This is a genomic window from Erwinia phyllosphaerae, assembly GCF_019132875.1.
Classification (GTDB): Bacteria; Pseudomonadota; Gammaproteobacteria; order Enterobacterales; family Enterobacteriaceae; genus Erwinia; species Erwinia phyllosphaerae.
The window spans coordinates 1-112,361 of record NZ_JAHSPF010000007.1; the positions used below are offsets into that span (position 1 = coordinate 1).

The following is a 112,361-nucleotide window of genomic DNA, read 5'->3' on the forward strand; positions in this document are numbered from 1 at the left end:
GGTCGTTAGCTCAGTTGGTAGAGCAGTTGACTTTTAATCAATTGGTCGCAGGTTCGAATCCTGCACGACCCACCACTTTAAAAGTGGTAACCGGTGTAAAGCGTGAAGGATTTGAACCTGCAGCAGGTTCGCGTTGAACAAGGTGAAACAACGTTGCACCGCAACGGGCCGAAAGGCCGAGGGACACCGAGTTATCCTGCACGACCCACCATTAATAAAGCAGTAACCAGCAGTAACCGCCAGATGCGGGTCGTTAGCTCAGTTGGTAGAGCAGTTGACTTTTAATCAATTGGTCGCAGGTTCGAATCCTGCACGACCCACCACTTTAAAAGTGGCAATCAGTGTTAAGCGTGAAGGATTTGAACCTGCAGCAGGTTCGGATTGAACAGAGTGAAACAACGTTGCACCGCAACGGGCCGGAAGGCCGAGGGACACCGAGTTATCCTGCACGACCTACCACTTTAAAAGTGGTAAGCGGTGTAAAGCGCAAAGACAGCGTTCTTTCGCTCAGGAAGTACCGAAGTGGGTGATTAGCTCAGTTGGTAGAGCATCTCCTTTACACGGAGGGGGTCGGCGGTTCGAGCCCGTCATCACCCACCACTTCGGGTCGTTAGCTCAGTTGGTAGAGCAGTTGACTTTTAATCAATTGGTCGCAGGTTCGAATCCTGCACGACCCACCAATGTAGAAAGGCGCCCTAAAGGCGCCTTTTTGCTATGCGTCATTCGTCAGGGTTCGAACCTGCAGCAGGTCGAGTCGACCAGAGGGAGACAGCGTTGCTGAAAGCAACGACCCGAAGGGCGAGGCTTTAGCCGAGTCATCCTGCACGACCCACCAGTGTAGAAAGGCGCCCTAAAGGCGCCTTTTTGCTATTCGTTATTCGTCAGGGTTCGCCCCCTCTCTTTCTTTATGCTGCTACAGCACCTTTTCAGTCTCAGTTGCCGCTTGTCATACCATAAGCTTTCTGTGTCGGCTTAGTCTCACCGTAGCACTTGCACGGACTCAATTACTGGTACCGATCTCACTGCTTTTTACCGCAACACAATTGCCTGTCCAGCAGCAGACGCTAATCCGATTAAACCACCGCTTTAACGCTTCGCCAGCTTCACAGGCGTCAGGTTTTGCCAGATATGCATCACCGCGTAGCTTCGCCACGGGCGCCATGCTTCTGCCATCTGCTCCGCTTCCCTGGCCGTCACTCCGCCCAGGTTTTTCCTTATCACAATATCTGCTGCCGGAAACGCATCTGGCCAGCGCAAGGCTCGCAACGCAATATAGTGCGCTGTCCAGTCACCAATCCCGGGCAACGCCGTCAACCGGGCTATCATCTCTTCTGGCTGGGCGGCAGAGCCAACCAGCTCTCCTCGCGTACTGGCATCTGCCAGCGTCAGCAGCGTGCTGGCGCGTGCGCGGACGATGCCCAGACCGGCTATCTCCTCAGGCGTGCTTAGCGCCACCGCAGAAGCTTCTGGTGATAAATGCGTGAGTTCAGGAAAAGGCGTAGCGAAAGCTTCACCAAAAGCGCCAGCAAAACGCCCGCTAAGGGTCGTGGCGGCTTTGACCGTAACCTGCTGCCCTAATACTGCCCGTACCGACATTTCGAAAATGTCGAACGCCCCAGGCACGCGTAATCCTGGATTTTTTTGCAGGCTCGGGCCCAGCAAAGGATGCTGGCCCAGTCGATCGGCAATCGCCGCCGGATGCGCATCAAGATCGAACAGATTTCGTAACCGCCTGATCAAGGCCGACAAAACCGGCGTTAACGAGTGGGTAAACTCAACCTGCAATGAATCTTCTGATTTGGTCACGCGGATCCAGCCTGTGTGCTCGCCAAGACGAACCGTACGCGCATAGCTAACACTGTCCACCGCCTCCACGCCTTTTAACGTTCGCTGGCGTAGAAAATTCAGCAGGGCTTCCCAGTCGAAAGGCGGCCTGTAGTGTAATTGCAGCGTAGAAGTTTCCCGCCTGCCCGAAACAAGGTCCTGCTTGCGCAGGCGGCTGGGCGGCATCCGGTAACGCTTGTTAAACTCGTCGTTAAACCGCCGCAGGCTGTTAAAACCGCTGGCAAGCGCAATGTCGATAACAGATAACGTGGTTTCGGTAAGGAGCTGCTTCGCCAGCAGTAGCCGACGGGTCTGTTTCAGCTCCAGCGGCGAAACGCCAAGCTCTTTATGCACAATACGCCGCAACTGCCGCAGACTAAGAGAAAAGCGAGCAGCAAGCGTTTCCAGACTGGCATTCTCTTCCAGCACCCCATCAGCGATATATTCAAGCAGGCTATCCGCAATACGGCGGCTGCTGTCTACGGGGGCATTTCCCGGTGCCAGCTCGGGGCGACAGCGCAGGCAAGGACGAAAATGCGCTTTTTCAGCAGCGGCGGCGCTGTCAAAAAATAAACAGTTTTTTGCCAGCGGCGCTTTCACCGGGCAAACCGGACGACAGTAAATCCCCGTTGAAATCACGCCTACGTAGAAAACGCCGTCAAAACGACCGTCGCGTGAAGTAAGCGCGCTATACGCAACCTGTGCATCAATCATTATCTCTTCCCGCCAGCTCTCTTTCAGGCAGATTAAGCGGCTTTCCACCCACGTGCCAGCCATTTTCGGACAGGTTACTATTTCACTCCGGTGACCGAAAACGGCTGGCGTGCGCAAAGATATCGCGGATAATAAACGCCTCAATCCACAGGAAAGGGAGCCGAAAGATGAACTATTTTTTTAAACTCATGCCGTCGCCGGTGGGCATATTAAAACTGATCGCCAGCGACAAAGGCCTTGCCGCTATCCTGTGGGAAAACGAGGATCCAAAACGCTATCGGCTTCCGGCCTTGCTGGCAGAAGGCTCACATCCTGTCCTGCTGGAAACCGAACGCCAGCTGACGGAATATTTTGCCGGGCAGCGCAGGCAGTTTACCGTTGCGCTGGATTTTGTGGGCACGGAATTCCAGAAAAAGGTTTGGGCGGCGCTGGTGGCTATTCCTTTTGGCGAAACCCGCAGCTACGGGGAAATTGCTCGCGCCATCGGCAATCCTGCCGCTGTCCGTGCGGTCGGTGCGGCTAACGGCAAAAACCCTATCTCTATTATTGCCCCGTGCCATCGGGTTATTGGCGCTAACGGCAAGCTGACCGGCTTTGCTGGCGGTCTACAGGCCAAAGCTTTTTTATTAAAAATAGAAACGACCGATAACTTTCAGCTAAGTTAATGCAGTAAAAAAGTCAGCGACAGCGGCGAAAGATTCGGCTATCTTGTTTAGCATACAAAACAAACCGGGCGGAATAACGCGAGCAGAACGTTATAACCGCCACTCTGGTTAAGTTGATAAAACGAGAGCCGCGTGATGAGCCTGATGTTCGATCCCGAAACCGCTATCTATCCTTTTCCCCCCAAGCCCGCCCGTCTGACGCCCGATGAAAAGCAGTTTTACCGCGATAAAATCAAACGGCTGCTGAAAGAGCGCGATGCCGTAATGGTGGCGCACTACTATACCGACCCGGAAATCCAGGCGCTGGCGGAAGAAACCGGCGGCTGCGTGGCGGACTCGCTGGAAATGGCGCGTTTCGGCAGTCAGCATCAGGCTTCTACGCTACTGGTCGCCGGCGTTCGTTTTATGGGGGAAACGGCCAAAATCCTTAGCCCTGAAAAAACCATTCTGATGCCGACGCTTCAGGCGGAATGTTCGCTGGATCTGGGCTGTCCGATTGATGAATTTACCCGTTTTTGCGATGCGCATCCTGACCGTACCGTGGTGGTTTACGCTAACACTTCTGCGGCGGTGAAAGCGCGAGCCGACTGGGTTGTTACCTCCAGTATTGCCGTTGAGCTGATTGAACACCTGGATAGCCTGGGCGAAAAAATTATCTGGGCACCTGACAAGCATCTTGGCCGCTATGTTACGCGCCAGACAGGGGCAGATATCCTGTGTTGGCAAGGTGCCTGCATTGTGCATGACGAGTTCAAAACCCAGGCCCTTATGCGGATGAAGGCGCTCTATCCGGACGCCGCGGTTCTGGTTCATCCGGAATCGCCGCAGGCCATTGTCGATCTGGCGGACGCGGTCGGCTCAACCAGCCAGCTGATTAAGGCGGCCAGAACGTTGCCGCAACAGCAGATGATTGTCGCCACCGATCGCGGCATTTTTTATAAAATGCAGCAGGCCTGTCCGGATAAAGAGCTGCTGGAAGCGCCAACGGCGGGCGAGGGGGCAACCTGTCGCACCTGCGCGCACTGTCCGTGGATGGCGATGAATGGCTTACAGGCTATTGCGCAAGGCCTGGAGTATGGCGGCAGCGAACATGAAATTCATGTTGATGCGGCGCTGCGTGAAGCCGCGTTGCTGCCGTTGAATCGTATGCTAACCTTTGCTGCAACGCTATAACCTCTGATTTCAGGAACAAGGTGCCAACATGGATTTTTTCAGCACGCAAAATATTCTGGTTCATATTCCTCTGGGCACGGGCGGCTACGATCTTTCGTGGATAGAAGCGATCGGCACGCTGGCCGGTCTGCTTTGCATCTGGCTCGCCAGCCGGGAAAAAAACATTAACTATGCTTTTGGCCTGATTAACGTCACGCTGTTTGCCGTGATATTTTTTCAGATCCAGCTTTACGCCAGCCTGTTGCTCCAGCTGTTTTTCTTTGCCGCCAATGTTTACGGCTGGTATGCATGGACCCGCCAGACCACGGAGAATCAGCAGGCGCTGCAAATCCGCTGGCTGGGCCTGCGCAAAACGCTGGTCTGGCTGGTAGTAAGCGTTGTGGCGATTGCGCTAATGACGCGCTATATCAACCCGGTATTTGCATGGCTAACGGAGATCGCCGTAAAGCTGATGCAGGGAATGGGACTGGCGGTAACCATGCCGCAGCTACAGCCGGACGCGTTTCCGTTCTGGGATTCATCTATGCTGGTGCTTTCCGTCGTGGCAATGATTCTGATGACGCGTAAATACGTAGAAAACTGGCTGCTGTGGGTGGTGATTGATGTGATTAGCGTAATGATATTTGCCCGCCAGGGCGTCTACGCGATGTCGCTGGAATATGCCATCCTGACGCTGATTGCGCTGAACGGCTCGTGGTTGTGGATAAAAAGCGCCCGTCGGGCGGGCGCCATGGCAAGTTAATGATGATGGTGGGCATGAGCGGGGTCATGTTCATGCCCGCTTTTTCCCCAGGCAAGCTCGCAGTCGCCGTCTTCACAACTCTGATACTCCATCTGCACCGTGGCATGTTCAATCTGGTAATGTTCATGCAGATAGTCATGGATGCGGTGCAGCAGCGCATCGTGATCGTAAGGCGGGATCACCTGGACATGCAGCGTAATAACGGGTTTTTCTCCGACCAGCCATAAATGCACGTGATGCACGTTACGCACCTCGGCAATGCCCTGCGTCAGCTTTCTTTTAAGCTTTTCTACGTCCATTTGCGGCGGCGTACCTTCCAGAAGCTCGTGGAAGCTCTCTTTCATCAATACCCACGCGCTGCGCAGCACTAATACCGCGACCAAAATCGACAGCAGTGGATCGACAGGTGTCCAGCCGGTAAACATAATGATCAGCGCGGCGGCAATCGCGCCGACGGAACCCAGCAAATCACCCATGACGTGCAGCGCAGCGGCGCGCACGTTAATATTTTTTTCTTCACTCCCGTGATGCAGTAGCCAGAACGACAGCAGGTTAGCCAGTAACCCCGCTACGGCGATACCCAGCATATAGCCGCTCGCTACCGGCTCTGGCTGCATAAAGCGGCGTACCGCTTCCCAGACAATCAGCGCCGTAATCACCATCAGAGCCAGCGCGTTGACGAAAGCGGCGAGCGTGGTAAGCCTTAACAAGCCAAAAGAGTGGCGGGCATTAGGTTTGCGGCTGGCAAACTGAACGGCCAATAAGGCCATCAGCAGCGCCGCCGCATCGGTGAGCATGTGGCCAGCATCCGCCAGCAGCGCCAGCGAGCCGGAAACGATGCCGCCAATAACTTCGGCCACCATAAAAACGACGGTTACTAAAAAAGCCGCCAACAGACGGTTGCGGTTTCCGCCGCTATGAGAATGCGAGTGCGCCATAAATATCCATTTTTCTAATAAACCAGCTTAATCATATCAATAAATTATGCGCCCGCGGCTATTCTCCGGCGAGCTTTTTAGTGCAGGCTTTTCTCTTTTTCAGACTGTTTGCCAGCAGGGAAGGCAAACCAATAAAAAAGGAGAGCCGTAGCTCTCCTCAGAATTCAGCGCACTTGCTTACTGCGTAGTGCCGTCAGTTTTGGTGTCTGCGCCTGGGCCAACTTTTTCATTGATATTCGGGCATTTGCCATCTTTACACTGGGTGTTTTTATCGATTTCATTTGCCGTCATTTTTTTCTTGGCGTGATGCTTCGTGGTCTTATGTTTGGTTGGCGTCGTTGCATCACCGGTATTGTTGATCTGGCTGTTATCAACGTGGTTAGGGGCCAGGTTTTGTTTGGCACCACCCGCAACCGCGCCAGCATCGGCGGCCTGGTTTGACGTGCCGTTACCGGCGATAGCCGCAGCGCTACCCAAAGACATTGCTGCTGTCAGGATTACAATTGCAAACTTTTTCATCATCTTACTCCATTAATTTTTGGCATATTGGCGAACCAAACCCTGCTTAAAAAGCGGTTTGCATAAAAAGGGTGGAGAGAAACTCTCCTTTCGCATGGATTGCCATCGTAAAGCGGGCGATCTCTATACGTTTTTTATAAATGTTAAGCATTAAAAGTGTAGTAAAAAGTGTCAAAACAGCAACTCGCGCTGATAATAATTTGCGCAAAGTTGATTTACAGCCTTACCCGCACGCGATAGATTGGTTGCGATGCGCCTGGTGTGCAGTACGGCTTAGTAAATATCTGGAAATATTATGAATTATCAGAACGATGACTTAAGAATTAAAGAAATAAAAGAACTTTTACCGCCTGTTGCGTTACTTGAAAAATTCCCTGCCACGGAAACGGCGGCAAAGACTGTTGCCGTTGCCCGTCAGGCGATCCATAACATCCTGCAAAAAACGGACGATCGCCTGCTGGTGGTGATTGGGCCATGCTCCATTCACGATACCACTGCCGCAACCGACTATGCCGCCCGCCTGCTGAAGCTGCGCGAAGAGCTGAGCGACTCGCTGGAAGTGGTGATGCGCGTTTATTTTGAAAAACCGCGTACCACCGTGGGCTGGAAAGGGCTGATTAACGATCCGCATATGGACAACAGCTATCAGATCAACGATGGTCTGCGTATCGCGCGCAAGCTGCTGCTTGATATTAACGATACTGGCCTGCCGGCGGCGGGTGAGTTTCTGGATATGATTACGCCACAGTATGTGGCCGATCTGATGAGCTGGGGCGCAATCGGCGCACGTACCACGGAATCGCAGGTGCACCGCGAGCTTTCTTCCGGCCTTTCGTGCCCGGTGGGATTCAAAAACGGTACGGACGGCACGATTAAAGTGGCTATCGACGCGATTAACGCGGCCAGCGCGCCACACTGCTTCCTGTCGGTAACCAAGTATGGTCATTCCGCCATCGTAGAAACCAGCGGCAATGGCGACTGCCATATTATTCTGCGCGGCGGCAAAGAGCCTAACTACAGTGCTGAGCACGTTAAAGCGGTGAAAGAGGGCCTGCAGAAAGCAGGGCTGGAGCCGCAAATCATGATCGACTTCAGCCATGCCAACAGCAGCAAGCAGTTTAAAAAGCAGCTAACGGTGGCGGATGACGTGGCGCAGCAGATTGCTGGCGGTGACAAGGCGATTATCGGCGTAATGATTGAAAGCCATCTGGTGGAAGGTAACCAGAGTCTGGAAAGCGGCGAACCGCTGGTTTACGGCAAAAGCGTGACCGACGCCTGTATCGGCTGGGAAGATACGGAAACCGTGCTGCGCCAGCTGGCCGATGCGGTGAAAGCGCGTCGCGGCTAGCACCTGCTTGACCTGAAAAAAATCCGCCTTTCGGCGGATTTTCTTTTCGGGTCAAAAAGCCTGTACGGCCTTTTCACCGGCACAACAGCTTTATTACTTCGCTTTACCCTGGTTTGCCACGGCCGCCGCTTTAGCAGCGATTTCGTCGGCATCACCCAGATAGTAGTGTTTGATTGGCTTGAAGTTTTCGTCAAACTCATACACCAGCGGCACGCCAGTTGGGATGTTCAGCTCAAGAATCTCTTCTTCGCTCATATTATCCAGATATTTCACCAGCGCGCGCAGCGAGTTGCCGTGAGCAGCGATGATCACTTTCTCGCCTTTCTTCATGCGCGGCAGGATGGACTCATTCCAGTATGGCAGCACGCGGTCGATGGTCAGCGCCAGGCTTTCGGTCGTTGGCAGCTGCTCGGCGGTCAGGGAAGCATAACGCGGGTCGTGGCCAGGGAAACGCTCATCGGCGCGATCCAGCTCCGGCGGCGTTACCGCAAAGCCGCGACGCCACTGCTTAACCTGCTCGTCGCCATATTTCTGCGCGGTTTCCGCTTTATCCAGACCCTGCAGCGCGCCGTAGTGACGCTCGTTCAGACGCCAGGATTTTTCAACCGGCAGCCAGACCTGATCCACTTCGTCAAGAATGTTCCACAGCGTGTGGATGGCACGTTTCAGCACGGAGGTATAAGCGAAATCGAAGGTGAAACCCTCTTTTTTCAGCAGCTGACCCGCTGCTTTCGCTTCGGTACGCCCTTTATCGGAAAGATCAACATCGTACCATCCGGTAAAGCGGTTTTCGTTGTTCCACTGGCTTTCGCCGTGACGTACCAGAACCAGCTTAGTTACAGCCATAGCTTAACTCCTTAATAATCTGACGTTTCTAAGATAATGATAAAGCGAAAATTGCCGACGCAATTCTAACTGGCCATTACCATAGCGGAAATCTTCATCGCAGGTAAGCCCGCGGCCTACGCGATGCACGTTTTTCATGCGTTTAATCAAACTGCCGTTAGGCGGTAGCGCGTCACGGACTGATACGATTCACCTGGCTGTAGCCAGCAGTCGGGCTGCGGCCATTCGGCATGATTAGGCGAGTCGGGCAGAAACTCGCTTTCCAGCGCTATACCCTGAAAGGCAGTATAGACGCCCTGTTCCCGAGCCGGTGTGCCTTCCAGATAATTACCTGAATAGAGCTGTAGCGCGGGTGCGGTGGTAAAGACGCTAAGCTTTAACCTGCCGTCGGCCGACCACAGCTCGGCGTTGGGAGCATCCCTGTCGGTGCTGTTCAGCAAGAAGGCGTGATCGTAGCCTTTAACCGCCCGCTGATCGCTATCCAGCAGGAAGTCGCGCGCCACGCTTTTCGCTTCTCTGAAATCGAATCCCGTATCGGTTACGTCGGTAAGCTCGCTGTTGGGGATGCCTTCACTGTCGACCGGCAAATAGTAGTCGGCATGCAAACGCAGTCGATGATGGCGCGCGTCGGCATGCTCCGCATCCAGGTTGAAATAGGCGTGATTGGTCAGGTTGACCGGACAGGCTTTATCCACCGTTGCGTGATAATGAATAGAGAGCGTGTTGTCATCTTCCAGACGGTAGAGCAGCGTCACGGTCAGGTTACCCGGATAGCCCTGGTCGCCATCGGGCGAATGAAGTTGATACTCCACCTCCTGGCAGGCCTGGCGCACGATCTGCCAGCGACGACTGTTAAACCCGTCTGGGCCGCCGTGAAGCTGGTGGCTGCCCTGATTGGCCACCAGCTGCCAGCTTTTGCCCTGGTGACTGATAGTCGCACTGGCGATGCGGTTGGCATAGCGTCCTACCGTCGCGCCAAGGTAAGCGGTCTGATTAAGATAGTCAGAAGGCGTGGCGCAGCCCAGCAGCGCCTCGCGCACGCTGCCATCCTTCATCGGAACGCGAGCGGAAAGCCAGGTTGCGCCCCAGTCCATAAAAGTGACGACCATTCCGCCCGCGTTGCGCAGCGTGGTGATACGCCACGGCTGGCCGTCAGGCGCGTGGGCTTTGTCGGTCAGCATTGGCTTGCACCCTCAGAAGCTTTGCAAACGTAAAAGGTTTCTTTGATGCCGGACTGCGCTTCATACTGCTGTGCAACCGCCGCCTTCACGCTATCGACCAGGTCCAGCGGCATCAGCGCTACCACGCAGCCGCCAAAGCCGCCGCCGGTCATGCGCACGCCGCCGCGCTCGCCAAGGGTGGTTTTCACGATGTCGACCAGGGTGTCGATTGGCTTCACGGTAATTTCGAAGTCGTCGCGCATAGAGGCGTGCGACTCCGCCATCAGCACCGCCATGCGCGCCAGGTCGCCTTTCGCCAGCGCGTCGGCGGCTTCCAGCGTGCGGGCATTTTCCGTCAGGACGTGACGCACGCGTTTGGCTACCAGCGGCTCCAGCTCGTGCTCCATCGCAGCAAACTGCGCCAGCTCAACGTCGCGCAACGAGGTTTTACCAAAGAATTTTGCGCCCGCTTCACACTGCTGACGACGGGTATTGTATTCACTGCCTACCAGGTTACGACGGAAGTTAGAGTTGATAATCACCACGGCGATATCTTCCGGCATCGGCACCGGACGCGTCCCCAGCGTACGGCAGTCAAGCAGCATAGCGTGATCTTTCTCACCCAGCGCTGAAATCAGCTGGTCCATGATGCCGCAGTTACAGCCGACAAACTGGTTTTCCGCTTCCTGGCCGTTAACGGCAATTTGCGCGCCGTCCAGCGGCAGATCGTACAGATGGCGGAACACGGTACCGACCGCCACTTCCAGCGAAGCGGAAGAGCTCAGACCCGCGCCCTGCGGCACGTCGCCTGCAATTACCATATCTACGCCGCCAAAGTCGCCGTTGCGCTTTTGCAGGTGTTTTACCACGCCGCGCACGTAGTTTGACCACATCTGCGTGTCATGCGGAACAATCTCTTCATCCAGCGAGAAAATGTCTTCCTGATTTTCATAATCGGCGGCGATGACGCGCACTTTGCGGTCGTCGCGCTTTGCGCAGGCGATCACGGTCTGATAGTCGATAGCGCAGGGCAGTACAAAGCCATCGTTATAATCGGTATGCTCGCCGATCAGGTTAACGCGGCCCGGGGCCTGAATCATCTGCGGGGCGGCATAGCCAAATTTTTCACTGAAAATCTGTTGGGTCAGGGCTTTTAAAGTCATGGTTATGCTCCGGTCTCGCGGAAATGAATATCGCTAACGGCACGCAGACGCTCGGCAGCCTGCTCCGCTGTTAAATCACGTTGGGTTTCGGCCAGCATTTCGTAACCGACCATAAATTTGCGTACCGTCGCGGAACGCAGCAGTGGCGGATAAAAATGGGCGTGCAGCTGCCAGTGATCGTTGGCATCGTCGTTAAAAGGTGCGCCGTGCCAGCCCATCGAATAGGGGAAAGAGCACTGGAACAGGTTGTCATAGCGGCTGGTTAACTTCTTCAGCGCCACGGCCAGATCGCTGCGCTGCTCGTCCGTTAAGTCCGTCAGGCGTTTAACGTGCGCTTTTGGCAGCAGCAGCGTTTCAAACGGCCAGGCCGCCCACCACGGCACCACGGCCAGCCAGTGTTCGGTCTCAACCACGGTACGGCTACCGTCGTTCAGCTCGCGACGCGTGTAATCCACCAGCATCGGCGACTGGTGTTTTGCAAAATAGGCACGCTGTAAATCGTCCTCGCGCTTAGCTTCGTTAGGCAGAAAACTGTTAGCCCAGACCTGACCATGCGGATGCGGATTAGAGCAGCCCATCGCTGCGCCTTTGTTCTCAAAAACCTGCACCCAGGGATAGTGCTGGCCCAGGTCTGCGGTCTGTTCCTGCCAGGTACGCACAACATCTTCCAGCGCGGTGACGGAAAGCTCCGGCAGCGTTTTGCTGTGGTCCGGCGAGAAGCAGATGACGCGGCTGGTGCCGCGCGCACTTTCACAGCGCATCAACAGATCGTCGCTTTCCGGCGCGTCCGGCGTATCGGTCATCAGCGCGGCGAAGTCGTTGGTAAACACATAGGTGCTGCTGTAGTCCGGATTTTTATCGCCGGTGATGCGTGTATTGCCCGCACACAGGAAACAGTCCGGATCGTGCGCGGGCAGCTTCTCGTGGGAAGGCGTTTCCTGCGCGCCCTGCCATGGGCGTTTGGCGCGATGCGGAGAAACCAGAATCCACTGGTCAGAAAGCGGGTTGTAACGGCGATGAGGGTGATCGACCGGATTGAATTTTTGCATGTTAAGTCCTGATAAAACCGGGTAAGGGCAAGCCTGTAAGAAAAATAGCACAGCGCAGCGCAATAAAGCGTGATCGAGTGTGAATAAATGGAATCGTTTACACAAGATGAAAATTCCTTAAAGTCAGGCTTTATGGCTGGAAAATCCATAGCGGCCCGGCCTTTATCGCCTTCTTGTGGTAGCGGTTACACCTGATATCAGCAGGTTATTTACGCTGTTGAAATATGAAAGGAAAAGGGATTTTCAGAATAATCGGTCTGTGCTGGTAGCGTTTGCCCATTGATGGAGCAAACTTTGTACCAGCAAGCCCTGGCCACCTGCGAGCAAGATTGTGCTCCAAAAGGAGACCGGAACGTATAAGAGGCACGCTGGTGCCTCAATCGGCGAGGTAACGGAATAAAAAATCCCTCCGGTTAAACCTGAGGGATAAAAAAATTAAAACTCGCGCTTCACGATAATATATCCGTTATATCTCACGCCGCACTCGTAATCATTAGCTATAGCGGAAACTAAAAATATGTTTTCCTGACCTGTTTTATTCCGGATCGAAAACTTTATGATTAAATTTTCCGGGTGGCTTTCGCTATAAATATTCATGTAATCTTTAACTGAAAGCCATTTATCCGGATTGGCTCGATATCTTTCCAGCGCATAATGTCTGGCCAGCGCTTCGCTTACGGGTTCATTATATAATAATTCGGTGCGGATTTTTTCTTTATCAATGCTGTTTGGATCTACTCCCATATTGTTGAACATATCATCCATTAGCGCAATACCTGTGCTGGACAGGGGGGATTTACAGTTATTATCCTTAACCTGTTTGGCAGAGCAGTTGATGCTTAATAATATAAAAAAAAAATGACATATTTCATATTACTATTAATTCCTTGTCCAGACTGTTCCATATAAGATTACGAAAATCCCTGTCGAGAATGATACAGCCATTTGAAGCCGTACCGGGATTCTTTCTACTCTCGCCATGAATCAAAAAACCATCCCGGCCACACATGCTATTATCCGGATACGGCTTTAATCTTAGCGTAAATGGCCCTGCTTTTCGATGCGTGAAAGGAACACCAACTATCCTGTATCTCCCTCTGGGCAGCGGGCCTCTGTTTCTCAAACATTCATAATCAGGGTTGTTTTTATAGCCTGGTGCTCCCGCATATCTGGCTTGAAATTTTAATTTGCCGTTAAGATAGAAGTTCTTACTCGTTACGTTATAAGTCCATGCCATAATTTTATATCCTTTTTTAAATACACGCTGTCCTTTGAGCCTGCGCATATAGCATCTAACAGGATCTGTTAAAATTCCAGTGGAGAGCGCCCGGAAATAAATCAAGTATGATCTGCATCAGACAAAAGTTGACTTTATCTATAACTGGCGTACTTTCACTATAGTTTAGGGGGCGTGCGTATATAAATTAATAAATTTTCAGCCTGTTCTTTGACTTTAGGTTCTGAATATAGCCGCGAAAGCTAATATTATTAGACTGGTTATAATGTCGAGGGTCACCCTGATTTTTTTGCTATAAATATCATTTCTTACTTTTGAAAAAGGCAAAAGTGCCGGAAAACCGGCACCTTTTATCGCTGGCGGGCGTGATAAGTTACAGGGCGTCCAGCTGATAGCGATAATTCTCGCCTTCCGGGACGAAGGTCAGGCGATGGGTAATACACTGCGGCGCGTCTTCAGCATGATGCGAAACAAACAGCAGCTGCGTTGCGCCTTCGCCAATCAGCACATCAACAAAGCGGCGCACCAGCTGACGGTTAATGGAATCCAGACCCTGTAAGGGTTCATCCAGAATCAGCAGGGCAGGATGCTTAACCAGCGCGCGGGCAATCAGCACCAGCCGCTGCTGTCCCCAGGAAAGGCTGTGAAAAGGCGCATCCGCTACCGCGCTCATCCCTAATACCTGCAGCCACTGGCGGGCCAGGCTCTGCTGGCGATCGGAAACGGCCTGGTAGATGCCGATAGAATCAAAATAGCCGGAAAGGATGACGTTGCGCACGCTGCTGCTGACGCGGTAATCCAGATGCAGGCTGCTGCTGACGTAGCCAATGTGCTGCTTGATATCCCAGATGGTCTCGCCGCTGCCGCGACGGCGGCCAAACAGCGTTAGATCGTTGCTGTAGCCCTGAGGGTGATCGCCCGTCACCAGGCTAAGCAGCGTTGATTTCCCCGCGCCGTTTGGGCCAACAATTTGCCAGTGCTCGCCAGGATTTACCGTCCAGTCAAGATGGTTAAGAATGGCCCGATCGTTATAGGAGACGACGCCGTCACGCAGTACAATCAGCGGCGCTCCGGCAGGCAGGGTATGCTTTGCCGAAGCGTCGTCCGCTTCCGGCAGCGTCATCCCCTGTAAGTTTTCGCTGTGCGCCAGCTGTGCAACCAGCGCTTCGGCAAGAATCGCTTCCCGAGGCCCAACGTGCGTTAGCTCGCATTCCGCCAGCACGCCAACCTGCTCAACAAAATCGGGAATATCGTCAAAGCGATTCAGCACCAGCACTACTGTGTAGCCCTGCTGGTGCAGCTGCGCCAGCACCTGAGCCAGGTTGGCGCGCGAAGCCACATCCAGCCCGTCAAAAGGCTCGTCAAGCACCAGCAAATCGGGTTCAGCCATCAGTGCCTGGCACAACAGGGCTTTACGCGTCTCACCTGTCGACAGATATTTAAAGCGGCGATCCAGCAAAGCCGTAATGCCGAAAAGCTCGGCCAGACGCTGGCAGCGGGCCGCGTCGTGGATCTCATCCTGAACGATCTCAGCCGTGGTACGTCCCGTATCTTCTTCATCAGGGCTCAGCATATCCGTATTGTTGCGCTGCCATTCTTCCGAGACCAGCTTTTGCAGCTGCTCCAGGGAAAGACGGGCGGGGCGGACGAACTGGTTGACCAGCGTTCCCTTAGCGGCGGTTAGCTCGCCAGCCAGCGCGCGCGCCAGAGAAGATTTGCCGCTGCCGTTTGCGCCAACGAATGCCCAACTGGCGCCTGCCTGGATGGTCAGCTCGTTCAGTAACAGCGTACGGGCCGCGCTAAGATGAAACGTGCCTTGCGAAATTTGCAACGTAGACATTGTTTATTCCATTTTATGCATTGTACCTGTCACTATTAATCGCCAGCGGCGGCCCTGTCAAACATGACTGACGCTTTCAGAGCAGCGTGGCGATAATTACCCGATCGGCATTAAAATGTGCTGTCACGGCGATGCCGGGCTGGAGTTTTTGTTCCTCTGCGCGCTGGTTGGGTAGCGTGGCGCAAAGTACCTCACCGCCGGGCAGAGTAACCAGCGCTTCGCTGTGGGTTTCGCCTTTTACCAGTTCGCTGAGCGTACCGCTGAGCTGGTTATCCGCAGCGGAGGCAGCCTGAGTGACGTCTATCCAGGGAGCTTTGATCAACACCAACACTTCCTTGCCGGTGGTCAGTTCCAGACGGTTAGCGCTCTGTTCCGTTAACGCTGCTTTGATACGCGTTGCGCCATCTGCCAGCAGTACCTCGACGTGCTGCTGCACGGTCTGAGCATCGCGCTGGACAATCGTTCCGAACAGCTGATTACGGGCGCTGGTTTGCAGCGAAAAGCGGGCGATGGCGCCTAATAAACTGCCCAGCGGCACGTCATCCTGCAACACGTCAAACGCCTTTTGCTGAATCTGTTCCATCAGGGCATAAAGCTGGATCAGCCTCTCACCATAGGCGGTTACCTGTGCACCGCCACCGCCTTTGCCGCCCGTTGCGCGCTCTACCAGCGTTCTGTCGGCCAGCTGATTCATTTCGTTAATCGCATCCCAGGCGCTTTTATAGCTGATGCCCGCCATTTTCGCGCCCTGGCTAATCGACCCGGTCAGGCCAATTTGCTTAAGTAGCTCAATACGACGGGGATCGGCAAACAGCCGCTGTTGCAGCTTTAAAATTAAGGAAAGTTCAGCCTGCATAAATGCTCCTGCAAAAAAGGGATAGCCAAATTGTACACGCTTGTGCGCCCGTAACGTAAAAACCGCGAAAACGCACAAAAGGTCAGTGCACTTTTTTGTTCCATGGATACAATAGTTTCTTTTATTCAATAAGGAAGAACGCCATGCTGGAATTACTGATTGGACTTGGGGAAGCAATCCTCATGGTACCCGTGGTGATGGCGATTATCCTTGGGCTGATCTACGGCCTGGGCGAAGTGTTTAACGTCATTTCTACTCTTGGTCACCGCAAAGACCAGCCAGCGAAAGATCGTCGCTAAAACCCCTTCCCGTACGCCCGGTTTTCGCCGGGCGTATTTTTTTGCGAGCCGTCTCAACTTCTGCCTTTTTTTGCCGATAAAGATCATGACACTGCCTGGTAAAACGTTATAGTGACTGCTTTATAACGATACCTCGGGGAAGATTATGTCTGTGAAATTACGCCAGTTATTTATCGGTGCCGTCGTGACGGCCGGCCTTGCAGGCCACGCGGTAGCGGCAGAAAACATCACCGTTTTTGCTGCGGCCAGCCTGACCAATGCGCTACAGGATATCGCCAGCACTTATCAGCAAGGTAAAGAGGTGAAGATCGTCTCTTCATTCGCTTCTTCTTCTACGCTGGCCCGGCAAATTGAGCAGGGCGCGCCTGCCGATCTGTTTATCTCTGCCGATCAGCAGTGGATGGACTACGCCGCCCAGAAAAAAACCATTGATGAAGCCAGCCGCTATACGCTGTTGGGCAACGATCTGGTGCTGATCGCGCCAAAAGAAGCTAAGGCGCAGCAGGTTGATATTTCTAAAACTACCGACTGGAAAAGCCTGCTGAAGGGCCAGCGTCTTTCGGTAGGCGATCCGGACCACGTTCCGGCCGGTATCTATGCCAAAGAGGCGTTGCAGAAGCTGGGTGCCTGGGAGACGGTCGAGCCGGTGCTGGCGCGCGGCAACAGCGTTCGTGCCGCGCTGGCGCTGGTGGAGCGTAACGAAACGCCTTACGGTATCGTTTATGGCTCCGATGCGATGGCCAGCCAGAAAGTAACGAAGGTTGGCGTTTTCCCGGCTGACAGCCACAAACCCGTGGAATATCCGATGGCGATGCTGAAAGGCCATGACTCCGCCAGCGTGACCGCGTTCTACAATTACTTAAAAGGGCCGCAAGCTGCGGCCGTGTTTAAACACTACGGATTTACGCCTCTGTGATATTAAGCGATCCCGAATGGCAGGCGGTTATCCTGAGCCTGAAAGTTTCCAGCGTGGCGGTGCTGTTCAGCCTGCCGTTCGGTATCCTCACGGCCTGGATTCTGGTGCGCTGCCGTTTTCCCGGTAAAACCCTGCTCGATAGCCTGATCCACCTGCCGCTGGTGCTGCCGCCGGTGGTCGTCGGCTACCTGCTGCTGATCGGTTTTGGCCGTCGCGGCTTTATCGGGCAGTATCTGTATGACTGGTTCGGCTTCACCTTTGCCTTTAGCTGGCGCGGTGCGGCGCTGGCCTCGGCGGTCATCGCTTTTCCGCTGATGGTCAGGGCGATTCGCCTTGCGCTGGAAAGCGTCGACAGCAGGCTGGAGCTGGCGGCCCGCACGCTGGGTGCAGGGCGCTGGCGGGTTTTCTTTACCATTACTCTGCCGCTGACGCTGCCCGGCATTATTGCCGGTACGGTGCTGGCCTTTGCCCGCTCGCTGGGCGAATTTGGCGCGACCATCACCTTTGTCTCCAATATCCCTGGTGAAACGCGCACCATTCCTTCCGCCATGTACACGCTGATTGAAACGCCGGGCGCGGAAAACGCGGCGGCCAGACTCTGCCTGATTGCCATAGCGCTGGCGCTTTGTTCGCTATGGCTATCGGAGTGGCTGGCGCGCTGGGGCCGGAAAAGGTTGGGGGGCGCATGCTAGAACTCAATTTCAGCCAGCGTCTGGGCGAGGCGACCTTACAGGTCAACGCGCAGCTGCCCGCAAAAGGGATCACGGCTATCTTTGGCGTTTCCGGGGCTGGAAAAACCTCGCTGATTAACGCTATCGGCGGCCTGACCACGCCGCAGGAAGGTCGCATTCTGCTCAATGACCGTCTGCTGTTTGATGCGGAGTCGGGTCTGAATCTGCCGCCCGAAAAGCGGCGCATCGGCTATGTTTTTCAGGATGCGCGGCTGTTCCCACACTATCGTGTAAAAGGCAATCTTACCTATGGCATGGCGAAAAGCATGCGCTCACAGTTTGACGCTCTGGTCGCGCTTTTAGGCATTGAACAACTGCTGGATCGCTTTCCTTTCTCGCTTTCCGGCGGTGAAAAACAGCGGGTGGCGATTGGTCGCGCCTTGCTTAGCGCGCCGGAAATCTTGCTGATGGACGAGCCGCTGGCCTCGCTGGATCTGCCGCGCAAGCGCGAGCTGCTGCCGTATCTGCAAAAGCTGGCAAAGCAGATTGATATCCCCATCCTGTACGTCAGCCACAGCCTGGAAGAGATTGTCCGGCTGGCCGATAACGTGCTGGTGCTGGATAAGGGTGAAGTGAAAGCGCTGGGCACGCTGGAGAAAGTCTGGGCCAGCAGCACCATGCGTCCGTGGCTACCGCGTGCCGAGCAGAGCAGCGTGCTGCGTGTTCAGATTCTGGAGCAGCATCCGCATTACGCGATGACCGCGCTGTCGCTGGGCGACCAGCATATCTGGGTTGACCGGATTAACGCGCCGCTGAAGACGCCGTTGCGTATTCGCCTTCAGGCAGCCGACGTGTCGCTGGTCCTGCAGCCGCCGCTCAACAGCAGCATTCGCAACGTCATTCCGGCGCAGGTCAGCGAGCTGCTGGATATTGATAACCACGTCGAGGTAAAGCTGCTGGTGGGGCAAAGCGAGCTGTGGGCGCGCATAACGCCCTGGGCCCGCGATGAGCTGATGATTAAACCGGGCATGTGGCTTTATGCCCAGATTAAAAGCGTAGCGATTGCTACTTAGGCCGTGCTGATAGCTTTAAGGCTGACTCTGACCGTGCTGATAGCGGCTAAAGCCGACTACAGAATCTCCCGGTAAATCGTTTCGCTGATGCCGGGTTCAAGATTGGTGCCGATAACACGGTGTGCACGAGCCTTAATCGCGTCGTCGGCATTGCCCATCGCCACGCCCAACCCGACATTTTCCAGCATGCTCAGGTCGTTATAGTTATCGCCAAAAGCCAGCACGTTGCTCATCTGCAAACCTTCAGATGCAACCCATTCCGCCAGCCGTTTGCCTTTGCTGTTGCCCGCTTTGGCGATATCCACCTGATCATGCCATGACCATTCACAGGCCAGGCCCAGCTCTTTTTCGACGCCGTCGGCGAACTGCTGTAAAGCGCGGGTATCGGAATGAGACAGGGCAAACTTCCAGATGGATTGCGCTTCTTGCGCCGCTTTCGCCAGGCTTGGCACTTTAGTAAACACCGGGCGCTGATGTTCCGGCAGTGACAATCCCCAGTTAATAGTGCGGGTGACGTGGCCGGTTTCGGTCTGGTAAAGCATGGCGTTATCGACATACAGCAGGCCGTGGATCGCGGCTTCATCCAGCATCTCAATTACCCGCAGCGCCTGCTCGGGCGGCAGCGGATCGGCTGCCAACACCTTTTTTGCTTGATAATCATACAAATAGGTGCCATTACAGCAGATTGCAGGTGTATCCAGCGCCAGCGCCTGATAAAAAGGATGGATGGCAACGTGATGGCGGCCGGTGACGATAATCACTTTTACGCCAGCCTGTCGGGCTTTTTGCAGCGCTTCCAGCGAGGCGGGAAGAATCGTTTTACGTGGCGTAAGCAGCGTGCCGTCCAGGTCCAAAGCAATAACGCGATAACTCATAAACAGTTCCAACGATAATCAACACGAATTTTCGAGTCTACACCTTGTGACGAGGTTAACAAAATTGCCTGGCAAAAATCCGCCAGCATAGCCGGGAAAAACACGCTACGCTGAAGCAAAACAGATCGCCAGGAAAAAAGGAGCATTCATGAAACAGGTCGTTTACACCGCCAGCCCCGAAAGCGGGCAAATCCACGTCTTTCAGCTCGAGCAACAGGGCGCGCTAACGCTGTTGCAGGTTGTCGATCTGCCAGGTCAGGTTCAGCCGATGGTGGTCAGTCCAGACAAAGCCTTTTTGTATGTCGGCATTCGTCCCGACTTCCGCGTTATCGCTTTCCACATCGACAGCGAAGGCAAGCTGACCAAAGCGGGAGAAGCACCACTGCCTGGCAGCCCGACGCATATTTCCACCGATCGCCAGGGCCGCTTTATTTTCACCGGCTCTTACAACGACGCCTGCGTCAGCGTAACGCCACTTGATGCAGAAGGTCTGCCGGGCGAACCGCTACAGGTGATTAAAGGCCTGGACGGCTGCCATTCCGCCAATATCGATCTGCGTAACGACACGCTGTTTGTTCCGGCGCTGAAGCAGGATCGCATTTGCCTGTTCGATCTGCAGGAGGATGGCCAGCTGACGCCGCACGCGCAGCCGCAGGTTAATACTGTGGAAGGCGCTGGCCCGCGCCATATGGTGTTCCATCCCAATCAGCAATACGCCTACTGCGTTAACGAGCTGGACAGCACCGTAGACGTCTGGCAGCTCAATAACGCCCATGGCGAAGTGGAACGCGTACAGAGCCTGGATATGATGCCAGCAGGCTTCAGCGACACGCGCTGGGCGGCAGACATTCGCTTAACGCCGGATGGCCGTTACCTTTACAGCTGCGATCGTACGGCCAGCGTCCTGACCGTGTTCAGCGTCAGTGAAGACGGTGGTTTGCTGACTGTCGAAGGCCATCAGCCGACGGAAACGCAGCCGCGCGGTTTTAACATTGACGCCAGCGGTCAGTATCTGATTGCGGCAGGACAGAAGTCGCACCATATCGAAGTCTATAAAATTACTGCGGAAAGGGGACTGCTGCAGCCGCTGGCTCGCTATGCGGTTGGGCAAGGCCCGATGTGGGTGACGATAGCGGAAATTTAAACCGAGACAGGCGGCAGAATTGCCGCCTGTTTTAATCAGCTGTAAATAGCGGTGATGGAAGCGCTCGCCAGCTGGTGAAAATGCACGTTAAAGCCCAGCATCGCGCCGCTGGCCTGCTCGTCCACATCCAGTTTCTCTACGTCCAGTGCGTAAACGGTAAAGATATAGCGATGGCTTTCGCCTTTTGGCGGTGCCGCGCCACCATAGCCCGCCTTACCAAAGTCGGTACGGGTTTGCACTGCGCCCGAAGGCAGATCGGCGATGCCGGAACCTGCGCCCTGCGGCAGCACGCGCGTATCGGCGGACAGATTTGCCACGCCCCAGTGCCACCAGCCGGAACCGGTTGGCGCATCGGGATCGAAACAGGTCACCACAAAGCTTTTAGTGCCGGGCGGCACATCATCCCAGGCCAGATGCGGGGACAGATTATCGCCGCTGTAGCCCATACCGTTAAAAACCTGCCGCTCTGGCAGTTTGTCGCCGTCGTGAAAATCCTGGCTAAAGAGTTTCATTTCCCCTCCTGGTTTATTGATGAAGCAGTTTCAGCAGCTCCTCGGCTGCGGCTGCGGAGGATGCGGGATTCTGGCCGGTTACCAGATGACCGTCGGTGATGGCATAGCTGCCCCAGTCATCGGTTTTTTCATACTCCGCGCCCAGCGTTTTCAACGCATCCTCGACCAGGAAAGGTACCACATTCGTCAGGCCAACGGCGTCTTCTTCACTGTTGCTGAAACCGGTAACTCGTTTACCAGCCACCAGCGGCGTACCGTCCGGCTTCTTAGCCTGCTTTAACACGCCCGGCGCGTGGCACACGGCGCCCACCGGCTTACCGTTGGCGTAGAAACTCTCAATCAGTTCGATGCTGTGCTGGTTTTCGGCCAGATCCCATAAAGGGCCGTGTCCGCCAGGATAAAACACCGCATCAAACGTGCTGCTGTCGATATCGGCCAGCTGTTGCGTATTGGCCAGCGCCTGCTGAGCGGCAATATCTTTGCGAAAGCGCTCGGTATCGGCAGTTTGCGCATCGGGCTCGTCGCTGACGGGATCGAGTGGCGGCTGTCCGCCTGCGGGCGAAGCCAGCACGACATTCGCGCCGGCATCGCGGAAAACGTAATAAGGCGCAGCGAACTCTTCCAGCCAGAAGCCGGTTTTTTTACCGGTGTCGCCAAGCTGGTCATGGGAGGTCAGCACCATTAAAATTTTCATCTTACACTCCTGATGGTTTGTCACCGGCTACGCGAATCAGCACCTTGCCGAAGTTTTTGCCTTCCAGCATGCCGATAAAGGTTTCCGGCGCGTTATCCAGGCCGTCTATCACATCTTCGCGGAATACAAAGCGGTCTTCGGCTACCCACTGGCTCATCTGCTGGAAAAACTCTTCGAAGCGGTGGCCGTAGTCCTGAGTAATGATAAAACCTTCGACGCGCAGGCGTTTGCGCAGGATCGCACCCTGGAACTGCGGCAGGCGGTCGGGGCCGCTGGGCGTATCGGTGCTGTTGTAATCGGCGATTAATCCACAGACCGGAATACGTCCCTTAGTGTTCATCAACGGCAGGACGGCCTCAAACACCGGGCCGCCAACGCTTTCAAAATAGACGTCGATACCATCGCGACAGTAGCGCTTCAGTGATTCCGCCAGATCGCCAGAGCGGTGGTCCAGGCAGCGGTCAAAGCCCAGCACCTCTTCGGCATAGCGGCATTTCTCTTCGCCACCGGCGATGCCAACCACGTAGCAGCCTTTCAGCTTAGCGATCTGACCGACCATCGATCCCACCGCGCCGGTAGCCGCCCCGACCACCACGGTTTCGCCAGGCTGAGGATTACCGATATCCAGCAGGCCCATATAGGCAGTAAAGCCGGTCATCCCCAGCATGCCCAGCGCCCATGACGGATGCTTCAGTACCGGGCCGCTGAGTTTAAAGAGGTCTTTTCCGTCGGACAGGGCAAAATCCTGCCAGCCGCTCTGGCTGACTACCCAGTCGCCCGGCTGATAATCTTCATGGTTAGACTTTTCAACAACGGCAACGGTGCCCGCGCCCATCACATCATTCACGGCGACGGGCGGGACATAGGAGGGCGCGTCGCTCATACGACCGCGCATATAGGGGTCCAGCGATAGCCAGACGGTCCGCAGCAAAATTTGGCCTTTCCCTGGCTCGGGTACGTGCTGCGACTCCAGACGGAAGTTAGCTTCGGTTGGCGCACCGTGTGGGCGTGAAGCCAGTACGATACGGCGGTTTGTCTGTTTGTCTTGCGGCATGGTTCTTTCTCCTTAACGAGGTACAACTTGTAAGAAGCGTAGTGCATGCGCGTCTCTCTCGCCTGGTCGACTGTGCCATGCCGCTCAAGGCTCAATCCAGAAAAAGGCCGGGCTGCTGCACCGCTTCGGCTATCGCATCCGTCAGCTTTTTAAGCGCCTGCGGCTGAATAATATAGGGCGGCATCAGATAAATAAGTTTGCCGAAAGGCCGGATCCAGACGCCGCGCTCGACGAAAAAGCGCTGAAGTGCGGCCATATTGACCGGACGACGGGTTTCAATCACGCCAATGGCACCCAGCACGCGGGCATCGGCAACTTCAGGCTGCGCTTTTAGCGGTAACAGCCCGGCGCGCAGCTGTGTTTCAATCGCGCTGACCTGCTGCTGCCACTGATTTTCCTGCAGCATGGCCAGGCTTTCGCTGGCGACGGCGCAGGCCAGCGGATTGCCCATAAACGTTGGGCCATGCATAAAGCAGCCCGCCTCGCCGTTGCTGATGGTGTTGGCCACTTCGCGCGTGGTCAGCGTGGCGGAAAGCGTCATTGTGCCGCCGGTCAGCGCCTTACCAACGCATAAGATATCCGGCGCGATGCCGGCATGGTCGCAGGCGAAAAGCTTGCCGGTGCGGCCAAAACCTGTCGCGATCTCATCCGCGATCAGCAGCACATTGTGACTATCGCACAGCTCTCGCACCGCTTGCAGATAGCGCGGATGGTAAAAACGCATCCCGCCCGCGCCCTGGACAATGGGTTCCAGAATGACCGCCGCCAGCTCATGCGCATGCTGCGTAAGCAACCACGCAAAATCAGCGATATCGTTTTCCTGCCACTCATCGTCAAAACCGCAGGCGGGCGCGGCGGCAAACAGATGATTCGGCAAATAGCCCTGATAAAGCGAATGCATAGAGTTTTGCGGATCGCACACTGACATGGCGGCAAAAGTGTCACCGTGATAACCGTTACGCAGCGTCAGAAAGCGCTGACGCTTTTCGCCGCGCGCCTGCCAGTATTGCAGTGCCATTTTCATCGACACTTCAACGGCCACCGAGCCAGAATCCGCCAGGAAAACGCACTCCAGGCCCTGCGGCGTCATCTCTACCAGACGGCGACAAAGCGCCACGGCCGACGGATGCGTAATGCCGCCAAACATCACGTGCGACATCTGCGCAATCTGCGCGTGCATCGCCTGGTTCAGGCGCGGATGGTTGTAGCCGTGGATCGCCGCCCACCATGATGACATGCCGTCCGTCAGTTCCCGGCCATCATCCAGTTTTAGCGTGGTCTCGAACGCGGCCACCACCGGATAGACCGGCAGCGGTTTGCTCATGGAAGTGTAGGGATGCCAGATATGGTCACGGTCGAAGGCGAGATCGTTGGGCGTCATAAAATACTTGTAAACCAAAATTAAAAAAATTAGTTTACAAGTATAACCGTAAAAAAGGCGGTTGATAAAGCGCCCTCGTTTGTGGCGCTTTACGTTTTTTAGCCGCCTGAGACCTTATTTACCCCCTTTCTGGAGCAAGCAATGGCAAATCGCTGGACAATCGCACAGGCGCAGGCCCTTTTCGACAAGCCTTTTCTGGAGCTGATGTTTGAAGCGCAGCAGATCCACCGTCAACATTTCGATCCGCGTCAGGTGCAGGTCAGCACGCTGCTGTCGATCAAAACCGGCGCCTGTCCGGAGGACTGCAAATATTGTCCGCAGAGCGCGCGTTATAAAACCGGGCTGGAATCCGAGCGCCTGATGGAGGTGGAAGAGGTGCTGGTGTCAGCGCGTAAAGCCAAAGCCGCAGGGTCAGACCGCTTCTGCATGGGCGCGGCGTGGAAAAACCCCCACGAGCGCGATATGCCTTATCTGGAGCAGATGGTCAAAGGCGTGAAGGCGATGGGGCTGGAAACCTGCATGACGCTCGGCACGCTCAGCGACGAGCAGGCGAGCCGCCTGGCGCATGCCGGACTGGATTACTACAACCACAATCTGGACACCTCGCCAGAGTTTTACGGCAGCATCATCACCACGCGCAGCTATCAGGAACGCCTTGATACCCTGGGCAAAGTGCGCGATGCCGGGATCAAAGTTTGCTCCGGCGGTATTGTCGGGCTGGGCGAAACCGTGAACGATCGCGCCGGTCTGCTGGTACAGCTGGCAAACCTGCCGGTGCCGCCGGAAAGCGTACCGATCAACATGCTGGTGAAGGTCAAAGGCACGCCGCTGGCGGACAACGACGATGTCGATCCTTTCGATTTTATCCGCACTATCGCCGTGGCGCGTATCATGATGCCGACCTCGCACGTACGCCTCTCTGCCGGTCGCGAGCAGATGAGCGAGCAAACGCAGGCGATGTGCTTTATGGCTGGCGCGAACTCGATTTTCTACGGCTGCAAGCTGCTGACCACGCCAAACCCGGAAGAGGACAAAGATTTAATCCTGTTCCGCAAGCTGGGCCTGAATCCGGAACATACCACTACCGCAGCCGGTGATAACGAGCAGCAGCAGGCGTTAGCCGGTCAGCTACTGACCGCCGACACCGAGCAGTTCTATAACGCGGCCCTGTAATGAGCTGGCAGCAACGTATCGGCCTGGCGCTCGACGAGCGGCGGGCCAGCCAGCAGTTTCGCCAGCGCCGCGTTCATCAGCAGAATGATGCCCGAACGCTTTGCGTTGATGGTCATCGCTACCTGAATTTCTCCGCCAACGACTATCTGGGGCTGAGTCAGGATCCGGCGATTATCAAAGCCTGGCAGCAGGGCGCTGAACGCTACGGCGTGGGGGCGGGCGGATCGGGCCATGTCACCGGTTACGGCTTGCCTCATCAGGAATTTGAGCAGCAGCTGGCCAGCTGGCTGGGCTATCCGCGCGCGCTGCTGTTTATCTCTGGTTTTGCGGCGAACCAGGCGGTTATCGCGGCGATGATGCAAAAAAATGACCGCATCCTGGCCGATCGGCTGTCGCACGCTTCGCTGCTGGAGGCGGCCTCGCTGAGTCCGGCCACGCTGCGGCGCTTCGCCCACAATCAGCCGCAGGCGCTGGCAAAATTGTTCGAGAGTTCGCCCGAAGGCGAAACGCTGGTCGTTACCGAAGGTGTCTTTAGCATGGACGGCGACAGCGCGCCGCTGGCGGATCTGCATCAGCTGGCCGCTGCGCACCAGAGCTGGCTAATGGTGGATGATGCGCACGGCGTTGGCGTGATCGGCGAACAGGGGCGCGGCAGCTGCTGGCAGCAAAAAGTCCGGCCAGAGCTGCTGGTGGTGACTTTTGGTAAAGCATTTGGGCTAAGCGGCGCGGCGGTACTCTGTAGCGAAGAAACGGCAGATTACTTGTTGCAGTTTGCTCGTCATCTGATTTACAGCACGGCGATGCCACCCGCGCAGGCTTTTGCCCTACAGGCGGCGCTGGAGGCGGTACAACAGGGCGATGAGCTGCGTGAGCAACTGCAACGCAATATCGCGCTGTTCCGTGCTGGCGTTGATAAGTCGCTCACCTTGCTGCCTTCCGCTACCGCCATCCAGCCTTTACTGGTGGGCGAGGAAGCACAGGCGCTGCGGCTGGCGGGCAGGCTGCGTGAGCGAGGCTGCTGGGTGACGGCTATTCGCCCGCCAACCGTGCCGAAAGGCACCGCGCGCCTGCGCATCACGCTAAGCGCGGCGCACGGCGAAGAAGATATTTACCGCTTACTGGAGGCGCTGCATGACGCAAACGGTCAATAAGGCGGCGGTCGCTCAGGCCTTTGGCAAAGCGGCGCAAAGCTACAACCAGCATGCTGAGCTACAGCGGCTGAGCGGGGAGAAGCTCTTCTCGTTTGCCCGCAGACCACAGCACTGCCGGGTGCTTGACGCGGGCTGTGGGCCAGGCTGGTTTAGCCAGCGCTGGCGCAGCGCGGGCCATCATGTGACGGCGCTGGATTTATCGGTGGAGATGCTGGAGCAGGCCAGGCTACACGACACCGCCGATAGCTATCAGCAAGGCGATATCGAAGCGCTGCCCTTTGCCGATGCCGGCTTTGACGTCTGCTGGAGCAACCTTGCCGTCCAGTGGTGCAGCGATTTACGCCTGGCGCTGCACGAAATGCGGCGCGTTACGCGTCCCGGTGGACAGGTACTGTTTTCAACGCTGGCGGCGGGGTCGCTTGGCGAGCTGAATCTGGCCTGGCAAACGCTGGATCTACCCGCGCCCGTCAATCGTTTTTTGAGCGTGGCGGAAACAAGCGCAGCAGCAGCCGAACTCGATCTGCGGCTGGAGCAGCACACGCTGACGCTGGCATTTCCTGACGTGTTGAGCGCCTTGCGATCGCTAAAAGGCATTGGCGCAACGCATTTACACCACGGGCGACGTGGCGGGCTGCTAAGCCGGGGACATTTACATCAGCTGGCGCAGAGCTGGCCGCGCGACGAGCGCGGTTTTCTGCTCAGCTATCATCTGCTGTATGGAGTTATCGATGGTGAGTAGTTGGTTTATTACCGGTACGGATACGGAAGTAGGAAAAACGGTTGCCAGCACCGCGCTGCTACAGGCGGCAAAAGCTGCCGGGCTGCGTAGCGTAGGCTATAAGCCTGTCGCTTCCGGCTGTGAAGTAACGGCGGACGGTATCCGCAACAGTGACGCGCTGGCTTTACAGCAAAACAGCGTGCTGGAACTGCCTTACGAGAGTATCAATCCGCTGGCCTTTCTGGAGCCGACCTCGCCGCATATTGTGAGCGCGGAAGAGGGCAGGCCGATAGAGCTTTCTCGTCTTTCCGCCGGTCTGGCGGCGCTGCAACAGCAGGCCGACTGGGTACTGACGGAAGGCGCGGGCGGCTGGTTTACGCCACTAAGCGAAGAACACACCTTTGCCGACTGGGTAATACAGGAACAGCTGCCGGTGGTGCTGGTGGTTGGCGTCAAGCTGGGCTGCATCAATCACGCCATGCTGACGGCGCAGGCCGTCCAGGCCAGCGGGCTGCGGCTGGCAGGCTGGATAGCTAACGTGGTACAGCCAGCGGGCAAGCGCCACGCCGAATATATGGCGACGCTACGGCAGCGCTTACCTGCGCCGCTGCTGGGTGAAATCCCTTACCTGACGAACAGCGCCGACTTCGACCAGCTGGGCCGCTATGTTCGCCTACCGGAGTAAGTTAACGGCCGTTCAGGCCGTTAGCCAGGTGTTCACCATGCTTTCATCCAGCTGCGCAACTTTGCCATGCGCCACGTTGCGCCCGCGGTGCAGCAGCAGGAAATAGTCGGCCACTTTACGGATAAACGAAATTCGCTGCTCCAGCAGCAGGATAGTCAGCCCGAAATCGTGATTCAGCCGGTGGATCAGATTGCCCATCTCCTCCTCCAGCCAGGGCGACATCCCTTCCGTTGGCTCATCCAGGATCAGCAGCTTCGGCTGCAGCACCAGCGCTCTGGCCAACGCCAGCTGCTGCTGCTGGTCCAGCGCCAGCTCGCCGCTGCGGCGGTGACGCAGCGAATACAACGCCGGAAACAGATCGTAAACCATCGGCGGAATAGCCGGATGGCCCTGCTGCCCCACGCCCGCCAGCAGCGCTATCTGCAAATTCTCCTCAACGCTAAGCTGAGAAAAAAGATGACGGCCCTGCGGCACATAGCCAATGCCCAGCGCGGCGCGTTTTTCGACCGGCTGCGCCAGCAAATTCTGCGGCGGCCTGTTCCCTTCCTGCCAGGTAATGGAGCCGCTATTGATTGGCAGATGGCCCATAATACAGTTCACCAGCGTGGTCTTACCCATGCCTGGCCGACCCAGTACGCCGGTGCAGGTGCCCGGCGGCAGCTCCAGATCGACATCCCACAAAATATGATTCTGTCCATAAAACTGGTTAATCGCATGTAAGCTCAGCATCTGACACTCTCCTTCGGACGGTTTTCGATCGCGCCTCCGTTTGGCAATGGATGGCGAACAGTCACGTTTTGGCAACGTCCGCAGTTTGCGCTTCACACGCTGACGTAGTGAAAGCGTGAGGCGGTCACAGAGTGTTGCAATTAGCAGGCCATAATTTAATAGAATCGGATATTTCGTAGAGAAGCGCAGTTTACCGCCGCAATTGGTCAGAAAAAGTTAACAATTGCCCCGGGGAACAGGTTGCTGCACTTTGTCAGTGCCGGTTGCTTAGCGATAATGGTGCAGACGCCTGTATAAAAGGCAATACCGGGCGCTACAAAGCAAAAAGAAAAAGCGTAAATAAGGCTGGTTTCGTTCAGGAAACTATGCGTGCCAGCCCGGCTAACGGGGGACAATGAATAAAAATAATAAAGAAAAAAATTATTTTGCGTACGCGCGCGCATGAACAGGGAATTTATACACAGCAGACGGGCAGGGCGCTGAATTCACTTATCCACCATTCCTGTGGATAACCATGTGTATGACTGACTGAAAACCTTTGTAAAGCGAGAGCGGACGCGGCCTGGGCTTGAGTTGTTGCTAAACTCAGCGCCATTAACAGCGTAATATTTTTCAATAAGTTAATGAAAATCAAGCGGCAGAAAGGGCCAGGCAGTTTCGCCGTCGTCATTTCAACCGCGCGTATTGACAAATGTTAAACTTTCATCCTGGCTGGGGATAACCTTGCCGCTTTCCTGCCGCTTAAGCATTTGCCGCTGCTCTGCATCCGCAAGATTTTACTTAACGTAGCCAGCATGCAGAATAACTGTGCTTATATCCAGTATTTTTCGCTGGCAAAATCGCCATAGCGGAGTAAAATTACAACCTTGTCCGCGCTTTTCACTACCAGGTAGCCATTCAATGAGCAAAGTTTTTAAACTTAATTCCGCCTTTAAACCTTCCGGCGATCAGCCTGAAGCCATTCGCCGCCTTGAAGAAGGGCTGCAGGATGGACTGGCGCACCAGACGCTGCTCGGCGTAACGGGGTCGGGCAAAACCTTTACCGTGGCGAACGTGATAGCCGATCTGAACCGTCCGACGATGGTGCTGGCACCCAACAAGACCTTAGCAGCGCAACTTTACGGAGAGATGAAGGAATTCTTTCCTGAAAACGCCGTCGAGTACTTCGTCTCCTACTACGACTATTATCAGCCGGAAGCCTACGTGCCCAGCTCGGACACCTTTATCGAGAAGGACGCCTCGGTTAACGAACATATCGAGCAGATGCGTCTTTCCGCGACCAAAGCGCTGCTGGAGCGCCGCGACGTCATCGTGGTGGCGTCGGTGTCGGCCATTTATGGTCTGGGCGATCCCGACTCGTACCTGAAAATGATGCTGCATCTGACGCGCGGTATGGTTATCGACCAGCGCGCCATTCTGCGCCGACTGGCCGAGCTACAGTACAGCCGTAACGATCAGGCGTTTCAGCGCGGCACCTTCCGCGTGCGTGGCGAAGTTATCGATATCTTTCCGGCGGAGTCGGACGACTACGCGCTGCGCGTTGAGCTGTTTGACGAAGAGGTCGAGCGCCTCTCTATTTTCGATCCGCTGACCGGCCAGATTAGCTCGGTCATTCCGCGCTACACCATCTATCCTAAAACGCACTACGTGACGCCGCGTGAGCGCATCCTGCAGGCGATGGAAGATATTAAGGTAGAGCTGGCCGATCGCCGTAAAACGCTGCTGGCCAACAATAAGCTGCTGGAAGAGCAGCGCATCTCCCAGCGCACGCAGTTTGACCTGGAGATGATGAACGAGCTGGGCTACTGCTCGGGCATCGAAAACTATTCACGCTACCTGTCGGGGCGCGGGCCGGGCGAAGCGCCGCCCACGCTGTTCGACTATCTGCCAGCCGACGGCCTGCTGGTGATTGATGAATCCCACGTTACCATCCCGCAGATTGGCGGCATGTATCGCGGCGACCGCGCGCGTAAAGAGACGCTGGTGGAATATGGCTTCCGCCTGCCGTCGGCGCTGGATAACCGTCCGATGAAGTTTGAAGAGTTCGAGGCGCTGGCCCCGCAGACTATCTATGTTTCGGCGACGCCGGGCAACTACGAGCTGGAGAAGTCGGGTGGCGAAGTGGTGGATCAGGTGGTCAGGCCAACCGGGCTGCTGGACCCGCTTATCGAAGTGCGGCCGGTCGCCACGCAGGTAGACGATCTGCTGTCGGAAATTCGCAAGCGGGTGGCGATTGACGAGCGCGTGCTGGTCACGGTACTGACCAAGCGCATGGCCGAAGACTTAACCGAATACCTGACCGAGCACGGCGAGCGGGTACGCTATCTGCACTCGGATATCGACACGGTCGAACGCGTCGAAATCATTCGCGATTTGCGTCTGGGCAAGTTTGACGTGCTGGTCGGCATCAACCTGCTGCGAGAAGGGCTGGATATGCCAGAGGTGTCGCTGGTCGCTATTCTGGATGCCGATAAAGAAGGCTTCCTGCGTTCCGAGCGCTCGCTGATCCAGACCATTGGCCGCGCCGCGCGTAACGTTAACGGCAAGGCGATCCTGTATGGCGATAAGATCACCCCGTCAATGGAAAGGGCGATTGGCGAAACCGAGCGCCGCCGCGAGAAGCAGGAGATCTACAACCAGGAAAAAGGCATTGTGCCACAGGCGCTGAACAAGAAAATCGCCGATATTCTGGAGCTGGGCCAGGGCCTCAGCAAGAACAAAAGCAGAGGGCGCAAGCCAGCCGGTCCGATTGTGGAAGAGGATGCGGCGGTGGTCGACCTGTCGCCAAAAGGCCTGCAAAAACGCATCCGCGAGCTGGAGGCGAAAATGCAGGAGCACGCGCAGAACCTGGAGTTCGAAGAGGCGGCCAACGTGCGCGACCAGCTGCACGAGATACGCGAGCTGTTTATCGCCGCTTCTTAAGAGTGGCTGCTGGCCAGCGGCGCGTTAACCCAGCCGCTGAATGGCGTGCTCCAGCGCGCTGTGCAGCAGCTGGCGGTCGTGGCGATATTTGATATCCACCGCCTCCAGCGGCTCCTGCACAATCAGCCGGTCGCTAACGCCCGACGTATCGACCTGTGGGCCAACCACCACGGCATCAATCACCTTTCGGCCAATATACTTTTCCATGATCGCCAGCTTGTCCGCCAGGGTAAGCTGTGCCGCCGCCGGGCTTAGCTCTTTGCCCAGGTTACCGATAAACACCATCGGTGCCGGCGTGCGGCGCAGCGCCTGCGCCATATCGGGCAGCAGCAGCACCGGCATCAGGCTGGTATAAAAACTGCCGGGCCCGATTAAAATCAGATCGGCTTCGTGAATGGCCTCAATTGCTTCTCTGGTGGCGCTGACCGTGTCGGAAAGCATCAGCTCGCGCGGCGACTGTTGCAGCTTGTCGATGGCCGTTTCGCCGTAGACTTCGTTACCGTCGGCATCCAGCGCCATCAGATCCACCGGCTGCTCGGACATCGGGATCAAAAACGCATCCACCTTGAGCAGATTGCGGATCAGGTTGATCGCTTCGATCGGCCGGACGCTCAGGTGATCCAGCGCCTTTAGCATCAGGTTGCCCAGGTTGTGTCCGGCCAGCTCGCCCTGACCGCCAAAACGGTATTCAAACATGGCCGAAGCGATGCTGGGCTCGGTTATCAGCTGGTTCAGACAGTTGCGCATATCGCCCCAGGCAATGCCGCCTTCCGCACGGCGTATCCGGCCGGTTGAGCCGCCGTTGTCGGTGGTGGTGACAATGCCGGTCAGGCGGGAGCCAAGCGAGGAGAGCGCTGATAAAACGCGGCCCAGTCCGTGACCGCCGCCAAGAGCAACAACGCGATCAAGGTCGGCCAGAGTGCGGTTACGCATAAAATTCCTTCAATATGTAAGCCTGGCGGCAAGGCTGCCCGGCAATTTTGTCTTATTTTACGCCAGCGTAGCGCGTTATGCGGCAAAAAAACGTTATATATCAAAATACATAGCGAAATTCCCTGCTGGCAACCGCGCTTCGTTAGCAGTAGAATTTTACGACCAAGATTTACCATACTGGTAAGTCACACTTAGCCCTGGTGCCTAAGTCTTCGGATACGGTGCCCCGGCCGCAACCTCGAGTTGCCAGGGTGCAGAAAGAAATGCCTGCATCTCCCGAAATCTGGAAAGGTGTTCTGGTGTCACAATTTACTGATAGCTTCGACCGCAGCTTTTATTATCTGCGCCTGTCGATCACCGACGTATGTAATTTCCGCTGTAACTATTGTTTGCCCGACGGCTATCGGCCGCAGGGCGGCAACAACAAAAGCTTCCTGTCGCTGGATGAAATCCGGCGCGTTACCCGTGCCTTTGCGGCGGCGGGAACGGAGAAGGTGCGCCTGACGGGCGGTGAGCCTTCGCTGCGACGCGACTTTACCGACATTATTGCCGCCGTGCGTGAAAACAGCGCGATTCGCCAGCTGGCCATGACCACCAACGGTTATCGTCTGGCGCGTGACGTGGCGCAATGGCGTGCTGCGGGCCTGACGGCGCTGAACGTCAGCATCGACAGCTTGGATGCGCGCCAGTTTCATGCTATCACCGGCCAGGATAAATTCCACCAGGTGATGGCGGGCATCGACGCGGCCTTTGAAGCGGGCTTCAGCAAGGTAAAAGTGAATACCGTGCTGATGCGCGACGTCAACCACCACAGCCTGCAAACTTTCCTCGACTGGATCCGCAATCGGCCAATCCAGCTACGCTTTATTGAGCTGATGGAAACCGGCGACGGCGGTGAGCTGTTCCGCAAGCACCATATCTCCGGCGAGGTTATTCGCGACCAGCTGCTGCAACAGGGCTGGGTGCGTCAGCTACGCGGCCGCAGCGACGGCCCGGCGCAGGTCTTCTGCCATCCGGACTACGCGGGTGAAATCGGCCTGATTATGCCATATGAGAAAAATTTCTGCGCCAGCTGTAATCGCCTGCGCGTGTCGGCCGTCGGCAAACTGCATCTCTGCCTGTTTGGCGATGGCGGCGTGTCGCTGCGCGATCTGCTGCAAAGCGACGACCAGCAGGATGAGCTGCAGGAACGTATTGCCGCCAGCCTGAAAACCAAAAAGCAGACGCATTTTCTGCATCAGGGCAATACCGGCATTACACAGAATCTCTCTTTTATCGGCGGCTAACGCATGGAGTCAACAATGGGAAAATCTACGGCGGAATTTGTGGCGCTGAACGTGGCGGTGCTGACCGTTTCCGACAGCCGGGACGCAGCAGAGGACAGTTCAGGCGACTATCTGCGCGAGGCGCTGAGCGAAGCGGGACATCAGGTGCTGGATCACGCGCTGGTTAAAGATAACCGCTATCGTATTCGCGCTATCGTTTCCAGCTGGATCGCCAGCGCGGACGTGCAGGTTGTTATCGTTAACGGCGGCACCGGTTTTAACAGTAATAACAGCACGCCAGAGGCGCTGCTGCCGCTGTTTGACCGGGAAATCGACGGGTTTGGCGAGCTGTTTCGCATGGTCTCTTACGAGGATATCGGCGGCTCTACTATTCAGTCGCGCGCCGTTGCCGGTATGGCCAACCAGACGGTGATTTTCGCCGTACCCGGCTCAACCCGCGCCTGTGAAAGCGCGTGGGAAAGAATTATCCGTGAACAGCTGGATGCCCGTACCCGTCCCTGTAATTTTGTTTCGCACCTGAAGAAGCCTTAAGCCATGTCGCAACTAACCCATATCAACGCCTCCGGTGAGGCACACATGGTGGACGTTTCCGCCAAAAACGACACCGTACGTGAAGCGCGTGCAGAAGCCTTTGTGGTGATGCATCCCGATACGCTGCAAATGGTCCTCGACGGCAGTCACCATAAAGGCGATGTCTTTGCCACGGCGCGCATCGCCGGTATTCAGGCAGCCAAGCGCACCTGGGAGCTGATCCCGCTTTGTCATCCGCTGCTGTTAAGCAAAGTAGAGGTTACTTTGTCTGCCGATACGGCTAACAGCCGGGTGCGGATTGAATCGCTTTGCCGCCTGACCGGCAAAACCGGCGTCGAAATGGAGGCGCTGACGGCGGCTTCGGTGGCCGCGCTGACCATTTACGATATGTGCAAAGCGGTGCAGAAAGATATCAGCATTGAACAGTGTCGCCTGCTGAGTAAAAGCGGCGGCAAGTCCGGCGATTTCAAGGCGGTCAGCCATGATTAACGTGCTGTTTTTTGCCCAGGTGCGCGAGCTAATCGGTACCGACAGCCTTAGCGTCAACGAAGAGTACGCCACCGTGGAGGCGCTGCGGGCGGCGCTGGCCGGACGTGGCGATCGCTGGTCGCTGGCGCTCTCCTCCGACAAGCTGCTGGCGGCGGTTAACCAGACGCTGGTATCACCGCAGCATCCATTATGTGCCGGTGATGAGGTTGCTTTCTTCCCGCCGGTTACCGGAGGTTAAAATGGCAACGCGGATCAGAGTAGGGCAGGCACCGTTTGATATGGCGGAAGAGTATCGCTGGCTGGCGGCCTGCGATGAGGATGGGGCCGTGGTTACCTTTACCGGCAAGGTGCGTAATCACAATCTGGGTGACAGCGTGGCTGCGCTGACGCTGGAGCATTATCCCGGAATGACCGAAAAGGCGCTGGAGGAGATCGTGGCGGAAGCGCGCACGCGCTGGCCGATGCAGCGCGTCACGGTGATCCACCGTATCGGCGAACTGTTTCCCGGCGATGAAATCGTGCTGGTAGGCGTCAGCGGCGCGCATCGCGGCGCGGCTTTTGCCGCCGCCGAATTTATTATGGATTATCTGAAAACCCGCGCGCCTTTCTGGAAAAGAGAAGCCACGCCGGAAGGCGATCGCTGGGTTGAATCCCGCGACAGTGATAAACAGGCCGCCTCACGCTGGGAGTAGCGTCACGCCGATGCCGCGCATCTGTCAGGCTCTGCGGCGTGCGGTATGCTCATCAAGCCGTTGACAAAATTCCGCAAAACCCAGGCCCTGGCTTAGCGATTTGTGCACAAGCTGCTGCTGGGTTTCAGGGACCAGGCCGTCTACCGGTGGGTCGGTATCCAGATTGGTAGGGAAGGAGTAGCCGCGCGCCGCTACGGCAATCAGCGCGTTGCGTTCCGCCTCTGTCAGGTTGCCGTACTTTATGACCGGATAGATCAGCTTGAGTATCTTCTCATGGTTAACCTCCTCCATCGGCACGCCGAAAGCGGAGGAAATTTGCAGCAGGTTAGCGGTACGCAGCTGGTCGTGAGTGGTGTTGTTGCCTGCGGCATGAAACAGCGCGGGATTGAAAAACAGACCGTCTCCTTTTTGCAGCGGCAGCTGTACAAAGTGCTTATTAAAGTAGTCGACGAACTCCGTGCGGCGGCAGGCGAGATAGCCCAGCTCATACTGGTGCGACCAGGGCAGCAAACGAGTCGGGCCGGACGCCAGCGGCATATCGCTATGCGCCACGGCACCCTGAAGCGTCAGGTACTGCGTTAAAACCTGCACGGGAACGGGAAAGCCGGCGGCAAACTCACTCTGTTGAAAACCAAGATGATAGTCACGATGCGCCCGCTGCGCTTCGCCGCCCGGACGCACCTGGTTAACCTGCGAGACCATACGCCACGCCGGGCCCAGCCACGCCTGACAAATCAGCCCCAGGGTGGGATTGGCATAGTATTCACTGAACGTTTCAGGACTGGCTTCCGCCAGTTTTTGCAGGGCGTTCCAGATGCGGCCATTGTTCCCGGCACGTGAAAAATGGTCGGCCTGGACCTTCGACTTTGCCTCCTCCTGCATTATCGATTCGAATATTTGCGAAGCCCGATCGACCAGCTCGCTCTGGGGATAGAGGCCGCGCACCACCAGCACGCCGGGGCCGTCCGAAAACGCGTTATGCAGCTCGTTTAGCACCGCGCGCTGGTCGGTCATGGCGGCATCGTCCAGCACTTCGCGGTCATAGATCAGCACGTTAGCGTGAATAGCCGTTGCCAGCGGATAAGCCTCTGGCTCGAGCTGCTGCTCGCAGAGCGCGATAAAATCGGTAACGGATGCCTGGTCTTCACTGGCGAAACAAAACTTTGTCATGTTGGCCTCGTTGTCTGGCTGGCGGGGCAGCGTCCTTGCTGCTTACCTGTCCTTAAACTGACAAAAGCTAAGGGGTTACCCAGCTGCGTTCACGCGATGAACGCAGGGCCGCATCCACCAGCTTCTGAATTTCCCAGGCTTCCTGAAAATCAGGCCCTTGCGCTTTGCCTTGCATGATGGACTGAATAAACTCGAGCATTTCAATGGTTTTCAAGTCGTTAAAGCCAATCTGGTGGCCCGGTGCCGGACAGAAAAGTCCGTAAGGCGCATGATCTGGCCCGGCAACGATTGTGGTAAAGCCGTTTCGGCTTTCCGTGTCCGTATTGCGGAAGAACTGCAGTTCGTTAAAGCGTTCCTGATTAAAAATCAGCGCGCCTTTGCTGCCGGTCACTTCGAAGCCCAGCTGCATTTTATGGCCGGATGCCACCCAGTTGGCCTCTATCTGCCCACTACAGCCGCGGGCAAATTTCACCGTCAGGCGGGCGATATCGTCTACCTCAACCGCTTTCATTGTTGCGGAACCGGCTTTTTCGGGCCGCGCTTTGACTACCGTATCAAGGTCGGCAAACATTCCGGAAATCGGCCCCAGCAGAAAGCGCGCCATGCCCAGGATATGGCTGCCCAGATCGGCTACCGCGCCCGCGCCGCCGCTGGGATCGAGTCGCCATGACCAGGGAAGCTCCGGGCTGGCCATAAAGTCTTCCGCGTGAATACCGCGAAAACCGGTAATCTCACCCAGTTCGCCGTTGGCGATCATCTGTTTCGCCAGCTTCAGCAACGGATTTTTAACGTAGTTAAAGCCTACCTGGGTAACGACGCCCGCTTCGGCGGCCGCGCGCGCCATGCGTTCCGCCGTCTCGCTATTCGGTGCGAGCGGTTTTTCGCAGTGCACGTGCTTGCCTGCCGCAATAGCCGCCAGCGATTGCTCGGCGTGAAAGCGGTTAGGGGAGGTAATGGAGATCACGTCGATTTCCGGATCTTCAATTAAATCCTGCCACTGGCTGGTCCAGCGCTGAAAGCCAAACTGCGCCGCTGCGCGTTCCGCCGCCGCGCCGTCGATATCCGCAACGCTGACCAGCACCGGCTGGACGTCGCCGGAAAAGGAGGCCGCTGCCCGCCATGCCATCGCATGCGATTTTCCCATAAAGCCGGTGCCAATTAAGCCAATTCCTATCTTACGCATTGGAGTTCCTCTCACTCTATAGTTACGGCAGCGTGGCTGTCGGCTGAACGCTGTGCGGCATCGGCCAGCTTCAGTGCCTGGCAGCCGTCGTGTACGGTAGTTGGCAGCGGGCTGCCGGTTTTAATGGCGTCGATAAAGGCTTCCATTTCCAGCCGGTAAGCGTCGGCATAGCGCTCCATAAAGAAGTTCAGCAGCGGCCCGCGCGCCTCTGTTTCTTCGCCGCGATAGTGGCGAACGCTGGTTTCGCGCAGGTTGTCATTCAGCAGCATGCCGCCCGAGCCGAATACCTCCATGCGCTGGTCGTAGCCGTAAACGGCCTGGCGGCTACAGTTAATCTGGCACTGCTTACCGGAGGCGGTACGCATCTGCACCATGACGGTATCGTAATCGCCGAGCGCTTCCAGCGCCGGTTCCAGCAGGCGGCTACCGGTAGCAAAAATTTCCACCGGCTCTTCGCCTAACAGCCAGCGCGCCAGATCGAAGTCATGGATGACCATGTCGCGAAAAATTCCGCCCGACGTTTGCAGGTAGCCCATAGGAGCGAAGCCGGGATCGCGGCTGGTGATAATGACCTGGTGAAGGTCGCCAATATCGCCCTGCTGCACGCGTCGGTGAATCTCGCTAAAGCCCGGATCGAAGCGGCGATTGAAGCCCAGCATGACGCGTTTCGCCGCGTCGCCCAGCGCTTTTTCCGCCGCGCGGGCTTTCTCCAGATCCAGATCGACCGGTTTTTCACACAGTACGGCTTTACCCGCTCTTGATGCCGCCAGCATCAAATCGATATGGGTATGCGTTGGCGTGCCAATTACCACCGCATCAATATCCGGGTGGTTAATGGCTTCAAGCGGATCGCTCATGGCGATGCCGCCCCAGCTGGCCGTTAACGCCTGCGCATTGGTAAGGATCGGGTCGGCAACCGCCGCCAGCGTAGCGTCTTTATGTCGCGCAACGTTGAGCGCATGAACCTGGCCGATGCGGCCGGCACCGAGAATGGCTATTTTGATCATCACAATCTCCGCTTAGAGGTAAGTTATTGTTATTGCGTATTAGGGTGTAGGACTCATCAGATCGTTTACCGCCAGCACCTGCTGATTAACCACCAGCCCGGTATCCAGCTGGCCCTGGAAGTAGTTGACGATATTGGTGGCCGCCGAGACCGACATGCGCATGGCGGCTTCCTGGGTCAGGCCGGCGGTATGGGGGCTAAGAATAAGCCGATCGGTCTGCGCCAGCAGGGGTGAATCCGCTCTGGCCGGTTCATCTTTCAGCACGTCCAGGCCAGCGCCAGCCAGATGACCGGACTGCAACGCCTGCGCCAGCGCTTCTTCATCCACGATGCCGCCGCGCGCGGTATTAATCAGAAAAGCACCGGGCTTCATCATGGCCAGCTCATCCTTGCCGATTAACGGTTTTTCACCATTAAAAGGCAGATGCACGGTGACCGCGTCGGCCGCACGCAGGCCATCCTCAATCTCCGCTACGCGCTGCACGTGATGTGTGGAAAACATCTCGTCCGGTAAATAAGGGTCGTAAGCGATGACTTCCATATTGAAGCTTTTTGCCAGCCGCGCGACTTCGCGTCCGATACGGCCAAAGCCGAGAATAAACAGCTTTCTGCCGGCAATTTCCATTGCCGAGAAGCTGTTACGGCGATTCCACTCGCCCTCGCGAATGCTGCGGTCGAAGTAGCAAATGCGTTTCGCCACTGCCAGCAGCAGCGACAGCGTATGCTCGGCTACCGACAGCGAATTGACGTCGCCGACCACGGTCAGCGGAATATTGCGAGAGGTTAAGGTGTCGACATCGACCGAGTCATAGCCCACGCCGTGTCGCGAAACGATCTGCAATTGTTGTGCGGTCGCAATCTCTTTTGCGGTTAACGGCTGGGTACGGATCAGCAGCGCATCGGCCTGCGCCATAAACGGCGCGTAGCTCTCGACGCTGACTTCGTCGACCAGCTGAAGGGTGATGCCCGGCGCGTTTTGCAGTACCGCCAGCCCGGCTTCATGAATTTTTCCGGCAACCAGAACGTGTGGCATCTTAATATCCTCCCGTCTTCGTGGCGGACGCAAAGCTTGTTTCGCTACCCTGAAGCTCGCGGAACTGCTGCACGCTGGCGGCGGCGGCCGAGCGCAAAAGCTGTACGTCGTTCGATACCGTGACCAGATCAAATCCCCACTCTACGGCTTTAGCGGCATAGGCCGCCGTTCCGTTGTGCAGACCCACCTTTTTTCCGGCGCGGTGGGCAACGGTAAGAATGTGTTTGATGGCGTCCACAATTTCCGGCTCTTCGCGATCGAAACCGGTGCGGTATTTGCGGCCTGTCAGGCCCAGGGTTAAATCCGCCGGGCCGATATAAACGCCATCCAGACCCGGCGTGGCGACTATCTCTTCCAGCCGGGCAAACGCCTCGGCCGTTTCGATCATCGCAAAACAGACCACCTGTTCATCCGCGTGCTGGCCATAATCCTGCCCGGCGGAAAAGGTCACGCGCGTTGGGCCAAAGCTGCGGCTGCCGAGCGGGGGATAGCGCACGCAGGAAACCAGCGCCTGCGCCTGTTCTGCATTGTTAACCATCGGGCAGATAATGCCCCAGGCACCGGCATCCAGCGCTTTCATAATGATGCCGGGTTCCAGCCACGGCACGCGAACCATCGGCGCAACGCCGCTGGCGCGCATCGCCTGTAGCATGATTTTCGCCTCATCGTAGCCAACAAAACCGTGCTGCAGATCGATAGTCAGCGAGTCATAGCCCTGCGCCGCCATGATTTCCGCGCTGAAGGAGCTGGCGATGCTCAGCCAGCCGTTCAGCACCGGCTGCTCGTCCTTCCAGCGCTGTTTAATGTTATTAAGTTTCATTCCTGCTCCTTAAAGAACAATTTGCGCCAGTTTGACGTTCATATAGTCGAGGATGCCTTCCGAGCCGCCTTCGCGACCCATTCCGCTGGCTTTGACACCGCCAAACGGGACTTCGGCTGCGGCCAGCGCATAGCTGTTGATACCGACCATGCCGGACTCAAAGCGCGATACCGTTTCCCGAATCAGCGCCGGATCGCGGGTAAAGGCGTAGGCCGACAGCGCGAAATCAGAATTATTCACGCGCTGCCATAAATCTTCATGGTTGCTAAAGGAGGTAATAGCGGCGATAGGGCCAAAGTTCTCTTCGGCCAGCGCCTTCGCGTCATCCGCTACGTCGGCAAGCACGGTCGGCGCATAGAAATAGCCGTTACCGATCGCCAGCCTTTCACCGCCGGTTACCACGCGGGCGCCTTTGTTGCGCGCATCGGCTACGATGGCCTCGATAGCTTCCAGACGGCGAGCGTTAATTAACGGCCCCATGGTGGTGGCTTCGTCCAGACCATAACCGGTTTTAAGCTTGCGGGCGCGGCTGGCAAAGCCTTCAACAAAAGCGCTATACAGGCTTTCATGCACATAAAAGCGATCGCCGGTCACGCAAACCTGGCCGCAGTTCGCAAATTTTGTTGCCACGGAAAGGTCGAGCGCTTTTTCCAGGTCGGCATCCTGATAGACAATGACCGGCGCGTTGCCACCCAGCTCCATACTGAGACGCTTGATGGTATTAGCCGAGTCGCGGATCATCTGCTGGCCCAGCTGGGTTGAACCGGTCAGTGAGATTTTGCGTACAGTGGGCGAAGCCATCAGTGGCTCGTAGGTGGCCGCAGTCGGGCCAACCACCAGGTTTGCCACGCCAGCGGGCAGGCCTGCTTTACGTAAACACTCAAAGACCATCATTGCCGATCCCGGCACTTCGCTGGAGGGACGCAGCACCACGGTGCAGCCTGCTGCCAGCGCGGGAGCCAGCTTGCGCGCCACCAGCACCACAGGGAAGTTCCAGGCGGTGAAGGCCGCCACTACGCCAACAGGCTCGTGAAACACCTCGCAGCGGCCGCCGGGAACGCGGCTCTCAACGATGCGGCCATAGATGCGGCGAGCTTCTTCCGCATACCAGATAAACTGATCGGTAGAGAGTTCCCATTCACGCTTCGCCTGCGCCAGCGGTTTGCCGCTTTCCAGCGAGATAACGCGGGCTGCCTGCTGGGTTGCCGCAACCATTTCACGCGCGACCGCCTGTAAGAAATCCGCGCGCGTCCAGCTCTGCAACGCTTTCCACTGCGTAAACGCCTGTTCGGCGGCTTTCAGCGCATCGTGGGTATCGGATACCGACGCGGCCTGAATTTCTCCCAGGCTATTTCCATTGCCGGGATCGATAACGTTAATACGCTCCTGCCCGCTCCCTTTACACCATTTGCCATTTATAAACTGTCCAAAATCGTCATACATGGTTGTCGCTCCTCCGGCATCGGCTCCGGCTCAATGGGATGCGCGTTACCCCTTCGGGTAGTGCTCTGAACCTCTCTGCCAGAGCGGCGTCAAGAGGCTCTCACGCATCAATTATTGCAATATTAGGATCGAAGCAAAAATAATTGCAATAGCGGGCAGCGTTTGCAGTAAAAATTGCGAAATCAGACATAAAATAAGGAAATACAGGAGGTTATATGCGGTTAATTTTCAGCTTTGTAAATTATTAAGCTATAAAAATGTAAATTCTTCGAGATTAATCACAAATTTTATTCATGGGTTTTCCCAGGCTGCACAAAATAGGTTAGAAATAATTGCATTCAGGGTTTACTTGCAATTTTTATTGCTTTAGCGTGCTGGCTAATCAGGGCACGTCACAGGAAATACCGATGGATAAAGCAAAGAAAACCAAAGCCGCGCCAAAGCCGCTGCCGCACGACAACTACGAACAGGTGGTGAATGAGATCACCCAGCGCTACCCGCAGTTGTCAAACCGCCATCAGCAAACCGCGCGCTATATCACGCAGAACCCGAATATCGTGGCGCTGGAGTCTATTAACGCCGTGGCGGCAAAATGCGGACTGCATCCTTCGGTGCTGGTGCGCTTTGCGCAGGTGTTTGGCTACAGTGGTTTTAAGCAGATGCAGAGCGTGTTTCAGACGCGCCTGGCTACCGCAGCACCGGGCTATAACGAGCGGATTACCGCGCTGGAAAGCGACCTGCGTAAAAACGATGAAAAGGGCAGCTTTGGTTTTCTGCAAAGCCTGGTGATCCGCGATATCGCCACCTTGCAGCAGCTGCTGGATAACGTGAGCGAGCAAAACCTGGATGAAACGGCGCATTTGCTGAAAGAGGCCGAGATCGTTTATATCGCCGGGCAGTTACGGTCTGAACCGGTTGCTTCGTTATTGCGCTATCTGCTGACCATGCTGAACCGTCGCGTCGTGCTGCTTGATGCCGCTGGCGGGCTGGCCCCGCAGATGGCTAATAACATGCGCGAGAACGATGTGCTGATTGCCATCGCTTTCCGCCACTATGCCAAAGAGGTAGTCGCCATCGCCGATGAGGCAGGGGAACGCAACATTCCGGTGGTGGCTATCAGCGACAGCCAGCTATCGCCGCTGGCGAAAAGCGCCAGGGTGCTGTTTACCATTCCTGAAGAGGAATATAGCTTTTCGCGCTCGCTGGCCGCGCCGGTTTGCCTGGCGCAAAGTATTGCTATGGCGCTGGCTGCCGCGTTACAGCCCGACAGGGCGCAGCCGCATATTGAAACGATTACCGAACGCGAAAGCCGGGTGGAAAGCCAGCGCAAACGCAAGCGCGCTTAGCGTACGTTATCAGGGACTCTCGCACTTTTGGCGGGAGTTCTGTCGCCTGAGAATGCAACTAATATTGCTTTTATGAACTTTATGCAATTAACGTTTTTATAAAAACCGCGATGCCGCTTTGGCGCATCTCATCAGAGTGAGTAGAGATATGGCTACGATTCGTTGCACGACAGCTCAGGCGATAGTTCGCTACCTGAGCCATCAGTTTACCGAAGTTGACGGCAAGCGCGTGCCGCTGTTCCCCGGCGTTTACGGGATTTTTGGACACGGTAACGTGACCTGTCTGGGGGAAGCGCTGGAAGCCGTTCAGGATACGTTGCCGACCTGGCGTGGGCAAAATGAACAGTCGATGGGGTTTGCCGCCGTCGGGTTTGCCAAAGCGATGGCGCGGCGGCAAATCATGGTGGTGACCGCCTCGATTGGCCCGGGTACCACCAATCTGCTGACTGCCGCTGGCGTAGCGCACACCAGCCGCTTACCGCTGCTGATGATTTGCGGCGACACCTTTGCGCGTCGCCATCCCGACCCGGTTATGCAGCAGGTTGAACACTTCAGCGACCCGACGCAAACCGTGAACGATGCCTTTAAAGCGGTCAGCCGCTACTGGGATCGCATTACCTGGCCTGAGCAGATCCTCTCTTCGTTACCGCAAGCGGTCGCTACCATGCTCGATCCGGGCGATTGCGGCCCGGCGTTTATCGGCGTTTGTCAGGACGTGCAGGAGATGGCGTATGACTTCCCGGAAGAGTTTTTTGCGCCTCGTCTGCATCTGATGCCGCGTCCGCGCCCGGATCGTCAGCTACTGGCACGTGCGGTTGAATGCCTGAAGCGAGCGAAACGCCCGGTGATTATCTCTGGCGGCGGCGTACGTTACTCCCAGGCGGAAAGTGCGCTGGAAGCCTTTGCGGTAGCGCATGGCATTCCGGTAGTCGAAACCATCGCGGGTAAAGGTGCCTTCACCCATGACCATCCCATGCACATGGGGCCGGTCGGTATCTTAGGTTCAACCTCGGCCAACGAGCTGGCGGCAAAAGCCGACGTCATTCTGGCAGTCGGCACGCGCCTGATGGATTTCGTTACCGGCTCCTGGTCGCTGTTCGATCACAAGGCCCACTTTATTTCGTTGAACGCCGCGCGCTTCGATGCGCATAAGCATCTGTCGCTGCCGCTGGTATGCGATGCGCGTGAAGGGATCGGCGAGCTGGATGTGGCGCTTGGTGGCTGGAAGGCGGACGCGGCCTGGCTGGAAAAAGGTCGCCAGGCTTTTGTCGGCTGGAATACGTTGATTGCTGAAAAACAGGAGCGCGTGGTGAGCGACAGCGAACCGACCTATGCGCAGGTAGTGGGCGTGGTTAACGCGCAGGCCGCAGCCGAAGACTACATCATCAGCGCGGCGGGCGGCTTACCGGGCGAGCTGGTGAAAGGCTGGCGGGTAAAAAATCCCGGCACCTTTGACTGTGAATTTGGTTTTTCCTGTATGGGCTATGAGCTTTCCGCGGGCTGGGGCGCAGCGATGGCCGGTCACGATCGGGATGTGTTTGTGATGATCGGCGACGGTACCTACATGATGATGAACTCCGACATCTACTCCAGCGTGCTTTCCGGCCACAAGTTCATTCTGCTGGTGTGCGATAACGGCGGTTTTGCCGTGATTAACCGGCTACAGAATGCCAAAGGCGGCGCATCCTTTAATAACCTGCTGAAGGACTGCCGGGTGAAAGAGCCTTTCCACGTTGATTTTGTCGCCAATGCGCAATCAATGGGCGCGCTGGCGCGGAAGGTCGAATCGCTGGACGCGCTGGAAGAGGCAATCCAGTGGGCAAAAACCACCGACCGTACCACGGTTATCGTCATCGATACGCATCCCCATAGCTGGACGCCGGGCGATGCGTGGTGGGATGTTGGCGTGCCAGAGGTCAGCGCACGCGAAAGTGTTAACCAGGCGCGTGAAGAGCACGTTGCCGGACGTCAAAAACAGCGGGTTGGATTCTAATCAGGAGGGAAATATGTCACTAAAAGCAAAAATGGGCATCGCGCCTATTGCCTGGTCAAACGACGATTTGCCCCAGCTTGGCGGCGATACGCCGCTGTCGACCTGCCTGTACGAGAGTCATCTGGCGGGTTTCCAGGGCGTAGAAACCGGCGGGAAATTTCCAAAAACCAGCGCAGAGCTGAAGCCGATGCTGCGTGAATTCCAGCTGGATCTGGTTTCCGGCTGGTACTCCGGCACGCTGCTCGACAATAGCGTGGCAGACGAAATCAAAAAAGTAACGCCGCAGCTGCAGCTGTTTCGCGACTGCGGGGCCGCCTGCCTGGTTTACGGTGAAACGGCAGGCACTATCCAGAATCAACAGCATATAGCGCTGGCCAACCGCCGTCGGCTCAGCGATGAGCAGATTAGCGAATACGGCAATAAGCTGTCTGAATTTGCCGCCTTTTGCCGCGAGTTCGGCGTTCCGCTGGCGTTTCATCACCATATGGGAACGGCCATTGAAGACGAGCACGATATCGATCGGCTGATGGCCGCCACGAATGAGGATGTCGGTTTACTGTTTGATGCCGGGCATCTCTTCTTCGCCGGGGTCAATCCGCTCAGCGTGTTGAAAAAACACGGTAAGCGCATTAATCACGTGCACACCAAAGACGTGCGTCCGGACGTGCTTGCCAGCCTCGACTGGCAGAAAGATTCATTTCTTGATGCAGTGCTGAAGGGCATTTACACCGTGCCGGGTGACGGCGGCATCGATTTTGACGCCATTGTTCGCGAGCTGGCGGCCATCGGTTATCAGGGCTGGTTTGTGGTTGAAGCGGAACAAGATCCGGCAAAAGCGCCGCCGCTGCAATATGCGCGTATCGGCTATAACACCCTGCGCAGAGCGCTCAGCGACGCAGGCTACACACTGATTCAAGGGGAATTCTGATGAAGTTAAACGATAAAGTCGCCATCGTCACCGGTGGTACGCAGGGACTGGGTGCCGCCATTGCCCGCCATTTTGTACAGCAGGGTGCCAAAGGCGTGGTGATTTGCGGACGCAATCAGGCCAAGGGTGAAAGCATTGCCAAACAGCTTAATGAGGAAGGCGAAGGGCGCGTGCATTTTGTCAAAGCGGATCTCTCTTCGGTAGAAGATTGCCGTCAGGTGGTTGCGCATACCGACGAGCTGTTCGGCAGGGTTGACGTGCTGGTGAACGCGGGAGCCATGACCGATCGCGGCAGCATCCTGGATACCTCGCCCGAGCTGTTTGACCAGATTTTTGCCACCAACGTGCGCGGCCCGTTCTTTCTGATGCAGGAAGCGCTCAAAGTGATGCGCCGTGAAAACATCGCGGGTAGCGTGGTCAATATTTGCTCGATGTCTGGCCTGGCAGGACAGCCTTTTATTGCCGCGTACTGCGCGTCGAAAGGGGCGTTGGCGACCTTAACGCGCAATGCTGCCTATGCTCTGCTGCGTAACCGCATCCGCGTCAACGCCCTGAATATTGGCTGGATGGCGTCCGAGGGTGAAGATCGCATTATGAAGCAGTATCACGGCGCACAGGATGGCTGGTTGCAAAAGGCGGCGGCCGAGCAGCCGTTTGGCCGACTGATTAACCCGGATGAAGTGGCGCGTGCCGTGGCGTTTTTAGCCAGCGAAGAGTCAGGCTTGATGACCGGCTCGGTGGTGAATTACGATCAGTCCGTCTGGGGGGGTTACGATCAGGCTCCGGCCCCGGCATCACCGCTTTAACATTTTGCTATACGGCTGGCGCGCGCTGGCCGTATACGCCATTTTACGAACCTGCTGCGTATGATGGAGCAATCATGGATTTACAGCGCTTAACGGCTATACACACTTTCTATAGCCAGTTTCTTATGACAATTTATAACGTTTCTTCGCAAGAAACCGAACGTGACGAAGCGGCGATTAAAAGTGACATAAAAAAATGGCTGGTAAAACACAAGCGAAATAAAACTTTTGGTGTCGCATGCCGCCACGAAATTATTTTTTTCGAAAAAGAAACCGATAAAAACAGTATTAGCGACCTACGCTTTAAGATCTCTAATCTGGAGAAAAACTGTAGCTTAATCAGGATGGAGCTGGAGTCGTTAACGCCTGAGCTAAGCAATAAGAAAAGATAACTTTGCGCCGTAGTTTTTTAATTATTATAAGGATATGCCGTTATTGATTCTTTCACGGGTATTTGCCTGTTGCCCGGTATAAACCGCTGTTGGCTATAGTCCCCAACCCTACAGGAAATGATGATGAATATTCGAAATCTGCTGCTGCTTGCGTGCTCGCTTTTACTTAGCCTGAGCGTAAGTGCTAAAACGTTTACCGTCGGCGTAGCGCTGGCTAATTTTGATTTAAACTTTATCTCTATTTTGCGAACCCAAATGCAAACGGAGCTGAAAAATAACGATCTCACCGGCCAGTTTGTCGATGCCAAAGGCGACGTGGCGCTTCAGGTGCAACAGGTTGATGACTTTATCAATCAGGGCGTCGACGCCATTATCCTCAATCCGGTTGATACGCAGGGCGTATTGCCCATGATTGCCGCCGCCAAAAAAGCGGGAATTCCGCTGGTTTTTGTCAACCGTAAGCCAGAGACAAAGCTGCCTGTCGGCATGGCGTATGTCGGTTCTGACTCGGCGCTTGGCGGCCAGATGCAGATGGAGGCGCTGGCGAAACGCATGAACTACCGCGGTAACGTCGCCGTCATTATGGGCGCGCTATCAACGGAAGAAGCGCGTGAACGTACCCGCGCGGTTGAAGCCGTTATCGCCAAATACAAAGATATGAAGGTAATTGAGAAGCAGACGGCTAAATGGCAGCGCAACGAAGCCGTGGACGTGGTTTCCAGCTGGCTGCTGAACCAGCGTCCCATTGACGCTATTGCGGCCAACAACGATGAGATGGCTATCGGCGCGATCATGGCGCTAAGTCAGGCGAAAAAAGAGAAGATCCTGGTGGCGGGCATCGACGGTACGCCCGACGGGCTGCAATTTATTAAAAACGGCAAGATGGCGCTAACTATTTTCCAGGATGCCAGAGCTCAGGCGACTGGCGCAGTGCAGGTTACTAAAGCGCTGCTGGACAAAAAACAGGTTAAAGAACTTAATTGGGTACCTTATCAGGTGATTACGCAGGATAACTATGCGCAGTTTGCTGCCAAAAACTGATCCCGTATCCACGCGTTAGCGGCACCGGGCCAGACGATAACAAGCTGGCCCGGTGCCGTCTGTATCAGGCCTGTTCAGTGGTTAAACCATGCGCGCTGCGTCACAAAAAGTTTCCTCTGCACCCTTTTTAACCAAAGGGTGACGATATAATCGTTTGAATTTAATAGATATTAATAATTATATACCGATTTCTTTTAAAATTTCTGCACCTGGGTGCAGAAAACGTTTGCAAAGCGCGTATCGAATTAACATAATCTCAACAATGAGTTAAAAAAAACTCTCAAAAGTTATCATGCGTTTAAAAAGCGTTTACCTGGCGGCACCTTTGCACTTTGAGCGTTTCTTTTTACAGCCGTTTGGCGTCCAATAGGGGCATTAACGTCCATTGCCCTTAAGTGACCGTATGACAGACGCGAAGAAACCTCAAAAACAGCCCAAAGCAAACGCTACCGCCGTCGCAAAGTTGGCGGGCGTATCGAAATGGACGGTATCACGCGCCTTTACGCCGGGAGCCTATGTTGCTCCGGATACCAAAGAAAGAATCATGGCCGTAGCCGCCGAACTGGGCTATCGCCCCAATTTGCTGGCCCGTAGTTTGACGAAAAGAAATACACATATCATCGCCATCGCGATGGATGAATTTAAAAACACGCATGCCATGAGAATTCTGGATGCCGCTACAAAGCAGCTGCAGGCCAGAGGATATCTGGCGCTGGTGCTGAATATCACTGCCGGTGATGACTATCAGTCAGTGATAGAGATGGCGGACCAGCTGCAGGTTGACGGCATTCTGTTTTTCGCCAACACGCTCAGTAACGAACTGTTTGAAATTGCGCACAGCCTGCACTCGGTGCCGCTGATTCAGATCTGCCGCAACAGTGAAGAACACCGCAACATCGAGAACATCAATATTGATGGCTTCCAGGCGGGGCGCGAAATTGGCCAGCTGCTGATAGCGCAGGGCTATCACCGTTTTGGCTACATGAAAGGGCCAGATACCGACTCCGGTCACCTGCTGCGTATGGACGGTTATCAGCACGAGCTTTCGTTAGCTAACCTGAACGTCGACCTGATGCTGCTGGCGGGCAAATATGAGCGTAAAGCCGGCTATTCCATCATGAAGGACTATCTGCTGAACACGCCAGCAGAACAGCGGATTGACGCCATTTTCTGCGAAAATGATATCCTGGCGATTGGCGTGCTGGAAGCGCTTTACGAAGCGGGCGATATCAACAGCATAGCCGTGGTGGGATTTGACGGCATAGATGAAGCGGATTCTCCGGTCTGGAACCTGACGACTTACGATCAGCAGACTGAAAAACAGATTAGCGAAGCGGTGAATCGCCTGACGGGCGAAAATAGCGATGAGCAGGCGGCCTGGCGGACAGGTAAATTAATTTTACGCAAGAGCCATATAAAACGTTAATTCAATTCAGCCCGTGCCGGTGGTGCGGGCTGAATAATAAACTGGTTACCCTGCAAAAATAGTTAACCTTATTGAACAATATAACTAATAAAAAATTTCACGTTTACTTTTAATCAAAACATCAGGAATTGCTATGCCAGATACCATGTCCAACACCCCTTAATTTTTATCGTTAAGTGACAGTCCATTTCATAACTTTTGTCTCCTCAAGAGTCGAATTAACTCGTCGCTAAAAAAATAATGCCTCTTTAAGGCAGCTTTTTTACTTTGTTTTAAACAGGGTAGGGTTTTTATTGCCTTTTTTCTTCACGGATAAAAGCAATAACAATCATGCTATTAAAGGAAAGAGATATGAACAGAAGAGAAGCGATCTTTTCTATTAGTTCACTGGTAGCTTCGTTAACGGTGGCAACTAAGCTCAACGCGAAAGAGTTGCATAACGTTCCGCTTGATACCCGGCTTACCCCCGACGCGCTGCCCGTTCCGGCAATGCAGGGCGGATACCGTATCCTGACTAATGAAACCGATCGCAAAAATCTGGCGGCGATTTTCGACCGCCTTATTCCTGCCGACGATCACGGCCCTTCAGCAACGGAAGAGGGCGCGATTGAGTTTCTCGATGACCAGCTGGCGGGCGACTACGGCTCCGGCGCGGCACTCTATCTGGAAGGGCCACTCCATCCTGAAAATGAAGAAAAATTGATGGGTAGCCCACAATTTCTGGCTTCGCCGCGCGAGCGCTACATCACCGGCCTGAAAGCGCTGGAAGCCTGGGCTCAGCAGAACCACCACGCCTCTTTTTATACCCTTAACGCGGCGGACATTGACGCTTTCCTGACCAACATGGAAGCCGGAAAAATCAATCTCGGCGCAGACGTAAACAGCCAGGCCTTCTTTGAGCTGATGCTGCAAAACGTTCGTGAAAGCTATCTTGCCGACCCACTGTATGGCGGCAACAAAACGATGGCCGGCTGGAAAATGATCGGTTTTCCTGGCGCGCGTTATGACTACCGGCAGTACGTTGATCGTCGCGGTGAAAATTTACAATTAATTCCTGTCAGTTTGATCCCTAAAGACTGATTTCTGGAGCTGAGTCAATGTCACAAATTAGAAATAAAACCGATGTCGTGATCGTCGGATTAGGCTGGGCCGGATCGGTCATGGCAGAAGAATTAACGCGCGCTGGCCTTAACGTGGTGGCCATCGAGCGTGGCGCCTGGCGCGATACCTCTACCGATTTCCCGGTTGCCGTCGATCCGGATGAACTGCGCTGGCACACCCGTCGTCAGCTATTGCAGCCGATGAGCGTTGAAACCACCACTTTCCGTAACAACACCAGTCAGGATGCCGCGCCGGTTCGTAACTGGTCTGCCTATCAGTTTGGCTGGAACGTCGGCGGAGCGGGTACGCACTGGGCGGGCATGTCATGGCGTTTTTCCCCGTGGGATTTTGAAGTCGCTACCCAGACTCGCGAACGCTACGGCGCGGCGAAAATGAAAGACCTGCAGCTGCAGGACTGGGGCGTTACCTATGCCGAAATGGAGCCTTTTTACGACCGCTTCGAACGCATCGCCGGAACATCAGGCATCGCGGGCAATCTGCAGGGTAAAACGCAGCCTGACGGCAACCCGTTTGAAGGGCCGCGCAGCCGCGATTATCCAACGCCGCCGCTGAAAGATACCCACTGGCTACGCAAGTACCGCACGACCACGCAAGGCATGGGCTACCACCCGTTTACCATTCCTGCGGGCAACCTGTCCCAGTCCTACGTCAACCCGCTGGGCGTGACGATGGGGCCGTGCACCTACTGCGGTTTTTGCGACTTCCACGGCTGCGGCAACTTCAGTAAATCTTCGCCTCAGGCCTGTATTCTGCCTGCGCTGATGCGCCGTCCGAACTTTACCGTACTGACCGAAACAGAAGTGCTGCAGGTTATCAAGCATGAAGACGGCAAGACGGCCAAGGGCGTGCGCTTTATCACCAAAGAAGGCGTAGAGGGCTTCCAGCCGGCGGACGTGGTCTGCATCACCGCTTACCAGATGGATAACGTGCGCATGATGCTGCTGTCCAAAATCGGTGAGCCTTACAATCCGGAAACCGGTCGCGGCACCATTGGCCGTAACTACAACTATCAGAGCTGCTCCTCGGTCACGGGCTTCTTTGACGGCGAGTTTATGAATCCGTTTATCGGCGGCGGCGCGCTGGCGGTACAGATTGATGACTTTAACGGCGACAACTTCGATCACAGCAAGCTCGACTTTATCGGCGGTGCCGGGATCATGGCGTACAACACCGATGGCCGTCCGATTCAGCATATGGACAGCCTGCGTACCGGCACCAAACGCTGGGGCAGCGAATGGAAGGCAGGCTACGCGCGCGATTATCAAACCGCCGCCACGATTTTCTGCCAGGGCACCTCAATGCCGGTACGCGGCGCTTACCTCGACCTCGATCCCGTCTATAAAGATCGCCACGGCCAGCCGCTGCTGCGCGTGACCTTCGACTGGAACCAGAACGACGTCAGGATGGTGAACTACGTGACGGATAAAGCCAAAGCCATCATGAAGGAAGCCGGGCCAACCGCTACCATTTTTGAACGCCAGACCGACAGCAGCTGGAACCCTTATCTGCAGGAAAGCTCGCATACTATCGGCGGTGCCGTGATGGGCGCTAATCCACATACGTCGGCGGTGAATACTTATCTGCAAAGCTGGGATGTGCATAACGTCTTTGTGGTGGGCGCGTCAGCGTTCCCAAATAACGGCGGCTATAACCCAACGATCACCGTTGGCGCACTGGCTGTACGAGCCGCGCAGGCAATCCATCAGACCTATATCAAAAACCCTGCTCCGCTGGTAAAGGCCTAACGTGATGAAGAAAAAGACAATTAGCTATAGCCTGGCGGCGCTGGCCGTCTTAGCGGGCATTGGTGTTTTTGGCAGACTCTGGGTGGTGATGGACAGCTCACGCTCAAGCGTTGCCGATGATAAGGTCCAGCTCGCGGATTTCCACAGCACCGATGCAGCGGCGATCAAGCGCGGTGAATACGTTATGCGCCTGAGCGATTGCGCAGCGTGTCACGAGCAGAACTTTGCCGGGGGTTACAAAATCTCTACGCCGTTTGGCGAACTGCAAACGTCCAATATTACGCCAGACCGGGAAACCGGTATCGGTAAAATGACGGAGCATGACTTCTTTAACGCGATCCGTCTGGGACGCGGTGAGAAGGGCTTCCTTTATCCGGCGATGCCGTATACCGCCTATGCCAAACTCAGCGATCGGGATATGCACGATCTCTGGGCCTATGTTTCAACGATGAAGCCGGTAAAAAACAACATCGATGAAAACGGCGGCATGAATTTCCCGTACAACATTCGCCTGGCGATGGCGGGCTGGAACCTGCTGTTTTTTGATAACAGCCCGTTCAAACCGGAAAGCCTGAAAACGGCCAGCGCCAGCGGCGAAGAGCTTGACCAGATCAACCGGGGTAAATATCTGGTTGATGGGCCGGCACACTGTAGCGTTTGCCATACGGCCCGCAACGCGCTGGGCGGCGAAATCGGCAGTAAATATCTTCAGGGCGGTCAGCTGGGTGCCTGGTATGCGCCAGATATCACACCAAACCCGCATACGGGTATTGGTGACTGGAGTAACGAGCAGCTCATGCAGTATCTGAAAACCGGCTCGGATGGCCAGAGCGTCGCGGCTGGTCCAATGTCGGAAGCGGTAGAGCACTCGCTGCAATACTTCAACGACAAAGATCTGCACGCCGTTGCCGCTTACCTTAAACACCTGCCTGCGTCCAGTACGCCAGCGCAAGCGGCGTTTACCATGGATGAAACCAGCCGGAAAAAAGCCGCGCTGAGTTTTGAAGTGAACTGTAGCGCCTGCCACGGCGGCAAGGGAGAAGGCATCAGCGGCATGGTGCCGGCCTTTGCCGGTAACCGCTCAATGCTGAACGATCCGACCAATATGATTTCAGCCATGCTGAACGGAACGCGAGCGGCAAATACCGCCGATCGTCAGACCGCTGCCGGCATGCCTGCTTTCGACTGGAAAATGAACGATCGGCAGATGGCGGACATCCTGACCTACGTTCGCAACTCCTGGGGCAATCAGGCTTCGGCCGTGACGCCTGAGCAGGTTGCGGCAATGCGCAGTAAAACCAACGCAAGACAGCAGGTGACGGCGGATACCGGGAAATAATCCGGGTTTGTAGCAGGCTTTACGGCCTGCTCTGACTGCAACTAAACCTGCATCACGGCCCGCGGCACAGACGGCGCGGGCTTTTAACCTCTCTGCATACGCCTTTTACAGCGCACGCTGCCAACACTTCCTCTAAGCCCTTCAGCTCAACGCAACACAGAGTGACTAAGCTGAAAAAGCGCCGGTATCGCTAAATGGCGATTGCGAAAATCCTTTTCATGCGCTATTCCGTACGTTCCGGGCCTGTTTTCAACCGCGCCATTCTTATCTGCCATTTATTTTCACAGGGAAAGTTATGTCTTGTTATCAACGCCTGCTGCTGCTGACCGTGCTGGTACTGGCTGGCTGTAGTAATCAACCAGAAAAAAAACTGCCCGAGCGGCGTCCGGCTGAGGTTAAAGCGCAAATCAGAACGCTGCTGCCGGCCAAAGTCAGCGACCGTCAGGGCTGGACGGACGATATCTTTGTCGCCTTCAGCAGCCAGAAACTCGATCCTTCAGTCAGTAACGTTTGTGCCGTGATTGCCGTAGCCGATCAGGAATCTTCGTTTAATGCCGATGCCAGCGTGCCGGGCCTGCCGAAAATCGCCTGGGGCGAAATTGATCGCCGGGCGGGCAAGCTGCACATTCCTTCTTTTGTCGTGCGCACCGCGCTGATGATTAAGTCGCCAAACGGTAAAAGCTATACCGAGCGGCTGGATAAGGTGCGCAGCGAAAAAGAGCTGAGTGATATCTTTGACGACTTCATCAATATGGTGCCGATGGGCCAGACGCTGTTTGGCAAACTAAACCCTATTCATACCGGCGGCCCGATGCAGGTCAGCATCGAATTTGCAAAGGCGCATGCCGAGGGCTATCCCTGGTCGGTTGCCGGTACCCTTCGTCAGGAAGTGTTCAGCCGTCGCGGCGGCGTCTGGTTCGGCACGCGTCATCTGCTCGGCTACCCGGCCAGTTACAGCCAGCCGCTCTATCGCTTTGCGGATTTTAACGCGGGCTGGTATGCCAGCCGCAACGCGGCGTTTCAGGCGGCCGTTGCCCGGCTGAGCGGCATTAAGCTGGCGCTGGACGGCGATTTAATTCAGTACGGTTCCGAGGCGGCCGGCTCAACGGAGCTGGCCGTGCGCTCGCTGCATTTGGGGATGAGCGACGGCGCGATTCGTAGCGCGCTGGATAAAGGCGAAACGCTGGCCTTTGAAAAAACCGATCTCTGGCAGGAAGTCTTTGCGCGAGCAGATAAAAACGCCGGAAAACGGCTACCGCGCGAGATGCTGCCCGGCATTAAGCTGGAAAGCCCCAAGATTACCCGTAACCTGACCACCGCCTGGTTTGCCCAGCGCGTGGATAGCCGTTATCAGAGCTGTCTGGCTCGTGGACGCTAGTTAATTTCAATGCTTTTTAATTCGTCGATCAGCCAGCGCAGCGCGGGCTGATGATCGAAAAGCGCGTGCGTTAACAGCACCAGCTCAAAAGCGGGCGTTCCTTCCGGCAGCTGTAGCATGCGCAGCGGTAGCATCTTAACCAGCTCCTGAGCAATGCGCCGTGGAACGCACATCAGATAGCCCGAGGCGGCAGCCACTCTGCCGCCAACGGCATAGCTTTGTACCACCGTAGTGAGCGGACGATAGTGATGACGCTCGGCCAGCCAGCGATCGATATGATCGGCACCGGAGCTGATCGCAGGCAGATGGATCTGCGGCTCAGTGATCAGATGTTCGATCGCCAGCCGATCGGGCAGATCCTGACGCTCATTAACAGCAATAGCGACATACTCATCGGTTAACAGCCGATGCTGCGTAAAATAGTGCGGAATATGCTGCAGGTTATCCACGCCGATAAAGGCGTCCAGCTGGCCCATTTCCACCCGCTCCAGCTTTATCCTTTCTGACAAAATATCGACCGATAAGCGTACGTTTGGCGCCGTGGTTTTAAAACGCGCGGTCAACGGCGGCATAAACAGAAACTCAAAATAGTCCACTGCGCCAATATAAAAGGTATGCGCATCCTTAAGCGGATCGAAGGGATGCGCGCCGCGCGTCGCCACATCCAGCTTATGCAGGGCATTTTCAATAATGGGAATGATCGACAACGCGTAGGGCGTCGGTTCCATTCCCTGTCGCGTACGAACAAACATCTCATCGTTCAGCTGTTCACGAATGCGACCCAGAGCATGGCTAAACGCGGACTGGGTAATATTGGCCACGCGCGCGGCGCGGGTCACGTTTTTTTCTCTGGCGAGAATGGGCAGCAGCCGCAGCAGGTTAAGGTCGAGCATGACTATGCATCCTGTTCATTATTCCATGCAGATAATACATTTTATTCATATCTATGGGCATTGCTATAGTCGCTTAAGGAAAACTAATGAAATAACGAAAGGTGCGGATAATCAAAAGATTGGAGCCGGAAACCTGACCATCTTTGCGCTGCGCCGTCATGCAGGCTAATGCTGTTGTTCAATAAGGGGAGTCGTGAATGAGAAAAGTAACGCTGGCCGCCACGCAAATGGCCTGTAGCTGGGATCTGGATAAAAATATCGCCAGCGCGGAACGTTTGGTTCGTCAGGCGCATCGGCAGGGCGCGCAAATCATCTTAATCCAGGAACTTTTCGCCACGCCCTATTTTTGTATCGATCAAAGCCCGCAGCATTATGCGCTGGCGCAGGAGATTGAAGGCAGCCCGCTGGTTGCGCATTTTGCCGCGCTGGCCCGCGAGCTGGAGGTCGTGCTGCCGTTAAGCCTGTTTGAGAAGAGCAACAACGCTTATTACAACTCGCTGGTAATGATTGACGCCGACGGCACGCAGCTGGGGACCTATCGCAAAACCCATATTCCCAACGGGCCAGCCTACCAGGAAAAGCAGTTCTTTGTGCCTGGCGACAGCGGCTTTAAGGTTTGGGCAACCCGCTATGGCAAAGTCGGCGTGGGGATCTGCTGGGATCAGTGGTTTCCGGAAACGGCCCGCGCGCTTGCGTTGCAGGGCGCGGAGCTGATTTTCTTTCCTACGGCTATTGGCTCGGAACCGGCTTATCCGGATATCGACAGCCAGCCTCACTGGACGCGCGTGCAGCAAGGGCATGCGGCCGCCAACCTTATCCCGGTTATCGCTTCTAACCGTATCGGCACCGAGCAAAGCCAGAGCGTTGCCGGATTAGAAATGACCTTTTACGGCTCGTCTTTTATTGCCGATCAGACCGGCGAGCTGGTCAGGCTGGCCGGAAAAACGGAGGAGGAAGTGCTGACCTACACCTTCGATCTGGATGCCATCGCCAGCCAGCGCGCCGCCTGGGGACTTTTCCGCGACAGACGCCCGGAAATGTACGCCATGCTGGCAACCTCTGATGGCAAAGCCGGGAGCTGAATATGTCATTGCTTACGACACCGCAGGCCGATGGCTTTGCCATGCCCGCTGAATGGTCACCGCAGCAGGCTGTCTGGATAATCTGGCCGTACAGAAAGGATAACTGGCGAGCGGATGCACGCCCGGCGCAGCAGGCGTTTGCCGCCGTTGCCACAGCCATTCTGCAAACCACCGCCGTCTTTACCGCCGTGCCGGAGCAAGATATGGCCGAGGCGCGGGCAATAATGCCCGCAAGGGCAACGCTGGTGGCGATAGAGAGCGATGATGCCTGGATACGCGACAGCGGGCCAACGATAGTGGTCAACGGCGCGGGAGAGCGTCGCGCGATTAGCTGGACATTTAACGCGTGGGGCGGTCTGGCTGGTGGGCTTTATGCGCCATGGGATCGCGATGAGGCTATCGCCAGCCAGGTTGCCAGCCACCACGGCTTGCCCTGTTATCAAACCGGGCTGGTGCTGGAGGGCGGCTCAATACATGTCGATGGGGAAGGAACGCTGCTGACCACGGCCGAATGCCTGCTTAATCCTAACCGTAATCCGCAGCTGGATAAAAACGCGATTGAGCAGCAGCTGCGCGACTATCTGGGCGTCAGCAAAATTATCTGGCTGCCTTACGGCGTGTTTAATGATGAAACGGATGGGCACGTCGACAACCTGTGCTGTTTTGTTCGGCCGGGCGAGGTGGCTTTACACTGGACCGACGATCGGCAAGATCCGCAGTATGCCCGTTCGCTGGCGGCGCTGGAAATATTGCAAAACGCCACGGACGCGCGGGGAAGGGCGTTGAAAATCTGGAAAATCCCGGCACCCGGGCCGTTTTATAGCAGCGAAGAAGAGAGCAGCCAGATCCAGCAGGGTACGGCTATCGACAGACCGGCAGGCAACAGGCTGGCCGCTTCCTACGTTAATTTTCTGCTGACCAACCGGCAGATTGTCTACCCGCTGTTTGCGACGGAAACGGATAGCCTGGCGGCAAGCGTCCTGGGCGAAATGTTTCCCGGCTATCTCCTTACCGGCGTACCGGCGCGGGAAATCTTACTGGGTGGCGGTAATATCCACTGTATTACGCAGCAGATCCCGCTGTAGCAGAAAGAGAGGTAGCACCAGTCGGCATCGTATGTAGCGCGGCCCGTGCAGGCCGTCGCTAACTTGTCGGAAAGCATGGCCCGTGCAGGCCGTCGCTAACTTGTCGGGGAGCGTAGCCCGTGCAGGCCATCGCTATCTTGTCGGGGAGCGTGGCCCATACAGACCTCGCTCTCTTATTAATCCCCGGCTGACGGCATTTTCATGCCGTCAGCCGAGACCTTATGCCGATTCCAGCCGGAACCGTTGTACCGTCTGCGCCAGCTGCTGCGCCTGATCTTCCAGCGAGGCGGCAGCGGCGGACATCTGCTGTACCAGCGCCGAGTTTTGCTGCGTTGCGCCATCCATCTGGTTGACGGCCACCGTTACCTGGCCAATCCCCTGAGACTGCTCGTCCGAGGCATGCACGATTTCGCCGATAATGGTTTTCACCGAGTTGACGGCGGTGGTCATCTCCTGCATGGTTCTGCCCGCATCCTGCACCAGTGAAACGCCCGTCGTGACGCGCTGCGTCGATTCGCCAATCAGCGCGGAGATATCTTTTACCGCGTTGGCGCTGCGCTGCGCCAGGCTACGGACTTCTGCGGCGACCACCGCAAAGCCGCGACCCTGTTCACCAGCGCGGGCGGCTTCAACCGCCGCGTTCAGCGCCAGAATATTGGTCTGGAAAGCGATGCCGTTAATGATGCTGGTAATGGCGCCGATCTTCTGCGAGCTTTCGTCGATCTGCTGCATAATTTCTACTACCTGATGCACCAGCTGCTCGCCTCGTTTGGCAATAGTCGTGGCGTTATCGGTCAGTTCGGTGGCGCTATGGGCGTTATCCGCATTGTGCTTCACGGTAGCCGTAAGCTGTTCCATACTGGCGGCGGTTTCCTCCAGCGCGGCGGCCTGCTGTTCGGTACGCGAAGCAAGATCCAGGTTGCCGGAAGCTATCTCTTCCGCACCCTGGCGAACGGAGTCGCTGGCGGAAATAATTTCGCTAACCATAGTGCGCAGCTGTTTTTGCATGGTTTGCATGGCAAAGAAAATACTTTCCCGATCCTGTGCGCCAACCGGGATATCCGCCGTCAGGTTGCCTTCCGCTACGCCAAGCGCGATTTCAGCCGCCTGGACAGGCTCGCCGCCGACCGGCCTGGAGATTTTACGACTGAACAGCACGCCCAGCACGGTGCAGACAATCACAATACTCAGCAGCATCATGATCAACGCATGCATCAGCTGGCGGTTAGCCTCGGCCATTACCGCGCTGACCGGCGCAACCACGCCCAGATACCACGGCAGCGGGCTGTTGCCGATGTTAACCGGACGCCAGGTTTCCAGCACGTCTTCACCCAACACGCTGTCAAAATGCTGGACGACGTTTTGCGTAAAGCCGCTGGTTTCGCCCTTGTAGCCTTTGCCCGCCTCGGCTTTATCCGGGCTGGAGACCACCAGGCCCTTATGAGAAAGCAGCAGCGCGTAGCCGGTACCGTTATAAGGTTTAATCGCGCCCACGCTTTTTTGCAGCGCCGCGAGCGAAATATCTGACGTGGCGACGCCTTTTAGCTCGCCGTTATTCATTATCACCGCCGCCACCGAGGTGAGTAGCGTCGGCACGCCGTTATAGGCGTAGCTGTAAGGTTCGGTCAGCACATCTTTTTGCAGCTTCTGCGGGATCAGATAGTAGTCGCCCTGGCCTGGCGTAAAAATCGACTCCAGATTGTGCATGGCAAAGTTGCCCGCGCTGTCGCGATCGACAAAGTAGGCGAAACGGCCAGCGGGCGGCGTGCCGGGCTGGGCGGCGAATTCGGCGTCTTTGCCGTCGAATGCGTTGGCTTCAAAGATGAGCGAGAGCGACAGATAATCCGGGTTCTCCTTCATGGCGTATTTCATCAGCTGCTGGCCCGCTTTACGGTCGGTAATACCGGCCGCTGGCAAAGCAAGAACGCTTTGGCCCATGTCTCTGGCAACCGTCCGCGCATAGTCCAGCTGTTGCTGCACGCTAAGCGCGTTGCTTTCGGCTATTTCGCCCAGATACTGCTCGGCGATTTTGTGCTGCTGCTGGCTGGACTGCCAGCTAAGCAGGCCAATAGTGATGGTAAAACCGAGCGTGATCGTCAGCGCACCCGTCAGGAGCATCACGGTGCGGGTGCTCATTTTTCGTTTTTGGTATGTCGTCATCAGAAATTCCTGGCGTTGGTTAAAAGTATTCTGACTTCCCGGTAAGCTTTCTCCCTGTGTTCAGACTATCGGCAAAATTTGTGCAATCTTTACGCAACATAAAAAACCATTCCCACGCGGCAGGGCAGAGAAAGTTTTTTGTCACGAAAAAGCCTCTGCTGCGGCTGGCCCAACCTGCCCGGACTGTGCCAGACTTAGCAGTAAATTCACTAAGGAGAGCATCATGGAGAGATATCCTCGTTCCAATGGTTCCATTGTTTCAAATGCCACTACGGGCCTGCAGGCCTACATGGCGCAGGTATATGGCTGGATGACGTGCGGACTGCTGCTGACCGCCTTTGTTTCCTGGTACGCGGCGAGAACGCCAGCCGTCATGGAGCTGGTTTTCTCCAGCCGTATGACCTTTTTTGGCCTGATTATCGTGCAGCTTGGCCTGGTGTTCGTGCTGTCCGGCATGGTGCATAAGCTGAGCGGTGCGGTAGCAACCGGCCTGTTTATGCTCTATTCGGCGCTGACCGGCCTGACGATGGCGAGTATTTTCCTGGTTTACACCTATTCCTCTATCGCCAGCACCTTTGTGGTAACGGGCGGCATGTTCGGCGTAATGAGCTTTTGGGGTTACACCACTAAACGCGATCTGAGCCGCATGGGCAGCATGCTGTTTATGGCGCTGATTGGCATTGTGCTGGCGTCGGTAGTCAACTACTGGCTGAAAAGCACCGCGCTAATGTGGGCGGTTACCTATATCGGCGTGCTGGTGTTTGTCGGTCTGACCGCGTATGACACGCAGAAGCTGAAAAATATCGGTGAGAGTATCGATACGCGGGATAAAGAGAATCTGCGCCGCTACTCTATTATGGGTGCGCTGACGCTTTATCTGGACTTTATCAACCTGTTCCTGATGCTGCTGCGCATCTTTGGCAACCGCCGCTAGGAAAATTAAAAAGGGCGAATTCGCCCTTTTTTTACGCCTGTTTCTGCATCTGCTGCTGGTTTTTACGCCGCAAGCTTTTGGCCCGACTTTCCAGCCACAGGTAAAGCACCAGCGCCAGCAGCAGCGGTGCAATAAAGTAGATTACCCGGTAAGCCAGCAGCGCGGCGATAATCGTGCCGTGCGACAGATGTTCGCCGCTCAACAGCGCCAGGAAGACCGCCTCCAGCACGCCAATCCCCGCCGGAATATGAATAATCACGCCTGCGATACTGCTGATTAACAGCACGCCTAACACCTGCGGGAAATCTACCTTGTGCGCGAAAAGCAGCCAGATAATCGCACCCATTACCAGCCAGTTAGCGCTGGAAACGGCAAACTGCAACAGCGCCATCCGCAAAGAGGGCAGCGCCAGCTTGTGGCCTTTGATCGTCCAGCGGCGACGCTTTGAAAACGCGCACAGCGCCAGATAGACCACCACAAAAGCCAGCAGGCCCGCACCGATGGTGCGCAGCGTGCCTTCGCCAATAAACCAGCCTTTGGGAATGGGTACCCAGCCGCTGCTGAAGACGACTCCGGCCACCAGCACGTAGCCCAGCCAGTTGGTAGCAATGCTCAGGGAAAAGATACGGGTAATGGTGCTGCCGCTTAAGCCAAGCCTTGAATAGAGCCGGTAACGCATTGCCACGCCGCCGACCCAGGTGCTGAGGGTCAGATTGAAGGCGTAGCAGATAAAAGAAACCAGCATCACCTGGCGCTTTTCCAGCTTGTGGCCGCAGTAGGCCTGGCCAATCAGATCGTAAACGCCATAGGTCAGATAGCTGACCACCACCAGCGCCACGGAACCTAAAATAGCGGCGCGGTTATAGTGGGTAATTACGTTCAGTACGTCATGCCAGTTAACTTTGCGGGCGTAGATCACCAGCAGTACGATCACCGCGATAAAAAACAGGCCGGTTAGCCCCTTTTTTACCCATTTCCAGCGAGAATGTGAGTGAGACATCAGGGTTTAGCCCTCTCTTTTTCGCTATCGGACTCGACGCGATCCTGGGTTTCCATCTCCGGCTGTACCGGTGGCGCAATCTGCGCCAGCTTCGGCGTGTGTGCCGGTAGCCAGCCTGCAATCGCCGGGAAATGGCGCAGAAAGTGAAACACCACCACGCCTTTTGCCAGCTGCCACCAATTCTGTTTGGGGAGCTTACTTTCATCCACGCGCTCGCAGTCCTGCGTCAGCAGCCGAGACAGCTCGGCACGCATTATCTGGTTAAACGAGCGGTCGTGAATGATCAGGTTGGCTTCCAGATTCAGCGACAGGCTTAGCGGGTCAAGATTGCTGGAGCCGACGGTCGACCAGAAGTTATCCTGCACCGCGATTTTTGCGTGCAGCGGACGACGAATATATTCATAAACCTCTACGCCACCGCCGACCAGATAATTATAGAGCAGCTCTGCGCCGACCTTGACGATAGGCATATCGGGCTTACCCTGCACGATCAGCTTAACCGAAACGCCTCGCTGTGCCGCCGAACGCATTTCGCGCAGCAGCCGATAGCCGGGGAAAAAGTAGGCGTTGGCGATAATCACTTCCTCTTTCGCCTCACGCAGCATATTAATATAGTGCTGCTCGATATCGTCGCTGTGCTCATCGTTATCGCGCCAGACAAACAGCACCTGCGCATCGCCCGGTGTTTCATTGCGGGTGAAGCGATGGCCACGCTGTCCCCACCAGCGTTTCGGCGTGTCTTTACTGTTAATCGCCTCTTTTACAAAACGCGTAATATCTTCCACCACCGGGCCTTTGACCTCGACGGTATAATCCTGCTTTGCTTCCGGGCCGTAGCTGGAATTGTGCTCGGCGGAATAGTTAATGCCGCCAACAAAGGCTATCTCGCCGTCGCAAACCACGGTTTTTCGGTGCATGCGGCGGAAAACATTTGTCCGCATGCCGAACACCAGCGGGCGCGGATCGTAAAAAATAAAGCGCACGCCGGCCGCCGTCAGGCTACGAATAAACTCCGGCGACAAATCGTTAGATCCATAGCCGTCCAGCAGCATCTCTACTTTAACGCCGCGGGCGGCGGCATCCAGAATAACCTGCTGTAATGCACGGCCAACCTCATCTTCGAACAGGATAAATGTTTCCAGCAAGACGCTCTGGCGCGCCCGCCGAATGGCTTCAAAAACGCGGGGAAAATATTGTTCGCCATTTGCCAACAGGCGCAGGCGGTTACCGTCACGCCATTCCGTTTTCATAAATGTATCTCCACAGCCAGCGGCGCGTGATCGGATAAGTGCGACCAGGGTCTCAGCGGTATTTTGTGCGGGCTGCTGATGCCGACGTTACGAACGTAAATTCGATCCAGCCTCAGGAGTGGAAAGCGGGCAGGGAAGGTACGCGCCGGGCGACCGGTTTTCCGGCTGAAGACTTCTTCCATAGCCGCTCCTCGTTGTAATATTTTATTGGCTTTCAGCTGCCAGTCGTTGAAATCCCCTGCGACCACCACGGGCGCATCCGACGGCAATGTATTCAGCAGGTCGCACAGCATTTTCAGCTGGGCGGCACGATGGTCGTTCCGCAGACCTAAATGCACACAGACCGTGTGCAGAACCTTATCGCTGCCCGGCACCGCTATCTGGCTATATAAAAGGCCGCGTTTTTCCGTACCCTCTACCGATATATCCCGGTTTTCATGCGATAAAATAGGGAAACGTGACAGCAGCGCATTGCCATGATGGCCTTCCGGGTAAACGGCGTTGCGGCCATAGGCGAAATCGTTCCACATCATCTCGGCTAAAAACTCGTAATGCGGGGTCTCTGGCCACGCCGGCACCTTTAAGGAGTGTAGGTCATGAGAGCCCATCACCTCCTGTAAAAAGACGATATCGGCGGCAGTGGCCCTGACCGCATCGCGTAATTCCGGCAAAATAAAACGCTTGTTTGAAGCGCTGAAACCCATGTGTGTGTTGATCGTCAGGACTTTTAATGAAAATCCTTGCGGTTTTTGTGACATACTGTGCGCGCTCTCCTCTTCGGATCAGGAAGAGTAAAGTGTAGTCCTTGTCACAAAAGCGTGCTGCTAAGTGTAGAAATTTACGGCATTAATTAAGAACTACGGTAGTCTGATAAAATGCGTTGCCACTTACTGTGGTAACCAGACTTGGGCAGATCTTTGTGGGGTCTGCCAGGAGATAAAAACATGAAATGGTCCAATCGCGTTCAGATTGTCACCGGACAAACCTACGTCCACATCACGCTGCACCTGCTGCTGATTGCCGCCCTGATCACGGGCTGGAAACATCATGCGCTGTTTCAGGTCAGCACCGTTTTAGTCACGCTGTATGCCTGCGTCTTTATCGCCATGCTGCCGGCCCAGCGCCTGGCGCGTTTGCGCCGCCTGGGCGATTTTCTGGAAGACGTGACCACCACCTACTATTTTGGCGCAGCAATGCTGGTGCTTTATTTGCTGTCGCGCGTGGTGCATAACAATCTGCTGTTAGGCTGTGTTGGCGTTGTTATGCTGACCGGTCCTGCCGTGGTTTCGCTGCTGGCCAAAGAGCCGGTTCGCGCCCGACGTTAAAGCAGAGCGGGCCACTCTGGCCCGCTTATTACCCTCTTTTCTTTCCTTCGCTGTTACCATGCCCGGCTGTTTTATCCGCTACCCGTTCGATTGCTGACGCGCAAAACAGCGCCAGCGTGCCGTCTTTTTACCGGTTAAAGATATTTCGCTGCATAAGCGCAACATCTGTTATAATCCGGCGCTTACGCACCGTGGTTTGTGCCCCCTTTCAAGCGTCAGGCTAAGCCTGGCGTCACAGTATCCCCCTGGAAACTACACCGCTTGCTGCGGTCAGGGCGGAACCGGAGTCAGTCAACTTTATGTCTTTTGATTCTCTCGGCCTTAACGCCGATATTTTGCGTGCAGTAACCGAACAGGGCTATAACGAGCCAACCCCTATTCAGCGCCAGGCTATTCCTGTCGTACTAAGCGGTCGCGATCTGATGGCCAGCGCCCAGACCGGCACCGGCAAAACCGCCGGTTTTACGCTGCCTCTGTTGCAGCTGCTGAGCAGCCACAACCCGCATCCAAAAGGACGCCGTCCCGTCCGCGCCCTGATTTTAACCCCGACCCGCGAGCTGGCCGCGCAGGTTGGCGAAAACGTGCACGACTACAGCAAATACCTGGACCTGCGTTCGCTGGTGGTGTTTGGCGGCGTCAGCATTAATCCGCAGATGATGAAGCTGCGCGGCGGCGTTGACGTGCTGGTGGCAACGCCGGGCCGTCTGCTGGATCTGGAACATCAGAACGCGCTGGATCTTTCTAAAGTAGAGATTCTGGTGCTGGACGAAGCCGACCGCATGCTGGATATGGGCTTTATTCACGATATCCGCCGCGTGCTGGCCAAGCTGCCGGCGAAGCGTCAGAACCTGCTGTTCTCCGCGACTTTCTCTGACGAGATTAAAACGCTGGCGGAAAAACTGCTGCATAACCCGGAAGAAGTGGAAGTGGCTCGCCGCAATACCGCTTCTGAACAGATTACCCAGCACGTGCACTTTGTAGACAAAAAGCGCAAGCGGGAACTGCTTTCTTTCCTGATTGGCCGCGACAACTGGCAGCAGGTGCTGGTCTTTACCCGTACCAAGCATGGTGCCAACCATCTGGCTGAGCAGCTGAACAAAGATGGCATCACCGCTGCGGCGATCCACGGTAACAAGAGCCAGGGCGCACGTACTCGCGCGCTGAGCGACTTTAAAGACGGCAACATTCGCGTGCTGGTGGCGACCGATATCGCCGCGCGCGGCATCGATATTTCCGAACTGCCGCACGTGGTTAACTATGAGCTGCCAAACGTGCCGGAAGATTACGTGCACCGTATTGGCCGTACCGGCCGCGCGGCCGCGACGGGCGAAGCCCTGTCGCTGGTTTGCGTAGATGAACACAAGCTGCTGCGCGATATTGAGCGCGTGCTGAAGCGTGAGATCCCGCGTATCGCCATCGAAGGCTATGAGCCGGATCCGAGCATCAAAGCGGAGCCGATTCAAAACGGTCGTCAGCAGCGTGGTGGCGGCGGCGGCGGTGCGGGACGCGGTGGACGCGGCGCGCCAGCGGGTAACCGTGGCGGCGAACGTGGCCAGGGCGCGGGACGCAGCAGCAGCGGCGAACGCAGCCAGAGCGCGCGTACCGGCAACGGCGGCGGGCGTAGCCAGGCTGCCAGCGGCGAGCGCACAGCGTCAGAGCGTCAGGGCAACGGTCCACGCCGTCAGGGCGAAGGCGCGGCGGGTGCGCCTCGCAACAAAACTCGCCAGCGTCGTTCTAATCCGGCATAACAAAGATGCAGGGAACCTGGTTCCCTGATTTTACTGTCGGCACGTTTTGAGTTAGCCAACACGCCAGGCGGATCTCTCCCCCTGCAATCCCAGGCTGCTCTACAGCGCGGAGCGCAATGCGTTCCGCGCTGGCATTTTGTCGATATCTTATCTCTCTAACCAGCAACGGTTTGTGACATGCGCGTTTTACTTGCCCCGATGGAGGGCGTGCTTGATTCACTGGTGCGCGAACTGCTCACCGACGTCAACGATTACGATCTCTGCATCACCGAATTTTTGCGGGTGGTCGATCAGCTTTTGCCTGCCAAATCTTTTTATCGCCTTTGTCCTGAACTGCATCATGCCAGCCGTACGCCATCCGGCACGCTCGTGCGCGTTCAGCTGCTGGGCCAGCATCCGCAGTGGCTGGCGGAAAACGCGGCTCGCGCGGTGGAACTGGGGTCCTGGGGCGTTGACCTTAACTGCGGCTGTCCTTCAAAGCTGGTTAACGGCAGCGGCGGCGGCGCTACGCTGCTAAAAGATCCCGATCTGATTTACCGTGGCGCGAAAGCCATGCGTGAAGCCGTACCCGCACATCTACCCGTCACCGTTAAAATCCGGCTTGGCTGGGACAGTGATTCCCGGCAGTTTGAAATTGCCGATGCCGTGCAGCAGGCGGGTGCCAGCGAGCTGGTCGTGCACGGTCGGACAAAAGAGGATGGTTACAAAGCAGAAAAAATTAACTGGCAGGCTATTGGCGAGATCCGCCAGCGTTTGCGCATTCCTGTCATTGCCAATGGTGAAATTTGGGACTGGCAGAGCGCGCAGGATTGTTTGCGGATTACCGGTTGTGATGCAGTAATGATTGGGCGCGGCGCGCTTAACGTGCCAAACCTGAGCCGGGTCATCAAATATAACGAACCTCGTCTGCCGTGGCCGCAGGTGGTCACGCTGCTGCAACGTTATGTGCAGCTGGAAAAGCAGGGCGATACCGGTCTTTATCACGTTGCCAGGATCAAACAGTGGCTGGGCTATTTACGTAAAGAGTATCTGGAAGCGAGCGAGCTGTTCAGCCAGATCCGGGCGCTAAAAACCTCTGGCGACATCGCTGGCGCTATCGATCGCTACGCGCGTATCGTAGCGGCAAACGGTGCCTGAAAATTACAACTTTGTAACAAATGGCCTGATTCTTTCCGCGATCTCTTAGCCCGCTAAGGTTATGATGTGAGCTTCATCACACTCATTTTCGGCTCTGACATGTCTGCAACTCCGGCCCTATCCAGCGCACAGCTTAACAAACGCATCATTTCGGTAGTGATCTTCACCTTCTTTTGCTATCTCTCCATCGGCCTGCCGCTGGCAGTGTTGCCGGGCTACGTGCATAACCAGCTTGGCTACAGCTCGTTTATCGCCGGGCTGATTATCAGCCTGCAATACTTCGCTACTCTCGTCAGCCGCCCACAGGCAGGGCGCTATGCCGATCTGCTGGGACCAAAAAAGGTCGTGCTGCTGGGGCTGGTGCTGTGTGGCGCCAGCGGTTTGTTCAGCGTGCTGGCGGTCGTTTTTAATGCAGCTCCCTTAACCAGCCTGATTTTGCTGGCTAGCGGACGCGTGGTGTTGGGATTTGGCGAAAGCCTGACGTCAACAGGAGCAATGTTGTGGGGAATCAACATTGTTGGCACCACGCAGAGCGCACGCGTTATCTCCTGGAATGGCGTGGCGACCTATCTGGCAATGGCGATGGGTGCGCCGCTGGGCGTGATGCTGAATTCTGCTTTTGGCCTCTCCGGTTTTGCCGTACTGATTATGCTGATGGCGTTTTTTGGCGTCTGGCTGGCCATTCGACGCCCGGCAGTGGTGGTCACCATAGGCCAGCGTATCCCGTTTAACCAGGTGTTTTCACGCATCTGGCCCTTTGGGCTTTGCCTGGGGCTGGGCACGATTGGTTTTGGTACGATCGCTACCTTTATTACGCTCTATTTCGCCAGCCACGGCTGGAGCGGCGCGGCGTTCTCCCTGACGTTGTTCAGCCTGGGCTTTGTGATGATGCGGCTCATCTTTAGCAGCTTTATCGGCCGGTTTGGCGGTCTTCGCGTCTCCGGATTTTCTTTTGCCATTGAGTGTGTCGGCCTGCTGATTATCTGGCAGGCGCACTCATCGCTGATGGTGGATATCGGCGCATTCCTGACCGGCTCCGGCTTTTCACTGATTTTTCCCGCGCTGGGCGTGGAGGCAATCAAGCAGGTTGCACCGCAAAATCAGGGTTCGGCGCTGGGTCTCTATTCCGCCTTTCTGGATTTTGGCCTGGGTGTCACCGGACCGGTAGCCGGGTTGCTGATCGGCCAGTGGGGTATTGATTCCATCTATTTAGTGGCCGCCGTGGTGGTATTGTTTGCGCTGGCCGTTATCGTTCGGCTCCCGGCACGCGCTGCGGTGAAAGCGGGCTAGAGAAGCGCTAAGTTATCTTCAGATGGCACAGCGGAGAGGCTATCCGGCAAAATCATCCTGCCGGATAGGGTTTTGTCTGGCGGCCTGGCGTTTCGTGGGTTTCTATCAATGTTTTAACGGCATCAATAATGCCGGGCCGTAATTTATGGAAATCATCAATATATTTCCATACGTCTTTCTCTGACATATCACCATTATGACTCGATCCGAAATCCAGCATTAAAATAATTCGTTTATTGTGCACGGTAAAGTCGGCATAAACGATACATGCATTTGACGTAGCATGGTGTTGATGCTTGTTGAAGATATAGCTGACAGGAAGGATGTGAATATGAAAAATGGGTTCAAAAAGAGCGGCTTTGGGACGCCTGAAGGGACCGAGCTTGCCGAAGCCGGATTCATTATCAGCGAGCTTAAATGCGGCGTGCTGCATCCAGAGATGGGGTTCCGTCAGATAACCGCTTAGCGCCGCGCTTTTTAAATCTGCACAGGCTTTATCAATAATATTATCTAAAGCACGCTTGTTTTTAAGCGTTATGGTCTGATAAACCCTGAAAGCAGGAGAGTAAAGCTTATCAGGCTTCTTCAAACCTCGGATCTCCATCCTTGCCACAGCTGGTGCTGTACTCTTCTGAGATCCTTACTGCTCTTTGCAACGCTTGAGCTGATGCATTGACGTAAATAACCTGAGGGTTAAGGCCAACACGAACCATTTTACGTCCGACAGGTTTTTTACCTGAAAGCATAACAAGGGATGCAGCCACGGCATTACCTTTAGCCGGGTCAGGAATTTTTTTTGGGGTTGAGTGAAGATTAAGCTTCATTTTTTCATCCTGATTCACGTCAACATTCGTTATCAACAATATTGCTATAGCCGTATTCTGTTTTATCAATAGCCTGGTTATTGTACGCCCGGCAGGCTACAGGTAGCAACTTGCATTTATTTTATACGGCCTGCTTTTACCAGTGCAGCCGGGCCGTATTTGTGGTCAAAACCGCGTAAACAGCCAGTAAAGCGTGGCGGAGAGCAGAATCGACACGGGCAGCGTCAGGATCCACGCCATTGCCAGGTTGCGCAGCGTGGCCATCTGCAGGCCAGAGCGGTTGGCTGCCATCGTGCCCGCCACGCCGGAGGAAAGAACGTGCGTGGTCGAAACCGGTAAACCAAAGCCGTCCGCTGCACCAATTGTCGCCATCGCCACCAGTTCAGCGCTGGCACCCTGAGCATAGTTCAGATGCGCCTTACCGATCTTTTCCCCGACGGTGACCACAATCCTGCGCCAGCCGACCATGGTGCCCAGCCCCAGGGCAATAGCAACGGTCACCTTAACCCACCAGGGAATAAAGCGCGTGGCGTTATCCAGTTCAGCTTTTAGCGCATCCAGATCTCGCTGGGTTTGCGCGGGCAGTTTGAACTGCGGATCGCTTTTCAGATGCTTAATGGTTTCAGAAGCCAGATACATATCATTACGGGTATTAGAAACCGCCCGCGCCGGGATTTTATCAACCGTGCCGTATTGACGGATCTGATTGCCAATCGCGCCGGTCAGCTCGGCCAGTGCGGGCAGCACCTGAGGATTAAGCTTGTCGGTACGAACGTAGTCCGTCAGCACGTGGTAAGAAGAAGCAGGTGCTGGCGCATTGTTTGACTGGCGCATCAGCTCCTGTTGCGTCACGGTAGCCAGCGCCGCAACGCGTGGGCTTTGCTCGGCAGGAATCGAGCGGTTCAACGCGTAGGCCATCGGCATGGTCCCGACCAGAATCAGCATAATCAATCCCATACCTTTCTGCCCATCGTTAGAGCCGTGCGCAAAAGAGACGCCGGTGCAGGTCAGGATCAGCAGCCCACGGATCCAGGTCGGCGGCTTTTTATTTCCCTGCGGCGCGCTGTAAAGTCGGCGATTCCTGACGACTCGCTTCATTAACAGCATCAGCAATCCCGCGCAGACAAAGCCGACGATCGGCGACAGTAATAAGGCATAGCCCACTTTTAACGCCTGATCCCAGTCCACGCCGCTGGTGCCGGTACGGCCATGAATCAGCGCGTTTGCCACGCCCACGCCAATAATGGAGCCGATTAACGTGTGCGAGGAGGAGGCGGGCAGCCCAAACCACCAGGTGCCAAGGTTCCAGATAATGGCCGAAAAGAGCAGGGCATAAACCATTGCGAAACCGCCGCCGCTGCTGGCCTGTAAAATCAGCTCGACCGGCAATAAAGAGATAATGCCAAAAGCGACCACGCCGCTGGAGAGCAGTACGCCAAGAAAGTTAAAAAAGCCAGACCAGATTACCGCCACGGTTGGCGTGAGTGAATGGGTATAAATCACCGTGGCCACGGCATTTGCCGTATCGTGAAACCCGTTAACGAACTCAAAGCCCAGCGCGATAAGCAGCGCCAGACCCAACAGCAAATAAGGCACATAGCTGGTGCTTTCGCTGCCTGCATCGGTAACGTCATGAAAAAGGTTAACGCCGGCAAAGGCGATGCCTATAAGCATCAGCAGAATAAACAGCAGTACCGATAATCGGCTGTTTTTACGGTAAACGGGACGACTACCGGCCATCTGATACCGATCGATTGCGCTGTTCTGGCTCATAAGTCCTCTTTGCTGTGGGCGGAAAGAGATAGCTGTCTTAAGCAGATGTACGCAGGATTAATGACAGTAAGATGACGAAGCCCGTCGCGATTTATCTTAAAAACAGGCGGTCAACGTGCCAAATCGGACCCTGCTTGCTCTGTTTATCAGACATATTCCCCTGCTTAGCGAAACGGTTATCGTTTAAGGTATAGGAAACATTCGCTCATCCTGCGCTCAAAGGTAGTACCTGTCTATATGCATCTTCTTTTATGCCGTTTGCGGCTTTCCGGTCTGCTTGTCCTGTTTTTTCTTACTCCCTGTGTTCATGCCGATACGGTCTGGATGAAAAACGGCGATCGCCTGAGCGGCACGGTGCGCTCGCTTAGCGGCGGCAAGCTGGTGATGGATACCAGCTACGGCGGCACGCTTTCGCTTAACTGGAGCTCGGTCAGTACGCTTTCCAGTGAAAAAGCGATCGATGTACGCAATGGCCAACAGGTTTTCAAAGCACAGCTTGAAGCGGCCGATCCGGGCTATATCGTGGTGCGGCGCGGCGCGGATGAACAGCGGGTGCAGATAACCAGATTTGAAGAGTTTATGAAGCCCAAACCTAAAACCGATGCGCTGACCTGGACCGGTAATATTGATATGGGGATCAGCCTGAAAAAAGCGTCTACCCGCACGCAGGATTCCCACTTCGCCTATAACAACAAGGTCAATATCGGCAAATGGCGTAACGACTTTGGCGGCACCTATACGCGCGAAAAAGAAGATGACACCATGAACACCGAAAACTATAGCCTGCGCTACGCGCTGGACTATCAGTTTCGCGATCGGCTTTTCTGGCAGGGCAGGGCCAGCTACAAGCGTGACTGGGTCGAGGATTTATCACAACAGGCGCTGCTTGGCACCGGCCCCGGCTACCAGTTCTGGGACGATGAGCTGGGCTCGTTTTCGCTGGCGTTACTGGGCGGCGCGTTTACCTATGGCTATAGCGACGGCAGTTCAGACAGCCACCTTGGCGCTTCGCTGCGCTGGGACTATCAGCGTTTTCTACAGGGCAGAAAGATCGCGCTGTTCAGCCACGGCGACGTAGGGCATTCGCTGGGCGATAACATCTTCACTATGGATGCCGAGGTCGGCCTGCGTTATCAGCTTACCAGCTGGTCGTCGTTAAATATTACCTATGGACATAACCTGGTTAGCGGCACGCGCGATACGTTAAATGAACGTGACTTCACCACCGGGCTGGGGCTGAAGTGGTAAGGAGGGCGCCTGGGCAATGTAAAACATCTCAAAAAGGCATAAAAAAACGGGCCGTTTGGCCCGTTTTTGCTGGTCAGCGAGACGCCACTATCAGGACTGCGTAGCCGCGTTAGCTTTCGCTGCCGATTTGCTGTCCTGGTAGATTGGGCCAGGCTGCGTGGGCACAACAAAGTTGCTACTGCTAGAGGCAGGGGCCTGGGTTGCCGCCGCGCCGCCGCCAGAGGTCTGACCGTTTGCATTTGTTGCAGGCTGGCCGTCTACGGTTGGCGTATCGGCAGCCGGGGCCGCGCCACCGTTAGCGCCCTGCGGCGTTACCGGCGTGGCTGGCTCTTCTTTAGGCTGCGCGCCTTCGTTTTCCTGTACCGGAATCGGAGCGGCATAGCCATTACCGGCCGCGCCGTTCACTTTAGTTGGCATACCGGTACGCGCTTTCAGCGCTTCTTCCAGCGTCGTGCTGTCTACGCTGCTGTCCGCCACAATCTTGTTCACGGCCGCGGTTAACGTCAGTGGAACCGGCTCGCGTGAATTAAACTGCTCTTCGGTCTGCGACAGAGGATTGTGCACCTCGATATAGCGTGAACCGTCTGGCTCTACGCTGGCCTTAACCGGCTGATCGATAAACTGTACGCGCGTGCCGACCGGCACGTTGTCGAACAGCCATTTGATATCGTCAGCGCGCAGGCGCACGCAGCCGTGGCTGACGCGCAGGCCGATGCCGAAGTTGGCATTGGTGCCGTGAATAGCATAAAGACGGCCAATATAGAGCGCGTACAGGCCCATCGGGTTATCAGGGCCGGCCGGGAAAATTGGCGGCAGCGGTGAGCCCGCGGCAGCAGCATCTTCATGCATTTTTTTGGTTGGCGTCCAGGTCGGGCCATCTTTTTTGCTTTGTACCGTGGTGGTCCAGTTCATCGGCGTATCTTTACCCAGTTCGCCTACGCCAACCGGTAATACCACCACCGTTTTGCCGCCTTTTGGATAGTAATAAAGGCGCATTTCGGCGCTGTTGACCACGATACCTTCGCGCGGCGCGTCGGGCAGGATCAGCTGCTGAGGAATAATTAATTTGCTACCGGCTTTGGGCAGATAAACATCCACGCCCGGATTCGCTTCCAGCATGTTGCTCAGCCCCATCTGATACTGAGCGGCAAAAGCCTCCAGCGGCAGCTTGCTGTCGGCAGGCACGGTAATTTCAATATTGTCGCCAAGCAGACGGCTGTTAGCGGCGGGCAGGTTATAAACCACGGCAAAAGCAGACTGGCTATAAGCGGTAACGGCCAGCAGTAAAGTGGCTAACGCGCGGATGCTCTTTTTCATATTCTTCAAGGTATAGCGCCATGTAAACTGTGGATAAAGAAGCCTGTGCCGGTCAAAGGTGACCGGCTGCACATTATATGGTCATAAGCGTCCGGAATAAACCTGCATTTGCGCCTGGCGTGCCAGCTTTACGCAGATTTATCTGGAAATAACGCGTAAAAAATGGCTTTGCGTTACGGCTGCCATAGCGGGTCGTCGCCGTTCAGCTTGCGGTTAAGGAAAAATGCCGCGCTAATCAGGGCCAGATGGCTGAGCGCCTGCGGCGTATTGCCCAGCGCATAGCCTTGATGATCAAACTCTTCCGCGTAAAGCCCCAGCGGATTGGCATAGCTTAGCAGCTTTTCAAACTCGAAATGGGCTTCATAAACTCTGCCAGCGCGCGCCAGACATTCGACATACCAGAACGAGCAGGCGGTAAAAGATCCTTCCGTGCCTTCCAGCGCATCAGCCGGTGTTTCGGCGCGGTTATAGCGTTTTACCAGGCCATCGTTAACCAGCTGTTCTTTAATCGTGTCCAGCGTCTTCAGCCAGTCGGGATCGGTTGCGCCCACGAATCTGACCAGCGGCATCAGCAGCATAGAGGCATCAACAAAATCACCGTGTCGCGTGGCAACAAAATGGCCTTTTTCTTCGTTCCAGAAGTTGCTCCAGATATCTTCACGGATCTCATCACGGACGCGCAGCCAGCGTTCGTAAGGAAACGAGAGCGATCGTTTCTGGCCCAGCCTGATTGCACGATCTAACGCGACCCAACACATCAGGCGGGAGTGCAGGAAATGTTGCGGTTCACCGCGCATCTCCCAGATACCGGCATCGGGCTGATTCCAGTTTGCCCCCACGTAGTCAATCATTTTGCTAACGTGCGCCCAGCCACGATGGGAAATCGCTTCGCCATATTTGTTGGCAAGATAAATCGCGTCCATCAGCTCGCCATAAATATCCAGCTGTTTCTGATTCCAGGCGTCGTTGCCAATACGCACCGGCGTGGAATTAGCATAGCCAGAGAGATTGAGCAGCTCGCTTTCGTGTAGCTCGGTGCCGCTGTCAAGACGGTACATCACCTGGAGCTTTTCCACGTCGTGATGGCTGTTTTCCACGCAGTGACCAACCCAGTGGGTAAAGTGCCTGGCTTCTTCCACATAGCCGAGCCGCATCAGCGCATACATGCTAAACGAGGCGTCACGCAGCCAGGAGGCGCGATAGTCCCAGTTGCGCTCGCCGCCCAGCTCTTCCGGCAGGCCAAAGGTAGCGGCGGCGGCGATGGAGCCGTGTTTCCACGAGGTCAGCAGCTTTAGGGTCAGCGCGGAACGCGTCACCATCTCCTGCCAGCGTCCGCGATAGCTGCTCTTGGCGCTCCAGTCACGCCAGAAATGCAGCGTTTCCTGGAAACAGACGGCGGTTTTTTCCTCATCGACTTTTTCGTCGTCCGCGCAGCCGAGGACAAACTCGCGGTGCTCACCGGCTTTTAAGGTGAAGGTTGCCGTTGCGGCATTTTCTGACGTGGCAAAATCGGCTTTTCCGCTCAGGCGCAGCGTCGGCTGGCTGTCCGCGCTAAACAGCACGCCGCCTTCATGCAGGCTCGCTATAGTTTCCGCTCTGGCATAATCGTGAACTGGCGCGCAGCGTAGCGTAAAGGTTGCTTCGCCATGAACCACTTTTACCCGGCGGATCAGGCGCGGCCGGGTGTCTTCCCGATTGCAAAGCGGCATATAGTCGGTGATTTCCGCCACGCCGTTATGATCGAGCCAGCGAGTCTGCAAAATATTGGTGTCAGGCAAATAGAGCTGTAGCCGTCGCGCTTGCGGCCAGTCTGGCTCGATACTGAACAGGCCCGCCTCATCGCCATCCAGCAGCGCGGTAAAGACAGAGGGACTGTCAAGATTCGGCCAGCAGAAGTAGTCGATTGCCCCGTCGTTTGCCACCAGCGCGCAGGTGCGCAGGTCTCCGATAACGCCATGATCCTCAATCTTTCTTTTTATTTTGCTCATTCCTTCCTCTGGCTAATTGTGCAGGCTGTTTTTTAACTATAGACAGTGCCCGCCAGCGGCGGCGTCAGGAAGCGCAAGCAAGTGTAAACGCCGCTGAAATTCCCTCGCCTATACTTAATTTTTTATCGTGACCGAGGAGCCATCCATGAGTAAAGCAGAGCAGAAAGTTGCCGTTGTCACCGCCTCCGATTCCGGGATAGGCAAGGCCAGCGCGATTATGCTGGCGGAACAGGGATACGATATCGGCATAACCTGGCGTTCGGACGAAAAGGGCGCGCAGGACACGGCCAGCAAGGTGCGTGCGCTGGGTCGGAAAGCAGAAGTTCACCAGCTGGATCTCGCCGACCCGCAAGAAGGCGGCAAGGCGCTGGAGGCGCTGATTGGCAAGCTTGGCCGTATTGACGCGTTGGTTAACAACGCGGGCACCAATGATAAAGCGGCGTTTCTGGAGACTTCTTTTGACTCGTGGCGCAAGGTGTTCAGCGTAGACGTGGACGGCGCGTTTATCTGCGGTCAGATCGCCGCGCGGCACATGGTGGAGCAGGGCGACGGCGGACGTATCGTTAATATCACCTCCGTGCATGAGCATACGCCGCTGCCGGATTCGGTTGCCTATACGGCCGCGAAGCATGCACTGGGTGGATTGACTAAAGCGATGGCGCTAAGCCTGATGCCGCACAATATTCTGGTAAACTCGGTCGCGCCCGGTGCTATCGCCACGCCGATGAATGCGATGAGCGACGACGATGCCCATAAGGTTTCCATTCCGGAAATCCCGGCAGGCAGGCCAGGCGACCCGCGCGAAATTGCCAGCATGGTCGCCTGGCTCTGTTCCCAGTGGGCAAGCTACACCACCGGCCAGTCCTTTATTATCGATGGTGGCTTTACCCTGGCGAACCCGCAGTTTTATATCGGCAAATAAGGTTATAGAGCCATTGCCCGGCCCGCTTATTTGTCCCGTTCGGCTGGCGAAGCTACCAGCCGTCGTCTTCTCGCCTGCTGGCAGGATCACCAGCCTTCATCTTCCTGTCTGCTGGCAGGATTACCAGCCTTCATCTTCTTGCCTGCTGGCAGATTCATCAGCCTTTATCTTCCTGTCTGCTGGCAGGATTACCAGCCTTCATCTTCTTGCCTGCTGGCAGACTCATCAGCCTTCGTCTTCCTGCCTGCTGGTAGGATCACCAGCCTTTATCTTTATGCCTGCTGGCAGGATCACCAGCCGTGATTTTTTCCAGCCGGTAAAACCCTGCCTTTATTTATCCGGCAGCTACAATCACTCATCTTCATCCGGCTGGCGAGCAGCACGGCGCTTAAACCAGATCCTGATGCCCCAGACCAGCGCGACGATCAGCACCACCCAGAAAACCTGTTTCAGATGATGATCCAGCTTGTGCAGCCAGGGTGCGATAACCTGGCCGCCCACGTAGCCCAGCGAGACGAAAATCACTGCCCACAGCACCGCGCCAATTACGTTCAGCAGAAGAAATTTTTGCGGTTTTAAACCGCTGGAACCGATGATAATCGGACCGATAATGCGCAGGCCGTACATAAACCGCACGCCGATAACAAATAACACGGGCCGTTTGCGGATCAGGTTATTAGCTTTTTTTATCTGTTTCTGATGTTTCTTAAAACGCTGCAGAATGGCGGTGCCATAGTGGCGGCCGATAAAAAACAGCGCGGTGTCGCCCAGGATGCCGCCCGCCATTGCCACCAGCACCACCAGGCCATAGTGCAACAGCCCTTCATGTGCCGCTACGCCGCCCAGCAGCGTAAAGGTTTCCCCTTCGGCAATACACCCCAAAAATAGCGCCAGATAACCGTACTGCGTGATCAAATGATTGATATCCATTTACTGTTGCTCCTGCGGTCAGTGCGCTAAAAGCTTTTAGTCTAAACGCTGTCGGCTAAAGCGGGAAAAAAGTTGCCCAAAAGCGCGATTTTTTTCGTAATAAACAGAAGCGGTTAGCATAAAAAAACGACGGTGAAAAAATAAACAGTTGAGGATGGCTTATAATTCAGTCTGACCCGCCAGTTCGCAACCGACCTGTAATAAGGAGTGAAGATATGAACCATGTCTGGGGACTTCTTGCGCATCCTGACCGTGAAATGCGCGATATCCGGCAAGAAAACGAATCCGTTTCGCATCACTATACGCACCATGTTTTGCTGATGGCGCTGATTCCGGTTATTTGCGCCTTTATTGGAACGACGCAGCTCGGCTGGGATTTTGGCGCGCGCAGCACCATTCAGCTTACGCTGGTAAACGCTTTTGCTCTCGCCGTGCTGTTTTATGCGCTGATTTTGGGCGGCGTAGCGGTAATGGGCCGCGTGATTTACTGGATGGCGCGTGACTATCCACAGCGTCCCAGCCTGCAACGTTGTACCGTATTTGCGGGCTATGTTGCCACCCCGCTGTTTGTCAGCGGCCTGGTAGCGCTTTATCCGCTGGTCTGGCTGTGCGTGTTTGTCGGCGCGCTGGCGCTGGTTTACACCGGTTATCTACTTTATATCGGCATCCCTATGTTTCTGAATATCGACCGGGAAGAGAGCCTGCGCTTTTCCGGTTCCACGCTGGCCATCGGCGTGCTGGTGTTCGAAGTATTGATGGCGCTGACCGTTATCCTGTGGGGTTACGGCTACCGTCTGTTCTGAACCCTGCGCCGTCGGGCCCCCGGCGGCGCTGTTGTTAACGCCCGGAAACGAATATCTCTTAGGAAAAAGATTAGCCTCCAGCGTATGATGCGCTTGCCAGCCCCCGCGTGGCGTGCTTTGTGCGGCGGCGGCGTATGGCTGTGCCATACCTGAATCACTATCGATTAAGTTTCCAACGATGCCTGCAAAAATTCGCTTGTCTCTTCTGACTTTAGCTTTGCTTTTTTCCGGACAGGTTCTTCCGGCCGTGGCCAGCCCGCATCCCGCTGAGGTCGCTTCGCTTTCGCAGCCGCAAATTGCCTCAGGCAGCGCGATGATTGTCGATCTGAATAGCAATAAGATCCTCTACGCCAGCCATCCCGATCTGGTGCGGCCAATGGCCTCAATCACCAAGCTGATGACGGTGATGGTCACGCTGGATGCGCATCTGCCCATGGACGAAATTCTGAAGGTAGATATCAGCCACACGCCAGAAATGCGCGGCGTTTTCTCCCGCGTGCGTCTGAACAGCGAAATCAGCCGCAGGAATATGATGTTGCTGGCGCTGATGTCCTCGGAAAACCGGGCCGCCGCCAGCCTGGCGCATCACTATCCCGGCGGTTATGACGCTTTTATTCGCGCTATGAACGCTAAAGCGCGCGAGCTGGGCATGACCCATACGCGTTACGTCGAACCAACCGGCCTGTCGATTCAAAACGTCTCGACCGCCCGCGATCTGACAAAGCTACTGATCGCTACCAAACGCTATCCGCTGATTGGGCAACTGAGTACCACGCATGAAGATATGGCTACCTTCACTAACCCGAACTACACGCTGCCGTTTCGCAACACCAATCACCTGGTTTACCGTCCCGACTGGAATATTCAGCTGACCAAAACCGGGTTTACTGATGAGGCCGGGCATTGTCTGGTAATGCGTACCGTGATTAAGCAACGTCCGGTTGCGCTGGTGGTGCTGGATGCTTTTGGTAAGTACACGCATTTTGCCGACGCTAACCGCCTGCGCAGCTGGCTTGAAACAGGAAAAGTGTCGCCGGTTCCCGCCGCCGCGCTGAGCTATAAAAAGCAAAAAGCGGCGGAAATGGTTAGCAATACGGGTAATGGCGAAGTTACCGAATAGTTAAGCATCCGCTGGTTTTCGGGCAGGCAAACGCCTAAAATAGCGCGCGCTTGCCTGTCCGAGCGTCTGATATCTGGAACTCTTCATGTCGACAATAATGACTTTTTTTCGCCTTTGCCTGTTTACGTTAATCGCTTTTTCACCCGCGCTGGTGTACGCCGCTGACGATGACGCCAGCCAGCAGCAGGCTGCCGGAACGCCAGCCAAACTCAACGCGGCGGTTGAACTGCCTAAAATGCAGAAGGTGCTGGATAAGATTAAACAGCAGGTTTCTGGCGAAACCAACGACAGCAAGCTGAACGCGCTGAACGATATGGCGCTGGAACTTTCCAGCGATGCCGACACGCTGATGCAGTCCATTACGCCGCAGCGCACGCAGCTGCAGGCGCAGCTTGATGTGCTTGGTCCGGCGCCAAAACCGGAAAGCGGCGTTAAAGAGACGTCAGAAGTCACCAGCAAGCGTAAAAATCTGCAAAACCAGAAAAGCAAAATCGACGATCAGCTTAGCCAGGCGGAAGCGGTTAAAACGGGCGCGACCAATCTTTCCGCGCAGATCGTTAACCTGCGTCGCGATGCGTTAAAAACGCAGCTGGCGCTGAACGCAGGCAGTATTTTTGGGCCGCGCTTCTGGTCGCCGCTGTTTAACGGTCAGAGCGATGACAACGAGAAGGTTAAAGATTTCCTTACCGAGCTGGCGGATACCGCCGTGCTGGCATGGCAGCCGGGCTGGCGCATCGGCACGGCTTTCTGGATTGTGCTGGCCGGACTGGTCGCGACCTTTGGCCGTCGCTATATGGAAGAATTTCTGGCGTGGGTAGGAATTAACCGGCTGCCGGAAGGGCGCTTGCGCCGCAGTTTCCTGGCGGCCGCTATTGCGATGACCACGCTTGCCGCTATCGTGCTGGCCTTTAATTTTCTTGACCTGGCCTTTACCCGTCAGCCTGACGTAACGGATGACGTACGCGACTTTGCCGACAAACTGGTAGGCCTGAGTATTTTCTGCGGTTTGATCGCGGGCCTTGGCCGCGCGTTTCTTTCTACTCGCCGTCCTTCCTGGCGCTTGCCGACCATTTCCAACGAAGTGGCGCTGGCGCTGAAACCTTTTCCGCCGCTGATGGCGGGCCTGGTGTTTGTTTTCCAGGCGCTGGAAAATCTCAACAGCAGCGCTAACACCAGCGTTGCGACGACGGTACTGGCTAACGGTATTACCGCGCTGCTGATTGGCGCAACGGCGCTCTCCATCAGTTTCCGCACCAATCGCGTGCGCCGCAAGCTGGTACTGGAAGGCGGACAGCCAGAAGCCAAATCCACGCTGGTTGGCCTGATTCAAATGGCCATTACCCTGATTGGCGTGGCAATTATGGTGACGCTGGTTATTGGCTATGTGACGCTGGCACGCTTTTTAAGCTATGAACTGATCTGGGCGGGCATCGTTTTCGGTTCGTTTTATATTCTCAGCCATCTGATTTCGGACGCCTGTGAATCGCTATTTTCCACCAGCAATCCTACCGGTAAAGGCATTCAGCGCTCGCTGAACATTGATGAACGTCACCTTTCTCAGGTCGCTACGCTGTTGGGCGCACTGGGTAAGACGGTCCTGGTGCTGATTGCCGCGATGGCCATGCTAAACGGCACCTTCAGCAGCGCCGCGCCAATCGAGCTGGTGCAGAAAGCCATTGAGTTCTGGGGCGGAAAGGGCCTGGAGTCGCTGAATATTGTTCCGGCGCACGTACTGAATGCGCTGCTGTGCCTGGTTGTCGGCATTTACGTGCTGCGTTCGGCCAGGCGCTGGCTGGATCAGGATTTTCTGCCGAAGACCACCATGGACACCGGCATGCGCGTTTCGCTGATTACGCTGTTCAGCAACGTGGGCTACGTGCTGGTTATCCTGCTGGCGCTGTCGATAATGGGATTACAGTGGAACAAGCTGGCGTGGATTGTCAGCGCGCTATCGGTTGGTATCGGTTTTGGCCTGCAGGAAATAGTTAAAAACTTTATCTCTGGTCTGATTTTGCTGACCGAACGGCCGGTTAAGGTTGGCGATCTGGTCAGCATCAGCGGAATTGAAGGGGATATTCGCCGTATTAACGTGCGCGCTACCGAGATCCAGCTGGGCGACAAATCTACCGTTATCGTGCCTAACTCGCAGTTCATCTCGCAAAACGTGCGTAACGCCACGATGGGCAATGCCCAGGGCGTAGCGACCATTACCCTGACTTTCCCGCTGGATATCGATCCGGTAAAAGTGCGCCAGCTCCTGCTGGACGTTTATATCGATAACGAGCGTATTCTGGAGACGCCGGAACCGTCGGTTTCATTTAAAGATCTGACGCCAGCCGGCATTGTGCTGGCCGTTACCGGCAACGTCGCCAGTCCGCGCCAGGTTTCCGGCGCCAAGAGCGATTTGCTGTTTGATATTCTGACCCGTTTGCGCAAAGAGGGCATCGTGCTTTCCACGCCGCAGACAATGATTGTCGAACAACGTAACGGTCAAAAAGTGGTGGTGCAGGAAGGGGACGCCTAGGCACCTTTTCGCTGCAGAAGCACTTTGGGAAGGCGGCTCTGGGGGATAACAGCAATAACCAGAACGCCGCCTTTTATTGCTGTATAATAAATCATGTGGCTGGCGCAGGGAAAACTAAACACCTCCGGCCATAAATTTTCCTGTTCGTCATGGCCTATGCCAGGATTTTCCGCCAGAAGCTTTAATGCAACCTGGAGGCTGAGTAAATAATTCTTAGCGATAGCTTTGCCCCATGTTCTGATTGAATAGTCCTTTATCTCGCGTAAATCCTCACGCGCGTCATCCGTAAACACTATGCGGGCCATTATAAATCCTTCATTAATCCATCAAATACCGTCTCTATATCGTGAATCTGGCCTGCTTTAGCCTGCGCAAGTGAATGCGCCAGCTTGCTGCGCAGAGTTTGTAGCTTCAGTTGTTCTATTTCTGCATAGTCGTCGGCAGAAATGACCACTACGGAAGGCTTACCATTCTTTGTGATGCTCACTGGTTCACGCTGTGCTTTGTTAATCACCTCGCCAAACTGGATTTTGGCTTCGCTGGCAGTAAAACTAACCATGGTGGCTTCCTTATGGGTTAAATCGGTACGAAAAGTACAATTCATACCGATTTTAACGCCGCTCTTACTCCTGCGCTAGTCTGTTTAATAAGCAGGATTGCCAGCTTAACGCTTCAGCTTTTGACCGCAATCGCATGCCGCCCAGTTTTTTGCTTTGGTGGTTTTACCAATGCCGGGGTTAAAGCTATTGGTCGGATCGAGCTGCTGATAAAAGGCTTTCAGCTGCGGTTTTGCATGGTAAAGATGGCCGACATTGTGCTCGGCCGGATATTCTGCACCGCGTTCGCTAAGGATTTGCAGCATTTTCTCTTTAAGTGCATGCACATCCACACCTTTTTTCACAATGTAATCCTGATGAAAGACGTGGCAAAAGAAGTGGCCGTAGTAGAGCCGATGTACCAGCGCGTCGTCGAATTCGGGCGGCAGTTTCTCAAACCAGTCGCGATCGTTGCGGCGTAACGCGATATCCAGCGCCAGAATATCTTCCACTTGCTGATGATGTACCGCGTGATAGCGCACGGCGGCACCTGCTGCGGCAAAACGATGTAAAAAGGCTTTGCTGCCTTCTTCAGGCGTACACTCAAAGAACTCACCCTCGGCCTGCTGGAAGTACGTGCGCAGATACTGACGCGCCTCTTCCACACCCGGCCCGGCCATTTTCAACATCAGATGATGCTCAAAACGCTGGCGATAAGCCTTTAGTCTGGCAGGAAGATGCGCAGGCAAAAGCCCGCTGATTTTTTGCAGCACGCGATCGGTAAAGTTGGGCTTAATAAAAGAGACCCGTCTTAACCAGGCGTCGACGCGGCCTTTCAGGGAGAAAAACAGCGGCATTTTGTCAGTGCCGAGTTTGTCGATGATCACAAAAGTATCTTTGCCGTAGGTTTCGGCAATATCAAAAATATCGCGATGCAGATATTCGCCCGCTACCGGTAGTTCGCTGAATTCGCTCAGAATATGGCGGCGTAGCTCGTCTAAAACCGCCGGCTGGTTAGTGCCAATATAAAACACCTGCTGCGCGCTTTCACTGGCAAAGGTATCCAGACGTACGGCAAACACGGCTAGCTTGCCCGCGCAGCCGGAAGCCTCAAATAATCGCCGCGCATCCGCGTTAAAGCGGGATGGCGTATCGGCTTCGACTTCACGCACGCGTTCCGCGTAGTCATGGTCTGAGGCGTGGCGCTGATCGTAGCGCACATCCTCGGGCCGCCAGGTTTCATCATCAAGACGGCTGAGGATCTGTTCCGGCGTGCTGCCCAGCTCAATGCCAAGATGGTTAACCAGCGTCAGCTTGCCGCTGGCGTCCTTTTGCGCATAAAGCGCCATTTCGCTGTATGCCGGGCCGCGTTTAATCAGCGAACCACCGGAGTTATTGCAGATGCCGCCCAATACCGACGCGCCAATGCAGGAAGAGCCAATCACCGAATGCGGCTCCCGGCCCAGGGGCTTAAGGATTTTTTCCAGCTGGTAGAGCGTGCTGCCGGGCAGGGCCAGCACCTGTTTACCTTCATCCAGCAGCTGGATTTTATCCATCCGGCGGGTACTGATAATCACGATATCGCGATCGTAGTGGTTGCCGTCCGGCGTCGAGCCTTCGGTCAGGCCGGTGTTCGCCGCCTGCATCAACACAATCACGTCTGCCGCCACGCAGGCCTGTAAAATACGCCACTGCTCCAGCAAGGTGCCGGGAAACACCACGGCCAGCGCGTCGCCTTCGCCGGAGCGAAAACCTTTGCGGTAGCGTTCAGTTTTTTCAGGATCGGTAAGCAGATGGGCGCGCCCGACAATGCGGGCCAGTTCAGTAACCAGCTTGCGGCCGGTCGGTGAGGGTTTATTCATGTCCTTGTGTCCTTGTTAGTCGCACGTCATAACTTTAGCACCGCTGATTTATTACGGCTCTCACCAGCTTGAAAACTACCTGCTATCCTCAACTTATGGCACACTCGCCACTTCTGTCGTCACGTTCTGCCGCCGTCTATATAAAGAGAAACCAACCTGATGAAATGGATTTATTCTGTTAGCTTTGCCGCCGCGCTGGCGATGCAGCCAGCCTTTGCTGACGGTAATCACGTGCAGCACCCGTTAACGCCCGAGGCGCGTGACGCCTTTGTGACTAACCTCTTAAAAAAAATGACGCTGGATGAAAAAATCGGCCAGCTCAGGCTGATCAGCGTCGGCCCGGATAACCCGAAAGAAGCTATCCGCGAGATGATCAAGCGTGAGCAGGTTGGCGCGATTTTTAACACCGTGACCCGCCAGGATATCCGCGCGATGCAGGATCAGGTGATGCAGCTCAGCCGCCTGAAGATCCCTCTGTTTTTTGCCTATGACGTCGTGCATGGCCAGCGTACCGTTTTCCCGATTCCTTTAGCGCTGGCGGCCAGCTGGGATCTGGATGCCGTGGCGGAAGTCGGGCGAATTTCAGCTTATGAAGCGGCGGACGACGGCTTGAATATGACCTGGGCACCGATGGTTGACGTCACGCGCGAGCCGCGCTGGGGGCGGGTATCGGAAGGCTTCGGTGAAGATACCTATCTCACCTCGGAAATGGGTCGCACCATGGTTGAATCGATGCAGGGAAAAAGCCCGGCGGATCGCTATTCGGTGATGACCAGCGTGAAGCACTTTGCCGCCTATGGCGCGGTGGAAGGCGGACGCGATTACAACACGGTGGATATGAGCCCTCAGCGGCTGGCCCAGGACTACCTGCCGCCGTACAAAGCAGCGCTGGACGCGGGCAGCGGCGGCGTGATGGTGGCGCTCAACTCGATTAACGGCGTGCCGGCCACGTCGGATAGCTGGCTGCTGAAAGATTTATTGCGCGACGACTGGAAGTTTAAAGGCATTACCATCAGCGATCACGGCGCGATCAAAGAGCTGATGAAGCACGGCGTTGCCAGCGATCCGCAGGATGCCGTACGGCTGGCGATCAAGTCAGGCGTTAACATGAGCATGAGCGACGAGTACTACAGCAAATATTTGCCGGACCTGGTGAAAAGCGGCGCAGTCAGCATGGCGGAAATCGACGATGCCACGCGCCACGTGCTGAACGTGAAATATGATATGGGGCTGTTTAACGATCCTTACAGCCATCTTGGCCCGGCAGAAAGCGACCCTAAAGATACCAATGCCGAAAGCCGTCTGCATCGGCCAGAAGCGCGCGACGTAGCGCGGAAAAGTATCGTGCTGTTAAAAAACCGCCTTGAGACGCTGCCGCTGAAAAAATCGGGCACCATCGCCCTGATTGGCCCGCTGGCCGACAGCAAGCGCGACATTATGGGGAGCTGGTCGGCGGCTGGCGTCGCAGCGCAGTCCGTTACCGTAATGGAAGGGCTGAAAAATGCCACGGCGGGTAAAGCAACCATTCTGTATGCCAAAGGTGCCAACGTCAGCGACAATAAAGGCATTCAGGACTTCCTGAACCTGTATGAAAACGCGGTGACGGTGGATGCACGCACGCCGCAGCAAATGCTGGATGAGGCCGTTGCCACCGCGAAAAAAGCGGATGTCGTGGTCGCCGTCGTCGGTGAAGCGCAGGGTATGGCGCACGAAGCCTCCAGCCGTAGCGACCTTACTATTCCACCTTCGCAGCAGGCGTTAGTCAGCGCGCTGAAGGCTACCGGTAAACCGCTGGTGCTGGTGCTGATGAACGGCCGTCCGCTGACCATCGTTAAAGAGAGCCGCGAGGCGGATGCGCTGTTAGATACCTGGTTTAGCGGCACCGAAGGCGGCAACGCTATCGCCGACGTCCTGTTTGGCGATTACAACCCGTCCGGCAAGCTGCCGATGTCGTTCCCGCGCTCCGTGGGTCAGATTCCGATTTATTACAACCACCTGAACACGGGCCGCCCTTACAACTTTGCGCACCCTAACAAATACACCTCGCACTATTACGATGCGGAAAACGGCCCGCTCTATCCGTTTGGTTACGGCCTGAGCTACACCAGCTTTAATGTGTCGCCGGTAACGCTTTCGGCAAAAACGATGCCGCGCAACGGCAAAGTGAATGCTTCCGTCACGGTAACCAATACCGGCAAGCTGGATGGCGCGACGGTGGTGCAAATGTATCTGCGCGACCAGGTTGCCAGCATCAGCCGTCCGGTAGAAGAGCTAAAGGGCTTTAAGCGCATTATGCTGAAAGCGGGCGAATCGCAGACGGTCACTTTTCCGATTGATGTCGATGCGCTGCGCTTCTGGAATGCCAGAATGCAGCACGTGGCCGAGCCGGGCAAGTTCAGCGTGATGATCGGGCTGGATTCGGTACGGACCAACGAAGCGGAGTTTGATTATTTATAATCAGGCCGTGAAAAAGGAGAGAGGCGATTAATCGCCTCTTTTTTTATTTTGCGTCTTCAGCAAAGTTCAGCAGCGCGTCACCGTCCAGGCGGTAGCGCACCCATTCGCTTTGCGGCAGCGCGCCGATGCTTTTATAAAAGTCGATAGCGGGCTGATTCCAGTCCAGCACGCTCCACTCCAGGCGACCGCAGTTGCGCTGTACCGCCAGCCGGGCGATATGCTTGATCAGCGCTTTGCCAGCACCAAAGCCGCGTGCCTCAGGTGAAATATAGAGATCTTCCAGGTAGATACCGTTGCGTCCAAGCCAGGTCGAATAGCTGGTGAAGAACACCGCATAGCCGACGATCGCGTCATCCGCTTCGCAGATTAGCGCTTCCGTTTTGCTGTCGGCGGCAAACAGCGTGGTGCGGATTTCCTCCGCTGTGGTCACCACTTCTTCCGGCGCTTTTTCATAAACGGCCAGCTCATAAATCATATCGAAGATAGCCTGTGCGTCGGCCGGACTGGCCTGGCGGATGGTGATACTCATGACTTTTTCCTTCACCTGCGAATTAATCGGCTAAGCATAAAGGTTATTGACCGCAGAATTAAGCGCTATCCACTTTCGCCACCCCGGAGAATCAACGCTTCCTCACTGTAGCTAATCGGCTTAACCCATTCTATGATACGGCCTTTTCGCACTGCCGCGAGAAAGTGCCATTCAATCAGGAAACGCGTGCGCATGACTCCTTTACAAGATCTGGATTTAAAACAGCTGGAAGCGTTTGCTGCGGTGATTGCCTCTGGCAGCGTGACGGCCGCCGCCAGAACGTTAAACCGTTCTCAGCCCGTCGTGTCGCGCCTGATCCAGGAACTGGAGCAGTCGCTGGGCTATCCGCTGTTTCTCCGCAACGGGCCGCGCATCCACCCCACGGAAGAAGCGCTTCAGCTTCATCAGTATGTGCAAAAAGCGTTGCTTTCATTGCAGCAAATTCGCCTGCGCGCGCAGGAGATAGGGCAGCAGCAGCATCGGCCCCTCAGCATTGCGGCCACTCCGGCGCTGGCGGCTGGCCTGCTGCCGCTGGCGCTTTCTCTGCTGGGTTTGCAGAATAAAGTGCAAATTATTAGCGAATCTGCCGAGCAGACCGCGCATGCGGTGATCACCGCAGAAGCAGAAGTCGGCCTGTGCAGTCTGCCGCTGGAGCACCATGCGGTACAGCTGCACTGGATTGGCCAGTCACGTTGCGTAGTCGCTCTGCCGCAAGACGACCCGCTGGCCGCAGAACAGCACGTCACGCTCGCCAGCCTGGCCGGACGACGTCTTATTGCGCCGTGGAATCCGCAGCGGCTGCGCGGGCGCTTTGCAAAAGCGTTGAAAAAGCTAAAAACCCCGCCGCATGAAACCATCGAAACCAACTCTTCCGCCAATATTCTCGCCTGCGTTCGCGCCGGGCTGGGCGTGGCCATTCTGGAGCCGGTTACCGCCTGGGGCATGCCGCTGGAAGGCGTAGCTATTCGCGCGCTGGATGAAGATATCCCCTACTTTTTTGGCGTCATTACGCCGCAGGGTCGCCAGCTTTCAACCGCGGCACAGGCGCTGATTAACGCGCTGGAAACGGCCGCTACCGATTTGCTTCCCGCTTTCCAGCGTCTTGCGGCAAGCGAGCATCCACGCATCATGCGCTTGATCAATCAGGATTAATCCGTCCGTCACCGCTCTTATACCTTTTTGTGCATAAGTTATAAGAAATCCATAGGTCATTTTCCCGGCGTTTTGCTTGACGCTCTCCTCCCTGCACAGGATGATGCCACTCCTGAATTATTACTATGCGTATATCTGATAATGAATGCGCAATTATGTGATAAATGAATCATTAAGACGGGCCAGTGCGCCTTATCGCATTCGGCCTGCTCTGACGTTCCCGGCTCGGGAACAGACTAAGGAACGAGGTTTTTGTGACGCTCAGGCCTGAGGAATACCACTATGGCGCATGCTAATTCACCGGCGGGGCTGGCCGCTCTGGAAGCCCGGCTGCAGCAGGATCTTGAGTTCCTTGAGCTGCCTGCGAAATCCTGGGTACCGGAACGGACTTATCAGAACGAGAAAGTGCGTGATGTCGTGGTGCTTGGCGCAGGGATGTGCGGGCTGGCGGCAACGGCGAAACTGGTGCTGAGCGGGATTGATAACGTCCTTGCGCTGGACGCGGCTCCGGCCGGACGGGAAGGGCCGTGGGTTACTTTTGCGCGGATGGAAACGTTACGTTCGCCGAAAACGCTACAGGGTCCGGCGCTTGGCCTGCCGCAGCTCACTTTTCGCGCCTGGTATACCGCGCAGTGGGGCGATGAAGCCTGGCAGGTGCTGAATAAAATCCCTAAAGACCAGTGGATGGATTATCTGGTCTGGTATCGCCATGTGCTAAACCTGCCGGTACAAAACGGGGTACGGATGACGGGGATTAGCCAGGCAGGCGATCTGATCGCGCTGGAGGTCGAAGGCTTTACCAGCCGCAGAATTTTTACCCGTCGGCTGGTGCTGGCGACCGGACGCTCGGGGCTGGGTGGCTTTGCCGTGCCTGATTTCCTGCAGGGCATCGATCGCGCTTACTGGGCACACTCCGCTGACGATATCGACTTTAATGCGCTGAAGGGCAAACGCGTGGCGGTCATCGGCGCGGGGGCTTCTTCGATGGACAACGCCGCGACGGCGCTGGAAGCGGGCGCGGGCGCGGTGGATATGCTGATTCGGCGTAAAGCCATGCCGCGCATCAACAAGATGACCGGCATCGGCAGCCAGGGCGTGGTTCACGGAATGCATCAGTTGCCGGACGCGTGGAAATGGAAATTTGTTGATTACACCGCCTCGACGCAGACGCCGCCGCCGCGCTCTTCCACGCTGCGCGTTTCCCGTCACGCCAATGCGCGGTTTTTTCTGGACTGCGGCATTAAGGCGGTAAAACAGGAAGCCAGCGGGCTACTGATTGAAACCACGCAGGGCGAGAGGCGTTATGACTTTTTGATTGCCGCCACCGGGTTTGCCAACACCTTTAATGGACGACCAGAGTTTGCTGCTATCGCACCTTATATTCGCAGCTGGGCAGATGGTCGCTATCAGCCGGAAATGGGCGCGCCGCGTAGCGGCATGACGGATGCGCCGGATCTGGGGCCAGCGTTTGAATTTCGCGAGCGAACGGCGGGCAGCTGTCCGATGCTGGCGCATATTCACTGCTTCAACGACGCCGCAATGCTGACGCACGGTAAGGTGTCCGGTGATATTCCGGCCGTTAGCGCCGGAGCCGATCGTCTGGTGCGCGGCATTGCGGCTTCGCTGTTTGCCGAAGATGTTGACAGCCACTTTGCCAGCCTGGTCGCCTACGACAAGCCCGAACTGCTGGGCGATGAATGGACGGATTCCACCCCTTTGTTAAAACAGGAGAACGCGTGAACGACGCTATCGATAAGGCTGTCGGCCTGTCGCCGGAGGAGGCGCTTTACGCTACCCGCCGTTTTCGGCCCGAATTTGTACAGGGGGCAGAACAGTGCCGCCTTTCCGTACTGCAACCCGCTAACGAGCAGGGGCTGAGCGCTGAGTTACGACTTGCGCTGGCCTGTCGTATGGCGACGTTAAACAAGGATGCGGTACTAACGGCAGACTACGATGCACAGCTGGCTGCCGTGAAACCGGCTCCGGACTTGCTGGCGCTGGCTGCGGGCGAAACGGCCCTGGCGGAGCCGCTGGCGACTATTGCTCGTCACGTCGATCTGGTCACGCTTACGCCGGCCACAGCGCAGGCGGAAGATATCAGAAAGCTGGAGCAGGCCGGACTGAACAATCCGCAAATTGTCGCGCTTTCCGAGCTGATTGCTTTTGTTAATTTCCAGACGCGCGTGGCCATCGGCCTGCGCCTGATGAGGTCAGTATGATCCCCGTGGTTCGCCTGAAGCCACTTAGCTGGCATCCGTATATTACGCCGCTGGCGCTGGCGGACGCCACGCCGGAGCAGCTTGCGGCAATGGAAGTGACGCCGTCCGGCAAGAAGATTTCTGAATACGTCCGCACGCTGGCGCACGATCCAGAAAGCTATACGGCGCGCACCGTGCTGTTTAACGCCATCATGTATGTCGAAGGCGGCCTGAACCGCGCCGATCGGGAACTGGGCGCGCTGGGCGCTTCGCTGGTCAACGGCTGCAAATATTGCGCGGTGGTGCATGCTCGCCGTCACGCCCAGCTAACCCAGAGCGAGCAGGTCGTCAGCGCGCTTTACTTCAGCAAGCCGGAAGAGCTTGGCCCGCGCGATGCCGCCATTTATCGCTTCGCCTGCCGCCTGTCCGTAACGCCTTCGCAGGCAACGGCGGAAGATATTGCCGCGCTGCGTGAAAACGGCATGGATGAGAATGAGATCGTCGATCTGATTCACGCTATCTCGATCTTTGGCTGGGCAAACCGTTTGATGCACGTGCTTGGCCACGCTACTTACGCAAAAGGGTCTACAAATGCTTGAACTTAATGATATTAAGCTCTCATACGGCAACACGCCGATCCTGAAAGGCGTCAATCTTTCGGTGAAGCGCGGCGACGTCGTGTCCATCATCGGCCCCAGCGGCACCGGCAAGACCACGCTGCTGAGATGTATTAACTATCTGGCTAAGCCCACTTCCGGCACCATCGTGCTTGATGATATCCGGATGGATTACCAGGCCGTCAATAAGGCGGCGGTGCAGGCGATTCGCCTTAAAACCGCAATGGTTTTCCAGCAGTTCAACGTTTTTCGCAATATGACGGTGCTGGAAAACGTAATGGATCCGCTGATGGTTGTGCAGCGTAAGTCGAAAGAAGAGGCGCGCGCTATTGCCGGGCAGGAGCTGGAGCGCGTCGGGCTGGGCGCGAAGCTGGATCGCTATCCGTCGCAGCTTTCCGGTGGGCAGCTACAGCGTACGGGGATCGCCCGCGCGCTGGCCGTGAAGCCGGACGTTATTCTGTTTGATGAGCCGACCTCCTCGCTCGACCCTGAACTGGTGGGCGAAGTATTAAAAGTGATCAAAGAGGTCACTTCCTCAGGTATTACCTCACTGCTGGTTACCCATGAAATGCAGTTCGCCAGAAGCATTTCCAGCCGCATCGTCTTTATGGACCAGGGCGTGGTTGCCGCAGAAGGTACGCCGGAAGCGATTTTCGACAACCCTTCGCAGCCGCGCCTTGCCCGCTTCCTGAACGCTGAACACGTCTGATAATAAAAGGAAATACTATGCCTGCAATCACTACTCTGCGTCGTCTGGTCGTTACTGGCGGCGTTGCCATCGCGCTTATGGCTTCTGGCGCTAACGCCGCCGACAGCGTTCGTACCATCAAAGTTGCGACCTCGGCCGAATCAAAACCGCTCTCCTGGGGCGCTATCGGTGTTGAGCCGCAGGGCTACGAGCCGGACGTGCTGCGAGCGGTTAACACTAAGCTGCCGCAGTATAAGTTTGTGCTGGAAGGCGCGGCGGATATTGCTCAGGAAACCGGCCTGGTCACGGGTAAATATGACATGGCGACCGGCGGTTACTACAAAGCGCCCGCGCGCAGCAAACAGTTCCTGATCCCGGACAGTCCGATTGGCGCCAGCCTGATGAAGATCTACAGCCGTAAAGACAGCAACATCAACGGGATGAAAGATCTGGTTGGCAAAAACATCGTGCCCGTGACGGCAGGCGGCGGCGTTTATAAATTTGTTACCCAGTGGCAGCAGGAGCACCCTGGCGACAAAATTGATATCAAAGCCTCCAGCGCCGGTATCCCTTATCCGGATCGCCTGAAAGAAGTACAGAGCGGCAAATATGACGCGCTGATCCTGCCGTCAAACCTGGGCGAGCAGACGGTTATCGATAACCAGAAGCTGAATATCCAGGCGAGCGAACCTGTGGTGACCAACAACACCTACGTGCTTATTCATAAATCTGACCAAAACAAAGCGCTGAACGATGACGTGAATAACGCCCTGAAAGCGCTGAAGGATGACGGCACGCTGGACAAGCTGGCGCAGAAATGGTTTGGCGAACCCGTCGTAAAATATATGAAGTAATTCTTCGCGGCGACCGCCAGAAAAGCGGCCGCTGCGAAAACAGGAGCGTTGCATGAATCTGTCTTCCATGATCCCCGAGCTGCTTTCGGCACTGCCGCTGACGCTCGCGATTATGTTTGTCGCCCTTATCGCCGGGTTTTTTCTGGCGCTGATAGCCACCACGCTGCGAGTGCGCAGGATTGCGGGACTGAGCCTGCTGGCCGATCTGTACGTTTCCTACGCGCGCAGCGTGCCCGTGGTGCTGCAACTGTTTGTCGCCTTTTACGGCTTGCCGCCGATTGCGGCCCTGTTCGGCGTGGATGATTTTCTTTCGGCGACCACGGCTTCCATGGTTGGCCTGAGCCTTTATCACGGTGGCTATCTCTCGGAGGTGATGCGGCCCGCCTTTCTGGCGGTTGAACGCGGTCAGCACGACGCCGCCGACAGCTTTGGCTACAGCTTCCGGCAGAAAATCAGCCGTATCGTTGGGCCGCAGGCGCTGCATATCGCGCTGCCTGGCTACGGAAACGCGGTGATTTACCTGATCCACAACGTGGCGCTGGTGATGTATATCGGCGCGGCCGACGTAATGGCGACGGCGCATTTGATCATGGAACGCGACTATAACCAGTACCAGTTTGGCACTTACCTGGTGCTGGCGGTGCTCTATTCGCTGCTGTGCCTGATTGTCTGGCTAATCGTGCGCTTTTTCGAACGTCGCTACAGCTGGCATGCGGACAAGGCCACGGCGAAGATTAAATTGACGGCAAGCGTCTAAAGAGGGGCGATCATGTTTGAAATGGACCTGCTGCTGCCGGATTTCTGGAGCATTCTGGATGCGGTGCCCGTTACGCTGGCGATGGCGCTGACCATCTTTATTTTCTCGACGCTGCTTGGCGGCCTGTTTGCGCTGGTCGAGCATAAAAAGATCCCGCTGCTGCGCCAGCTGGTGGTCACCTATAAAATTGCTTTTAAGGGTGTACCAATGGTGGTGGTCATTTTTCTGGCCTACTACGGTTTACCGCCAGCGCTGCACTTTGTGGCCTCGCTGTTTGGCCTTCCTTTTAACGCCCATTCGCTGCCTAACTGGGTCATTATTATCGTGGCGCTGACGGCCTGCGTGGCGGCGTTCCAGGCGGAAGTGGTCAAGGGCGCGCTGAACGCCTTTGATGCGGGTCAGGCAGAGGCGGCATACTCGCTGGGCTACAGTCACGCTCAGCTGTTCCGCCGCGTACTGTTTCCGCAGATTATCGTGTCGGCTATTCCAGACCTCGCGAACTCGTTTATGGTGATCATGAAAGCGCTGTCGCTGGCCTTTGCTATTGAAGTCGTCGATATTTTTGCCCAGGCTCAGCTTACCGCCGCGCTGAACTTCTATTACCTCGAAGCTTTCGCCGTGGCGGTGGTGTTCTATATGGTTATCGCCTGGGCGGTGACCAAGCTTGCCGATAAGATCGAGGCGGCGCTGCGCGTGCGTACCTAAAGCTGTTAAGCTGGCTCTGGAGCAGTGAAATACAGGTCGGAAGCCGATGTTACGCTTCCGGCCTTTTTTATTAGCGGAGAAATATGCTTTCAGTCAGAGACAGAATTCAGCAGCAGGTTTTTCGCCTTAACGGTCTGGCGATGAACGATTTTGACCTCAGCCAGCCGCCGGGCGATCCGGGACTTTATGGGCCGGACAGCGCCATCTGGCAGGTACACGGCGACTTCTCTTCAATGCTGTGCGGCGGTATCTCGGCGCTGCTGATGCAAATGCTGCATCCTCAGGCGCTGGCGGGCGTCTGGGATCACTCCACCTTTCGCGACGATATGCTGGGCAGGCTGCGGCGCACCAGCCAGTTTATCGCCGTTACCACCTTCGGCAATACGGCGGACGCGCATACGCTGATTGAGCGCGTAAAACGCATTCACCTGCGGGTTTCCGGCGTTGACGGGCAGGGCAACGCCTATGCCGCCAGCGATCCGGCTTTGTTAACCTGGGTTCACGTGGCGGAAACCAGCCGTTTTCTGGCCGCCCATCTGCGCTATAAAAATCCGCATCTGAGCCTGCAGGACAGAGACCGTTACTATGCTGAAGCGGCCGTGGTAGCCGAAGCGCTGGGCGCAGCTCAGGTGCCAAAAACGGTGCAGGAGGTGGAAGCTTACCTGACAGCGATGCGGCCGCAGCTGCGCTGTGATCAACGAACGAAAGAAGTGCTCGCGATTTTGCTGAATACGCCTGCGCCCAGCTGGCAGGCGCGACCGGCTATGCACACGATGATGATGGCGGGTATTGAGCTGCTGCCGGAGTGGGCGCAGCAGCAGTTTGGCTTTCGCTTTTCCGGCTGGCGGCAAAGGGTGATCCGGCGGCGCATGAAATGGCTCGCGGCGGGGCTGCGCTGGTGCGTACGGCGCGGTGGCTATTATCGGGCGATGAAGCGCATGGGGCGCGAAATTTGAGATTATTACCCTTGCCGTAACATGGCGCGCGCGGGCATCCTGCTCTATTCTCCGGGTGAGGATGACCCAGAACTCTTGTCGAGGCGCTATGACACAAACATACCGGCTGGCTGAAGTCTTTAATCAGCAACAAACGCTTATTGCCACGGTTGAGCAGGATGAGCGCACCGCCTATTTCTATCTCCGTCCCACCGAGCCTTTTCGCGGCAAGTTTGCCGTACGCGGCTGCTGGCTGAGAAATCTGCTGCCCGCGCCTGCGCAGGAAGACCTGGATGCCATGGCGCAAGGCGTGCCGCCGCTGCTTAGCGCGGAATATTGCCGTACGCTGGAAGCAGAACCCATACTGCAACCCGCAGGTTTGCAGGTTGTCTGGACGCCCGGCGACGACGGTGCCGCGCTCTGGTATCAGGGGCAGCTGCTGGCGGTGATCCCAGGCTGGAGCCTTTATCAGGACAAGCAGGTCAGCTTTTCGGCTGGCTGTATTAAAGAAAATCGACTGACCGCGCCGCTCGGCTCCGCTTCTACCAATGCTTACTATGAACAGGCGGTAAAAGATCGGCACTTCTGGCGTGACTGGCACGACGGCCACCTGTGGGAACCCGTTCAGCGCGACATGCTGCGCTGTTATGAAGCGCAGTATGGCGACTCGCTGAAGTACTACTCCATCGATCAGGGCAACTGGCCGCCGATGGCGATTTCCCAGCATTACCATCAGGGAAGCTGGTATTTCCTGACGCTGGGCATGTGCATTCGCCCTATGCCGTGGGTAGATTTTCTCTATGAGGACGCCACGCATCATCGCCGTACCGAGCTGGCGATGGCAATTGATGCCGAAGTGATGAGTGAAGAGAACGCGGTGCAGATGGCCAGCGCGCTGGCGAACTTTGCCCATTTCCCGTGGGCGCGCCTGAGCTGGCTTGGCGAAGGGCATACGCTTTCTTCCGCCGTGGCACCGGTTGGCTTTGAAGGCTTTTTGCTTTCTGCCGAATTAGGCGAGCGCTTTACGCTACCGCAGCGGGAAGGGGAAAAAGTCAGCCTGCTGTGGGCAACGCCGGTCACGGCTGCCGAACAGGAGTTTGCCGAGAAAGAAGCGCGCGGCGGTTTTGAACTGGTTGAGCGCCTGACCGAATCCGGCCACGATCACATCTTCCGACCAAGGCCGCAGCTGGTGGAGCCGGTTAAGTAATCATACTTTCGCACGATTTTACCCAGCCGCCAGGGCCGCAGATGTGCCACAATTATCTGAGGGAATTCTGAAGAGGTAGGCATGTCTGCAATTGAAGTTATCCTGGTCGATAGCCAGGACCGCGCCGTCGGCACCATGGAAAAGCTGGAAGTCCATCAAAAAGGATTACTTCACCGCGCGGTCACCGTCTACGTATTTAACTCCCGCCATCAGCTGCTGTTGCAGCAGCGCGCCAGCGATAAATATCACTGTGGCGGGCTGTGGAGTAATACCACCTGCGGCCATCCTTATCCGCAGGAGTCTACGCGCCACGCTGCCGAACGACGTCTGCACGAAGAGATGGGGCTAAAGCTGAGTCTCGAACCTGTGTTTGAACTGAGCTACCGTTTACCGCTGTCGAACGGGCTGATTGAGCATGAGTATGGCCATGTCTGGTTCGCCTTAAGCGACGAGCTGCCGCAGCCCAATCCGCAGGAAGCAGAAAGCTGGCGCTACGCTTCGCTGGCGGAGATCCGGCAGGAGATGACGGCGCATCCCGAGCGCTTTACGCCATGGTTTCTGCATACGTTCGCGCGTATTCCCACAGAGCTGGCTCGCTTTACCACCGCCACGCTGGCGGGCTAGCCCTTCAGCCGGCTAACTGACCGATTACGGCAAGGCGTTACAGGCGGCCTGTTTTAGCGAGGGCGCACGGTAAAATCTTCGGCATCCACATCGTAACCCGACGGCTCCCAGCGCACGAGCAGCAGCGCCAGTAACCCGGCCAGCGGCGCAAGACCGATAACCCAGAAGACGTTGGTGCCCAGCGCCGCCGACAGCAGGGGAAACAGAAACAGCGACAGCGTAGAACTACCGCGCATCAGCGTCTGGTTCATCCCTACGCCCACACCGCGCAGCGAAGTTGGATAGCTCAGCGAAGCAAAGGTCATGGTATGCGAGCCGGGGCCGAAGCCCTGACCCAGCAGAAACAGCGCCAGCATGGCAATGGCAACTGCCGCCTGCGCGCCGTCGTCCGGCCTGCCAACCAGCGCCAGGCCGAGCAGCGCCGCAAACTGACAGCTATAGCCCGCCACCGTCATTTTCCACGCGCCGAAACGCGGCACCAGGCGCACCGCCAGTAGCCCGCCGACAAAGGCAAACAGCAAATTCAAAGCCAGCGACACCAGAATGGTGGTCAGCATTGACTGCGCCAGAAAGCTGGAAATAATCACCGGCAGCCCGAAGGCGACGGCGTTATAGGCAAAGGCGGAAGCAACAGCGGTCACGGCGGCAAGCAAAGTACGGCGCAGATAGACGCCTTTAAACAGCTCGCCGTAGTTGCGCCAGCCGGCCCGGCGAACCGGCGTCGCGGGAGCCAGTTCAGCCTCTTTGGCGACCACGGCATTGATGCCATAGGAGTGACGCAGGATAGCGGCGGCGCTTTTTAAATCGCCCTGGTTAGCGGCCCAGACCGGCGACTCGCTCATATAGCGGCTGCGAATGGCAATAATCAACAGCGCGGGGACGGCACCAAAGCCAAGAATGATCCGCCACAGCCAGCCCGCGTGCGCTTCCGGCAGCACGGAATAGAAAAACAGCACCAGTAAGTAAGAGATGGAGATGGCGGCATACCAGGTCGGACACCACATGGCGATGCTGGCGGCCTTGTTGCCTCGTCCTTTAAGCTTTGAAAATTCGGCCAGGAAGGCCATCGCCACGGGGAGGTCGATGCCGACGCCCAGCCCCATCACAAAGCGCGCCCCGGCTAAGACATATTCGTTTGGGGCAAAAGCGCAGGCCAGCGCGGCGACCACAAAGAAAAACATATCGGCCATAAAAACGCGGTAGCGGCCAATTTTATCGGTGAGGTAGCCACCAGTCAGCGCGCCGACGATAGCGCCGAAAGCGATAGCCGAAGCGACCATGCCCGCGCCCGCAGGCGTCAGCGAAAATTCCCGCGTAACATCTTTCATGCCGAAGGCCAGCGCGCCAAGGTCGTAGGCGTCCAGAAAAACGCCGCCCAGCGCAATCGCAATCACGATATGGGCATTGCTCCGCGCCTGCGTGCTGTTATTCACCAGCCGTGAGACATCTGCCGCGTGACGGATAGTCAAAACCTCACCGCCCGGTTCATTCCCTGCCGTGGCGACATGCGCCGAAGAAGCTAAGTCAGTCATGATGTTATGTTCTTTTTATAGCAATAATACGTGAGCATACTCCGCGAGCTGGCGAAGTTAAATTCCGGCTGGTTATAAGTTAAAACTAAAAGAATCACTGTTAACAATGGGTTTTAAGTGGTTAATTAATGGGCTACTCTTGAAGCTGACCTGCTAATAAGGAACAAAAAATGGCAAAGGGTATGGGGTTGGGCAGCGCGCTGGCGCTGGTAGTTTTGCTGGGGCTGGGCAGCAGCGCGCAGGCGGCCGAGCCGGTAAAGGTCGGCTCAAAAATTGATACGGAAGGGTCGTTGCTGGGCAATATCATTTTGCAGGTGCTGGATAAGCACGGCGTGAAAACCATTAACAAAATCCAGCTGGGCAACACCCAGGTTGTCAGAGGCGCGATTACGGCGGGCGAACTGGATATTTATCCGGAATATACCGGCAACGGCGCCTTCTTTTTTCACGATGAGAAAAACCCGGCCTGGAAAAACGCGCAGGCTGGCTATCAGCGGGTGAAAAAGCTGGATGCGGAAAAGAATCATCTGATCTGGCTGACGCCTTCGCCCGCCAACAATACCTGGACTATTGCGGTACGCGGCGATCTGGCGCAGAAAAACCAGCTGGCGACGCTGGCTGACCTTAGCGCCTATCTGAAAAAGGGCGGCACATTTAAGCTGGCCGCGTCGGCAGAGTTTATCGAGCGTCCGGACGCGCTGCCCGCTTTCGAGCGCGCCTATGACTTTAAGCTTAACCAGGAGCAGCTGCTGTCGCTGGCCGGAGGCGATACGGCGGTCACGCTGAAAGCCGCTGCGCAGCAAACCTCCGGCGTTAACGCCGCTATGGCCTACGGCACGGATGGCCCGGTTGCAGCGCTGGGGCTGCAAACGCTGGGCGATCCCAAAGGTGTGCAGCCTGTTTATGCACCGGTGCCTGTGATCCGCGAGGCCGTGCTGAAAGCTTATCCGCAGATCGGCGACTGGCTACAGCCGGTTTTTGCCTCGCTGAGCGAACAAACCTTGCAGCAGCTGAATGCCAAAATCGCGGTGGAAGGGATGGATGCGAAACAGGTAGCTGCCGATTATCTGCAGCAGAAAAAATTCTAGCCGTGCAGCGTTAACCATGGCTATGGGTATTCACAATCGCGTGACGCTGCTGTTGGCTTTGCTGCTAACGGCGGCGCTGTTGCTGCTGCCTTTTCTTAACTGGGCACCTAATCGGCTGGTTTCCGGCCAGCCGCTCGCCTTGCCGCAGATAGCAAAAGGTACGTGGCTGCTGCTTCCCGCACTGCTGCTGCTGGCGTTAGCTTTTGTCCCGCAAAAGCGCCTCACTTTGACACTTACCTTGCTCTGTAGCGAGGCTTTGCTGGTGGCGCTGGTCGCCGCTGGCGGCATGGCGGCGGCCGCGCTGGCGCAGCACGGTAGTCCGCTGGCCAGGACCTCTTACGGCAGCGGTTTCTGGCTGGCCGCCGCGCTCGCCTTACTGATTGCGGCCGATACCGTCAGTCGCCTGACGCCTGGTCTGCTGTGGCGGCTACTGCTGAACGGGCAGATTTGGTTGCCGGTCATCGTTTTATTAGCGAGCGGTCAACTGGACGCGCTGTCGCTGCTGAAAGAGTACGCTAACCGCCGCGACGTCTTCGATCAGGCGCTATCACGGCATTTACTGATCCTGAGCGGCACGCTGGTTCCGGCCCTGCTGGTGGGTATTCCCCTTGGCTGGTATTGCTATCGCCGTCCCGCTTTACAGCCCGCGGTTTTTTCTACGCTGAATATTATTCAAACCGTCCCGTCGGTAGCGCTGTTTGGTTTGCTGATGGCACCGCTCAGCGGTCTGGCGCGTGCCTTTCCCGCGTTATCCTCAATAGGCATTAGCGGTATCGGCATCGCGCCCGCTCTGATTGCGCTGGTGCTGTATGCGCTTCTGCCGCTGGTGCGCAGTATTGTCGCCGGGCTACAAAACGTGCCGGAAGCGGTGACGGAAACGGCGCGAGGAATGGGGATGAAGAGTGGACAAATTTTCTGGCAGGTGGAGGTGCCGCTGGCTTTGCCGGTGCTGCTGGCCGGACTGCGCGTTACCACTATCCAGACCATTGGCATGACGGTGATTGCCGCGCTGATTGGCGCAGGCGGCTTTGGCGCGATTATTTTTCAGGGGCTGCTTAGCAGCGCGCTGGATCTGGTGATACTGGGCGTTATCCCGGTCATTGCGCTGGCGGTCATCGCCGATACCTTATTTAAGCTTCTGATCTCCATAACCGAGGCCAAACGTCAGTGATCGATTTTAACGCGGTAAGCAAGCAGTTTGCAGGCAAAGCGGCGGTCAGCAACCTGACGCTGAACATCGCCAAAGGCCAATTCACGGTGCTGATTGGCACCTCTGGCTGCGGCAAATCTACCACCCTGAAAATGATTAACCGGCTTGTTGAGCACGATGCTGGCACTATTCAATTTGCTGGCGAAGAGATCCGCCGCTTTAACCCGCAGGCGCTGCGCCGCCGTATGGGCTATGCCATCCAGTCGACCGGCCTGTTTCCGCACTGGACGGTAGAAAAAAATATTGCCACGGTGCCGACGCTGCTCGGCTGGTCAAAACCGCAAATTGCGCAGCGGGTGAGTGAACTGCTGGCCTTGCTGAACATGGATGAAAGCTTTCGCCAGCGTTATCCGCACCAGCTTTCCGGCGGTCAGCAGCAGCGCGTCGGCGTAGCGCGCGCGCTGGCTGCCGATCCGGAGGTGCTGCTGATGGATGAACCCTTCGGCGCGCTCGATCCTGTGACGCGCGCCACGCTGCAGCAGGAGATTGCCCGCATTCATCAGCTTTCCGGCAAAACTATTGTGCTGGTGACGCATGATATTGATGAAGCGCTGGCCCTGGCTGACAGGCTGGTGTTAATGGATAAAGGCGAGGTTGTTCAGCAAGGTACGCCAGTCGAACTGTTAACAAAACCCGCCAGCGAGTTTGTCCGGCAGTTTTTCGGGCAGAGCGAGTGGGGGATTCGGCTACTGTCGCAGGCTTCTGCCGGCCAGGCGGCCAGGCGCGGGGAGTGGCTGGAAGAAGATGCCATTGTAGAAAGCATGACGCTTCGGGAGGCGCTATCGGTGTTTATCGCGCGCGGCACCGACAAGTTACCCGTACGCGATGGACAGCTGCGGCCGCTTGGCGTGCTGCACTTTGCCGATCTGCTGCAGCAAAAAAGGAGCTGAGATGCGCTGGCTACGCGACCCGCTTATCTGGCTGATTTTGCTGTTTATCGCGCTGCTGCTGTTAATGCCCTACAGCGGTACGCTTTTTGCCAGCTGGTTTCCCGATCTGGCGCGGCCGCTTTATCAGCAGGAGAGCTTTATCCGTCTGACGGTGGCACACGCCGAGCTGGTGCTGATTTCCAGCCTTATTGCCGTTGTTATCGGCACGGGGGCGGGGATTGCAGTGACGCGCCCGGCGGGAAGAGAGTTTCGTTCGGTAGTGGAAACGCTGGTGGCGGCGGGGCAGACTTTTCCGCCCGTTGCGGTGCTGGCGCTGGCCGTGCCGGTTATCGGTTTTGGCGAGCAGCCTGCGCTGGTGGCGCTGGTTTTGTATGGTTTATTGCCTGTTCTGCAAGGAACGCTGGCGGGTATTGATGCCGTACCGCAAAGCCTGCGCGAGGTCGCTCAGGGCGTAGGCATGACGCCACGCCAGATCCTGTACAAAGTAGAGCTGCCGCTGGCCGCGCCCGTTATTTTAGCTGGCGTTCGTACATCGGTGATTATTAATATCGGCACCGCCACCATTGCCTCAACGGTGGGCGCTAATACGCTGGGTTCGCCGGTTATTATCGGGCTAAGCGGTTTCAATACGGCTTATATCATTCAGGGCGCAAGCCTGGTGGCGCTGCTGGCCATCGTAACGGATCGGCTTTTTGAGCGCCTGCTGCGGCTGTTTAAGAACGGATAAGAATGGTATAGCCGGTAAGCATCACGCCGCCGATTCCGCCTAACGCCATCATCAGAAAGATACAAATTACGCCAATTTTCTGCCAGTTCATGCCGTTGTCCGCCTGCCGTAAAAAAGAGAGCAAAGTATATCGCTTTTGTTCGGCGGACGTTAAGTTTTTGTGGGTTTTAATCGCGCAGGAAGCAGCGACCGGCGCTGCACGGCAATAAAATTAGCTGACCAGATGGGTAATTGCGTAACCCTGTTCCTGCCAGTGGGTCATCTGTTCCTGTTGGCGGCGAGTCAGCGGTTTTCCGGTAAAAATAAACAGCTGCTGGCCCGGAAACAGCTCCGGCCTTGGCAGCTCCAGCGGTTCTGCCAGCACGTCCATGCGCCAGCCTTGCTGACTGAGACGCCAGGCTTCCAGCCAGATGCGGGTGCGGTCTTCCGTGCCCCAGCCGACAATCAGCGCTTCTTTACCGGCTTTTTTGCGGCAGCTGGCCAGACAGAAGGTCACATAATCAATCAGGATACCGTCAAGCAGGCTGCACATTGTGCGCGCGGTGTTTTGATCCAGATTCAGACGCTGCCGAATAGGCAGGAAGACGTGGTCAATCAGCGCTGCTGCAGGATGTTCGCGTCCTACCGTAGCGACTATTGCGCGCAGCTTAGCCGGTCTGACGTGGCGTAATACCGCCATCATCTCTTCCTGCAGGCCGGTCCAGCCATCATGCACGTTCAGGCTTTCGCCTTCCAGCAGCGCCTTAACTTTTCCGACCGGTACGCCGCTCTCTATCCAGCGCTTAATCTCTTCGATGCGCTGAATATCTTCATCGTCAAACTGACGATGACCGCCTTCGGTACGCTGCGGTTTCAGTAAACCATAGCGGCGTTGCCAGGCGCGAAGCGTGACCGGGTTAATGCGGCAGCGTTCGGCGACATCACCAATACTGTATAAAGCCATGCCTTTCCTCAAACCTTGTTTGACTTCCCTGAGCCTAACTAACTCTCCATTGTTGTACAACTATTATTTGTTTGTACAACTTGGCGCTGCGCCAGTACTGTTGTATATCTTACTGAATCATGCCCGAAAAACCGATTGCGGCAGGCTTTGTTAGCCCTGGACAACCTTTTTATTTTACCCGTTACTTACTGGCTGGAAAAGGCCGTTTTACAGGATAATCGCTTCCCTATGACCACTATTGCCTACCAAACGCTGAGTGCCGAAGCGGCGAACCAGCTTAGCGATGAGTTATACGAGGTTTTGAGCGCCTGCGTGCGTGATGGCGCCAGCGTCGGTTTTATCAATAACGATCCTGAACCTATGGCCAACTTCTGGCAAAGCGCGATTGCGGATCTTGCCAGCGGAGAGAAACAGCTGCTGGTAGCCCGGCAGCAGCAGAGAATTGTGGGCACCGTCATCGTTGAGTTCTGCCGTAAGCCTAACGGCAACCACCGCGCGGAAATTGCCAAACTGCTGGTTCATCCTGTCGCCCGGCGTCAGGGCATCGCACGGGAACTGCTGGCACGTGCAGAGCAGCTGGCGCAGCAGGAAGGCAAAACGCTGCTGGTGCTGGATACGCGCACCGGCGATGTGGCAGAGCAGCTTTATCTGGCGCAAAACTGGCAGGTTAGCGGTCAAATTCCGGCGTTCGCGCGCTCGACGGAAAACCAGCTGGATGCGACAACGGTAATGTATAAGCTGTTGTAAACGGATAGCTGAAGCGCACTATTTCAGGCTGATAGCCGAAGCGTACTCTGCCAGGCGGATAGCTAAAGCGCACTATTTCAGGCTTATAGCTGGAGCGTACTCCGCCAGGTCAATAGCTAAAGCGCACTGGTTCATACGGATAGCTAAAGAGTACTCCGCCAGGTCAATAGCTGAAGCGTACTATTTCAGGCTGATAGCCGAAGCGTACTCTGCCAGGCTAATAGCTGAAGCGCACACCCTGCGTATCATGGCATTCAGTGGATAAAGATTGAATGCCGCCGCGATTTTCCGTAATGTGATTTTGCTCACATCTTAAGCGCCCGCTCGCTGACCCGTTATCAACCCTTATCAGACCCGCGACGGCGGGTAGCCGAAGGTATTATGTTTCTGCTGAAAGTTATCACGCTCAGTTTTCTTTGTATGCTGCTGCTCTCTTTTGCGCAAAGCTACGTTAAGGCCACCCACAGTGGCGTAGCAATTACGGGGAAGGACTGGGCCACGGCACGTCGCGACTCGGCCGGGATGGCACCCGATGCGCAAAAATTTGTCGATACCGCCATTGTACAGGTTTACGTTGCGCCCACTTTTGGCTGGCGTGGGCTTTTTGCCGTCCATCCGTGGATTATTTATAAAAGGGCGGGCGAGGACCATTTCAATCGATATGAAGTGGTGAGCTGGGGCAGCCGTAACGTGATTCGCCATAATTACGCGCTGCCCGACGGCTACTGGTTTGGCGCGAAGCCCAGGCTGCTGCTTGACCATCGTGGCGCGGCGGCAGCGGCGATGATCCCCCGTATTGAAGCGGCAATTAAAAGCTATCCGTGGCCGCATAGCTACCGCGTCTGGCCTGGCCCAAACAGCAACACGTTTTTAGCGCACATCGGCAGGGAAGTGCCGGAGCTGAAGCTGGATCTGCCCGCTAACGCCATTGGCAAAGATTTCCGGCCGCTGAGCAATCCTGTAGGTTTGCCTGCATCCGGCAAGGGGGTGCAGATTTCACTGCTGGGCGTGCTGGGGCTGACGCTGGGCGCGGAAGAAGGGCTGGAATTTAACGTGCTGGCTTTTAACTTTGGTATTGATTTCAGGCATCCGGCGTTGCGTCTCCCCTTTACCGGCAGGCTTGGGATGAGTAAAACCGCAACGGATAACAATGGCTGATAGCCTCTCTCTATCGGGCCGGTCAGCTGAGCGATGACGATGGTGACGGGCCGAGGCTTTCTGGCCGCTGCAAAGCGATAAATTGCGAGCCGGGCTGAAGGATTGCGGCAAAAGGCTGACGCCGACGAAATACTGTGTAAAAATACAGGCCGTTTTGGTGAAAAGTGGTTGTTATGGCGCTAAATGCTGCGTTAAAAGCGCAAATTGCCGGCTGGTATAAAGCTCTCCAGCAGCAGATCCCCGATTTTATTTCCCGCGCGCCGCAGCGGCAGATGATTGCCGAAGTGGCGAAAACGCTGGCGGGCGACGATGGCCGTCATCTGGCGATCGAAGCGCCAACCGGCGTGGGGAAAACCCTTTCTTATCTGATTCCGGGTATCGCCGTCAGCCGTGCCGAAGAGAAGCCGCTGGTGATCAGTACCGCTAACGTGGCGCTGCAGGATCAGATTTACAGTAAAGATCTGCCGCTGCTGCAAAAGATCATTCCCGATCTGCGTTTTACTGCTGCTTTTGGTCGCGGTCGCTACGTTTGCCCGCGCAACCTTTCGGCGCTGGGCGGTGACGAAGAGAAGCAGGGCGATCTGCTGCTGTTTCTGGATGATGAGATGACCGCCAGCAAGGATGAGCGCGCGTTGTGCAGCACGCTGCAAAAAAATCTCGATCGGCACCAGTGGGATGGCCTGCGCGATCACTGTGAAGACACCATTGAAGATTCGCTCTGGCAGCGCATCAGCACGGATAAAACCAACTGCCTGGGCAGCAACTGCCACTGGTTTCGCGAGTGTCCGTTCTACCTGGCCCGCCGCGAAATCGAAAATGCCGACGTGGTGGTTGCCAACCACGCGTTGGTGATGGCCGCGCTGGAGACGGAATCGGTGCTGCCGCCGCCGAAAAACCTGCTGCTGGTGTTGGATGAAGGCCATCACCTGCCGGAGGTAGCGCGGGACGCACTGGAGATGAGCGGCGATATCACCCCGGCCTGGAGCACGCTTCAGCTCGATCTGTTCTGCCGCCTGGTGGAGCAGTGCATGGCGCAGTTCCGGCCTAAAAAACCGCCGCACCTTAGTAACCCGGAGCGCCTTAAGGCCCACTGTGAAGAGATGCACGAGCAGCTACAGCAGCTGTCGCATATCCTGATACAGCTGTTGCCAGGCCAGCAGGAAAGCGAATACCGTTTTGAAATGGGGCTGCTGCCGGAAGAGGTGATGACGCTTTGCGCCAGGCTGTTTAAGCTCAGCGACGGGCTGCGCGGGCTGGCAGAAGCGCTGCTGAACGACCTGGCGGAAAAAACCGGCCAGTTTGACGTGGCGCGTCTGCATCGTACCCTGCTGCAAATGAACCGGGCGCTCAGCTGGTTTGAAGCCAGCAGCAAGCTCTGGCGCCTGGCCTCAATGGAGCAGGCTTCGGGCGCGCCGGTTTCCAAATGGGTTACTCGTGAACTGCGCGAAGGCAATCCGCACCTGCTGTTCCACTGTGCCGGTATCCGCGTCAGCGACCAGCTGGAAAAGCTGCTGTGGCGCAAAATCCCGCATGTGGTGCTGACCTCCGCCACGCTGCGCTCGCTGAACAGCTTTCAGCGCCTGCAGGAAATGGCCGGATTAAGCGAAAAAGTGGGCGACCGTTTCGTTGCGCTTGATTCGCCGTTTAACCACGTCGAGCAGGGCAAGTTAATCATCCCGCAGATGCGCTATGAGCCGATGCTGGCGAACGAGGTTGAACACCTGGCAGAAATGGCGCACTTTTTCCGTCAGCAGATCAAAGAAGGCAAGCACAAAGGCCTGCTGGTATTGTTTGCCAGCGGCCGCGCGATGCAGCAGTTTATTTCCTACCTGCCTGAGTTACGGCTGATGCTGCTGGTACAGGGGGATAAACCCCGTCCGGCGCTGGTGGCGCTGCACCGCAAAAAAGTTCAGCAGGGCGAAACCAGCGTGCTGGTTGGCCTGCAGTCTTTTGCCGAAGGGCTGGATTTAAAAGGTGAACTGCTGTCGCAGGTGCATATTCATAAAATTGCTTTCCCACCGGTAGACAGTCCGGTTATTTTGACCGAGGGTGAATGGCTGAAAAGCCTCAGACGCTATCCGTTTGAGGTTCAGAGCCTGCCGAGCGCCTCGTTTAACCTGATTCAGCAGGTGGGCAGGTTAATCCGCAGCCATCACTGTTTTGGCGAAATCGTTATTTACGATCGCCGCTTATTGAGCAAGAGCTATGGCGCACGCCTGCTGGGCGCTTTGCCGGTTTTTCCTATTGAGCAACCGCCAATGCCGGAAGGTGAGCTGCCAAAAGCCGTTCCCACAGCGGTGGTTAAGAAGAAAGTACGTCGTCGTCGCTAACTATCGAACAGGGCAGAAGCATGGGTTATCAGCAAATTATTAAAGAGGTTGGACGCGGAAAAAATCACGCGCGCGATATCGATTTCGATAGCGCCCGTGATTTTTATCGCCAGGTGCTGGCAGGCGACGTACCGGAGCTTGAGCTGGGCGCGATTATTATTGCGCTACGCATCAAAGGGGAAGGCGAGCAGGAGATGCTGGGCTTTTATCAGGCGATGCAGGAGTCGGTGCTCAGCCTGCAGCCGCCAGCCAGCCTGCCCATGCCGATAGTGATCCCCAGCTACAACGGCGCGCGCAAGCAGGCTAACCTGACGCCGCTGCTGGCTTTGCTGCTCTCCGCTTTGGGTTTTCCGGTGCTGGTGCATGGCGTTAGTGACGATCCGACACGCGTAACCAGCGAGGCTATTTTTACCGCGCTGGGCATCGAACCAGCCGACAGCGCAGAACAGGCGCAGGCACAGCTGGAAGAAGGAAAAGCGGTGTTTGTATCGGTTGAAACGCTTTGTGCGCCGCTGGCGCGTCAGCTTTCGCTGCGCTGGCGTATGGGCGTACGCAACAGCGCCCATACGCTGGCAAAGCTGCTGACGCCCTTTGGCGAGGACGCTGCGCTACGGCTTTCCAGCGTTTCCCACCCGGAATATATTGCGCGCGTGGGCCAGTTTTTCCACGCGGTGGGTGGACGAGCGCTGCTGATGAACGGCACGGAAGGCGAAGTCTACGCCAGTCCGCAACGCTGCCCGGCCATTAATCTGATTGCCGGTAGCGAACCCGAAGTGCTGGTAACGCGGCAGGAAGAGAGCGGCATCGGTCGTGATGAGCTTCCTGCGGGTAAAGACGCAGAGATAACGGCTGAGTGGATCAAACGCTGCCTGAACCGGGAGGTCGCGGTGCCGCAATCGCTGCGCCTGCAGCTGGCCTGCTGTTTTGTGGCTACAGGCCGGGCGGCCGATGTGGAAAGCGGGCTGGAGCAGGTGGCGAAGGCGGGCTATTGATGCTTGCAGGCCGCAGATAGCATAGCGGGTTTTCATGCGGCGAGAACCGGCATGGAAGCCGTTTTGTGTACATTCGTTAACGGTTTTCTGGCACCGCAAAATTTTTTTTGAGCCCGCGCTCAGCTTTCACTCTTTTTACAGGTGGATCTAAAAAAGAGCGCGGGCGTGGCCGAAGAAACTATCTGGTTGGCATAAGCTTTTCCGCCAGCGCGGCCCAGAAAGCGATACCTTCGCTAATCAGTTCATCGTTAAAATCGTAACGCGCATTATGCAGCGGTGCGGAAGGCGAAGCGCCGTCTGCGCCGAGCCAGAAATAGGCACCGGGGCAAACCTCCAGCATGCAGGCAAAATCTTCCGAGGCCATAGAAGGATTGATTTCCCAGTGCACCTGTTCCGCAGGCAACAGCGACAGCGCGCAATCGCGAACCTGCTGCGCCGCCACGGCGTGATTACAGGTAACTGGATAATCCGTCAGATAATCAATGCTGCCGTCAATTCCCAACGGCGCGGTGAAGGTGGTGACAAAATCGTTAATCATGCTGCGCACCCTGGCGCGCACATCGCTTTGCAAGCAGCGCAGCGTACCGCGCAGGGTGACGCTTTCCGGGATGACATTAATAGCTTCACCGCCGTTAATCTGGGTAATGCTGACCACCGCCGAAGAGAGCGGGGACAAACGCCGCGCGGGAATGGTTTGCAGCGCCAGGATCAGCTGCGCCGCCGCTACCACAGGATCGGCCCCGTTTTCCGGCATAGCTGCATGGCAGCTTTTGCCGCGCAGCGTAATTTCAAAGGCGTCCAGCGAAGCCATCATCGGCCCGCTGTTTACCGCCAGATGGCCGACGGGCAGGCCGGGCCAGTTATGCATCCCATAAATAGCCTCCATCGGAAACAGCGTAAACAGGCCGTCGGCCACCATTTTGCGTGCGCCGCCAAGGTTTTCTTCCGCGGGCTGAAAAACGAAATGCAGCGTGCCGCTAAAACGGCGCGTAACGCTGAGATGTTTTGCGGCGGCCAGCAGGATAGCGGTGTGGCCGTCATGGCCGCAGGCGTGCATGATGCCCGGTTGCGTCGAGCGCCAGGCTCTCTCACCCAGTTCGGTAATCGGCAGCGCATCCATATCGGCCCGAAAACCGATTGCAGGGCCGGGGCCGTTTTCCAGCGTGCCGACCACGCCAGTGCCTGCCAGACCGGTATGCACCTGTAAACCAAAAGAGCGCAGAAGTTCTGCAACCCGTCGTGAAGTATGATGTTCCTGATAGCCCAGCTCCGGCTGCGCGTGAAACTGCCTGCGCCACTCGGTGGCTTCCTGAATCAGCGGGACGGGGATCATGTCTTCTCCTTTGCGGGCGTTGCGTCTGCCGTCGCGCCAGGCTGTCAGGCCGGGCGCAGACAGAACATTTACATCAGCAAATTTTCAATTTCTTGCCAGTTTTTTACCCGCCGATAGCCGGTAACCTGAAGATTATGGGGGGCGGAATACAGGATGCCTTCGCCGCAAAAACCGCTAAAATTTTCAGCGTTGTCATCAATCATATAGTCTGCATTGATAATGCTTTTGTTGCCGCAGAACACAATATTGCTGGGTTTAATCGACGGGAAGTGGGTGTTGAGCCAGCGGAATTTGGCGTTAAACGAGGTCGGCACCTGCATAGCCGCAGTAGTAATAAAAATTTCATACCGCTTGCCCAGTTCGGCAATGACGCGCTGGCTACCCTCAATCACTTCAAGATCGCCAAAAAAATCGCTGTCTTCGCTGACCAGCGTGAAAATTTCCCGCAGCATTTCCGGTTTTTCGGCGGCAAGACTGAACAGATTCAGTTCGCTATGCGTTAGCTTCAGGGAAAAATGATGATTAAAAGTGGCGACCATTTTAGGATGAAAATCGGCGATAACCTCATCCATATCAATAGCAATTCTCTTCATTATCGCTCCATACCTGCGATCGGGATTGCGGACATCATAACAAAAAACCGCCAGCCGGATTGTCGGCATTGCCTTAAAAGCGAGGCGCTGCGTCGGCGCTTCGCTTGTTATATCCTGCTATGACCTGCGCGCGTCCGGTCGGGTTAAATCAAAGCGCTGCTCGTCGCTGAT

108 protein-coding genes, 3 tRNA genes, 3 other RNA genes and 1 riboswitch (1 of these 115 running past the window's edge) are annotated in these 112,361 nt (G+C 56.0%); of the genes, 69 read left to right on the forward strand and 45 right to left on the reverse strand.

Features of this window, described 5'->3' with window-relative positions; genetic code table 11:
* Positions 1-88 precede the first annotated feature (88 nt).
* The 6 genes from KUE00_RS13215 to KUE00_RS13240 all read left to right on the forward strand — a co-directional run bounded on the left by KUE00_RS13215 (position 89) and on the right by KUE00_RS13240 (position 835).
* A non-coding RNA gene (locus tag KUE00_RS13215) (RtT sRNA) lies at positions 89-211 on the forward strand.
* Between the two features lie 36 nt (positions 212-247).
* Positions 248-323 (forward strand) — tRNA-Lys (locus KUE00_RS13220).
* Positions 324-336: 13 nt separating this feature from the next.
* Positions 337-459: non-coding RNA, RtT sRNA (locus KUE00_RS13225), on the forward strand.
* Positions 460-524: 65 nt separating this feature from the next.
* A tRNA-Val gene (locus KUE00_RS13230) sits at positions 525-600 on the forward strand.
* A gap of 4 nt (positions 601-604) precedes the next feature.
* A tRNA-Lys gene (locus KUE00_RS13235) sits at positions 605-680 on the forward strand.
* Between the two features lie 31 nt (positions 681-711).
* Positions 712-835: non-coding RNA, RtT sRNA (locus tag KUE00_RS13240), on the forward strand.
* A gap of 251 nt (positions 836-1,086) precedes the next feature.
* On the opposite strand, the gene KUE00_RS13245 is transcribed toward KUE00_RS13240, so the two are convergent.
* Complete coding sequence (locus KUE00_RS13245) at positions 1,087-2,538, reverse strand: AlkA N-terminal domain-containing protein (RefSeq protein ID WP_246760591.1); 1,452 nt, start codon at positions 2,536-2,538, stop codon at positions 1,087-1,089.
* Between the two features lie 167 nt (positions 2,539-2,705).
* Here KUE00_RS13245 and KUE00_RS13250 point away from each other — a divergent pair, with 167 nt between their 5' ends.
* The 3 genes from KUE00_RS13250 to pnuC all read left to right on the forward strand — a co-directional run bounded on the left by KUE00_RS13250 (position 2,706) and on the right by pnuC (position 5,118).
* Complete coding sequence (locus tag KUE00_RS13250; RefSeq protein WP_246760366.1) at positions 2,706-3,203, forward strand: methylated-DNA--[protein]-cysteine S-methyltransferase; 498 nt, start codon at positions 2,706-2,708, stop codon at positions 3,201-3,203.
* Positions 3,204-3,335: 132 nt separating this feature from the next.
* The gene (nadA, locus tag KUE00_RS13255; RefSeq protein ID WP_246760367.1) at positions 3,336-4,376 is read left to right on the forward strand and encodes a quinolinate synthase NadA; all 1,041 of its coding nucleotides are present in this window, start codon (positions 3,336-3,338) and stop codon (positions 4,374-4,376) included.
* 28 nt (positions 4,377-4,404) lie between these two features.
* Entirely contained in the window at positions 4,405-5,118 is a 714-nt protein-coding gene (gene pnuC, locus KUE00_RS13260) for a nicotinamide riboside transporter PnuC (RefSeq protein ID WP_246760368.1), read from the forward strand.
* Here the strand turns inward: pnuC and zitB are convergent.
* Together zitB and KUE00_RS13270 are read right to left on the reverse strand one after the other, a co-directional pair.
* The gene (gene zitB / locus KUE00_RS13265) at positions 5,115-6,056 is read right to left on the reverse strand and encodes a CDF family zinc transporter ZitB (protein WP_246760369.1); all 942 of its coding nucleotides are present in this window, start codon (positions 6,054-6,056) and stop codon (positions 5,115-5,117) included. The two genes, pnuC and zitB, sit on opposite strands and share 4 nt — an antisense overlap.
* A gap of 177 nt (positions 6,057-6,233) precedes the next feature.
* Positions 6,234-6,578 (reverse strand): YbgS-like family protein, encoded by a 345-nt coding sequence (locus tag KUE00_RS13270; RefSeq protein WP_246760370.1) that lies wholly within the window; start codon positions 6,576-6,578, stop codon positions 6,234-6,236.
* A gap of 292 nt (positions 6,579-6,870) precedes the next feature.
* Between KUE00_RS13270 and aroG the strand changes: the two genes are divergently transcribed.
* A complete protein-coding gene (gene aroG, locus KUE00_RS13275; protein ID WP_246760371.1) occupies positions 6,871-7,923 on the forward strand; it encodes a 3-deoxy-7-phosphoheptulonate synthase AroG in 1,053 nt (350 codons plus the stop codon).
* 93 nt (positions 7,924-8,016) lie between these two features.
* Here the strand turns inward: aroG and gpmA are convergent, their stop codons facing one another.
* The 8 genes from gpmA to modE all read right to left on the reverse strand — a co-directional run bounded on the left by gpmA (position 8,017) and on the right by modE (position 16,074).
* Positions 8,017-8,769: a 2,3-diphosphoglycerate-dependent phosphoglycerate mutase gene (gpmA, locus tag KUE00_RS13280; RefSeq protein ID WP_246760372.1), complete on the reverse strand. Its 753-nt coding sequence runs from the start codon at positions 8,767-8,769 to the stop codon at positions 8,017-8,019.
* Positions 8,770-8,915: 146 nt separating this feature from the next.
* Positions 8,916-9,950, reverse strand: coding sequence for a galactose-1-epimerase (gene galM, locus KUE00_RS13285; protein ID WP_246760373.1), 1,035 nt, complete (start codon positions 9,948-9,950; stop codon positions 8,916-8,918).
* Positions 9,944-11,092: a galactokinase gene (gene galK, locus KUE00_RS13290; protein WP_246760374.1), complete on the reverse strand. Its 1,149-nt coding sequence runs from the start codon at positions 11,090-11,092 to the stop codon at positions 9,944-9,946. The genes galM and galK overlap by 7 nt, the downstream gene beginning before the upstream one ends.
* A 2-nt stretch (positions 11,093-11,094) precedes the next feature.
* Positions 11,095-12,141, reverse strand: a complete 1,047-nt coding sequence (gene galT / locus KUE00_RS13295; RefSeq protein WP_246760375.1) for a galactose-1-phosphate uridylyltransferase — start codon at positions 12,139-12,141, stop codon at positions 11,095-11,097.
* A 435-nt stretch (positions 12,142-12,576) separates the two neighbouring features.
* A complete protein-coding gene (locus KUE00_RS13300) occupies positions 12,577-12,906 on the reverse strand; it encodes a hypothetical protein (RefSeq protein WP_246760376.1) in 330 nt (109 codons plus the stop codon).
* Between the two features lie 103 nt (positions 12,907-13,009).
* The gene (locus KUE00_RS13305) at positions 13,010-13,426 is read right to left on the reverse strand and encodes a tlde1 domain-containing protein (RefSeq protein ID WP_343215886.1); all 417 of its coding nucleotides are present in this window, start codon (positions 13,424-13,426) and stop codon (positions 13,010-13,012) included.
* 325 nt (positions 13,427-13,751) lie between these two features.
* Positions 13,752-15,218 (reverse strand): molybdate ABC transporter ATP-binding protein ModF, encoded by a 1,467-nt coding sequence (gene modF / locus KUE00_RS13310; RefSeq protein ID WP_246760378.1) that lies wholly within the window; start codon positions 15,216-15,218, stop codon positions 13,752-13,754.
* 76 nt (positions 15,219-15,294) lie between these two features.
* The gene (gene modE, locus KUE00_RS13315; protein ID WP_246760379.1) at positions 15,295-16,074 is read right to left on the reverse strand and encodes a molybdenum-dependent transcriptional regulator; all 780 of its coding nucleotides are present in this window, start codon (positions 16,072-16,074) and stop codon (positions 15,295-15,297) included.
* A gap of 143 nt (positions 16,075-16,217) precedes the next feature.
* Here modE and KUE00_RS13320 point away from each other — a divergent pair, with 143 nt between their 5' ends.
* From KUE00_RS13320 to modC, 4 genes are all read left to right on the forward strand, one after another.
* Positions 16,218-16,373, forward strand: coding sequence for an AcrZ family multidrug efflux pump-associated protein (locus KUE00_RS13320; protein ID WP_246760380.1), 156 nt, complete (start codon positions 16,218-16,220; stop codon positions 16,371-16,373).
* Between the two features lie 145 nt (positions 16,374-16,518).
* Complete coding sequence (gene modA, locus KUE00_RS13325; protein ID WP_246760381.1) at positions 16,519-17,289, forward strand: molybdate ABC transporter substrate-binding protein; 771 nt, start codon at positions 16,519-16,521, stop codon at positions 17,287-17,289.
* Positions 17,286-17,981 carry a molybdate ABC transporter permease subunit gene (gene modB, locus KUE00_RS13330; RefSeq protein ID WP_246760382.1) on the forward strand — a complete coding sequence of 232 codons (696 nt, stop codon included), beginning with the start codon at positions 17,286-17,288 and terminating at the stop codon, positions 17,979-17,981. Before modA ends, modB begins: the two co-directional genes overlap by 4 nt.
* Positions 17,975-19,033, forward strand: a complete 1,059-nt coding sequence (gene modC, locus KUE00_RS13335) for a molybdenum ABC transporter ATP-binding protein ModC (protein ID WP_246760592.1) — start codon at positions 17,975-17,977, stop codon at positions 19,031-19,033. Before modB ends, modC begins: the two co-directional genes overlap by 7 nt.
* A 56-nt stretch (positions 19,034-19,089) precedes the next feature.
* Here the strand turns inward: modC and KUE00_RS13340 are convergent, their stop codons facing one another.
* Positions 19,090-19,908 (reverse strand): pyridoxal phosphatase, encoded by an 819-nt coding sequence (locus KUE00_RS13340; RefSeq protein WP_246760383.1) that lies wholly within the window; start codon positions 19,906-19,908, stop codon positions 19,090-19,092.
* Positions 19,909-20,056: 148 nt separating this feature from the next.
* Here KUE00_RS13340 and pgl point away from each other — a divergent pair, with 148 nt between their 5' ends.
* Positions 20,057-21,052 carry a 6-phosphogluconolactonase gene (gene pgl, locus KUE00_RS13345; protein ID WP_246760384.1) on the forward strand — a complete coding sequence of 332 codons (996 nt, stop codon included), beginning with the start codon at positions 20,057-20,059 and terminating at the stop codon, positions 21,050-21,052.
* A 35-nt stretch (positions 21,053-21,087) separates the two neighbouring features.
* On the opposite strand, the gene KUE00_RS13350 is transcribed toward pgl, so the two are convergent.
* The 4 genes from KUE00_RS13350 to bioA all read right to left on the reverse strand — a co-directional run bounded on the left by KUE00_RS13350 (position 21,088) and on the right by bioA (position 24,693).
* Positions 21,088-21,564 (reverse strand): kinase inhibitor, encoded by a 477-nt coding sequence (locus KUE00_RS13350; protein ID WP_246760385.1) that lies wholly within the window; start codon positions 21,562-21,564, stop codon positions 21,088-21,090.
* Positions 21,565-21,577: 13 nt separating this feature from the next.
* Entirely contained in the window at positions 21,578-22,258 is a 681-nt protein-coding gene (locus tag KUE00_RS13355; protein ID WP_246760386.1) for a type 1 glutamine amidotransferase domain-containing protein, read from the reverse strand.
* 1 nt (position 22,259) lies between these two features.
* Positions 22,260-23,312, reverse strand: a complete 1,053-nt coding sequence (locus KUE00_RS13360; protein ID WP_246760387.1) for an NADP-dependent oxidoreductase — start codon at positions 23,310-23,312, stop codon at positions 22,260-22,262.
* Positions 23,313-23,403: 91 nt separating this feature from the next.
* Positions 23,404-24,693 carry an adenosylmethionine--8-amino-7-oxononanoate transaminase gene (gene bioA / locus KUE00_RS13365; protein ID WP_246760388.1) on the reverse strand — a complete coding sequence of 430 codons (1,290 nt, stop codon included), beginning with the start codon at positions 24,691-24,693 and terminating at the stop codon, positions 23,404-23,406.
* Positions 24,694-24,834: 141 nt separating this feature from the next.
* On the opposite strand from bioA, the gene bioB reads away from it, so the two are divergent.
* The 4 genes from bioB to bioD are packed head-to-tail and all read left to right on the forward strand — an operon-like array spanning position 24,835 to position 28,420.
* Entirely contained in the window at positions 24,835-25,866 is a 1,032-nt protein-coding gene (gene bioB / locus KUE00_RS13370) for a biotin synthase BioB (protein WP_246760389.1), read from the forward strand.
* Positions 25,866-27,017, forward strand: a complete 1,152-nt coding sequence (gene bioF / locus KUE00_RS13375; protein ID WP_246760390.1) for an 8-amino-7-oxononanoate synthase — start codon at positions 25,866-25,868, stop codon at positions 27,015-27,017. Before bioB ends, bioF begins: the two co-directional genes overlap by 1 nt.
* The gene (gene bioC, locus KUE00_RS13380; protein WP_246760391.1) at positions 26,998-27,756 is read left to right on the forward strand and encodes a malonyl-ACP O-methyltransferase BioC; all 759 of its coding nucleotides are present in this window, start codon (positions 26,998-27,000) and stop codon (positions 27,754-27,756) included. The genes bioF and bioC overlap by 20 nt, the downstream gene beginning before the upstream one ends.
* Positions 27,746-28,420 (forward strand): dethiobiotin synthase, encoded by a 675-nt coding sequence (gene bioD / locus KUE00_RS13385; RefSeq protein ID WP_246760392.1) that lies wholly within the window; start codon positions 27,746-27,748, stop codon positions 28,418-28,420. Before bioC ends, bioD begins: the two co-directional genes overlap by 11 nt.
* 12 nt (positions 28,421-28,432) lie before the next feature.
* On the opposite strand, the gene KUE00_RS13390 is transcribed toward bioD, so the two are convergent.
* Positions 28,433-29,149 carry an ABC transporter ATP-binding protein gene (locus KUE00_RS13390; RefSeq protein WP_246760393.1) on the reverse strand — a complete coding sequence of 239 codons (717 nt, stop codon included), beginning with the start codon at positions 29,147-29,149 and terminating at the stop codon, positions 28,433-28,435.
* Between the two features lie 900 nt (positions 29,150-30,049).
* On the opposite strand from KUE00_RS13390, the gene uvrB reads away from it, so the two are divergent.
* On the forward strand, positions 30,050-32,071 hold the full coding sequence (uvrB, locus tag KUE00_RS13395; protein WP_246760394.1) for an excinuclease ABC subunit UvrB: 2,022 nt from the start codon (positions 30,050-30,052) through the stop codon (positions 32,069-32,071).
* A gap of 24 nt (positions 32,072-32,095) precedes the next feature.
* Here the strand turns inward: uvrB and KUE00_RS13400 are convergent, their stop codons facing one another.
* Positions 32,096-33,004 (reverse strand): gluconeogenesis factor YvcK family protein, encoded by a 909-nt coding sequence (locus KUE00_RS13400; protein ID WP_246760395.1) that lies wholly within the window; start codon positions 33,002-33,004, stop codon positions 32,096-32,098.
* A 176-nt stretch (positions 33,005-33,180) separates the two neighbouring features.
* A riboswitch (molybdenum cofactor riboswitch) is annotated at positions 33,181-33,314 on the forward strand.
* Here KUE00_RS13400 and moaA point away from each other — a divergent pair.
* From moaA to moaE, 5 genes are all read left to right on the forward strand, one after another.
* Positions 33,301-34,290, forward strand: a complete 990-nt coding sequence (gene moaA, locus KUE00_RS13405) for a GTP 3',8-cyclase MoaA (RefSeq protein WP_246760593.1) — start codon at positions 33,301-33,303, stop codon at positions 34,288-34,290. It overlaps the preceding riboswitch by 14 nt.
* A 15-nt stretch (positions 34,291-34,305) precedes the next feature.
* Positions 34,306-34,821, forward strand: coding sequence for a molybdenum cofactor biosynthesis protein B (moaB, locus tag KUE00_RS13410; RefSeq protein ID WP_246760396.1), 516 nt, complete (start codon positions 34,306-34,308; stop codon positions 34,819-34,821).
* Between the two features lie 3 nt (positions 34,822-34,824).
* Positions 34,825-35,310, forward strand: a complete 486-nt coding sequence (gene moaC / locus KUE00_RS13415) for a cyclic pyranopterin monophosphate synthase MoaC (protein WP_246760397.1) — start codon at positions 34,825-34,827, stop codon at positions 35,308-35,310.
* Entirely contained in the window at positions 35,303-35,548 is a 246-nt protein-coding gene (gene moaD, locus KUE00_RS13420) for a molybdopterin synthase sulfur carrier subunit (RefSeq protein WP_246760398.1), read from the forward strand. The genes moaC and moaD overlap by 8 nt, the downstream gene beginning before the upstream one ends.
* Before the next feature lies 1 nt (position 35,549).
* The gene (gene moaE, locus KUE00_RS13425) at positions 35,550-36,002 is read left to right on the forward strand and encodes a molybdopterin synthase catalytic subunit MoaE (RefSeq protein ID WP_246760399.1); all 453 of its coding nucleotides are present in this window, start codon (positions 35,550-35,552) and stop codon (positions 36,000-36,002) included.
* 24 nt (positions 36,003-36,026) lie between these two features.
* Here moaE and KUE00_RS13430 read toward each other — a convergent pair whose 3' ends face one another.
* From KUE00_RS13430 to KUE00_RS13455, 6 genes are all read right to left on the reverse strand, one after another.
* A complete protein-coding gene (locus tag KUE00_RS13430; protein WP_246760400.1) occupies positions 36,027-37,172 on the reverse strand; it encodes a phytanoyl-CoA dioxygenase family protein in 1,146 nt (381 codons plus the stop codon).
* A 67-nt stretch (positions 37,173-37,239) separates the two neighbouring features.
* On the reverse strand, positions 37,240-38,355 hold the full coding sequence (locus KUE00_RS13435) for a Gfo/Idh/MocA family protein (protein ID WP_246760401.1): 1,116 nt from the start codon (positions 38,353-38,355) through the stop codon (positions 37,240-37,242).
* 11 nt (positions 38,356-38,366) lie between these two features.
* Entirely contained in the window at positions 38,367-39,362 is a 996-nt protein-coding gene (gene iolG, locus KUE00_RS13440; RefSeq protein ID WP_246760402.1) for an inositol 2-dehydrogenase, read from the reverse strand.
* A gap of 39 nt (positions 39,363-39,401) precedes the next feature.
* The gene (locus KUE00_RS13445) at positions 39,402-40,394 is read right to left on the reverse strand and encodes a hydroxyacid dehydrogenase (protein ID WP_246760403.1); all 993 of its coding nucleotides are present in this window, start codon (positions 40,392-40,394) and stop codon (positions 39,402-39,404) included.
* Position 40,395: 1 nt separating this feature from the next.
* Positions 40,396-41,214 carry an HpcH/HpaI aldolase family protein gene (locus tag KUE00_RS13450; protein WP_246760404.1) on the reverse strand — a complete coding sequence of 273 codons (819 nt, stop codon included), beginning with the start codon at positions 41,212-41,214 and terminating at the stop codon, positions 40,396-40,398.
* A gap of 9 nt (positions 41,215-41,223) precedes the next feature.
* Positions 41,224-42,657: an NAD-dependent succinate-semialdehyde dehydrogenase gene (locus KUE00_RS13455; protein ID WP_246760405.1), complete on the reverse strand. Its 1,434-nt coding sequence runs from the start codon at positions 42,655-42,657 to the stop codon at positions 41,224-41,226.
* A 407-nt stretch (positions 42,658-43,064) separates the two neighbouring features.
* Here KUE00_RS13455 and KUE00_RS13460 point away from each other — a divergent pair, with 407 nt between their 5' ends.
* From KUE00_RS13460 to KUE00_RS13510, 11 genes are all read left to right on the forward strand, one after another.
* Positions 43,065-44,003 (forward strand): MurR/RpiR family transcriptional regulator, encoded by a 939-nt coding sequence (locus KUE00_RS13460; RefSeq protein ID WP_246760406.1) that lies wholly within the window; start codon positions 43,065-43,067, stop codon positions 44,001-44,003.
* Between the two features lie 148 nt (positions 44,004-44,151).
* Positions 44,152-45,996 carry a 3D-(3,5/4)-trihydroxycyclohexane-1,2-dione acylhydrolase (decyclizing) gene (gene iolD, locus KUE00_RS13465; RefSeq protein WP_246760407.1) on the forward strand — a complete coding sequence of 615 codons (1,845 nt, stop codon included), beginning with the start codon at positions 44,152-44,154 and terminating at the stop codon, positions 45,994-45,996.
* A gap of 13 nt (positions 45,997-46,009) precedes the next feature.
* The gene (gene iolE, locus KUE00_RS13470; RefSeq protein WP_246760408.1) at positions 46,010-46,924 is read left to right on the forward strand and encodes a myo-inosose-2 dehydratase; all 915 of its coding nucleotides are present in this window, start codon (positions 46,010-46,012) and stop codon (positions 46,922-46,924) included.
* Positions 46,924-47,730 carry an SDR family oxidoreductase gene (locus tag KUE00_RS13475; protein ID WP_246760409.1) on the forward strand — a complete coding sequence of 269 codons (807 nt, stop codon included), beginning with the start codon at positions 46,924-46,926 and terminating at the stop codon, positions 47,728-47,730. Before iolE ends, KUE00_RS13475 begins: the two co-directional genes overlap by 1 nt.
* A 74-nt stretch (positions 47,731-47,804) precedes the next feature.
* On the forward strand, positions 47,805-48,122 hold the full coding sequence (locus tag KUE00_RS13480; protein WP_246760410.1) for a hypothetical protein: 318 nt from the start codon (positions 47,805-47,807) through the stop codon (positions 48,120-48,122).
* 123 nt (positions 48,123-48,245) lie between these two features.
* The gene (locus KUE00_RS13485) at positions 48,246-49,163 is read left to right on the forward strand and encodes a substrate-binding domain-containing protein (protein WP_246760411.1); all 918 of its coding nucleotides are present in this window, start codon (positions 48,246-48,248) and stop codon (positions 49,161-49,163) included.
* A 403-nt stretch (positions 49,164-49,566) separates the two neighbouring features.
* Positions 49,567-50,589, forward strand: a complete 1,023-nt coding sequence (locus tag KUE00_RS13490; protein ID WP_246760412.1) for a LacI family DNA-binding transcriptional regulator — start codon at positions 49,567-49,569, stop codon at positions 50,587-50,589.
* A gap of 351 nt (positions 50,590-50,940) precedes the next feature.
* Entirely contained in the window at positions 50,941-51,669 is a 729-nt protein-coding gene (locus tag KUE00_RS13495; RefSeq protein WP_246760413.1) for a gluconate 2-dehydrogenase subunit 3 family protein, read from the forward strand.
* A gap of 17 nt (positions 51,670-51,686) precedes the next feature.
* Positions 51,687-53,456, forward strand: coding sequence for a GMC family oxidoreductase (locus KUE00_RS13500; protein ID WP_246760414.1), 1,770 nt, complete (start codon positions 51,687-51,689; stop codon positions 53,454-53,456).
* A 1-nt stretch (position 53,457) separates the two neighbouring features.
* Positions 53,458-54,795 (forward strand): c-type cytochrome, encoded by a 1,338-nt coding sequence (locus KUE00_RS13505; protein ID WP_246760415.1) that lies wholly within the window; start codon positions 53,458-53,460, stop codon positions 54,793-54,795.
* 295 nt (positions 54,796-55,090) lie between these two features.
* Positions 55,091-56,173: a DUF1615 domain-containing protein gene (locus tag KUE00_RS13510; RefSeq protein WP_246760416.1), complete on the forward strand. Its 1,083-nt coding sequence runs from the start codon at positions 55,091-55,093 to the stop codon at positions 56,171-56,173.
* Here the strand turns inward: KUE00_RS13510 and KUE00_RS13515 are convergent.
* Positions 56,170-57,066: a LysR family transcriptional regulator gene (locus KUE00_RS13515; RefSeq protein ID WP_246760417.1), complete on the reverse strand. Its 897-nt coding sequence runs from the start codon at positions 57,064-57,066 to the stop codon at positions 56,170-56,172. The two genes, KUE00_RS13510 and KUE00_RS13515, sit on opposite strands and share 4 nt — an antisense overlap.
* A gap of 197 nt (positions 57,067-57,263) precedes the next feature.
* On the opposite strand from KUE00_RS13515, the gene aguB reads away from it, so the two are divergent.
* Together aguB and aguA are read left to right on the forward strand one after the other, a co-directional pair.
* A complete protein-coding gene (aguB, locus tag KUE00_RS13520) occupies positions 57,264-58,148 on the forward strand; it encodes an N-carbamoylputrescine amidase (protein WP_246760418.1) in 885 nt (294 codons plus the stop codon).
* 2 nt (positions 58,149-58,150) lie between these two features.
* Positions 58,151-59,233: an agmatine deiminase gene (gene aguA / locus KUE00_RS13525; RefSeq protein WP_246760419.1), complete on the forward strand. Its 1,083-nt coding sequence runs from the start codon at positions 58,151-58,153 to the stop codon at positions 59,231-59,233.
* 219 nt (positions 59,234-59,452) lie between these two features.
* Here aguA and KUE00_RS13530 read toward each other — a convergent pair whose 3' ends face one another.
* Positions 59,453-61,393 (reverse strand): methyl-accepting chemotaxis protein, encoded by a 1,941-nt coding sequence (locus KUE00_RS13530; RefSeq protein ID WP_246760420.1) that lies wholly within the window; start codon positions 61,391-61,393, stop codon positions 59,453-59,455.
* Between the two features lie 223 nt (positions 61,394-61,616).
* Between KUE00_RS13530 and KUE00_RS13535 the strand changes: the two genes are divergently transcribed.
* A complete protein-coding gene (locus tag KUE00_RS13535; protein WP_246760421.1) occupies positions 61,617-62,327 on the forward strand; it encodes a Bax inhibitor-1/YccA family protein in 711 nt (236 codons plus the stop codon).
* A 31-nt stretch (positions 62,328-62,358) separates the two neighbouring features.
* Here the strand turns inward: KUE00_RS13535 and KUE00_RS13540 are convergent, their stop codons facing one another.
* The 3 genes from KUE00_RS13540 to KUE00_RS13550 are packed head-to-tail and all read right to left on the reverse strand — an operon-like array spanning position 62,359 to position 65,335.
* Positions 62,359-63,327: a lysylphosphatidylglycerol synthase domain-containing protein gene (locus KUE00_RS13540; RefSeq protein ID WP_246760422.1), complete on the reverse strand. Its 969-nt coding sequence runs from the start codon at positions 63,325-63,327 to the stop codon at positions 62,359-62,361.
* A complete protein-coding gene (gene clsB / locus KUE00_RS13545) occupies positions 63,327-64,577 on the reverse strand; it encodes a cardiolipin synthase ClsB (protein WP_246760423.1) in 1,251 nt (416 codons plus the stop codon). The genes KUE00_RS13540 and clsB overlap by 1 nt, the downstream gene beginning before the upstream one ends.
* A complete protein-coding gene (locus KUE00_RS13550) occupies positions 64,574-65,335 on the reverse strand; it encodes an endonuclease/exonuclease/phosphatase family protein (protein ID WP_246760424.1) in 762 nt (253 codons plus the stop codon). The genes clsB and KUE00_RS13550 overlap by 4 nt, the downstream gene beginning before the upstream one ends.
* A gap of 186 nt (positions 65,336-65,521) precedes the next feature.
* On the opposite strand from KUE00_RS13550, the gene KUE00_RS13555 reads away from it, so the two are divergent.
* From KUE00_RS13555 to KUE00_RS13570, 5 genes are all read left to right on the forward strand, one after another.
* Positions 65,522-65,902 carry a YbhQ family protein gene (locus KUE00_RS13555; RefSeq protein WP_246760425.1) on the forward strand — a complete coding sequence of 127 codons (381 nt, stop codon included), beginning with the start codon at positions 65,522-65,524 and terminating at the stop codon, positions 65,900-65,902.
* Between the two features lie 299 nt (positions 65,903-66,201).
* The gene (rhlE, locus tag KUE00_RS13560; protein ID WP_246760426.1) at positions 66,202-67,650 is read left to right on the forward strand and encodes an ATP-dependent RNA helicase RhlE; all 1,449 of its coding nucleotides are present in this window, start codon (positions 66,202-66,204) and stop codon (positions 67,648-67,650) included.
* Positions 67,651-67,827: 177 nt separating this feature from the next.
* Entirely contained in the window at positions 67,828-68,787 is a 960-nt protein-coding gene (gene dusC / locus KUE00_RS13565) for a tRNA dihydrouridine(16) synthase DusC (RefSeq protein WP_246760427.1), read from the forward strand.
* Positions 68,780-68,836, forward strand: a complete 57-nt coding sequence (locus tag KUE00_RS21965; protein ID WP_425523585.1) for a hypothetical protein — start codon at positions 68,780-68,782, stop codon at positions 68,834-68,836. Before dusC ends, KUE00_RS21965 begins: the two co-directional genes overlap by 8 nt.
* A gap of 50 nt (positions 68,837-68,886) precedes the next feature.
* Entirely contained in the window at positions 68,887-70,077 is a 1,191-nt protein-coding gene (locus tag KUE00_RS13570) for an MFS transporter (protein WP_246760428.1), read from the forward strand.
* A 52-nt stretch (positions 70,078-70,129) separates the two neighbouring features.
* Here the strand turns inward: KUE00_RS13570 and KUE00_RS13575 are convergent, their stop codons facing one another.
* The 3 genes from KUE00_RS13575 to KUE00_RS13585 all read right to left on the reverse strand — a co-directional run bounded on the left by KUE00_RS13575 (position 70,130) and on the right by KUE00_RS13585 (position 72,674).
* A complete protein-coding gene (locus KUE00_RS13575; RefSeq protein WP_246760429.1) occupies positions 70,130-70,666 on the reverse strand; it encodes a type II toxin-antitoxin system YafO family toxin in 537 nt (178 codons plus the stop codon).
* Positions 70,653-70,901, reverse strand: coding sequence for a hypothetical protein (locus KUE00_RS13580; protein ID WP_246760430.1), 249 nt, complete (start codon positions 70,899-70,901; stop codon positions 70,653-70,655). The genes KUE00_RS13575 and KUE00_RS13580 overlap by 14 nt, the downstream gene beginning before the upstream one ends.
* Before the next feature lie 165 nt (positions 70,902-71,066).
* Positions 71,067-72,674, reverse strand: coding sequence for an inorganic phosphate transporter (locus tag KUE00_RS13585; protein WP_246760431.1), 1,608 nt, complete (start codon positions 72,672-72,674; stop codon positions 71,067-71,069).
* 237 nt (positions 72,675-72,911) lie between these two features.
* Here KUE00_RS13585 and KUE00_RS13590 point away from each other — a divergent pair, with 237 nt between their 5' ends.
* Positions 72,912-73,922: a DUF481 domain-containing protein gene (locus tag KUE00_RS13590; protein ID WP_246760432.1), complete on the forward strand. Its 1,011-nt coding sequence runs from the start codon at positions 72,912-72,914 to the stop codon at positions 73,920-73,922.
* Positions 73,923-74,012: 90 nt separating this feature from the next.
* Here the strand turns inward: KUE00_RS13590 and KUE00_RS13595 are convergent, their stop codons facing one another.
* Positions 74,013-75,239 carry a L,D-transpeptidase family protein gene (locus tag KUE00_RS13595; RefSeq protein WP_246760433.1) on the reverse strand — a complete coding sequence of 409 codons (1,227 nt, stop codon included), beginning with the start codon at positions 75,237-75,239 and terminating at the stop codon, positions 74,013-74,015.
* Positions 75,240-75,412: 173 nt separating this feature from the next.
* Positions 75,413-77,227, reverse strand: a complete 1,815-nt coding sequence (locus KUE00_RS13600) for a glycoside hydrolase family 15 protein (RefSeq protein WP_246760434.1) — start codon at positions 77,225-77,227, stop codon at positions 75,413-75,415.
* Between the two features lie 145 nt (positions 77,228-77,372).
* Between KUE00_RS13600 and KUE00_RS13605 the strand changes: the two genes are divergently transcribed.
* Positions 77,373-78,149: an SDR family oxidoreductase gene (locus tag KUE00_RS13605; protein WP_246760435.1), complete on the forward strand. Its 777-nt coding sequence runs from the start codon at positions 77,373-77,375 to the stop codon at positions 78,147-78,149.
* Positions 78,150-78,500: 351 nt separating this feature from the next.
* On the opposite strand, the gene KUE00_RS13610 is transcribed toward KUE00_RS13605, so the two are convergent.
* Positions 78,501-79,079, reverse strand: a complete 579-nt coding sequence (locus tag KUE00_RS13610) for a DedA family protein (protein WP_246760436.1) — start codon at positions 79,077-79,079, stop codon at positions 78,501-78,503.
* A gap of 215 nt (positions 79,080-79,294) precedes the next feature.
* Between KUE00_RS13610 and KUE00_RS13615 the strand changes: the two genes are divergently transcribed.
* The 3 genes from KUE00_RS13615 (at position 79,295) to KUE00_RS13625 (ending at position 83,526) form a co-directional block, all read left to right on the forward strand.
* Entirely contained in the window at positions 79,295-79,882 is a 588-nt protein-coding gene (locus KUE00_RS13615) for a Yip1 family protein (RefSeq protein WP_246760437.1), read from the forward strand.
* Between the two features lie 178 nt (positions 79,883-80,060).
* Positions 80,061-81,002: a D-alanyl-D-alanine endopeptidase gene (pbpG, locus tag KUE00_RS13620; protein WP_246760438.1), complete on the forward strand. Its 942-nt coding sequence runs from the start codon at positions 80,061-80,063 to the stop codon at positions 81,000-81,002.
* 85 nt (positions 81,003-81,087) lie between these two features.
* Entirely contained in the window at positions 81,088-83,526 is a 2,439-nt protein-coding gene (locus KUE00_RS13625; RefSeq protein WP_246760439.1) for a DUF3772 domain-containing protein, read from the forward strand.
* On the opposite strand, the gene KUE00_RS13630 is transcribed toward KUE00_RS13625, so the two are convergent.
* The 3 genes from KUE00_RS13630 to dld all read right to left on the reverse strand — a co-directional run bounded on the left by KUE00_RS13630 (position 83,523) and on the right by dld (position 85,924).
* Positions 83,523-83,831 (reverse strand): type II toxin-antitoxin system RelE/ParE family toxin, encoded by a 309-nt coding sequence (locus tag KUE00_RS13630; RefSeq protein WP_246760440.1) that lies wholly within the window; start codon positions 83,829-83,831, stop codon positions 83,523-83,525. The two genes, KUE00_RS13625 and KUE00_RS13630, sit on opposite strands and share 4 nt — an antisense overlap.
* Positions 83,831-84,085, reverse strand: coding sequence for a type II toxin-antitoxin system Phd/YefM family antitoxin (locus tag KUE00_RS13635; protein ID WP_246760441.1), 255 nt, complete (start codon positions 84,083-84,085; stop codon positions 83,831-83,833). The genes KUE00_RS13630 and KUE00_RS13635 overlap by 1 nt, the downstream gene beginning before the upstream one ends.
* A 105-nt stretch (positions 84,086-84,190) precedes the next feature.
* A complete protein-coding gene (dld, locus tag KUE00_RS13640; RefSeq protein ID WP_246760442.1) occupies positions 84,191-85,924 on the reverse strand; it encodes a D-lactate dehydrogenase in 1,734 nt (577 codons plus the stop codon).
* A 159-nt stretch (positions 85,925-86,083) separates the two neighbouring features.
* Here dld and bglX point away from each other — a divergent pair, with 159 nt between their 5' ends.
* Complete coding sequence (bglX, locus tag KUE00_RS13645; RefSeq protein ID WP_246760443.1) at positions 86,084-88,381, forward strand: beta-glucosidase BglX; 2,298 nt, start codon at positions 86,084-86,086, stop codon at positions 88,379-88,381.
* A gap of 43 nt (positions 88,382-88,424) precedes the next feature.
* Here bglX and KUE00_RS13650 read toward each other — a convergent pair whose 3' ends face one another.
* A complete protein-coding gene (locus KUE00_RS13650; protein WP_246760444.1) occupies positions 88,425-88,910 on the reverse strand; it encodes a GNAT family N-acetyltransferase in 486 nt (161 codons plus the stop codon).
* Positions 88,911-89,102: 192 nt separating this feature from the next.
* Here KUE00_RS13650 and KUE00_RS13655 point away from each other — a divergent pair, with 192 nt between their 5' ends.
* The 11 genes from KUE00_RS13655 (at position 89,103) to idi (ending at position 98,647) form a co-directional block, all read left to right on the forward strand.
* Positions 89,103-90,062 carry a LysR family transcriptional regulator gene (locus KUE00_RS13655; protein WP_246760445.1) on the forward strand — a complete coding sequence of 320 codons (960 nt, stop codon included), beginning with the start codon at positions 89,103-89,105 and terminating at the stop codon, positions 90,060-90,062.
* Between the two features lie 282 nt (positions 90,063-90,344).
* A complete protein-coding gene (locus KUE00_RS13660; RefSeq protein WP_246760446.1) occupies positions 90,345-91,802 on the forward strand; it encodes an NAD(P)-binding domain-containing protein in 1,458 nt (485 codons plus the stop codon).
* On the forward strand, positions 91,799-92,281 hold the full coding sequence (locus tag KUE00_RS13665; RefSeq protein ID WP_246760447.1) for a CMD domain-containing protein: 483 nt from the start codon (positions 91,799-91,801) through the stop codon (positions 92,279-92,281). The genes KUE00_RS13660 and KUE00_RS13665 overlap by 4 nt, the downstream gene beginning before the upstream one ends.
* Entirely contained in the window at positions 92,278-92,859 is a 582-nt protein-coding gene (locus tag KUE00_RS13670) for a peroxidase-related enzyme (RefSeq protein WP_246760448.1), read from the forward strand. Before KUE00_RS13665 ends, KUE00_RS13670 begins: the two co-directional genes overlap by 4 nt.
* Positions 92,852-93,586, forward strand: a complete 735-nt coding sequence (locus KUE00_RS13675) for an amino acid ABC transporter ATP-binding protein (RefSeq protein WP_246760449.1) — start codon at positions 92,852-92,854, stop codon at positions 93,584-93,586. Before KUE00_RS13670 ends, KUE00_RS13675 begins: the two co-directional genes overlap by 8 nt.
* A 17-nt stretch (positions 93,587-93,603) precedes the next feature.
* Positions 93,604-94,419 carry a transporter substrate-binding domain-containing protein gene (locus KUE00_RS13680; protein ID WP_246760450.1) on the forward strand — a complete coding sequence of 272 codons (816 nt, stop codon included), beginning with the start codon at positions 93,604-93,606 and terminating at the stop codon, positions 94,417-94,419.
* Between the two features lie 52 nt (positions 94,420-94,471).
* Positions 94,472-95,176 (forward strand): amino acid ABC transporter permease, encoded by a 705-nt coding sequence (locus KUE00_RS13685; protein ID WP_246760451.1) that lies wholly within the window; start codon positions 94,472-94,474, stop codon positions 95,174-95,176.
* 12 nt (positions 95,177-95,188) lie between these two features.
* A complete protein-coding gene (locus tag KUE00_RS13690; RefSeq protein WP_246760452.1) occupies positions 95,189-95,881 on the forward strand; it encodes an amino acid ABC transporter permease in 693 nt (230 codons plus the stop codon).
* A gap of 83 nt (positions 95,882-95,964) precedes the next feature.
* Positions 95,965-96,837 (forward strand): oxygenase MpaB family protein, encoded by an 873-nt coding sequence (locus KUE00_RS13695; RefSeq protein WP_246760453.1) that lies wholly within the window; start codon positions 95,965-95,967, stop codon positions 96,835-96,837.
* 88 nt (positions 96,838-96,925) lie between these two features.
* Positions 96,926-98,023 (forward strand): suppressor of fused domain protein, encoded by a 1,098-nt coding sequence (locus tag KUE00_RS13700; RefSeq protein ID WP_246760454.1) that lies wholly within the window; start codon positions 96,926-96,928, stop codon positions 98,021-98,023.
* A gap of 81 nt (positions 98,024-98,104) precedes the next feature.
* Complete coding sequence (idi, locus tag KUE00_RS13705; RefSeq protein ID WP_246760455.1) at positions 98,105-98,647, forward strand: isopentenyl-diphosphate Delta-isomerase; 543 nt, start codon at positions 98,105-98,107, stop codon at positions 98,645-98,647.
* 53 nt (positions 98,648-98,700) lie between these two features.
* Here the strand turns inward: idi and KUE00_RS13710 are convergent, their stop codons facing one another.
* Positions 98,701-100,179, reverse strand: coding sequence for an MFS transporter (locus KUE00_RS13710; protein WP_246760456.1), 1,479 nt, complete (start codon positions 100,177-100,179; stop codon positions 98,701-98,703).
* A 182-nt stretch (positions 100,180-100,361) separates the two neighbouring features.
* Between KUE00_RS13710 and osmF the strand changes: the two genes are divergently transcribed.
* Genes osmF through KUE00_RS13730 form a run of 4 tightly spaced genes read left to right on the forward strand, consistent with a single transcriptional unit; the run spans position 100,362 to position 104,094 of the window.
* Entirely contained in the window at positions 100,362-101,267 is a 906-nt protein-coding gene (osmF, locus tag KUE00_RS13715; protein WP_246760594.1) for a glycine betaine ABC transporter substrate-binding protein OsmF, read from the forward strand.
* Between the two features lie 16 nt (positions 101,268-101,283).
* The gene (locus KUE00_RS13720; protein WP_246760457.1) at positions 101,284-102,438 is read left to right on the forward strand and encodes an ABC transporter permease; all 1,155 of its coding nucleotides are present in this window, start codon (positions 101,284-101,286) and stop codon (positions 102,436-102,438) included.
* Positions 102,435-103,367, forward strand: coding sequence for an ABC transporter ATP-binding protein (locus KUE00_RS13725; RefSeq protein ID WP_246760458.1), 933 nt, complete (start codon positions 102,435-102,437; stop codon positions 103,365-103,367). The genes KUE00_RS13720 and KUE00_RS13725 overlap by 4 nt, the downstream gene beginning before the upstream one ends.
* 1 nt (position 103,368) lies before the next feature.
* A complete protein-coding gene (locus KUE00_RS13730) occupies positions 103,369-104,094 on the forward strand; it encodes an ABC transporter permease (protein ID WP_246760459.1) in 726 nt (241 codons plus the stop codon).
* Here the strand turns inward: KUE00_RS13730 and KUE00_RS13735 are convergent.
* Entirely contained in the window at positions 104,081-104,185 is a 105-nt protein-coding gene (locus tag KUE00_RS13735) for a protein YohO (RefSeq protein WP_158783236.1), read from the reverse strand. The genes KUE00_RS13730 and KUE00_RS13735 overlap by 14 nt on opposite strands.
* A 120-nt stretch (positions 104,186-104,305) precedes the next feature.
* Positions 104,306-105,037 carry a MerR family transcriptional regulator gene (locus tag KUE00_RS13740; protein WP_246760460.1) on the reverse strand — a complete coding sequence of 244 codons (732 nt, stop codon included), beginning with the start codon at positions 105,035-105,037 and terminating at the stop codon, positions 104,306-104,308.
* A gap of 228 nt (positions 105,038-105,265) precedes the next feature.
* Between KUE00_RS13740 and KUE00_RS13745 the strand changes: the two genes are divergently transcribed.
* The 4 genes from KUE00_RS13745 to ybiB all read left to right on the forward strand — a co-directional run bounded on the left by KUE00_RS13745 (position 105,266) and on the right by ybiB (position 110,264).
* Positions 105,266-105,784 carry a GNAT family N-acetyltransferase gene (locus KUE00_RS13745; protein ID WP_246760461.1) on the forward strand — a complete coding sequence of 173 codons (519 nt, stop codon included), beginning with the start codon at positions 105,266-105,268 and terminating at the stop codon, positions 105,782-105,784.
* Between the two features lie 381 nt (positions 105,785-106,165).
* Entirely contained in the window at positions 106,166-106,942 is a 777-nt protein-coding gene (locus KUE00_RS13750; RefSeq protein ID WP_246760462.1) for a DUF3750 domain-containing protein, read from the forward strand.
* Positions 106,943-107,115: 173 nt separating this feature from the next.
* Positions 107,116-109,272, forward strand: coding sequence for an ATP-dependent DNA helicase DinG (gene dinG, locus KUE00_RS13755; RefSeq protein WP_246760463.1), 2,157 nt, complete (start codon positions 107,116-107,118; stop codon positions 109,270-109,272).
* 20 nt (positions 109,273-109,292) lie between these two features.
* The gene (ybiB, locus tag KUE00_RS13760) at positions 109,293-110,264 is read left to right on the forward strand and encodes a DNA-binding protein YbiB (RefSeq protein WP_246760464.1); all 972 of its coding nucleotides are present in this window, start codon (positions 109,293-109,295) and stop codon (positions 110,262-110,264) included.
* 178 nt (positions 110,265-110,442) lie between these two features.
* On the opposite strand, the gene KUE00_RS13765 is transcribed toward ybiB, so the two are convergent.
* From KUE00_RS13765 to KUE00_RS13775, 3 genes are all read right to left on the reverse strand, one after another.
* Entirely contained in the window at positions 110,443-111,597 is a 1,155-nt protein-coding gene (locus KUE00_RS13765) for a M20 aminoacylase family protein (protein ID WP_246760465.1), read from the reverse strand.
* A gap of 68 nt (positions 111,598-111,665) precedes the next feature.
* Positions 111,666-112,190 (reverse strand): 5' nucleotidase, NT5C type, encoded by a 525-nt coding sequence (locus KUE00_RS13770; protein ID WP_246760466.1) that lies wholly within the window; start codon positions 112,188-112,190, stop codon positions 111,666-111,668.
* Between the two features lie 117 nt (positions 112,191-112,307).
* On the reverse strand, positions 112,308-112,361 hold the 3' portion of the coding sequence (locus KUE00_RS13775) for a flavin reductase family protein (RefSeq protein ID WP_246760467.1). Its footprint extends 579 nt past the window's final position; 54 of the gene's 633 nt are visible here — the last part of the coding sequence; the start codon falls outside the window, past its right edge — the gene reads right to left on this strand; the stop codon is at positions 112,308-112,310.

Excerpts from the sequence above, each read along its gene's own strand:
- KUE00_RS13600 (WP_246760434.1), bottom strand. The coding sequence starts at position 77,227 with ATGAGCAAAATAAAAAGAAAGATTGAGGATCATGGCGTTATCGGAGAC.
- iolE (WP_246760408.1), top strand. The coding sequence starts at position 46,010 with ATGTCACTAAAAGCAAAAATGGGCATCGCGCCTATTGCCTGGTCAAAC.
- KUE00_RS13635 (WP_246760441.1), bottom strand. The coding sequence starts at position 84,085 with ATGGTTAGTTTTACTGCCAGCGAAGCCAAAATCCAGTTTGGCGAGGTG.
- KUE00_RS13530 (WP_246760420.1), bottom strand. The coding sequence starts at position 61,393 with ATGACGACATACCAAAAACGAAAAATGAGCACCCGCACCGTGATGCTC.
- KUE00_RS13570 (WP_246760428.1), top strand. The coding sequence starts at position 68,887 with ATGTCTGCAACTCCGGCCCTATCCAGCGCACAGCTTAACAAACGCATC.
- bglX (WP_246760443.1), top strand. The coding sequence starts at position 86,084 with ATGAAATGGATTTATTCTGTTAGCTTTGCCGCCGCGCTGGCGATGCAG.
- iolG (WP_246760402.1), bottom strand. The coding sequence starts at position 39,362 with ATGATCAAAATAGCCATTCTCGGTGCCGGCCGCATCGGCCAGGTTCAT.
- bioF (WP_246760390.1), top strand. The coding sequence starts at position 25,866 with ATGAGCTGGCAGCAACGTATCGGCCTGGCGCTCGACGAGCGGCGGGCC.
- moaC (WP_246760397.1), top strand. The coding sequence starts at position 34,825 with ATGTCGCAACTAACCCATATCAACGCCTCCGGTGAGGCACACATGGTG.
- KUE00_RS13495 (WP_246760413.1), top strand. The coding sequence starts at position 50,941 with ATGAACAGAAGAGAAGCGATCTTTTCTATTAGTTCACTGGTAGCTTCG.
- bioB (WP_246760389.1), top strand. The coding sequence starts at position 24,835 with ATGGCAAATCGCTGGACAATCGCACAGGCGCAGGCCCTTTTCGACAAG.
- modC (WP_246760592.1), top strand. The coding sequence starts at position 17,975 with ATGCTAGAACTCAATTTCAGCCAGCGTCTGGGCGAGGCGACCTTACAG.
- KUE00_RS13595 (WP_246760433.1), bottom strand. The coding sequence starts at position 75,239 with ATGAAAAAGAGCATCCGCGCGTTAGCCACTTTACTGCTGGCCGTTACC.
- KUE00_RS13735 (WP_158783236.1), bottom strand. The coding sequence starts at position 104,185 with ATGAACTGGCAGAAAATTGGCGTAATTTGTATCTTTCTGATGATGGCG.
- aguA (WP_246760419.1), top strand. The coding sequence starts at position 58,151 with ATGTCATTGCTTACGACACCGCAGGCCGATGGCTTTGCCATGCCCGCT.
- moaB (WP_246760396.1), top strand. The coding sequence starts at position 34,306 with ATGGGAAAATCTACGGCGGAATTTGTGGCGCTGAACGTGGCGGTGCTG.
- dinG (WP_246760463.1), top strand. The coding sequence starts at position 107,116 with ATGGCGCTAAATGCTGCGTTAAAAGCGCAAATTGCCGGCTGGTATAAA.
- KUE00_RS13500 (WP_246760414.1), top strand. The coding sequence starts at position 51,687 with ATGTCACAAATTAGAAATAAAACCGATGTCGTGATCGTCGGATTAGGC.
- KUE00_RS13350 (WP_246760385.1), bottom strand. The coding sequence starts at position 21,564 with ATGAAACTCTTTAGCCAGGATTTTCACGACGGCGACAAACTGCCAGAG.
- dld (WP_246760442.1), bottom strand. The coding sequence starts at position 85,924 with ATGAATAAACCCTCACCGACCGGCCGCAAGCTGGTTACTGAACTGGCC.
- KUE00_RS13585 (WP_246760431.1), bottom strand. The coding sequence starts at position 72,674 with ATGAGCCAGAACAGCGCAATCGATCGGTATCAGATGGCCGGTAGTCGT.
- modA (WP_246760381.1), top strand. The coding sequence starts at position 16,519 with ATGTCTGTGAAATTACGCCAGTTATTTATCGGTGCCGTCGTGACGGCC.
- KUE00_RS13445 (WP_246760403.1), bottom strand. The coding sequence starts at position 40,394 with ATGCCACACGTTCTGGTTGCCGGAAAAATTCATGAAGCCGGGCTGGCG.
- moaE (WP_246760399.1), top strand. The coding sequence starts at position 35,550 with ATGGCAACGCGGATCAGAGTAGGGCAGGCACCGTTTGATATGGCGGAA.
- KUE00_RS13615 (WP_246760437.1), top strand. The coding sequence starts at position 79,295 with ATGAACCATGTCTGGGGACTTCTTGCGCATCCTGACCGTGAAATGCGC.
- uvrB (WP_246760394.1), top strand. The coding sequence starts at position 30,050 with ATGAGCAAAGTTTTTAAACTTAATTCCGCCTTTAAACCTTCCGGCGAT.
- KUE00_RS13475 (WP_246760409.1), top strand. The coding sequence starts at position 46,924 with ATGAAGTTAAACGATAAAGTCGCCATCGTCACCGGTGGTACGCAGGGA.
- galT (WP_246760375.1), bottom strand. The coding sequence starts at position 12,141 with ATGCAAAAATTCAATCCGGTCGATCACCCTCATCGCCGTTACAACCCG.
- KUE00_RS13750 (WP_246760462.1), top strand. The coding sequence starts at position 106,166 with ATGTTTCTGCTGAAAGTTATCACGCTCAGTTTTCTTTGTATGCTGCTG.
- KUE00_RS13360 (WP_246760387.1), bottom strand. The coding sequence starts at position 23,312 with ATGCCGCAAGACAAACAGACAAACCGCCGTATCGTACTGGCTTCACGC.
- modF (WP_246760378.1), bottom strand. The coding sequence starts at position 15,218 with ATGTCTACGTTGCAAATTTCGCAAGGCACGTTTCATCTTAGCGCGGCC.
- KUE00_RS13770 (WP_246760466.1), bottom strand. The coding sequence starts at position 112,190 with ATGAAGAGAATTGCTATTGATATGGATGAGGTTATCGCCGATTTTCAT.
- KUE00_RS13700 (WP_246760454.1), top strand. The coding sequence starts at position 96,926 with ATGACACAAACATACCGGCTGGCTGAAGTCTTTAATCAGCAACAAACG.
- KUE00_RS13300 (WP_246760376.1), bottom strand. The coding sequence starts at position 12,906 with ATGGATGATATGTTCAACAATATGGGAGTAGATCCAAACAGCATTGAT.
- bioA (WP_246760388.1), bottom strand. The coding sequence starts at position 24,693 with ATGACGCCCAACGATCTCGCCTTCGACCGTGACCATATCTGGCATCCC.
- KUE00_RS13540 (WP_246760422.1), bottom strand. The coding sequence starts at position 63,327 with ATGTCTCACTCACATTCTCGCTGGAAATGGGTAAAAAAGGGGCTAACC.
- pgl (WP_246760384.1), top strand. The coding sequence starts at position 20,057 with ATGAAACAGGTCGTTTACACCGCCAGCCCCGAAAGCGGGCAAATCCAC.
- KUE00_RS13680 (WP_246760450.1), top strand. The coding sequence starts at position 93,604 with ATGCCTGCAATCACTACTCTGCGTCGTCTGGTCGTTACTGGCGGCGTT.
- bioC (WP_246760391.1), top strand. The coding sequence starts at position 26,998 with ATGACGCAAACGGTCAATAAGGCGGCGGTCGCTCAGGCCTTTGGCAAA.
- KUE00_RS13685 (WP_246760451.1), top strand. The coding sequence starts at position 94,472 with ATGAATCTGTCTTCCATGATCCCCGAGCTGCTTTCGGCACTGCCGCTG.
- galK (WP_246760374.1), bottom strand. The coding sequence starts at position 11,092 with ATGACTTTAAAAGCCCTGACCCAACAGATTTTCAGTGAAAAATTTGGC.
- KUE00_RS13535 (WP_246760421.1), top strand. The coding sequence starts at position 61,617 with ATGGAGAGATATCCTCGTTCCAATGGTTCCATTGTTTCAAATGCCACT.
- KUE00_RS13630 (WP_246760440.1), bottom strand. The coding sequence starts at position 83,831 with ATGGCCCGCATAGTGTTTACGGATGACGCGCGTGAGGATTTACGCGAG.
- galM (WP_246760373.1), bottom strand. The coding sequence starts at position 9,950 with ATGCTGACCGACAAAGCCCACGCGCCTGACGGCCAGCCGTGGCGTATC.
- KUE00_RS13740 (WP_246760460.1), bottom strand. The coding sequence starts at position 105,037 with ATGGCTTTATACAGTATTGGTGATGTCGCCGAACGCTGCCGCATTAAC.
- KUE00_RS13515 (WP_246760417.1), bottom strand. The coding sequence starts at position 57,066 with ATGCTCGACCTTAACCTGCTGCGGCTGCTGCCCATTCTCGCCAGAGAA.
- zitB (WP_246760369.1), bottom strand. The coding sequence starts at position 6,056 with ATGGCGCACTCGCATTCTCATAGCGGCGGAAACCGCAACCGTCTGTTG.
- KUE00_RS13720 (WP_246760457.1), top strand. The coding sequence starts at position 101,284 with ATGGCTATGGGTATTCACAATCGCGTGACGCTGCTGTTGGCTTTGCTG.
- KUE00_RS13455 (WP_246760405.1), bottom strand. The coding sequence starts at position 42,657 with ATGTATGACGATTTTGGACAGTTTATAAATGGCAAATGGTGTAAAGGG.
- KUE00_RS13340 (WP_246760383.1), bottom strand. The coding sequence starts at position 19,908 with ATGAGTTATCGCGTTATTGCTTTGGACCTGGACGGCACGCTGCTTACG.
- clsB (WP_246760423.1), bottom strand. The coding sequence starts at position 64,577 with ATGAAAACGGAATGGCGTGACGGTAACCGCCTGCGCCTGTTGGCAAAT.
- KUE00_RS13400 (WP_246760395.1), bottom strand. The coding sequence starts at position 33,004 with ATGCGTAACCGCACTCTGGCCGACCTTGATCGCGTTGTTGCTCTTGGC.
- KUE00_RS13460 (WP_246760406.1), top strand. The coding sequence starts at position 43,065 with ATGGATAAAGCAAAGAAAACCAAAGCCGCGCCAAAGCCGCTGCCGCAC.
- KUE00_RS13675 (WP_246760449.1), top strand. The coding sequence starts at position 92,852 with ATGCTTGAACTTAATGATATTAAGCTCTCATACGGCAACACGCCGATC.
- pbpG (WP_246760438.1), top strand. The coding sequence starts at position 80,061 with ATGCCTGCAAAAATTCGCTTGTCTCTTCTGACTTTAGCTTTGCTTTTT.
- KUE00_RS13510 (WP_246760416.1), top strand. The coding sequence starts at position 55,091 with ATGTCTTGTTATCAACGCCTGCTGCTGCTGACCGTGCTGGTACTGGCT.
- KUE00_RS13655 (WP_246760445.1), top strand. The coding sequence starts at position 89,103 with ATGACTCCTTTACAAGATCTGGATTTAAAACAGCTGGAAGCGTTTGCT.
- KUE00_RS13745 (WP_246760461.1), top strand. The coding sequence starts at position 105,266 with ATGACCACTATTGCCTACCAAACGCTGAGTGCCGAAGCGGCGAACCAG.
- rhlE (WP_246760426.1), top strand. The coding sequence starts at position 66,202 with ATGTCTTTTGATTCTCTCGGCCTTAACGCCGATATTTTGCGTGCAGTA.
- KUE00_RS13390 (WP_246760393.1), bottom strand. The coding sequence starts at position 29,149 with ATGCTGAGCTTACATGCGATTAACCAGTTTTATGGACAGAATCATATT.
- gpmA (WP_246760372.1), bottom strand. The coding sequence starts at position 8,769 with ATGGCTGTAACTAAGCTGGTTCTGGTACGTCACGGCGAAAGCCAGTGG.
- KUE00_RS13270 (WP_246760370.1), bottom strand. The coding sequence starts at position 6,578 with ATGATGAAAAAGTTTGCAATTGTAATCCTGACAGCAGCAATGTCTTTG.
- KUE00_RS13765 (WP_246760465.1), bottom strand. The coding sequence starts at position 111,597 with ATGATCCCCGTCCCGCTGATTCAGGAAGCCACCGAGTGGCGCAGGCAG.
- KUE00_RS13250 (WP_246760366.1), top strand. The coding sequence starts at position 2,706 with ATGAACTATTTTTTTAAACTCATGCCGTCGCCGGTGGGCATATTAAAA.
- KUE00_RS13605 (WP_246760435.1), top strand. The coding sequence starts at position 77,373 with ATGAGTAAAGCAGAGCAGAAAGTTGCCGTTGTCACCGCCTCCGATTCC.
- KUE00_RS13435 (WP_246760401.1), bottom strand. The coding sequence starts at position 38,355 with ATGCGTAAGATAGGAATTGGCTTAATTGGCACCGGCTTTATGGGAAAA.
- iolD (WP_246760407.1), top strand. The coding sequence starts at position 44,152 with ATGGCTACGATTCGTTGCACGACAGCTCAGGCGATAGTTCGCTACCTG.
- aroG (WP_246760371.1), top strand. The coding sequence starts at position 6,871 with ATGAATTATCAGAACGATGACTTAAGAATTAAAGAAATAAAAGAACTT.
- dusC (WP_246760427.1), top strand. The coding sequence starts at position 67,828 with ATGCGCGTTTTACTTGCCCCGATGGAGGGCGTGCTTGATTCACTGGTG.
- KUE00_RS13580 (WP_246760430.1), bottom strand. The coding sequence starts at position 70,901 with ATGAAGCTTAATCTTCACTCAACCCCAAAAAAAATTCCTGACCCGGCT.
- KUE00_RS13650 (WP_246760444.1), bottom strand. The coding sequence starts at position 88,910 with ATGAGTATCACCATCCGCCAGGCCAGTCCGGCCGACGCACAGGCTATC.
- ybiB (WP_246760464.1), top strand. The coding sequence starts at position 109,293 with ATGGGTTATCAGCAAATTATTAAAGAGGTTGGACGCGGAAAAAATCAC.
- KUE00_RS13480 (WP_246760410.1), top strand. The coding sequence starts at position 47,805 with ATGGATTTACAGCGCTTAACGGCTATACACACTTTCTATAGCCAGTTT.
- pnuC (WP_246760368.1), top strand. The coding sequence starts at position 4,405 with ATGGATTTTTTCAGCACGCAAAATATTCTGGTTCATATTCCTCTGGGC.
- KUE00_RS13625 (WP_246760439.1), top strand. The coding sequence starts at position 81,088 with ATGTCGACAATAATGACTTTTTTTCGCCTTTGCCTGTTTACGTTAATC.
- KUE00_RS13660 (WP_246760446.1), top strand. The coding sequence starts at position 90,345 with ATGGCGCATGCTAATTCACCGGCGGGGCTGGCCGCTCTGGAAGCCCGG.
- KUE00_RS13590 (WP_246760432.1), top strand. The coding sequence starts at position 72,912 with ATGCATCTTCTTTTATGCCGTTTGCGGCTTTCCGGTCTGCTTGTCCTG.
- KUE00_RS13355 (WP_246760386.1), bottom strand. The coding sequence starts at position 22,258 with ATGAAAATTTTAATGGTGCTGACCTCCCATGACCAGCTTGGCGACACC.
- KUE00_RS13730 (WP_246760459.1), top strand. The coding sequence starts at position 103,369 with ATGCGCTGGCTACGCGACCCGCTTATCTGGCTGATTTTGCTGTTTATC.
- KUE00_RS13485 (WP_246760411.1), top strand. The coding sequence starts at position 48,246 with ATGAATATTCGAAATCTGCTGCTGCTTGCGTGCTCGCTTTTACTTAGC.
- KUE00_RS13305 (WP_343215886.1), bottom strand. The coding sequence starts at position 13,426 with ATGCGCAGGCTCAAAGGACAGCGTGTATTTAAAAAAGGATATAAAATT.
- aguB (WP_246760418.1), top strand. The coding sequence starts at position 57,264 with ATGAGAAAAGTAACGCTGGCCGCCACGCAAATGGCCTGTAGCTGGGAT.
- osmF (WP_246760594.1), top strand. The coding sequence starts at position 100,362 with ATGGGGTTGGGCAGCGCGCTGGCGCTGGTAGTTTTGCTGGGGCTGGGC.
- KUE00_RS13320 (WP_246760380.1), top strand. The coding sequence starts at position 16,218 with ATGCTGGAATTACTGATTGGACTTGGGGAAGCAATCCTCATGGTACCC.
- KUE00_RS13710 (WP_246760456.1), bottom strand. The coding sequence starts at position 100,179 with ATGACTGACTTAGCTTCTTCGGCGCATGTCGCCACGGCAGGGAATGAA.
- KUE00_RS13695 (WP_246760453.1), top strand. The coding sequence starts at position 95,965 with ATGCTTTCAGTCAGAGACAGAATTCAGCAGCAGGTTTTTCGCCTTAAC.
- KUE00_RS13670 (WP_246760448.1), top strand. The coding sequence starts at position 92,278 with ATGATCCCCGTGGTTCGCCTGAAGCCACTTAGCTGGCATCCGTATATT.
- KUE00_RS13610 (WP_246760436.1), bottom strand. The coding sequence starts at position 79,079 with ATGGATATCAATCATTTGATCACGCAGTACGGTTATCTGGCGCTATTT.
- KUE00_RS13490 (WP_246760412.1), top strand. The coding sequence starts at position 49,567 with ATGACAGACGCGAAGAAACCTCAAAAACAGCCCAAAGCAAACGCTACC.
- KUE00_RS13550 (WP_246760424.1), bottom strand. The coding sequence starts at position 65,335 with ATGTCACAAAAACCGCAAGGATTTTCATTAAAAGTCCTGACGATCAAC.
- KUE00_RS13430 (WP_246760400.1), bottom strand. The coding sequence starts at position 37,172 with ATGACAAAGTTTTGTTTCGCCAGTGAAGACCAGGCATCCGTTACCGAT.
- KUE00_RS13555 (WP_246760425.1), top strand. The coding sequence starts at position 65,522 with ATGAAATGGTCCAATCGCGTTCAGATTGTCACCGGACAAACCTACGTC.
- moaD (WP_246760398.1), top strand. The coding sequence starts at position 35,303 with ATGATTAACGTGCTGTTTTTTGCCCAGGTGCGCGAGCTAATCGGTACC.
- idi (WP_246760455.1), top strand. The coding sequence starts at position 98,105 with ATGTCTGCAATTGAAGTTATCCTGGTCGATAGCCAGGACCGCGCCGTC.
- bioD (WP_246760392.1), top strand. The coding sequence starts at position 27,746 with ATGGTGAGTAGTTGGTTTATTACCGGTACGGATACGGAAGTAGGAAAA.
- KUE00_RS13245 (WP_246760591.1), bottom strand. The coding sequence starts at position 2,538 with ATGATTGATGCACAGGTTGCGTATAGCGCGCTTACTTCACGCGACGGT.
- KUE00_RS13690 (WP_246760452.1), top strand. The coding sequence starts at position 95,189 with ATGTTTGAAATGGACCTGCTGCTGCCGGATTTCTGGAGCATTCTGGAT.
- KUE00_RS13450 (WP_246760404.1), bottom strand. The coding sequence starts at position 41,214 with ATGAAACTTAATAACATTAAACAGCGCTGGAAGGACGAGCAGCCGGTG.
- modE (WP_246760379.1), bottom strand. The coding sequence starts at position 16,074 with ATGCAGGCTGAACTTTCCTTAATTTTAAAGCTGCAACAGCGGCTGTTT.